The organism is Sphingopyxis sp. EU05-FHT14B03 (assembly GCF_058790875.1).
Window position 1 is genome coordinate 443,418 of sequence record NZ_JBYTDC010000001.1, and the last position, 109,086, is coordinate 552,503.

The window sequence follows — 109,086 nt, forward strand, 5'->3', positions numbered from 1 at the left end:
CCCGGCGCATGAACACCCGCTTCCGCCGCGAGGGCGCGAAGGGCAATGAGTTTGTCCACACGCTCAACGGCTCGGGCCTCGCGGTCGGCCGCACGCTCGTCGCGATCCTCGAAAACTACCAGCAGGCCGACGGCAGTGTCACAATACCGGAGGCGCTGCTTCCCTACATGGGCGGGATCACGAAGCTGGAACCGGCAAGCTAAATCAACGTCACCCCGGGCTTGACCCGGGGTCCGCCTTCTTGAAGGCGAAAATGGCGGGCGCCGGGTCAAGCCCGGCATGACGAAAGAACAGAAAGAAGAACCGTGCGCATCCTCCTCACCAACGACGACGGCTATCACGCTCCCGGTTTCGCGGTCCTCGAAACGATCGCCCGCCAGCTCAGCGACGACATCTGGGTCTGCGCCCCCGCCGAGGAACAATCAGGCGCCGGCCATTCGCTGACCCTCTCGCGCCCGGTGCGCGTCCGCCAGCACGCCGAACGCCGCTGGTCGTGCACCGGCACGCCGACCGATTCGGTGATGATGGCGATCGGCAAGCTGATGCCCGAAAAGCCCGACCTCATCCTCTCGGGGGTCAACCGCGGCGCCAATCTCGGCGACGATGTGACCTATTCGGGCACGGTCTCGGCGGCGATCGAAGGCGCGCTCGCGGGCATCCGCTCGATCGCGCTCAGCCAGGTTTACGCCAAAGAGGGCATGGGCGACACCGTCCCCTTCGGCGCCGCCGAAGCCTGGGGCGCCAAGGTGCTGCGCCCGCTGCTGGCCATGGACATGGCGCCGCGCACGATGATCAACATCAACTTCCCGGCCCTGCCCGCCGACGCGGTCAAGGGCATCCGCGTCACCCGCCAGGGCTTCCACGACTATGGCCGCGGCTCGATCGTCGAAGGCACCGACCCGCGCGGCTATCGCTATTACTGGTTCGGGCTGCACGGTATCGAGCACAGCCTCGGCCACGACAGCGATCTGGAAGCGATCGACGACGGCTATATCGCGGTCACCCCGCTCCAGCTCGACCTGACCCACGATGCGTCGCTGGCGGCATTGCGGGCGGCTTACAGCTAATATTGCTTTGAGGGTGCAAGCCGCCCTCAAATCCCGTTCGTGTCGAGCGAAGTCGAGACACGCCGAAGTTGTGCGATCCCTATGGGTGTCTCGACTTCGCTCGACACGAACGGAACCAATGGGCATTGGCGTATGAGCCATGACCCGCCTCTACCGCCTCGACGTCCCGGCCGCCGACATCGCGGCACGTTTCGGTGCCGAGGCGGGCAAGGACCCGTGGACCGGCGACTATGTCGCGCCCGGACGTCCCGCACCGATCGTCACCCGTGACGCGAAATGGCGCATGCGCCGGGTCGGGCCGATGTTCTGGGGCGTGCCGCCACCGCCGCGCGGCACCGACCCGATCACCAGCCTGCGCAACCTCGACAGCCCCTTCTGGATCGGCACGCTGCGCCACACCGAATTCCGCTGCCTGATCCCCGCGACCAGCTTCGCACTCTGGTCGGGGCCGGACGGCGCGCGGCGCCAGCACTGGTTCGCGGTCGCGGACCAGCCGATCTTCGCCATCGCGGGCATCATCCGCTTCGCCGACGAAATCCCGACCTTCGCGATGCTGACAACCGACCCCAACCGGCTGGTCGCGCACCATCATCCGGGCGCGATGCCGCTGATCCTGCCCGCCGAGGCGCAGGAACGCTGGCTGACCGCCGACTGGAAGGACGCCCGCGCGCTGGTCACCCCCTTCCCCGGCCAGGCGATGACGGTGTCGGATACACCGCCCCAATAATCCTCCCCATGGCAAAGCCATGGGGCGATCCCGAGATCATCTCGCCGCTGGTCAATCCGTCAAGGCTTTGGCAAAGAAGGCGCATGGGGGACCACCATCGCATATTTGCTATACCGCTGCTCGCGGCGCCGCTCGCCGCCTGCATCCCCGCGTCGGCACCGCCGCAACAACCCGCCCCGCCGGTGGTCGCCACGCCCGCGTCGCCTTCGCTCGCGAACAACCCGCTCGGCTATGACGATGTCGCGGGCGGTGACAGCAAGCCGACCTGGGTTCTCCAACCCGTCGCGGCCAAAGCTCGCGAGGTTCCCGCCAGTCTCTACACCGTCCGCCCCGGCGACACGCTGCGCGCGATCGGCGAGATGACCCACGCCGGTTCCGAAGCGATCGCGATGGAGAACGACCTCGCGCCGCCCTACACGCTCGTTCCCGGCCAGCGGCTGCGCATTCCCGCCGGCCTCTATCACCGCGTCGCGGCGGGCGAGACCGGCATCGGCATCGCGCACGCCTATGGCGCCGACTGGGGCGAGATCGTCACGATCAACGCGCTCGCCGAACCCTATATATTGCGCGTCGGCCAGCGGCTGCGCCTGCCCGCCGATGCCCGACCACTCACCCCCAAACAGGTCGATGTCGCGACCCGCGCCGCGGCGTTCAGCCTCGACATCGACGATATCGCGACCGGCAGCCAGCCCGCCCTCGCCGCCAACAAGGCCCCCGCCGCCGCCAGCGCCGCCCCGCGCAAGCCGGTCACCGCCGCCATCGCCACCCCCGCCGCCTTCACCGGCCGCTTCGTCTGGCCCGTCCCGGGCAAGGTCATCGCCAAATTCGGCCCCCTCGCGCCGGGCAAGGTCAACCAGGGCATCAACATCGCGACCCCCGCCGGCACCCCGATCCATGCTGTCGCCAACGGCGTCGTCTCCTATGCCGGCGACCAGATCGCGGTCTATGGCGGGCTGATCCTGATCGATCATGGCGGCGGCTGGGTCAGCGCCTATGGCCATGCCCAGCAACTCGACGTCCGGCGCGGCCAGTCGGTCAAGGCGGGCGACGTCATCGGCCTCGCCGGCGCGACCGGACAGGTCCAGACCCCGCAGCTCCATTTCCAGCTGCGCAAGAACCGCATCCCCGTCGATCCGCTCAAGCAACTGCCCGCACGATGAGCAAGCGGCCGCCGGACAAATTTCATATGCAGCATATCTTCCGCCCGCTGAAGCGCGCGAGCAAATGGCCGATCTGGGCCGACGTCATCGCACGGCTCAGCGTCGCCTTCTTCCTGATCGGCATCGTCGTGCTCGTCCACTGGATCGACCGCGCGGGGCTGAAGGACAGCCACGACGGCCAGATCAGCTTCCTCGACGTGGTCTATTTCACGATGATATCGGTGACGACGACCGGCTTCGGCGACATCGCCCCCGTCTCCGACCGCTCACGCCTGATCGAGGCGGTCATCGTCACCCCGATCCGCATCATGGTGCTCTTCATCTTCGTCGGCACCGCCTATAATTTCGTCCTCAAGCGCACATGGGAAAAATGGCGTATGGCCCGCATCCAGGCAAAGCTCACCAACCATATCGTCGTCCTGGGCTTCGGCGTCAGCGGCAGCGAAGCGGTCAAGGAACTGATCGCGCGCGGCACCGACCCCGGCTGCATCGTCGTCATCGACCAGTCGGGGACGCGGATCGAGCAGGCCGAAGCGATGGGCTGCAACGTGCTGCAGGGCGATGCGTCGAACGACGACACGCTGATCGACGTCCAGATCGCGCGCGCGCAGGCGGTGCTGGTGTCCGCCGGACGCGACGACACCTCGATCCTGATGGTCCTCACCGTCCGCCACCTGTCGCCGCAGGTGCCGATCAGCGTCGTCATCCGCGCGCAGGACAATGAACTGCTCGCACGCCAGGCGGGCGCGAACAATGTCATCAACCCGGTCAGCTTCACCGGCCTGCTGCTCGCCGGATCGGCGCAGGGCGCGCATGTCGCCGACTATATGGCCGACCTCGCCAGCATCGGCGGGCGCGTTCAGCTCCGCGAACGGCCGGTCAGCGCCGAAGAAATCGGCCGCAGCATCGACCAGTTGGCAAGCGCGGGACGCGGCTTGCGCATCTATCGCGGCGGCAAGCCCTATGGCTTCTGGGAAACCGAGGCGCAGCGCCTCGAGGCCGGCGACATGGTCGTCGAGGTCATCCGCTGCGAAGAATGCGAGGCAAGCGTTCCCGGCGGCTAGGGCGGCTAGGCTGCCTGGGGTCCGGCCCCTAGCCCCGCCAGTAAATCCAGCCCGCCCACAGCCAGCCGATGATCAGCAGCGTGCCGCCGATCGGCGTCACCGCGCCCAGCCATTTCGGCGCGCCCAACGCCATCGCATAGAGCGTCACGCCAAAAATCGCGCCGCCCGCGAGCAAGGTCAGCGCCGGTCCGCGCGCGACCCCCATGATCGCCAGCGCGGCAACCGCGTGAACCAGCTGATAGATACCGCCGGTCCGCAGCCATTCGGCCTCCTGCGGCCCCGCCGCGCCATGCGCGCCGAACGCGCCCGCCGCCACTGCCATCGCCGCCGAAACGGCCGCCAACACGCCTATCGCCATCTGTCACCTCGCATCGCCGATTCCAGCCCGTGGCATGGCGCCAAGCGCCGCGCGTGACAAGCCACGCAAAATCGACTATGCGCGCCGCCAATCATGGCAACCAAAACCCTCCCCTCCCAGCCGAAGGTCGGCATGGTCTCGCTCGGCTGTCCGAAAGCGCTCGTCGACAGCGAACGGATTCTGACGAAACTGCGCGCCGACGGCTATGGCTTGTCGCCCGACTATGCCGGCGCCGACGTCGTCCTCGTCAACACCTGCGGCTTCCTCGATTCCGCCAAGGAAGAAAGCCTCGAGGCGATCGGCGAGGCGATGGCCGAGAATGGCCGCGTCATCGTCACCGGCTGCATGGGCAACGAGGCCGACGTCATCCGCGCCCGCTTCCCCAACGTCCTCGCGGTCACCGGCGCGCATCAATATGAACAGGTCGTCGACGCCGTCCACGAAGCCGCGCCGCCGACCCAAGGCCCCTTCGTCGACCTCGTCCCCGAGGGCGGGCTGAAACTCACCCCGCGCCACTACAGCTATCTCAAGATTTCGGAAGGCTGCAACCACAGCTGCTCCTTCTGCATCATCCCCGATCTACGCGGCAAACTGGTCAGCCGCCGCATCGACGCCGTCCTCCGCGAAGCCGAAAAGCTCGTCGCCGCGGGGACCAAGGAACTGCTGGTGATCAGCCAGGACACCTCGGCCTATGGCGTCGATACCCGCCACGATCCGCGCCAGTGGAAGGGGCGCGAAGTCCGCGCCCATATGACCGACCTCGCGCGCGAACTCGGCCAGCTTCAGACCAGCGAAGGCCGCGCCCCATGGGTGCGCCTCCACTATGTCTATCCCTACCCCCACGTCGACGCGGTCATCCCGTTGATGGCCGAGGGGCTGCTGACCCCCTATCTCGACATCCCCTTCCAGCACGCCAGCCCCAGCGTCCTCAAGCGCATGAAGCGCCCCGCCAACGAAGCGAAGGTGCTCGAACGCCTCAAGAACTGGCGCAACATCGCTCCCGACATCGCGATCCGCTCGAGCTTCGTCGTCGGCTTCCCCGGCGAGACCGAGGCCGATTTCCAATATCTGCTCGACTGGCTCGACGAAGCCCAGCTCGACCGCGTCGGCGCCTTCCGCTTCGAACCCGTCGCCGGCGCGCAGGCGAACGCGCTCGACGATCAGGTGCCCGAAGAGCTCAAGGAAGAGCGCTACCAACGCATCATGGAAAAAACCGCCACGATCAGCGCCGCCAAGCTCGAAGCCAAGATCGGCCGCACCCTGCCCGTCATCATCGACGAAGTCGGCGAGGCGGACGAAGACGGCAGCATCGGCGCGACAGGGCGGTCACAGGCCGACGCGCCCGAGATCGACGGCCACGTCTACCTCCGCGACGTCGCGGCAACCCTCAAGGCTGGCGATATCGTCGATGTCGCGGTCGAGGACGCCGACGAGCATGATCTGTTCGGGGTGATCAACTAATCCGGGTGATCGAGGATGAATTTGGCTCGATCGCGGACGGATCTCGACCGGTCGTGCTGTAGCTTGTCGGCATAAACACGCTCGATTGCGGTTCCGCGCAAATGGCGAATAGCGCCGGACAACGCGACACCACGGACCATCGAAGATCTGTCATCGACACCCCGGCCGATCAGGTCTTCGAGAGCGGTAGGGATATCGATCGCCCGGCGATCAAAGATCATGACCCAACGCCGCAATCCCATCGATTTGTCGATCCACTGCCAACCGCGACCGGCAGGCCACACCGCTTCACGTTTGAGCAACATGGTGAGAGCCGCTGCCCGCACAGCAGGCTGGACTGCGGCAAGAAAGACTTCTTCCAGATAGCCGTCGAGGTGCGGCGTCTTTGATGCCGACCGCAGCAACTTGGCCATTGCGCCGGTCGGGCGCTTGGCAATGATCGCCACAAGACTGCGAGCGACGTCGGGACGCGACATCTGGTCTTCAAACAATTGACGCTCATCCCGCCAGCGACCCCAACTGTCCTTTCGATACATCAACTCCGACAGGGCCGATGCGATGACGGCGGGGTTAGTGACCGGGAAACATCGCTCGGCACATTTCGCCGCCGCCTTCCGGACAGGTGTGGCCCAATCGTTCAACCGCCAGCAAATTGCGGCGAAGAAAAATGCCGACGGAATCCCACTCACCACTCTTTGCAAGGCGGCCTCGCGCAGCCGGCCGTCGCGGTGAAAGAGGAAGATATACTCGAGCAAAGGCGTACGAAGCAGTTGTTCCGTGTCAGATAAACGGCCCCACAGTCTCGGCAGGAAGCGATTGCCAGTCGGACGATGCCAAAGTTTGGCCGCAGCCGCGATGTGATTGTCAAACTCGACAACCGTAGCTGGCGATAAGCCGGCCATTTGTTCAACCACTTCCTGAACCTCAATATCGAGAAGATCTCCCGTTTCGAGCTTCGCGCCAAGCCTTAGGAGCACGTCATTCAACTCAGGCGGCAGCAAAGATGTCGTTGTTTCCATTCTGTCGGCATGATGCCGTCGTCGGCCAGCGTCAACAGTCCTTGGAATGGGATGAAAACGGCCAATCTTCCCACCAAGAAAACGCTGTCCTACAAAACTTCTGCACGATAGCGTCTGCTCATGCCGATCTTTATCTCCATTTCGCATGACCGCCCGATAGATCGCGATCCGGCCATTCAGTGCGCGCGCAATACTTTGCTTAAAGCGACAAAGGAGACAATTTCGCTTCGCCTGTCCGTATCTTTTGTCGCTTTAAGGCCCGCCGCAACTCCGAATGGCGGGCGCGCCAAAGCCGATTCCAGTGTGAAGTTACGCGGTTCTCGGCGACTCAGCGCAAGCAATCCTCCTCGTCACCCCGGGCTCGACCCGGGGCCTGCCTTGCCTGACGGCATAGCATCGCAAAAACAGGCAGGCCCCGGGTCGAGCCCGGGGTGACGAGGAGATGGAGGCACGGCATCCGCACAAAACGCAATTTCAGTGTGAAGTTGGGCAGATTTCCACCCCTTTCGTCCCGCTCTGCTCCCCCAAAGGAACGGCATCACCCGGCCGCCGTTATGAACAGGAAAGACCGCATCAGGGGCACCACATGCGACTAATCCCACTGGCAGCCGCCATGGCGCTGCTGACCACCGCCCTCACCGCCTGCAACCCTGCCGAAGGGGGCGCCGAGGCGCCGCCGCGCGCGACCGACAAGGCACCCTCGCCGTCGCAGACGTCGTTGATCGCCGTCCCGATCAACGCCAGCATCGCGCCGCTGCGGCAGGAGCTCGAACGCGCGGTACCGCGTACCTTGTGGACGATCGACCGGCGCGAACAGGCGTGTGTGGCGCCGCAGCGGGTCAAGGTGTTCGGCAAGCGCGTCAAGGTCACCCCCGCCATCCCCTGCACCATCGTCGGCCAGGTCACGCGCGGGCCGCTGCGGCTGCGCGGCGAAGGCGACGAGATCGTCGTCGATGTCCCGATCCACGCCCGGGTCAGTGCACGCGACGTCGGCGGGGTGTTGAAGGGCGAGACCGCGACCGGCGCCGCGATGGCGCACGCCCGCGTCCGCATCGAACTCACTCCCGACTGGCACACCGCGGCAAAGCGCGCATCTCCTATGGCTGGACCAGCGCCCCGGGCATCGATTTCCTCGGCAAGCGCATCACCTTCACCGACGAGGCCGATGCGAGGCTCAAACCCGTCGTGCGCGACGTCGAAGGCATCGTGAACCGCGAGATCGCGAAGATCGACATCCGCAAACAGGCCGCCGACGTCTGGCGGCAAAGCTTCACCACGCTGGAACTGAACCATCAGAATCCGCCGGTGTGGATGCGCGTCATGCCGCAACGCATCCTCTATGGCGGCTATCGTCTCGACGGCCAGCGCATCAAATTGAACCTCGGGATCGAAGGGGTGACCGAAACCTTCGTTTCCGGTCGCCCCGCCGACCCGTCGCCCACGCCGTTGCCGAAACTGGTGCGGCAGGCCCCCAAGCCGCATCTCGACGTGCGGGTCCCGGTGATTGCCGACTATGCACAGCTCCAGCCCGTCGTCGATCGCGCGCTCGCAAAGCGCGCGACCCGGCCCTTCGTGCTGCCCAAGCTCGGTCCGATGGATGTCAAATTCGGCCCGTCGACCATCTATGGCGCCCCCGGCGGCCGGATCGCAGTGGGCGTTGACGTTGAAGCCAAGCTGGAGGCCCGGACTGGCAAGCCCACCCACGGGCGGATCTGGATGACCGCGATCCCGCGCAACGAACCCGGTTCCGCCCAGGTCCGCTTTGCCGATCTGGTGGTCAATGGCGACAGCGACGGTGTCGGCGGCGACCTGCTGATCCTGATCGGCCGCAGCGAGGAATTCGCGCCGCTGATCGCCGACGCACTGAGTCAGAATTTCACCCGCGATCTCGACGAACTCCAAGGCAAGATTCGCAGCGCGGTCGGGCAGCGGCGCGAGGGCGCCTTTGTCATTCGCACAACCGTCGAAGGCTTCGCGATCGGCGAGATCAAGGCTTATGGCAACGGCCTCTACCTGCCGGTACAGATGACCGGCGGTGCCAGCATCGACTACCGCCCGGCGAAATGACCCGCTACGCCCGAGTGAAATCCATCGTCCAGTTCACTTCCCATGTCGCGCCGTCATCGGCCGACATCGCCTGCTCCCAGCGCGGCGAGGCGCTGTTGGTGCGGCTCCAGATGAAACGCAGCCGGATCGGACGCCCGTCGAGCCTATCGTCGGCATAGAAATGCCCGACCCCATCCTCGAACCGGCCGATGACGGGGACGTCGATCGCATGCGGGCTGCGCGCATCGAGCCACCAGATCGCCCAGCTCTTCTGAACGGGATCGAAGGATCGCAAGGCGACGGCCCGATAGGATCCGCCGGCGATGTGCAGGACATTGTCTTCGATATTGCCATCGCCACCCAATATCGGGCGCATGTCGCACGTCCCGTCGAACTCTTCCCATTCGTTGCAGTCCGCGAGGCGCATCTTCAACCGGCGATGCCGCACGCGCCAGCTGCCGATCTGGAAATCGAAATCACCGGCCATCACGCATTCTCCCCGATCTCATCGCAGGAGTTGTTCTTATTACGTTCTCATTCAAACGCAACCCCGCCCTGCTCAGAACAGGCGCGTCAGGCCGTAAAAGGCCGCCGCGACGACCGCGCTCGCCGGGATGGTGATGAACCAAGCCGCGACGACATTGCTCGCTACGCCCCAGCGCACCGCGCTGGCGCGGCGGGCGACGCCGGCGCCGATGATGCTGCCGGTGATCGTGTGCGTCGTCGACACCGGGATACCCAGCAGGCTGGCAGTGAACACCATGATCGACCCGCCGGTCGACGCGGCGAAGCCCTGATGGTGCGACAGCTTGGTGATGCGGCCGCCCATCGTCTCGATGATCTTCCACCCGCCCGACAATGTGCCAAGCGCGATCGCGACGTAGCAGCTGAACGCCACCCAATGCGGCACGTGGAACTCGCCCTGCAAATATCCGGTCGAATAAAGCAGTACGGCGATGATCCCCATCGTCTTTTGCGCGTCGTTGAGGCCGTGGCTGATCGAATAGGCCGCCGACGAGAAGAGATGGAGATGGCGAAAGGTTCTTTCGGCGAAATTGGCGGTGGCGCGGCGGAGCGCCCAGCTGCTGAGCAGCATCACCAGCATCGCGAGCAGCATCCCGAGCATCGGCGACAGGAAGATAGCGATCACCGTCTTGTTGAGCCCGGTCCACTCGATCCCCTCGAACCCGGCATGCGCGACGCCCGCGCCGACGATGCCGCCCACGAGGGCGTGGCTCGACGACGACGGGATGCCCTTGAGCCAGGTGACGATGTTCCAGAACATCGCCCCGACCAGCGCGCCGAACACCACCGCGGGGGTCACCAGATCCTTGTCGATGATCCCCTTGCCGATCGTCTCGGCGACCTTGTGCAGTTCGGGAAAGATGACCGACAGGAAATAGGCAGCAAAGTTGAAGAAAGCGGCGAACAGCACCGCCTGCACCGGTTTAAGCAGCCGCGTCGCGACGACCGTCGCGATGCTGTTCGCCGCGTCATGCAGCCCGTTGAGGAAATCGAACGCCAGCGCCAGAATGACGAGGCCGACGAGCAGGGGAAATGCGAGTTCATGCATGCGCGTGCCCTCGCTTATGCGTGGTCGATGACCAGGCCGTCGATCTCGTTCGCGACATCCTCGAACCGGTCGACGACGCGTTCGAGGTGGCTGAACAGCTCGCGCCGGATGATGAACTGAATCGTGTTCGTCTCGCCATGTTCCTGGAACAGGCGCTTCAACCCGGCTGCATGGATTTCGTCGGCATGCCCCTCCATACGCACCAGCCGTTCGGTCAGTTCGTGCAGCCGCGGCCCGTTGGCGCCGATGTTGCGCAGCAGCGGCAGCGCCTCGGCGGTCAGCCGTGCGGCATCGACGATGATGCCGGCGATGTCGCGCATTTCGGGTTCGATCTCGGTCACGTCGTACAGATCAATCGCGCCCGCCGTCTTCTGCATCTCGTCGATCGCGTCGTCCATCGAGGCGATCAGGTCAGTGATCGCACTGCGGTCGAACGGGGTCAGGAAGGTGCGGCGCACAGTCTGCAGCACTTCGCGGGTGATCGCGTCGGCGTCATGCTCGCGCTCGACGATTTCCTGGATATGGTCGGCCATGCCCGGCCCACCCTGCAACAGGCGCGACAAGGCATTGGCGCCCGCGACTAGCGTTGCCGCGTGGCTTTCGAACAATTCGAAAAAATTGCCCTGTCGCGGCAGCAAGCGCTGAAACCATGCGAACATCCAACTCACCCCTGTCTTCTCGGCAACATTCTGCACCACCCCGCCGGTCCGCGCCACGGCGCGAAAGCCGCTGTCGCCGAACGATCGGATGAGTGCCTGCAAATCGGGTTCCTCGACCGCCGCGGCGGCGGCGTGGAACGGAAACCACTGGCGGTCGCGCTCACCCTCTTCCTTCCATTCGGAAAGTTCGCTGGTGACGGCGAGCGGAAACACCTCGACGTCGAGCAACACCGACGCGCCGTTAGCGCGGCGTTTGCGATATTGATAGCTGCCGATCGGCGTCGGGCAGACCGCGCCGATCACGCCGGCCTCTTCCTCCGCCTCGATCGCGGCGGCGGCGTGGCGCGTCATGCCGGTTAGCGGGTTGCCTTTGGGAATCACCCAGCGCTTCGTCTCGCGCGAGGTAATCAGCAGCACTTCGGTCGGTCCATCCTGCGCAGGTCCACCGAAACGATAGGGAAGAACCGCGATCTGGCGCATTTTTCGTCCCTTCCTATTCTTGGGCGGGCCATGCCGCCGTTGGTTACAATCGGGTTTCGCCCCTATGACAATAATGTGACAGCGACAAGGATGCTTCGCCCCCCAACGCTCCCCCGTCTAATGCATTGCAAAATGCAACGCGGTGCGTAAGCTGCACCCTAAAGACATATGGGAGACGAAATCATGGCAGGTACCGCGACCATGGAACGCGCGAATGACACAGCGGCTGCGCCGGTCGATCAGGATGTACTGATTGTCGGCGCGGGCATTTCGGGTATCGGCATGGCGGTTCACCTCCAGCAGTACAGCCCCGGGCGCAGCTTCGCGCTTGTCGAGCGCCGCGCCGATCTGGGCGGCACCTGGGATCTTTTCCGCTATCCCGGCATCCGCTCGGACAGTGACATGCACACGCTGGGTTTTGTCTTCGAACCGTGGAAGCATGAAAAGACGATCGCCGATGGCCCTGCGATCCTCGAATATCTGAACCGCATCGTCGACGAACGCCATATCCGCGAACGCATCCGCTTCGATCGCAAGGTCGTTGGTGCCGACTGGGACAGCGCGACCGCGCGCTGGACGGTTACGATGGAGGACTCAAGCGGCGCGACATCGACAACGACGGCGCGCTGGCTGTATCTCGGCGCTGGCTATTATGACTATGATTCACCGTTCGACGCCAATTTCACCGGCCGCGACGATTTCCAGGGCCGAATACTGCACCCGCAGTTCTGGCCGAAGGATCTCGATTATACTGGCAAGAAGGTCGTCGTGGTGGGGTCGGGTGCGACCGCGGTAACGATCGTCCCGGCGATGTCGGACAAGGCGGCGCACGTCACGATGCTGCAGCGCACTCCGACGTGGTTCGCCATCCGGCCTGCCAAGGACGCGCTCGCCAATTTCCTGCGCAAAATCCTGCCCGAGGAACTGGCGTACAAGATCACACGCTACAAGAATGTGAAGATGCAGGACATCGTCTTCCAGAAGGCACGCACCAAACCGGAAAAAGTCCGAGAATTCCTGACCAAGCAGATCAAGAAGAATCTTGGTGACCGCTATGATGCCGAGGCGTTCACGCCGCCGTACAACCCCTGGGAGCAAAGGCTCTGCCTCGTCCCCGACGCCGATTTTTTCGAGGCGATCAAGGCCGACAAAGCTTCGGTCGTCACCGATCATATCGACCGTTTCGACGCCACCGGAATCCAGCTCAAATCGGGCAAGCATCTCGACGCCGATATCATCGTTACCGCGACCGGACTCAACCTTGCCGTCGCGGGCAAGATTCCGGTGCGCGTCGATGGCGCGCTCGTCGACTGGAGCGAGCATTTCTACTACAAGGCGTGCATGTTCTCGAACGTCCCGAATTTTTCGGCGGTGTTCGGTTATCTCAATGCAAGCTGGACGCTGCGCGCCGATATCGTCGCCGAATATGTCTGCCGCGTGCTCAATCATATGGACGCGACCGGCACGACCGTCGCCACCCCGCGCCTCGACGATCCGGACAGCCTGACCGAAGAGAATATCTTCGATTTCTCGTCGGGCTATATCCAGCGCTCGCTGCACATCATGCCCAAAAACGCCGATGCCCTGCCCTGGCGGCTCAACCAGAATTACATCCAGGATCGCGTCGACATGCGCACCGGCGCGATCGACGACGGCGTGCTTGGCTTCGCCAACGCCCGCGCGGCAACTGCGGCGAAAGACGAAGCACCAGCGCTCGAAGCCGCCGAATAATTGCGGCAAATCCGTGCGGCGGCGACGCGCCCCTTGGCGCGGCGCCGCCGCACCGGCCAGATGCCGTATAGATGGGCGTGAATCCAACCTGTTAATACGGATCCTTTGAGCAGAGTCGGACCATCCTTGGCACAGCGCCCCACAACGTTACTGCCAGATTGGATGTAATGATCTTCGGTTCACCGCATCCGAATATTTACTTTATACTATTCTCCTATTACGCTCTCTGCTTTCCAGGGGGCAAGCATCATGAACACGGGCTTTAATGCCAAGTTCTGGCGGGGTGCGAAACTTGCAGCGCTCGCCTTTGCCGTGACCACGCCGCTGTCGTCGTGCAAGGACGGCGGATATGGCAGCGATAAGGAAATCGCCGCGGCCGGCAGTTGCCCCGAGGGCTTCGGCTGGGCCGAGGGACTGCAGAGCTATCTCAACCCGACCGCGACGATGCCGACGACGATGAGCGCGACCGCCGACGATTGCCTGTTCAACCAATGGTCGTGGGAAGCCTTTGTGTGGGCAAACGCCCCGATCGACGGCACTCCGCGCTTCCTGACCTGGCAGATCCCGGACGATCTGCTCACCAACACCTCCGAAGTCCCGCGCACCTCGCTGCTGCGACTCGATGTGCATATGAAGCCGCTGCACATGGCCGATGGCGCCCCCAGTCAGGACGGCGCGATCGTAGAGGCCGACGGCAGCATGCTGATCGGGCAGAACGGCTATCCGGTCTATGCGTCGAGCCACATGACGCCGAACTATTTCGATGTGATCAAACGCAACCTGATCGCGACCGGCGCCTATCAGAACAATCCAAACCAGGACGATTATTTCAGCGTCGGCGACGCGATCGTCAAGGCCACCTGGTATCGGCTCGCCGCGGGTGAGGCCGCGCCGGCGGGCAGCTATACGACGCAGGCCGAGGTGCCGGTGCTGCAGAACAACTGCAACGGCGCGAACTGCACGGTCGTCCCGAGCGGCAAATATGAGACGGTCACCGTCGCACTCGTCGGCATGCACGTCGTCGGCTATGTCGAGAATCATCCCGAATTCGTCTGGGCGACTTTCGAGCACAAGCTGAACGCGCCGATGTTCGCCGACAACAGCTTCGTCTTCGACGCCAATGCCAGCGATCCCGGCAATTACACCTTCTACAAGGCGGGAACGCCCTATTCGCAGGCAGCCCTGCTCGTCGAGACCAATACCAATCCAGCCACGGTCACCTTCGACGCAGCGACAGGCAAATTCTCGCCGATCACGCAGGTCGTCCAGATGAACAAGACCGGCGGTGACACCCAGCCGAACGGACCGGCGAACATCACCGCGATCAACGTCGCGTCACAGGGCGCGGCGGCGAACTTCCCGAACAATTCACCGCTGCAGAACTACAATCTGATCGGAACGGCATGGTTTAAGCCCAACACCTATGTGACGACCAATGCCAACTGGCAGACGCTGAACCAGACCAACGCGGTCGGCGCAATCAGCCTGATGAATACCACCGCAGAAACCTTCCTGCAGAGCGCCAAGGGTCAGCAGGGCCATAATTGCTTCGAGTGCCATAGCGCGACGAGTTTCTCCTACGTCGGCATCCAGCCCAAGGCGCTGACGCCGCGCCGCATCGCGATCAGCCATATGGTCGCGATGGGTTCGGCCTATGAAGTGCCCAACACGCTCCCGGTAACCGCGGGTGGCTCACCTGCCGCCAAGACCACGGCGATCAAGGCCGTACAAAAGAAATAGAGCTGCACTGGGTCGCAGTCGCGTAGCCCCGGGTCGTCAAAGGCCCGGGGTTATGTCTTTGGGTCAATCGACATGCTCGGGCTTGCCCTTGGTCGCCCCCTTCGCGAAATCCTCGAGCTGTTTCTCGGTCATGCTCTCGGCCATCTCTTTCGATGCCCCCTTGAGCTTCGACTTGGGCGTGTCGCCGCGCTTGGCGCTAAGCGCCGCACCGGCGGCTTTCTGCTGGGCTTTCGATTTGGCTGGCATCGGCTTTCTCCTGCCTGCCCCCGTATCCGTTACTGCCCCTTACCCGTTAACGATCGTGCCGCCGTTGGGATGCAACACCTGACCCGACATATAGCTGCTGTCGTCGCAGGCGAGGAACAGGAAGCAGGAGGCGACCTCGTTGGGCTCGCCCGGCCGTTTCATCGGCGTACCCTCGCCAAAGGTCGCGACCTTATCGGCTGGCGACCCGCCGCGCGGGTTGAGCGGGGTCCAGATCGGTCCCGGCGCGACCGCATTGACGCGAATGCCCTTCCCAACCAGATTTTCGCTGAGCGAGCGGGTGAAGGCGGTGATCGCACCCTTGGTGGCGCTGTAATCGAGCAGCCCGCCCGATCCCTGATACATCGTGACGCTGGTGCAATTGACGATCGCCGCTCCCTTCTTGAGGTGCGGCAGCGCGGCCTGCACCAGATAGAACATGCCAAAGATGTTGGTTGCGAAGGTGCGCCGGAGTTGTTCGAGGCTGATGTCGCGAATATCCTCCGCCGGATGCTGCTCGCCCGCATTGTTGACGAGAATATCGAGCCGGCCGAGCCTGGCAACCGCCTTGCCGACGATCCTTTCGCCCGCGCCCGATTTGCCGACGTCAGCCTTGATGGTGATCGCGCAGCGCCCCTCGGCTTCGACGGTCGCGGCGGTGGCGTCGGCGTCAGCCCTGTTGCTGTGGTAGACGATCGCGATATCGGCGCCATCGCGCGCGAAGAGCGCGCAGACCGCGCGGCCGATACCGCTGTCGCCGCCAGTGACGATCGCGACCTTTCCCTTGAGACGGCCGGACCCGGGATAGCGCGGCTGCCATCTGGGCGCGCGATCAAGGTCGGCCTCTCGGTCCTTCGGCGGCTTGGCGATCGTCTTGCCCGCACCGACCTCCTTCCTCAGCTTCGTCGCCGCGCGCTTCTTGCCCCTCTTTTCAGCGTCGGTTTCGCCGACCTTCCCGGCCTTCATCGGCTTCGCCATCGCCATATTCCTATTTGCCCGCGCGAAAGTCGCCAGCGAACTCCGGCTTTACGGCGCGGATCAATCCAGCCGTCACGGGGACGTTGATCCGGTAATCGCCCTCGGCATAAGCGCCGATCTCATAGGGTGCGATGGCGATCGTCAGGCGGTCGAGATGGCGCCCATCGGACGAGCCGAGCCACACCGTCTGCGCCGAGGCCGGCGGGCATTTGGCGAAGACCGAGTCCTCACTCTCCGCAGGCAGTTGAATGCCCTTCGCCGCCTTGGCGCGCGTGATCGCAGCGCAGAAATCGTCGCGGATCGCCGCGTCGAACGCGGTGCCGCTGGTGAACAGATCGAGCGGCGAACGTCGCTTGCCGCTGTTGCGGTCCCAGAGCAAAGTGCCGAAGGTCGTCATGCCGTGGGCGCCGCCGGTGTAGGTCGAAATCTCGCTCGACAGGCTGAGGAAGCGCGGCGTGTCGGTGATGCGTTCCCAAGACTGCAAATGGCTGTGGGGACGGTAGGGAAAGCCTCCCTTTTCCGCGGCCGCCCGATCACGGCGCGATTCAGCGATCAGTGCGTCGCGCTTGGCCGCGCGGTCGGCATCGAGCCATTCGGCGAGTTTGGGGATCTTCGCCGCCTCGAGCGGATAGGCGTAGGAAAACTCCATCAGGTCACTGCTTTCCTTGACCTCCGAGGCCGTCGCATTCGCTACCTTCACATCGTCGACGGCGCCGGGAGGCGCACCGGGAACCGAGGCGGCGGCGGCCTTTTCGGCGGTCGTCTGCGCCGGTTCGCTCGAGCAGGTGGCGAGAAGGAGGAGGATAGCCGGCGCGAGCGCTGCGGCGGAGCGGAGGGCAAGGATGGCGGTCATGGGCGAACAACGCCGGGCATCGACAAAGTTTCCCCGCAAGCCTAGCAATTCGGAATGACCGACCATTCCGACTTGATCCAGCCCGACAAGGGCCAGGATGCACGCACGATCCACCTTGTCGACAAGAAGAGCTTTGATAGCTGGCTGAAGGGCCGCAGCGCGCGTGAACGCGCCCACCTCGCCGCCGTCGGGTTCAAGCCCGATGCCTTTGTCCATGCTATCCTGCCCGGCGACGATCCCGAGCGCTGGTCGGTGGTAACGACTGTTGCGAATGTTGAAAGCTTGTCGGCTTGGTGCCTTGCCAAGCTGGGCCAGATCTTGCCCGAAGGCCGTTACCGGGTCGAGGGGCGGCAGCCGGGCAAGGCAATGTTCGGGTGGATGAGCGGACAATATCGTTTCGACAGGTACCGCCCCAAGGCCGAAGCACATGGGCCACGTGTGCTGCTGACCAGCGACGTCGGCGCGATTGCCCCGGTGGTCGCCGAGATGCGCGCGACCGCGCTGGTCCGCGACATGGTCAACACGCCGGCCGCCGACATGGGGCCGGCGGCGATCGAGAAGGAAGCCGAGCGCATCGCCAAGGCGCATAGCGCGAAGATCGTGATAACCAAGGGCGAGGCGCTGGAACAAGGCTATCCGATGATCCATGCCGTCGGACGCGCGGCAGCGAAACATCATGCCGCGCGACTGATCGAGATTTTGTGGGGCAAAGAGGACCATCCGCGCATCGCGCTGGTCGGCAAGGGCATCAGTTTCGACAGCGGCGGGCTCGACATCAAACCGTCAGCCGGAATGCGGCTGATGAAGAAGGACATGGGCGGCGCGGCGCACGTGCTGGCGCTCGCCGAACTGGTGATGGCGAGCGGGCTGCCGGTGCGGCTGCACTGTCTGGTCGCGGCAGCGGAAAATGCGATTTCAGCTGATGCGTTCCGGCCGGGCGACGTATTGAAAAGCCGGCTCGGGTTGACGGTCGAGATCGGCAACACTGACGCCGAGGGCCGGCTGGTGCTCGGCGACGCGCTGGCGAAGGCGAGCGAGGGCAAGCCCGAGTTGATCGTCGATTTCGCTACGCTGACCGGAGCCGCGCGCGTCGCACTGGGTCCCGACCTGCCACCGCTGTTCGCCAATGACGATGCGCTGGCCGACGCGATGCTGGCGGGCGGCATCGATCGCGACGACCCGCTTTGGCGGATGCCACTATGGGATGGCTACGCCGACCTGCTCGAAACCGACATCGCCGACCTTGGCAATGCGGGCTCTTCGGCTTTCGCCGGGACGATCACCGCCGCGTTGTTCCTCAAGCGGTTCGTCGGCGAAGGCATCACCTGGGCGCATGTCGACACCTTCGCCTGGCGCCCCTCAGCGAAGCACGGCCGACCCAAGGGCGGCGCGGCGCTCGGGATGCGCGCGGCATGGGCGATGCTGCAGGCGCGCTACGACCGGCGGCGCAAGGGCGATGGCGCTTGATAAAAGCCCTACCGCTGCGCTAATGCGCCGCGATTATCCGCCGTTCGGCGGCTTCATCGCATTTCAGGACATGACGTGACAGCAGAGGTCGAAAATTTGGCGGGTCGCATCCGCATGGGGCGCCCGGGCGCAGCAGGAGCGGGACGTGGCCGTTTCGGCCTGACAGGCACGTCGCAAAGCTATGATCCGCGCGTCGTCGCGATCCGCCCCGACCTCGCCGACATCGCGGTCGCTGGCCAGCATTTCGCACCCCATTATGCCGCGCCGATGATGAGCAGTTGCGTGCTGCCCTCAGCGGTGTTGCGCGGCGCGCCGTCACTCGATGCCGACCAGACGAGCGAGCTTCTCTACGGCGAAGGCTTCGCGCTGCTCGACCTGACGGGCGGGTGGGCTTGGGGGTATTGCCTGGCTGACCATTATGTAGGGTATCTGGCCGCCGACGCGCTGGGGGCGCCGATCGCGCCGACGCACCGGGTACGCGCGAGCGAAGCACTGCTCCACAGCGCCCCCGACGCCGCGAGCGGCGGGTCGGCGGTGCTGCCGCGCGGGGCGCTGGTGATGGGCGAGGCCGAGGGCGAATGGCTCACCACCGCGCACGGATATCTGCCGCTCGCCGCACTGGCCGAGGTCGGCACACACGAAACCGATGCCGCGTCGGTCGCCGAGGAAATGGTCGACGCGCCCTATCTGTGGGGCGGCCGGACCGCCGCCGGGATCGACTGTTCGGGGCTGGTGCAACTCGCTTGGGCCGCTGCGGGCATCCACCTGCCGCGCGACAGCGATCTGCAGCTGGCATCGCTCGGCGCCGACAAGGACGTCGACCCAGCCGCACTCCGGCGCGGCGACATGGTCTTCTTTCCCGGCCATGTCGGCATCATGGCCGACGCCACCCACATCATCCACGCCAGCCGACGATGGATGGCGGTGAAAGTGGAGCCGCTGGCCGACGTCGCCGCACGTTCGGCAGCCAAGGATCATGACCCGCCGGTGAGCGGGTATAAAAGACTGACATAACATCATGACACAGACGGTATTCATCGACGGCGCGGCGGGAACGACGGGCCTCGAAATCGCCGAGCGACTGGCCGGGCGGAGCGAATTCGCGCTGGCGACGCTCGACGAGGCGCGGCGCAAGGACGCCGATGCGCGGCGCGAAGCGCTGAACGACGCCGATTTCGTCATCCTCTGCCTGCCCGACGCAGCGGCGATCGAAGCGGTGGCGATGATCGCCAACGACCGCACGAAGGTGATCGACGCCTCGACCGCGCACCGCGTCGCCCCGGGCTGGGCCTATGGCTTCCCCGAGCTGAACGCGGGACAGCGCGCCGCGATCGCAGCTTCGTCGCGCGTCAGCAACCCCGGCTGCTACCCAACCGGTTTCCTCGCGCTCGTCGCGCCGCTGGTCGCGGCCGGCATCGTCGCGAAGGATGCGCGGCTGAGCGTCAACGCGGTGTCGGGCTATTCGGGCGGCGGCAAGGAACTGATCACGCGTTTCGAAGCCGAAACCGACATCGGTTTTCGCAGCTATGGCCTGTCGCTTGGACACAAGCATGTGCCGGAAATGCGGGTCGGTTCGGGTCTGGTCCACGCGCCCGTGTTCGCGCCGGCGGTGGTGCCGGTCTATCGCGGCATGCTGGTCGAAGTACCGCTGAGCTTCGACGCGCCGACCGCCGACGCGGTCTATGACGCGCTCGCGGCGCATTATGCGGGGTCGCCGCTGGTCAGCGTGCGGCGTGCGGGCGACGAAAGCGAACTGCTGCTGCGCAAGGACGATGCCGCGACCGATGCGATGGAGCTGATGCTCTATGCCAGCGCCGACGGCGCCCAGCTGCGGCTCGTCGCGCGGCTCGACAATCTCGGCAAGGGCGCGAGCGGCGCCTGCGTCCAGAACCTCAACATCATGGCGGGTTTGCCTGAGACGGCGGGGCTGCGGCTGTAATTCCTCTCGTCATTGCGAGGAGCGAAGCGGCGCGGCAGCCCAGGGCAGGCGTACACCGCTCTGGATTGCTTCGCTTCGCTCGCAATGACGAAGTGAAAGAAACGCTAGGGAGTCAGTGCACCGTGTCGAGGATGTCCTCGACCGACAGATAGACGATCAGTCGCTCGATCTGGCGCCAGCGCGCGAAGTGGATGTGGTTGCCGAGCACGCGATACTGCTCGGCGCGCGCCGCGGCTGCAAACCCCGCCTCGTCGCCATGCTGGTGGATCAGCGCATGCGCGTCGTCCACCGCGGCGCGGTCGGAAAGAAAAGGTGCTGGCAGCTGCATGGTGTCCCCGATCATGTCGGGACCGCTCTACGCCCCCCGCCTCACCGCGCCGTTCCCAATAGTGCTGAACAGGCGGGTAAGGTTAATCGCAAGGCGCTTCGAGTTAACCATGGCAGGCCGCGTTTCGCCTCTTTGACCTTGCCCGCAGCGCGTGTAGACATGAGCCATGCGCAAGATCCTGAAATATGTCCTCATCGCCCTGCTGCTGATCCTGGTCGTCGCCGGCATCGTCCTTTACGCGATGTCGCGGCCCGATGTGGCGCGCTTCTCGACCGCAGAGCTGAGCGGCCGGGTACCCGTGATGGCGCCGCAGGCGTCGCAGACGATCCCGACGATGAACGTGCCCGAGGCGACCAAATGGCCCGCCGGAGAGGCGCCGCGCGCCGCCGCAGGGCTGAGCGTCGCACGCTTCGCGGAGGGGCTGGCGCATCCGCGGACGATGTTCGTGCTGCCCAATGGCGACGTGCTGGTCGCCGAGAGCGAGAGTCCGCCGCGCGATACCTCTGGCATCGAGGGTGCGGTGATGGGCCGGATGATGAGCAAGGCGGGCGCCGGCGGTAAGTCGGCGAACCGCATCAGTCTGCTCCGCGACGCCGACGGCGACGGCAAGGCCGAGGTCAAGACCGCCTATATCACCGGCCTCAACTCGCCTTATGGTATCGCGCTGGTCGGCAAGACACTCTATGTCGCCAACACCGACGCGCTGCTCGCCTTCCCCTATGTCGAGGGCGAAACCGCGATGAGCGGCAAGCCGAGCAAGATCGCCGACCTGCCCGCCGCGGGCACCAACCGCCACTGGACCAAGAGCCTGGTCGCGGCGCCCAACGGTTGGCTCTATGTCGGCGTCGGCGCCGACAGCAATATCGGTGAAAAGGGCCTGGCGAACGAAGCGCGGCGCGCGCGTATCCTGGAAATCCGCCCCGAACAGAAATATGTCCGCACCTTCGCGGCGGGCATCCGCAACCCCGTCGGGCTCGGCTTTTATCCGGGCAGCGACCAGTTGTGGACCGTGGTCAACGAGCGCGACATGCTCGGCAGCGACCTGGTCCCCGACTATCTGGCCGAGATCGACGAAGGCGATTTCTATGGCTGGCCCTGGTATTATTGGGGCGGCTTCGTCGACACGCGGGTCGCGCCCGATGCCGACGACCGGCGCCAATATGTCAAGCGCCCTGAATATGCGCTCGGCGCCCACACCGCGCCGCTGGGGATGACCTTTACTCAGGGCCTCGACCTCGGCGAGCGCTGGGCGAACGGGGCTTTGATCGCCCGCCACGGATCGTGGAACCGCGAACCGGTCGCGGGGTACGACGTGGTGTTCGTGAAATTCGGTGCCAATGGCAAACCCACCGACACGCTGCCGATCACCCTGCTCGACCAGTTCCTTGCCAAGGACGGCAAGACGACGCGCGGTCGCCCGGCCGATGTGAAGGTCGCGAAGGACGGCAGCGCGCTGATCGCCGACGATACCGGCGGGGTGATCTGGCGGGTGGCTAAGGCGGGGTAGGTCCGGGGGTGAGCCGCCTCAGCTTCGCCCGGACGATACAATTTCTCTTTATTATTATCGGCGCCTGCGCGCTGCTGCTTCCGAGCACGCGCAACGCGGATTTCGATGCCAAATATTTGCTGTTGGTCGTGGGATCGCTGCTGCTTGCGATAGTCTTCATGGCGCTCAAATGCCCCCGCTGCGGATACAGCCTGTACCGCACGAGAAACTATCGGATAAACCTGCTCGTCCCGGCAAGCCGGACGTGTTCGCACTGTCAGGCCAAGCGCGACTGACGCGCCCGGTAAGGACTTAGACCCGCATCGGCATCAGCACGTACAGCGCCGGGCTCTTCTCGCTCTCGCGGATCAAGGTCGGGGCGTTGGCGTCGGCAAGGTGCAGTTCGACGGTGTCGCCGTCGACCTGGCCGAGGATGTCGCTGAGGTAGCGGGCGTTGAAGCCGATCTCCATCGCCTCGCTGTCGTACACGGCCGCGACCTCTTCGGCGGCGGTGCCGTTCTCGGGGCTGGTGACGCTGAGCGTGATGCGGTCCTTGTCGAGGCCGACCTTGACCGCGCGGGTCTTTTCGCTGGCGATCGTCGAGACGCGGTCGACGCCCTGGAACAGGCTTTTCGGATCAACCTTCAAGAGCTTGTCATTCGCCGTCGGGATGACGCGGCTATAGTCGGGGAAGGTGCCGTCGATCAGTTTCGAGGTCAGCACGGCGTTGCCGAGCTGGAAACGGATCTTGGTCGCCGACAGGCTGATTTCGACATTGCCCTCGGCCTCGTCGAGCAGCTTGCGGATCTCGCCGACGCATTTACGCGGAACGATCACGTCGGGCATCGCGCTGGCGCCGTCGGGGCGGGTCACCGTGTAGCGGGCGAGGCGGTGGCCATCGGTCGCCGCGGCCTTGAGCACCGGGCCGGTCGCATCTTCGGCGACGTGCAGGAAGATGCCGTTGAGATAATAGCGCGTTTCCTCGGTCGAGATCGCGAAGCGCGTCTTGTCGATGATCTGGATCAGCTCGGCGACCGGCAGTTCGAAATTGGTCGGCAGTTCGCCCTCGGCGATCACCGGGAAATCGTCGCGCGGCAGCGTCGGCAGGTTGAAGTTCGAGCGGCCGGCCTTGACCTGCATCTTGCCCTCGGCAGCGGCGAGGCTGACCTCGGCGCCCTCGGGCAGCTTGCGGGCGATTTCGAAAAGGGTGTGCGCCGAAACGGTGGTGGTGCCGGGGGTTTCGACCCGGGCGGCGATCGTCTCGACCACCTGCAGGTCGAGGTCGGTCGCCATCAGCTTGAGCTGGCCCGATGCGTCGGCCTCGATCAGCACGTTCGAGAGGATGGGAATCGTGTTACGCCGCTCGACCACCGACTGGACGTGGCCAAGGCTCTTCAACAGTATCGCGCGTTCGATCGTCGCTTTCATTGTTATTCCGCCATCCTGTATGCTCGTGCGGGAGAAGTCCCTCAGGGACGGGTACCATGGGCGCCTTCGCACCCCGATTCCCTGCCCCCATAAAATGTCTTCCTTCCTTAACGCGCCTATGGCGCCGTGCAAGCCATGCTTGCAAAGCATCCCCAATCGCGCAATCGAGGCGCGATGCGCCGCGCCCTCCCCTTTTTGCTGATGCTGGCGGCGGTGCCCGCCATGGCGGTGGCAGCGCCGCGCACCGCGCTCGGCATCTTCGACGGCTGGGGCGCCTTTCGCGACCCCGCGGCGCCGCGTTGCTACGCGATCGCCGCCCCCGCCGCGACAATCGGGACGCCGCAGGTGAAGGCCTATGCCAGCGTCGGTTACTGGCCCAAATCGCGCATTCGCGGCCAATTCTACGTCCGCCTGTCGAAAGCGCGACGCGCCGGCGGCGAATTGCGGCTGACGATCGGCAGCCGCCGCTTCATCCTGACCGGCAACGGTGCGCATGGCTGGGCGAGCGACGCGCGGATGGATGCCGCGATCATCGCCGCCATACGATCGGCGCCGAGCATGAGCGTCGAGAGCGTGTCGACGAGTGGCGGGTCGATCGCCGACACCTATCGCCTGCGCGGCGCGGCGACGGCGATCGACGCGGCGGCGCTGGGCTGTGCAAGACCGGGATGATGCGATGAAGACGATCGGCCTGATCGGCGGTTTGAGCTGGGAAAGTTCGGCGCACTATTACCGCCTGATCAACGAGGGGGTGAAGGCGCGGCTCGGCGGGCTGCATTCGGCGCGCGTGCTGATGCTGTCGCTCGACTTCGCGCCGATCGCCGCGTTGCAGGCGAGCGGCGACTGGGACGTGCTCGACGGACAGATGGCCGAAGCCGCGAGGTCGCTGACCGCAGGCGGCGCCGAGATGCTGCTGATCTGCGCCAACACGATGCACCTGTGCGCCGGGGCGGTCGAGGCGGCGACCGACGTGCCGCTGCTCCATATCGCCGACCCCGCCATCGCCGCGATCCGCGCGGCGGGATATACGCGCGTCGGGCTGCTCGGCACCGCCTTCACGATGGAAAAGCCCTTTTACACCGGGCGCATGGCGGCTGCGGGGATCGCGGCGATCATCCCCGGCGATGCCGACCGCGTGACCGTCCACCGCATCATCTATGACGAACTGGTGCAGGGCGTGATCCGCGACGAATCGCGCGCCGAATATCGCCGCATCATCGCGGCGCTGATCGCCGATGGCGCCGAGGCGATCGTGCTCGGCTGCACCGAGATCATGCTGCTGGTCGATGCGCGCGACAGCGCGGTGCCGCTGTTCGACACGCTGGCGCTGCATGTCGAGGCGGCGGTGGAGATGGCGTTGGCGTGAAGCGGGGCGCGCGAGAAATGGCGTAACTCCGCCGAACTTAACACTGGAATCGTGGTTGACGATGCGCCCGGGCGCAGTCGTCACCCCGGGCTTGACCCGGGGCCTGCCCTCCTTCGATCCGGCGATCCCAGAAGAAAAAGGCGGGTCCCGGGTCAAGCCCGGGATGACGAGATGGGGCTGGCAACCCGGGAGGCGCGGAAAACTGCGCAACTTTACACTGAAATGCCATTCGGGAGCGCGAGGGTAAGCACCTAAGGGCACAAAGGTCCCCGATGCGTGGCGCGAAAATGGGGCCTTTGTGCCCTTAAGCAACCCGGTGTCGGCGAAGCCTTTGGGCAGGCGTGCAGCGTATGATTTGCCGTTCATCGACCAGCTTGGAGCATGACGATCTTTTTTGGGAAAGCGGTTTTTCGGCTATTCGCGCGCCAGCTTAGTCAATTCCTGCGCCAGGAAATCGAGCACCGTCCGCACCCGCGGCACATGGCGCAGCCGTTCGTGGGTCAGCAGCCATAGCCCCGTCGTGTCCTCGGTCTTCGGCGGGATGCAGCGGATGAGGTCGGGTTCGCGATCGGCGAGGAAGGCGGGGAGGATGGTGAGGCCCATGCCCGAGCGCACCCCGGCGAGCAGACCCGAGGCGCTGTCATATTGCATCACCACCGATTCCTCGAGCCCGTACTGGCGCAGCCATGCCTGATAGGGTTCCCAGACCCCGCCGCCGCCGCCGATGAAGGGGTGGGTGGCGAGCTGCTCGCGGCTGTGCGGGATGCCGTGGCGGTCGGCATAATCGCGGCTGCTGTAGAGCGTCCAGGGGTTGTCGGCGATCCGGCGTCCGACCAGCCCCGCACCCGTCGGCTGCTTGCTGCTGCGGATCGCGATGTCGGCGGCGCCCGCCGCGAGGTCGCGCGGCTCGTCGGCGGTGTCGAGGCGGATGTGGATTTCGGGATGTGCCGCGCGCAGGTCGCGCAGGATCGGCGGCAGGATGGTGACCGCGAAGATTTCCATCGTCGTCAGGCTGACCGCGCCGCCGGCGTCGCGCGAGCGCGCGCCCGCCGCCTCGCCGAAGCGGTCGGCGGCCTCGCGGACCGCCAGCGCGCTCGCGAGCATGCCCTCGCCCGCCACGGTCAGCGCATAACCCGCCTGCCGCCGCTCGAACAGGGTGAGCCCGGTCGCCTCCTCGAGCGCGGCGATGCGGCGGGCGACGGTGGTCTGGCTGACGCGCAGCGCCTGCGCCGCCGCCAGCGTGCTGCCGGTTTCGGCGACCGCGAGAAAGGATTTGAGGTCGTTCCAGTCGAACATGGCGTCTTGTGCGTCATATGCCCCGTGCGCGCATTCTGCAATTTTGCAGAACGGCTTCGCAACATCGTTGCTCCCGCAGCGGCACCGCAGGGATTATCTGGGCTTCACCGGCTTCCTCCCCTCCTCTTCAGCCGGCCGAAGGAGACACAAGATGAAAAAGCTTCTGATCCTCGCCGCGCTGGCCGCCGCCTCGTTCGGCCAGCCCGCTTTCGCCCAGACCGCGCCGGCCGCCGCGCCGCGCACCGTGGTCGTCCAGCATTCGGACCTCGACCTGCGCAGCGAAAGCGGGACGAAGGCGCTCGACCGCCGCATCTGGCGCGCGGTCGTCGACGTGTGCGGCACCGCATCGGACTTCGACCTTGCGGGCAAGAATGACGTGCGCGAATGCCGCCGCGACACGCGGCTCATCGCTTCCAAACAGGCCGATCTGGTGGTCGCGGGCGTGTCGCGCGATCCATTGATCCAGGTCAGCTCGATCCGAAACTGATCGGCGGCTCCACCTTGCAGGACCCGTCAAAGCCGGGGCCATGATTCGGGCACGATCATGGTCCCGGCTTATCCCCGCGCGTCGAACGTCGACCGCGCGCTTGCCACCTTTTCCAGATTGGCTTCGGCCCAGGCCCACACCCCGCAAAAGGCTTCGCCCAAGCTGTGGCCGAGGTCGGTCAGGCAATATTCGACTTTCGGCGGGACGACCGGATGCACCGTCCGCACGACAAGGCCGTCGCGTTCCATCGCGCGCAGCGTCTGGGTCAGCATCTTCTGGCTGATGCCGGGAACGCGGCGCGACAATATGGTGAAGCGGCACGTTCCGTGATCCTCCAGCTCCTCCAGAACGAGTAGGGTCCATTTGTCGGCGACTCGGCCGATCAGTTCGTTGACGAGCGTTTCGACGCGCGGATCGACCGGCGCATTGGGATCATAGACGATTTTTTCAGGTGCAGGCATGGCGGAAAATCCAAATCTCTCTTTTGGGTAACTATGGCACTTTTGGGTGCCTTCTTTCTTTTGGAGAGTATAGGCGTATTTGGGTCTTCTCACCATCCCCCAAGGAGACAGACCATGAAAACCACCGGCAACACCATCCTCGTTTCGGGCGGCGGCTCGGGCATCGGGCTGGCGCTCGCGCAGCGCTGGCACGACGCGGGCAACCGCGTCATCATCACCGGGCGCAACACCGCGAAGCTGGACGCGGCGATCGCGGGGCGGGCGAACATGGAGGCGGTGACGCTCGACGTCACCGATGCCGATGCGATCGCGGCCTTCGCCAAGGACATCGTCGCGCGCTTTCCCGCGCTCAATATCCTGGTGAACAATGCCGGCATCATGAGCGCCGAGGATGCCAGCGCCAAGCGCGACCTGGCGCAGGCCGAGGCGACCGTCGTCACCAACATCCTCGGCCCGATCCGCCTGACCGACGCGCTGGTCGACCATCTGGCGGCGCAGGACGACGCCGCGATCGTCAATGTGACGTCGGGGCTGGCGTTCGTGCCGCTGCCCAAGGCGCCGACCTATTCGGCGACCAAGGCGGCGATGCACAGTTACTCGGTCGCGCTGCGCATCCAGCTGGAGGGCAAGGTCGAGGTGATCGAACTGGCGCCGCCCGCGGTGCGCACCGACCTGACCCCCGGTCAGTCGACGCGCGAGGGCTATATGCCGCTCGATGAGTTCGCCGACGAGGTGATGAGCATGTTCGCGGTCGAACCCACGCCTGCGGAAATCCTGGTGCAGAATGTCCTGCCGCTGCGCCATGCCGAGGCGAACGGGAATGTCCCCGCGGTTCTGGGGATGTTGAAGTCGCTGTGACATGATTCCCCTCCCTTGCAGGGAGGGGATAAAATTGCGCTGTCCACTCCGAATGGGACACTTAGTTACATAAGCGCTTGCCCCCCCTCCCCCATTGGCGCATGATCGTCCCCGAACGATACGGAAGACGCCCTCACGGCGCGCCGTTCGGTCGCAACGGCAATGGAGAGGGAGATGCCGGAATGACTGTAGTAAGCCGCTGTGATGCGGAAGCCCGCGAGCGGCACCGGACGCTCGATTTCATCGGCCTGCGCGCGCATGCGACGACGGTCGGGCTGATCCAGCTGTGCGAGGAATTGCTCAACGCCGGGATATTGAACCCCGACGCGCTCGAACGGATCAAGGGCGCGATCCGCTCCGAACTGACTGTCAGCAACGCCCGAATTTCGAACCAGCCGACCTTTGACGACACGCTGAAACGCCGGCTCGACGCGATTTTCCCGAAATGCCCCGGGGAACCGCCCGCGGAGCATGTCGGCCCGCTCGAACAGTTCGAAGAAGCGCTGGGCGAGACGCGCGCGCATTGACCTCACGCCGCCCCTCTCCTGACGGGGAGGGGCTTGTCATTGCCTAAACGCGGCTTCCGCCCTATAGGGCCGCGATCATGCAGATCCCCGGCCATATCGACCCCGTTACCACGGGCACCGTCCCCTTGCGCGGCGGCAACCGCATCGACCTCGTCGGGCTGACCCGCGACGCCATCGGTGGCGTGCTGGTCGAGGCGGGACTAGACGCCAAGGCGGCGAAGCTGCGCGCCAAGCAGATCTGGCACTGGATCTATCACCGCGGGGTCACCGATTTCGAGGCGATGACCGATATCGCCAAGACGATGCGCCCCTGGCTGACCGACCGTTTCATCATCGGCCGCCCGACGGTGCGCGAGGCGCAGGTGTCGAGCGACGGCACCCGCAAATGGCTGCTCGCCGCCGCCGACGGCCAGGAATATGAAATGGTCTTCATCCCCGACGCCGATCGGGGAACATTATGTGTCTCAAGCCAGGTCGGCTGCACGCTCAATTGCCGTTTCTGTCACACCGGCACGATGCGGCTGGTGCGCAACCTCGCGGCGGGCGAGATCGTCGGGCAGGTGATGCTGGCGCGTGACGAACTCGGCGAATGGCCCAAGGGCACGATGGCCGGCTTTGGCCCCGATCCCGAGGACGACGACGAGGACGAAGGCGGTCATTATACCGCCGACGGCCGCATCCTGACCAACATCGTAATGATGGGCATGGGTGAACCGCTGTATAATTTCGAAGAGGTCAAGGGCGCGCTCAAGATCGTCATGGACGGCGACGGGCTCGCGCTGTCGCGGCGCCGGATCACGCTGTCGACGAGCGGCGTCGTGCCGATGATGGCGCGCGCGGGCGAAGAGATTGGCGTCAACCTCGCGGTGTCGCTGCACGCGGTGTCGAAGGAAATCCGCGACGAGATCGTCCCGCTCAACCGCAAATATGGCATCGAGGAACTGCTGCAGGCGTGCGCCGACTATCCGGGCGCGGGCAATTCGCGGCGGATCACCTTCGAATATGTGATGCTGAAGGACAAGAACGACAGCGACGACGATGCGCGCGAGCTGGTCCGGCTGATCCGGGAATATGGGCTGCACGCCAAGGTCAATCTGATTCCGTTCAATCCCTGGCCCGGCGCCATGTACGAATGTTCGACGCCCGAGCGGGTGCGCGCGTTCAGCAACCTGATTTTCAAGGCCGGGATTTCGGCGCCGGTGCGCACCCCGCGCGGGCGCGACATCATGGCCGCGTGCGGGCAGCTGAAAAGCGCCGCGACCAAGCCGACGCGCGCCGAACTCGACCGCATCGCGGAAGAGAAGCAGGCGGCCCTGGGCTGACAACCCTCCCCTGTGTTGCAAAAACAACACAGGTAAGAAAATTGTCACAATCTGAATGATCCGTTCATTGAAGCGACAGCCGAAAACGCCATTTAGGCGGCGGGTCGCGTTCCAAGGGACGCGTCCCGTCACTGATAAAGGAAAACAAAATGAAGAAATTCGCAGTTGCAGCCGCTCTCCTCTCGGCCGTTGTCGCAACCCCCTCGTTCGCTGCCGAAGGCGGCGAAGGCCATGTCGAAGTTCGCGGCGGCCTGATCACCGGCAACGGGATCGACGAAGGCACGCTCGGCCTCGCAGCAGGCTATGATTTCGACCTCGGCAGCACCGCGTTCGTCGGCGCCGAAGTCGCCGGCGACAAGGTCCTCGTCGATGGCGCGGATGTCCAGTTCTCGGCCGGCGGCCGCATCGGCGCCAAGCTCGGCACGAGCGGCAAGCTGTACGCCACCGGTGGTTACACCTTCAGCGACATCGACGATCCCTATGTCGGTGCCGGCTACCAGCACAAGTTCGGTTCGAACGTGTACGGCAAGGTCGAATATCGCCACCAGTTCGTCAGCAACTTCGGCGACTTCGACAGCTTCGTCGCCGGCGTCGGCTTCGCTTTCTGATTTTTCGGAAACCGAACGAAACAGGAAGGGCGGCCCCGCGGGGCCGCCCTTTTTCGTTGGGGGTAAGCGGGGACGGCGGGTTTGGGGCGTTAGCAGGCGTTTAAATCCTCCCTGTGGCGAAGCCATGGGGAGGGGGACCGCGCCCGAAGGGCGTGGTGGAGGGGCCGAAAGGTCGCGCGACGCCTACGGCGTCGGCCCCTCCGTCAGCGCTTCGCGCTGCCACCTCCCCATCGCTGCGCGACAGGGAGGATTTAAGGACCGTCCGCTCCCACCCCGAAGCCGTCGTCCCGGGATGATCCCGCAAGCGGCGCGATCACCCGATATCGACCGCCGTCAGTTCTGGAACACCGCCGCCGTCCCCGGCTTGACCATCTGCGCGAGGCGCGCGGCGTCCCAGTTGGTCAGGCGGACGCAGCCGTGGCTTTCGGCGCGGCCGATCGTGTGGGGTTCGTTGGTGCCGTGGATGCCGTAATGCGGCTTGTCGAGGTCGAGCCAGACGACCCCGACCGGACCGTTAGGGCCGGGTTGCAGCAGCTGCGCCTCCTTGTTGTCGCTGACGTCCCAGAACAGCTTGGGATTATAATGGAAGTCGGGATTGCGGCTGACGCCCTGGATCTTCCATGTCCCGATCGGCAGCGGATCGCGATGGCTTCCCATCGTCGCCGGAAATAAAGCAATGAGCTTTCCGTCGGCGTCATAGGCCTTGAGCACGCCCTCGCTCTTGTCGACGACCAGCTTGTCGGCGGCTGGCTGGGTCGCGGCGACCCCCAGCTTCTGCAAGGTCGCGCCCCAACCGCGCGGATCGTCGGCGGGCGCCAGCGGATCGACGTCGGGGATGTTCGGCACGCGCAGGACCTTACCCGCCCCGACCGGCGTTTCGGGGGTGTTGAGCGCGATGATCGTTTCGGGGGTGGTGTGGAAGCGTTCGGCGAGCGCTTCCATCAGGTTGCGATAGCCGAGCGCGGGAAGCTTCGCCTGATCGGCCGCGTCCTCGGGAAAGTCAGGAACGAAGGGTCCGGCCGCGAAGGCGGCGGGGATGACGACGAGGCGCGTCGCGGCGACATTGTTCCACTGCTGCATCTTCGCGAGCGTCGCGTCGTCGAGCTTGCCGCTTTCGTCGAGATCGTGCGCCGCCTGGAAACCGCGTAGCGCGGCGACATAGGATTGCCCTTCCTTGCCGTCGATCGCGCCCGGCGAAAAGCCGAGCTGGGCGAGGATCACCTGCGCGCGCAGGACCGGCGGTTCGGCGAAGGGCGTCGTCGCCTTGGCATCGGTAAAGCGGAGCGTGCCGGAATCGGCCGCAGCGGCGCGCTCGGCGGGTTTGTCATTCGGGCTTTCGGAGGGAGAATTGCATCCGGCAATGAGGATAAAGGCAGGCAAACAGGCAAAAATTTTCACGCGATGCTCCTGTGACGGGTTCGGCTTACCAACGTCGTGCGCCCGCGATGGATGCAAGGCAGGGTACCGGCCCGGCTTGTCTGCTCCTTGTTGCGGCGCTAGCGCGGAGTCCGGGCGACGCGACAGGAGGGCGGCATGGGCTATGCGATCGACGCGGTGCTGACCGGCAAGGCGCGCGTTTTCGGCGACAAGGGCGAGCCGAGCGCGATCGCCAAAACCCCCGTCACCGGGCCGTTGCGGGTCGGACCGCTGGGCATCGCGGACGACGAGCAGGCCGACCTCACCGTCCATGGCGGCACCGACAAGGCGATCCACCATTATCCGCGCGATCATTATGCCTGGTGGGCGGACGCGCTGGACGATCATGAACTGCTTGGTGCGCCCGGCGCGTTCGGGGAGAATATCTCGACTGCGGGGCTGGTCGAGCACGACGCGTGCATCGGCGACCGTTACCGGCTGGGCAGCGCGCTGGTCGAGATCAGCCAGGGGCGCCAGCCGTGCTGGAAGCTCGGCCATCGTTTCGGCGTCGCGAGCGTGCCCGCGACGGTGGTTAGGACGCAGCGCAGCGGCTGGTATTATCGCGTGGTCGAAGACGGCGTGGTCATGGCGGGCGACCGGTTGGAACTGGTCGGACGTCCGTTGCCCGACTGGAGCGTCGCGCGGGTGTTCGGGCTGTTGATCGGCGGCGCGGGCAAGCGCGAACCCGCGGCGCTGCGCGAGCTGGCGGAGATGGATGTGCTGGCCGAAACCTGGCGGGTGCGGGCGGGGAAATTGCTGGGCTGATCCCTCCCCTTTGTCATTCCCGCGAAAGCGGGAACCCAGGGGCGGGATAGCACAGCACTGGGTCCCCGCTTTCGCGGGGATGACGACGATATTGGAAACGGCCCCTATTTCGCGTCGGGCAACGCGTCCTCGACCAGCGGCGCCAGGCCCTCGACGATCACCCCGACGCCCTTGGCATTGGGGTGGACATTGTCGCCCAGCATCAGCGTCTTGTCGGTGACGACATTGTCGAGGATGAAAGGATAGAGGCTCGCGCCATATTTGGCGGCGAGGTCGGGATAGATCGGGTTGAACGCCGTGGCATAGTCGCTGCCCATGTTCGGCGAAGCCATCATGCCGGTGAGGACGACCGGGATGCCGCGTTTTTTCAGTTCGGCGAGCATCGCGTCGAGATTGGCGCGCGTCTCGGCGGGCCGGATCCCGCGCAGCATATCGTTGCCGCCGAGCCCGAGCAGGACGAGCGCGGGTTTGACCTTGGCATTGTCGAGCACGAAGGTCAGGCGCTGCAGGCCGGCGGCGGTGGTATCGCCCGAAACGCCGGCATTCTGGACGCGCGCGGGCGTGCCGTCGGCGGCAAGCGCCGCCTGAAGCTGGGGTGCGAGGCCTTCCTTGGGGCCGAGTTGGTACCCCGCGTAGAGACTGTCACCAAAGGCGATCACGAGCGGGGCGTCGGCGGGGACGGCGGCGACCTTGGTCGAAGCACTGGTATCCTTCGTCGAAGCCGCCGGGTTTTCCGCCGATCCGCAACCCGCGAGCGGTTGGCAAAGCGCGAGTCCGAAACCATATATTGCAAACGAGCGCCATCCGGCCTTGATCATTCCAAAGGGTCCCTTCTTGACCGAACCTTCCCGACCGCCGGCCGACGCCGCGATCGCCGCCCACAATGTGACGCTGACGCTCGGCAGCGACAAGGCCCCCGTCGAAATTTTGCGCGGCATCGACCTCAGCGTCGCCGCGGGGGAATCGGTCGCTTTGCTCGGGCCGTCGGGGTCGGGCAAAAGCTCGCTGATGGCGGTGCTCGCCGGGCTGGAGCGCGCAAGCGGCGGGACGATCCACGTCGCGCGGGCCGATTTCACGACATTGGACGAGGACGGGCTGGCGCGCGCGCGGCGCGGCCGGATCGGGATCGTGTTGCAGGCGTTCCACCTGTTGCCGACGATGACCGCGCTGGAAAATGTCGCGGTGCCGCTGGAGCTTTCCGGCCATGCCGATCCGTTCGGGCGCGCGGCGGCCGAACTGGAGGCCGTCGGCCTCGGTCACCGGCTGACCCATTATCCCGCGCAATTGTCGGGCGGCGAGCAACAGCGCGTCGCGATTGCGCGCGCGATGGCGGGCGAACCCGCGATCCTGTTCGCCGACGAACCGACGGGCAATCTCGACACCGCGACCGGCCATGCGATCGTCGACCTGTTGTTTGCGCGCGGCAAGGCGCTGGGCGCGACCTTGCTCGTCATCACCCACGACCCCGACCTCGCCGAGCATTGCGACCGGGTGCTGGTGATGCACGACGGGCGGATAGACGAGGAACGCGCCGGCAAGGCGCCGCGCTGATGCTCCCTCTTGCCTCGCTCTGGCGTATCGCGCGGCGTGACCTCGCGGCGCGGATTCGCGGGCTGCGGCTGCTGGCCGTGTGCCTGTTTCTCGGCGTCGCGACCCTCGCGGCGATCGGCAGTTTGACGCGCGGGATCACGTCGGAGCTCGAGACGCGCGGACAGACGATCCTCGGCGGCGACATCGAATTCGGGCTGCCGCAGCGGCAGGCGACGGCGCAGGAGATGGCGGCGTTTCGCGGCGTCGGCGACGCGTCGGCGACGGTGCGGATGCGCGCGATGGCGAATGCGCCGGACGGCGACGCTCTGCTGTCCGAACTGAAGGCGGTCGACGGCGCCTATCCGCTGTACGGGACGATGCGGCTGGAGAGCGGCGTCCGGCGCGGGCCGCCGCCGGCGGGGGCGATCTGGGTCGGCGCCGACCTCGCGTCGCGGCTCGACCTGCAGGTCGGCGAGAATGTGAAGTTCGGCGACAAGAGCTTCCGGATCGACGGCATCATCGCCGACGAGCCCGACCGGCTCGGCGAAGGTTTCACGCTAGGGCCGGTGGCGATCATCGGGCTGAACGATCTCGCGGCGACGCAGTTGATCCAGCCGGGCAGCCTCTATGAGAGCAAATATCGCGTCCGCCTGCCCGACGACGCCAATCCCGAGGCGGTCGGCAAAAGGCTGACCGGACAATTCCCCGAAGCGGGGTGGGAGATTACCGACCGCAGCAATGGCGCGCCCGGAACGCGGCGCTTCATCGAACGCATGGGGCAGTTTTTATCGCTGGTCGGGCTCGCGGCGCTGGTGATCGCGGGGATCGGGGTCGGCAATGGCGTCGCAAGTTATCTTGCGGGCAAGCGGCCGGGGCTGGCGACGCTGAAGGTGCTCGGCGCCGACAGCGGCACCGTTATGCGCATTTACGGCCTGCAGATTTTGGCGGTCGCGGCGGTGTCGATCTTCGCCGGCCTCGTCGTCGGCGCGCTCGCGCCCGCGGCGATTTCGGCGGTCGCGGGCGATGTTTTGCCGGTGAAGCCAGGGGTCGCCATCTATCCGCTGCCGCTGCTCATCAGCGCGGCTTACGGCCTGCTCATCGCGATCGCTTTCGCCCTGCCCCCGCTCGCGGCGACGCGGCAGGTGCCGGCGGCGGGGCTGTTCCGCGCGACGATCGACGGCATGGCGCGGCCCGAGAAACGCACGATCTTCGCGGTCGGCACCGCGCTGGCGGCGATTATCGCGCTCGCGGTCGGGACGGCGCGCGAGCCTTTGTTCGCGCTCGGTTTTGTCGGCGCCGCCTCCGGATTGCTGCTGCTGCTCGTCGGCATCGGCTGGCTGGTGCGCAAGGCGGCGAGCCTCGCCCCGCGGCCGAAGCAGCCGCTGCTGCGTCTCGCGGTGGCGAACCTGCACCGGCCGGGTGCGGCGACGGGGGCGCTGGTGGTGGCGCTGGGGCTGGGGCTGACTTTGTTCGTGACGCTCGCGGCGATCCAGACGAGCATCACCGCCGAGATTTCGCGCACCGTGCCGCAGCGCGCGCCGAGTTTCTTCGTGCTCGACATTCCGCGTGGCGGCGCCGCCGAGTTTCGGTCGATGGTGACGAAGGCGGCGCCCGATGCCGAGGTCAATATGATCCCGGCGCTGCGCGGCAGCGTCACCGAATTTGCCGGGCAGCGCGTCGACGAACTCGCCGAATTGCCCGAGGGCGCGTGGGTGCTGCGCGGCGACCGCGGGCTGACGTACAGCCCCACCTTGCCGAACGGAAGCGAACTCACCGCCGGGCGATGGTGGGCCGCCGATTACAAGGGACCGCCGCTGGTCAGCGTCGAGGCGGAGGTCGCGACCTCGCTGGGCCTCAAGATCGGCGATACGCTGTCGGTCAATGTCCTGGGGGTCGAGGTGCAAGGCAAGGTCGCGTCGTTCCGCACGGTCGAATGGGACAATTTCGGGCTGAACTATGTGCTCGTCTTTTCGCCGGGCAGCTTCGACGCGGCGCCGCACAATATGGTCGCGACGGTCGCGGTACCGCCGGCGGCCGAGGCGGAGCTGGCGCGCAGCATTCCGCGCGCCTTCCCCTCGGCGTCGCTGATCGCGGTGCGCGACGTGATCGGGCAGGTCACGACCTTGCTGACCCAGATGAGCCAGGCGATCGCGGCGGCGGCGAGCATCGCGATCCTCGCCGGCATCGCGGTGCTGATCGGCGCGATCGCCGCGAGCCGCGAGCGGCGGGTCTACGACAGCGTGATCCTGAAACTGCTGGGCGCGACGCGCGGGCAGATATTGGGGGCGCAGGGGCTGGAATATGCGGTGCTGGCGCTGATCCTCGCGGCGCTGTCGCTCGGCATCGGGCTGGCGGCGGGCTGGTATGTGGTGACCCAGCTGTTCGACTTCACCTTCGCGCCCGACCCGTTCGTGGTCGGGATGACGCTGCTCGGCGGGGCGGGATTGGCGTTCCTGATCGGGATCGCGGGAAGCTGGCCTTTGCTGTCGGTGCGCCCGGCGAGCGCGCTGCGGAGCCTCTAGCCCAGCAACCGCACCGCCGCCGACACCGCCGCGAGACCCAGCACGACCGCGACGATGCTGCGCCATATCCGATCGGGCACCCGCCCGAAAGCGCGGGTGCCGAGGTGGTCGCCGAGCCACATCGGCACGAACAGCAGCAGCGCCAGCAGGAACAGCTTGTGCGTCGCGAGGCCGAGCCACAGCGACGCGAGCGTTCCGGCGATCGCGGTCGCGAAGAAGATCAGCATCATCGATGCGCGCGCGACCGCGGGGACGATGCGCTGGCGCAGGTAGAAGGGCACGACGGGTGGGCCGGGCATCGCGGCGAAGCCGGTGAGAATGCCCGAGGATATTCCGGTCAGGCCGATCGCGACGCGCCCCGGCCTGTGGCCGTCGGGATGCTGCGGCAGGAACAGGACCAGGAACGCGCCGATCGCGACCGCGGCGATCAGCAGCCGCGCGACGTCGGGGGTCACCGCCTTCAGCGCAAGCATGCCGAGCGGGGTGGCGAGCATCGCGAGCAGCGCGATCGGCACCGCATTTCTGCGGTCGGCATCGGCGGCGATGCGCCTGAAGCCGACCGGCCCGATCAGCAGTTGCAGGATGATGCCGAGCACCACTGCCTCGCCCGGCGCGACGATCATGCCGAGCAGCGGCACGAGGATGATCGCCATGCCGAACCCGGTGAGGCCGCGCACCAGCGCTGCGCCGAAGGTCATCGCGGCAGCAATGGCGAAAAGCAAAGGCGACAGCCCGATCGCGTGCCAAGAGCCGGTCATCGCGGCGCGGCCTTGGACCCCAGCGTCACCAGCCACACGTCGGGCGGGACGCCATAGCGCAGCGGCAAGATGCTGGTGCCCAGCCCCGCTCCGACGAAGATTTTCTGGCCATGGTCGGTCATGTCGCCGCAGGCGAAGCGGTCGCCATATTTCGACGCGTAGCTGAGCGCGCCGACCAGCGGCAGCGCGATCTGGCCGCAATGGGTGTGGCCGGCGAACACGGCATCGACCGGCGCGCGCAGGTCGGGGACGATGTCGGGGCTGTGGCTGACGATGATGCGCGGTCCGCCGCCGAGCGCATCCATCGCGGCATAGGCGCGCTTGAGGCGCGCGTGGTTGGTGACCTCGTCATCGATGCCGCCGACGATCAGCGGCCCGCGCCGCACCGCGCCATTGCGCAGCACGGTGACGCCCGCAGCCTCCAATCCCTTCGCGATCGGTTCGGGCTGAAACCAGTAATCATGGTTGCCGAGCACCGCGACCACCCCGAGCCGCGCCTTCGCCTCGGCGAAGGGCGCGGTGAGTTCGGCGGCCGAGTAATGGCGCGTCGCGAGAGTCTTGCCGCTGTGGAAATCGCCCGCGAGCAGGATCAGGTCGGGATCGAGCGCATTCAGCCGGCGCAGGACCGCGCGTAGCCGTTCGGGCGGCATGTCGGGACCCGCGACATGGGTATCGGAGATCAGCAGTACCCGGAGCGGCGGTTCGCCCGCCGGCCAGTCGGCGAGCGCCAGCGTTGCGGTGCGCACGATCGGATCGCGCGACGCGTTCCACAGCCCCTTGCCGACCAGCGCGGCGCCGATCAACGCCAGCAGCATCAGCCAGCGCAGCCACCGGCGCGGCCGACGCTTTGGCGCCGCGCTCAACCGCGCAGGTCGGGCGGAGTCGCCTCGCCCTTGAGCATCGCGATCGCCTCGGCGAGCGGCATGATGCGCTGGCCGTCCTGACCGAGGGTGCGGATCGCGACCGTGCCTTCCTCGGCCTCGCGGTTGCCGACCACCAGCAGGTAGGGAACCTTGGCGAGGCTGTGTTCGCGGACCTTGTAGTTGATCTTCTCGTTGCGGACGTCGCTTTCGGCGCGAATGCCCGCTGCGACGAGCTGGGCCACGGCGTCGTTGGCATAAGCGTCGGCGTCGCTGACGATCGTCGCGACGACCGCCTGCACCGGCGCGAGCCAGGTCGGGAAGCGGCCGGCGAAATGCTCGATCAATATGCCGATGAAGCGCTCGTAAGTGCCGAGAATCGCGCGGTGGAGCATCACCGGGCGATGGCGCTCGCCATCCTCACCGATATAGCTCGCGTCGAGGCGCTCGGGCATCACGCGGTCGGACTGGATCGTCCCGCACTGCCAGGTGCGGCCGATCGCATCGGTCAGGTGGAATTCGAGCTTAGGCGCATAAAAGGCGCCCTCGCCCGGCAGTTCTTCCCAGCCATATTCCTCGGTCGCCATGCCGGCGCGCTCGACGGCTTCGCGCAGTTCGGCCTCGGCCTTGTCCCACATCTCTTCGGTGCCGAAGCGCATGTCGGGGCGCAGCGCGAGCTTCACCGCATATTTTTCGAAGCCGAGCTGTTTATAAACGCGGTCGAGCAGTGCGCAGAAATCGCGGACTTCGTCGACGATCTGGTCCTCGCGGCAGAAGATATGGCCGTCGTCCTGGGTGAACTGGCGCACGCGCATGATGCCGTGGAGCGCGCCGTGCGGTTCGTTGCGGTGGCAACAGCCCATTTCGGCCATGCGCAGCGGCAGGTCGCGATACGACTTCATCCCCTGGCGGAAGATCAGGACGTGCGCGGGGCAGTTCATCGGCTTAAGCGCCATCCACTCGGCGTCGTCGGAGACGATCGGCCCCTCGTCCTCGATGTTCGGCACCTCGTCGGGGATGACGAACATATTCTCGCGATATTTGCCCCAGTGGCCCGACTGCTCCCATTGGCGCGCGTCCATCACCTGCGGGGTCTTGACCTCCTGATAGCCCGAGCCGTCGATCGCGCGGCGCATATAGGCCTCGAGCTCGCGGTAGATGCGATAGCCCTTGGGGTGCCAGAAGACGCTGCCGTGCGCCTCTTCCTGGAGGTGGAACAGGTCCATCTCGCGCCCGATCTTGCGATGGTCGCGCTTCGCGGCTTCCTCGAGCCGGACGAGATGCTCGGCGAGTTGCTTCTTGTTGAGCCAGCCGGTGCCGTAGATGCGGCTGAGCTGGGCATTCTTCTGATCGCCACGCCAATAGGCGCCCGAGACGCGCGTCAGCTTGAACGCGGCGGGGTCGAGCTTGCCGGTCGAGGCCAAGTGCGGGCCGCGGCACATGTCCATCCAGCCGTCGCCCGAACGATAGACGGTAAGTTCCTCACCCTCGGGCAGTTCATGCGCCCATTCGGCCTTGAAGCTTTCGCCCTCGGCGGCCCATTTGGCGATGAGCTTGTCGCGGTCCCACACTTCGCGCGTCAGCGGCAGGTCGGCGGCGATGATCTTGCGCATCTCCTCCTCGATCAGCGGCAGTTCGTCGTCGCGGAACGGGCCATGCTCGGCGGTCGGGGCGAAGTCGTAGTAGAAGCCGTCGCCCGTCGACGGGCCGAAGGTGATCTGCGTGCCCGGAAACAGGTTCTGCACCGCTTCGGCTAGGACATGCGCAAAGTCGTGGCGGAAGAGTTCAAGCGCGTCGGCCTCGTCGCGGCTGGTGACCAGCGACAGGTTGGTGTCTTCCTCCAGCGGGCGCATGATGTCGCGCAGCTCGCCGTCGATCTTCGCGGCGAGCGCGGCCTTGGCGAGACCGGGTCCGATGTCGGCGGCGATCTGGGCCGGGGTAGTCCCGCGCGCGACTTCACGGGCAGAGCCATCGGGAAGGGTGACGCGGATCATCTGGGACATCGGGAAAATCGGCCTTTCTGGCGGGGTAAAACAGCGCCCCTTTGCCAGTATGCGATAGGAGCGGCAAGGGGCGGATTCGCAATCGGGCTTGCAATGTTACATTGTATCATTATCTAGCGGCACCGACCTCCCGCGAAAGCCGCCTCATGTCCTTTTCCGCCGCGCGCCCGCGCCTCGCCGACCTGATCGGCCTGGCGCTGTCGTCGACCTGTCTGATTCACTGTCTCGCGCTGCCGATGTTGCTCCTCCTGGCTCCCGCGCTCGGCCACTGGATCGCGCTGCCCGAATGGACGCACGCCGCGATCCTGACGCTCGCGCTGCCTGCGGCCTTCGCGGCGATGCGGGCCGGGTGGCGGCGGCACGGTCGCATCGCCCCGCCACTGGCCGCGGCGGCGGGGCTCGGCCTCCTCGCGCTGGGGCTGGCGGCGCACGAAGGCTGGATGGGCTTCGCCGATCCCGCCGCCACCGACCGGCTGCTCACCTCGATCGGTGCGCTCGCGCTGGCCGGCGCGCACCTCGCCAACTGGCGGTTGAGCCATCGCATCTGAACCGGGCTGGCACAGCCCACCCATAGCGACCTTGTCATTATGTCAATGTTACTTGACAAAGACGACTCATGATGTCAATGCTCCTTGACTGAATAACAAGGGAGCTTGACCAATGCCGCAAATGCTTCGTGCCCTGCCCTGGGCCATCGCCATCCTGCTGATCGCGCTCGCCGGGGCGGCGGGGATCGTTCCGGCGGCGACGGCCAATATGCTCGTCACCGTGCTGCCGCTGGTGATGGTCGCGACCCTTGCGGGATCGCGCCACCGCTGCGCCCGGGCGGCCTGAGCCATGGCGATGAATCCCGCGCAGCGCCGCTATATCGGCCGGATGATCCCCGTCTCGATCGCCTATGTCGCCGCGATCTTCGCCGCGAGCGCGATCATCCCCAAGGGCGCGACGGCAACGCCGCTGACCGTCGGCATCGCGCTGGTCCCCGGCCTCGCGATCCTCGGCTTCATCTGGGCGATCGGCCGCTATTTCACCGAGCTGAAGGACGAATATGTCCGGATGCTCGAGGTGCGCAAGGCGCTGGCCGCGACCGGGCTGACGCTCGCGCTGACCGCGACCTGGGGCATATTGGAACTCTATACCGACGTGCCGCGCATTCCGCTGTTCTGGGTCTTTCCCGTCTGGTGCCTCGGCCTCGGTGTCGGCGCGCTGTTCAACCGGCTGACGCTGGGCGACAGCGGGGCCTGTCCGTGAAGAACCGCCTGAAGGTCCTGCGCGCCGAGCGCGACTGGAGCCAGCAGGAGCTTGCCGAGCGGCTGGAGGTGTCGCGCCAGTCGGTCAACGCGATCGAGACCGGCAAATATGACCCCTCGCTCCCCCTCGCCTTTCGCATCGCCGACCTGTTCGGGATGGCCATCGAAGAGATTTTCCAGAGAGATTGATCCCATGAAACATCGCTTTTCCATCGCCGCCCCGTTCATCCTGGGGATCGCGTTGCTCATCAGCGCGCGCGCCGAGGCCGCCGAGGCATGTCCCGCGGGCCTCAACGACGGCAAACGCATCACCGTGCTGATCGAGGGCGAAGGTCCGGATGTCGTGCTGATCCCCGGCCTGTCGAGCCCGCGCGCCGTATGGGACGCGACCGCCGCGCGGCTGAAGGGAAAATACCGCCTGCACCTTGTCCAAATTCGCGGCTTCGGTGACGACGCCGGGGTCAATGCCGAAGGCCCGGTGCTGGACGGCGTGGTGACCGAAGTCGCCGACTATATCGACGATTGCATCACCGATGCCGGGCGCCCGGCACCGGCGATGATCGGCCATTCGATGGGCGGCCTGACCGGGTTGATGGTCGCGGCGCGCGCGCCGCAGGAGGTCGGCAGGCTGATGATCGTCGACGCGGTGCCGTTCATCGGGCTGCTCTTCAATCCCGCCGCGACGGTCGACAGCGTGACGCCGCAGGCCGACCAGATGGCGGCGATGATGCGCGCGCAATATGGCCAGCCCGCGCCGACCGGGCCGGTCGTCGACCCCGGCCCGGCGAGCATGGCGGGCGGTATGTCGAACACGGCGGACGGACGCACCGCGATCGCCGGCTGGATGCGCGAGGCCGACCCGCGCGTCGTGGCGCAGGTCTTTCGCGACGTGATGACCACCGACATGCGCGGCGAACTGGCGGCGGTGAGCGCCCCGGTGACCCTGCTCTATGCGCAGGACGAAAGCCTGATGCCCGCCGGGCAGGCGAAGGCGGCGTTCGAGCCGCAATATGCGGGGCTGGCGCACTTCACGGCGCAGATGGTGCCGGGGAGCCGCCACTTTATCATGCTCGACCAGCCCGAGGCTTTCGCGAAGGCGGTGGAGGGGCTTCTGGGGGAGTAATCGGTCGATCCTCCCTGTGGCGCAGCCATGGGGAGGTGGCAGCGCGAAGCGCTGACGGAGGGGCCATGGCGCTGCCGTCGCGGCCCCTCCACCACTCGCTTCGCGAGCGGTCCCCCTCCCCATCGCTGCGCGACAGGGAGGATTTGGCAGCCCCGCCCTTGCCCCCTTCGCGCGCCGCCGCTAGGGCGACGGGCACGGAAAAGGAGCCTCCCCCATGTTCAAGCGCCTGTTCGTCGACCATCCCAAGAGCGTCGATGAAAATTACATCGAACATTTCGGGGTCGCGTCGAAATTCGGCGTGACGATGATCTGGGGCGGGATGTGTGCGCTGGTCCATGCGGTGGTCCCCGGCTGGTGCATCACCACCGGCAGCGACACGATTTCGCGGCTCAACAAGATCATGGTCGAACAGCGCCGCGCCAAGGGGCAGGCCGTGATGCAGATGAGCACCATCGACTGGGTGATCTGACCGGCGTGACCGGCGCCATCGACTATCTCGACCGCGCGGCACGGCCGCGGCTGGCGTACCGCCATGTCGCGGGTGCGGGCCCGACGATCGTCTTCCTGCCCGGTTACATGTCCGACATGGCGGGCGGCAAGGCGACCGCGCTGTTCGACCGGGCGGCCGCCGAAGGGCGCGCGTGCCTGCTCCTCGACTATGCCGGATGCGGGCTGTCGGACGGGTTGTTCGCCGAACAGACATTGCTCGACTGGCGCGGCGATGTGCTCGACCTGATCGTCGCGAAGGTCGAGGGGCCGGTGATCATCGTCGGATCGTCAATGGGCGGGTGGCTGATGCTGCTGACCGCGCTGGCGCTGACCGCACGCGACGGCGCAAGCCGCGTCGCGGGGCTGGTCGGCATCGCGGCGGCGCCCGATTTCACCGACTGGGGTTTCACCGCGGAAGAGAAAGCGATCATCCTCGCCGAAGGCGAACTGCGCGAAGACACGCCATACGGCGACCAGCCCTATGTCACGACGCGCGGCTTCTGGCAGTCGGGGGAGGCGAACCGCCTGCTCGATGCCGATATCCCCCTCACCTGCCCGGTTCGGCTGCTCCACGGGCAGGAGGATGGCGACGTGCCGCCCGAGATCAGCCTGCGCCTCGCCGCGGCGCTGACCAGCGACGACGTGCAGGTGACGCTCGTCAAGGGCGGCGACCACCGGCTGTCGCGCGACACCGATATCGCGCTGCTGGTCGACACCGTCGCGCGGCTCACTCATTAACCCGAAGGATCATCATGGCTCGCAGCGATTTCAAGTTCAGCGTCAAGAAGCGCGTCCGCTATGCCGAAATCGATGCGCAGGCGGTGGTGTTCAACAGTCGCTACCTCGAATATTTCGACATTGGCATCACCGAATATTGGCGCGCGGCCGGGGTCTATGACCGCTGGCCCGCCAATGACAGCCCCGAATTCCACGTCGCGCGCGCCGAGGTCGACTACAAGGTGCCGATCCTGCTCGACGAGGAGATCGACATTTGCGTGCGCTGTTCGCGCGTCGGACGCAGTTCGATGACCTTCCTGTTCGAACTGCACGGCGCGGGCCGGGACGATTTGCGCGCGACGGGGGTCGAGGTCAGCGTCCATGTCGAGGAAGCGCGCGGCGCGACCGCGCCAGTGCCCGATGCATTCGTATCCCTGTTCGAGACGTTTGAACAAACGTCGCTGCGCGCCTAAGTTCGCGCGATGACCAAATATCTCCACACCATGATCCGCGTCACCGACCCGGATGCGACCGTCGCCTTCTTCAACCTGATCGGGCTGGAGGAGGTGCGCCGCTTCGACAGCGAGGCCGGGCGCTTCACGCTGATCTTCCTCGCCCCGCCGGGACAGGCGGGGGTGGCCGAGGTCGAGCTGACCTACAACTGGCCGCCCGCCGACGGCAGCGCCGCCGAAAGCTATGGCGGCGGGCGCAATTTCGGACATCTAGCGTACCGGGTCGACGATATCTACGCCACCTGCCAGCGGCTGATGGACGCCGGGGTGGCGATCAACCGCCCGCCGCGCGACGGCCATATGGCGTTCGTGCGCTCGCCCGACGGGATTTCGGTCGAACTGCTGCAGGACGGTCATCTGCCGCCGCAGGAACCCTGGGCGTCGATGCCCAACACGGGCGAGTGGTAAGCTGAACCATGCCGGGCCTGTTGATCAATATCGACGTGCCCGACCTTGCCGCCGGCGAAACCTTTTACACCACCGCGCTCGGGCTGACCGTCGGGCGGCGGTTCGATGACGATATCGTCGAACTGCTCGGCAGCGACGCACCGATCTATCTGATCGCCAAGCCTGCGGGATCGGCGATCGGCCCGGTCGGCGGCGCGGGGCGCGACTATGCGCGGCACTGGACCCCGGTGCATCCCGATTTCACCGTCGCCGATCTCGATACCGCCGTCGCGAGGGCATTGGCGGCGGGCGCGATGCAGGAGGGCGAGACGCTGACCCTGCCCTATGGCCGGCAGGCGATGTTCGCCGACCCCTTCGGCCATGGATTCTGCCTGATCGAATTCAACGGCGCGGGCTATGACGCGCTGGCGACGGACTGAACCGCGTCAGGCGGCCGCAGCGCCGATGACGGGCCTATCGGACTGTTGCCAGCGGTCGGTGACCATGCAGTCGCGCCCGCTATGCTTGGCGGCGTAGAGCAACCGGTCCGCCTCGGCGAACAGGCGGTCGAAATCGAGTGCGGCGCCGTCGGTCGAGGACTCGAAGATCAGGAGCCCACCGCTCGCGCTGACCGGATCGGGGATTTGCGGCACGTCGGCGGCGACGCGGCGCGCCAGCGCCTGGCGGCAGCGTTCGGCGGTGCCCGCCGCGTCGGGGCGGTCGATCAACAGGAAAAACTCTTCGCCGCCGATCCGCGCGACGACCCCGCCATGGCCTTCGCGCAGACCCGCGGCGGCGGCGCACAGCACCGCGTCGCCGGCCTGATGGCCGTGGAGGTCGTTGACCGACTTGAAATGATCGATGTCGATCAGCGCTGCGGCGGTGAAGCGGCGTCCGCCGCCGGCGAGCAGGTTTTCGAGCCCGCGCCGGTTGCTCAGTCCGGTCAGCGGATCGGTCTGCGCCGCATCCTCCATCGCGCCGGCGCGCGCCTGCGCCCAGTCGCGCTCGCGGCGCATGATCATGAACCGGTCGGCAACGCCGAGCGCGGTGATCACCAGTTCGAGCGCGATCGCAAGATAGAGCAATTGGTCGAGCCACATCGGCCCGACATAAAGGCCAAGCCCGCGCGCCACGCGTTCGAAGCCGCAGGCGATGATCGGCATCCACGCGATCGTCTGAAACCGCGCCGCGCGGCTGCCGCGCCGCCAGGCACGGGTGAGCACGACGACATAGGTGAGGAGGACCGGGAGGTAACCGGCGAAATAGAGCTTGCTGCCCCATGGCCGCACCCATTCGACCGGCGCCATCGAGACGGCCGCGAACAGCGGCAGCCAGAAGGCGCAGGCGAGCAACGCGCGCCGATCGCCGCGCGTCGTCTTTTCGGGTTCGAGGAAGTTGAGGCAGAACATCGTCGCCGCGAGGATGCCGACGCTGAAACTGATCTGCGACAGATAGCCATAAGCCAGCGCGCTGATCCCCGGCACGACGGCAAAGGCAAGCCCCGACGACAGGCTGGTGTGCAGGATGATGCACACCGCGAGTGTCATGTGCCAGAGCAGGAAACGTTCGCGCAGGACGCGGAAAAAGGCGATATTGAAGACGATCGGCGCGAGCGCGAGGCCGGTGAACAGCGCGATCAGCAGCATCGTCTGGGTCGACCAACCGCCGGTTCCCGCCGGGGCGAGGCGCGCGGTTTTCAGCGTGGTCGGAAAACCGAGGCGGTCGAATGCGACGGCGACCTCGACAGGCGGCGCCGCGCGCTGCGGCAGCGTCAGGTAGAAATCGGGACCCGCGGCGCGATAGGGCATCGCCTGGCTCCCCCGTCGCACGACCGATGCCGTCGACCCGTCGGCGTAGCGGATATGGAGCGCGATGCGATCGAAGCGGCTCGTCCGCGCGTTGAATTCCAGCGGCCCCCGCCCGGCGGCCGCGATCGCGCGGGCATCGAAGAACAGCCAGCTGCGCTGTCCGGCGAGCGACCAGCGATCGGGGCCGCAATCGCGGCGGACGCCCGGCGCCGATACTGTCCCGTAATCGTCCCAAAGGGTCGATTGCAGCGTGCAAGGCGCCGGACCCGACGCGGCGCGCGCCGGGGCCAAGCCCGCCGCCAGCATGACCGCAAAAACCAGAAACGCCAGACGCAGCAAAGACATGACCCCCAATGTCGTTGGCGCAAGGCTATACCCAAGGGCTTGCAACATGGTTAACTTGGCGGTCGACGGCGGGCCGTGGGTCGATTATCCTCGCCCCATGCTCGAAATCGTCCGCATCCCCGTCCTCAGCGACAATTATGTCTGGCTGGTCCACGAACCCCAAAGCAAGGCGACGATGGTCGTCGACCCCGCGGTCGCCGACCCGGTGCTGGAGGCGGCGGCGGCGCGCGGCTGGACGATCACCGACATCTGGAACACCCATTGGCATCCGGATCACACCGGCGGCAACGCCGCGATCAAGGACGCGACCGGTTGCACGATCACCGGCCCGGCCGCCGAGTTCGCGCGCATTCCGACGCTCGATGTGCAAGTGACGGGCGGCGATACCGTCAGGCTGGGCGATGCGGTCGCCGACGTCTGGGACGTGCCGGCGCACACTGCGGGTCATATCGCCTATCATTTCGCCGACGACGCCGCGATCTTCGTCGGGGACACGATGTTCGCGATGGGTTGCGGCCGCCTGTTCGAGGGCACCGCCGAGCAGATGTTCGCCAATATGCAGCAACTTGCGACGCTCGACGACGCGACGCGCGTCTATTGCGCGCACGAATATACGCTGTCGAACGCGCGGTTCGCGGTCACGGTCGAACCCGAAAACGATGCGCTGGCGGCGCGGCTGGCGGCGGTGGAGTCCGCGCGTGCGGCGGGCGAAGCGACGGTGCCGACGACGATCGGCGCCGAGCGCGCGACCAATCCTTTCCTGCGCGCGGCCACCGCCACCGAACTCGGACGGATTCGCGCGCTGAAGGACGCCGCCTGACCGCTTCAGCAACCATTCATCGCCTCGTCCGTAAAGTGTCATAGTCGCAGGAGTGCCGTGATGGCGAAGTTCAACCCGATCCGTGCCGCGGTGCTCTGCGCCGCAATGGCGCCGCTGCTCGCAAGCTGCGCTTCCTCGGACATGGGCGCACCGCGCACCGAAGCGCTGACCCCGAAACAGGCCAAGACACTCGAAAAGCAGCTCGCGGGGAAAATCCCCGGCGACCCCGTACGGTGCCTGTCGAGCAGCGGGACCTATGACACGATCCGCGTGTCCGACAACATTCTGATTTATCGCCAGTCGGGCCGGCTGGTGTACCGCAACGACCTGAAGAGCAGTTGTCCGGGGCTCGGCCGCGACAGCGACATCATGGTCATCCGCCAGTTCGGCAGCTCAACCTGCAGCGGCGATTTCTTTCATCTGGTCGACCGGTCGAGCGGCATTCGCGGTCCGACCTGCGTGCTTGGCGATTTTGTCCCCTATCGCAAACCGGCGGGGGACAAAGGCTGAACCCTTGAGGTTCAGCGACGGGCGGGGTTCCGGTTTGCGCCGAGCTCTTCGGGTCGCACCCCCGCCTGTCATCTGGCAAAAGCCATTCAACAATATCCGTCGCCCCCGCGCAGGCGGGGGCCGCATGAGGTCGACACCCTCGTCGCAGCGTCACGACGACAACGGCCCCCGCCTGCGCGGGGGCGACGGTCAGGCCTTGTACATCGCCGCGATCCGGTCGGCGTAGACTTCGCGCAGTACATGACGGCGGATCTTCATCGACGGGGTCATCTGTTCATTCTCGATCGTGAACGCCTCGTCGGCGAGGTCGAATTTGCGGACCTTTTCGATCACCGACAGCTGGCCGTTGACCCGGTCGACCGCGGCGCGGAGCGCGGCGCGGAATTTTTCATGTTCGCGGAGCAGCGCCATTTCCCTGGGCAGCCCCTCGGCCTCCGCCCATTCGGCGGCCCATTCGGGATCGGGGACGAGCAGCCCGACGAGATGCGGGCGCTTGTCGCCATAGACCATCGCCTGCAGGATTTCGGGCTGGAGCGTCAGCATGCCTTCGACCCGCTGCGGCGCGACATTGTCGCCCTTGTCGTTGACGATCAGGTCCTTCTTGCGATCGGTGATGACGATGCGGCCCTGCGGGTCGATATGGCCGATGTCGCCGGTGTGCAGCCAAGGTCCCTTGTCGGGTTCGGCGGGATCGACGACCAGCACGCGCGCGGTCTCGGGCTTGTTGCGCCAATAGCCTTTCATGACCAGTTCGCCGCGCACCAATATCTCGCCGTCGTCGGCGATGCGGACCTCGGTGTTCATCAGCGGCGGGCCGACGGTGTCCATCTTCAGCCCGACCGACGGGCGGTTGCAGCTGATCACCGGCCCCGCCTCGGTCTGGCCATAGCCCTGGAGCAGGGTTAGCCCGATCGAGTGGAAAAACACCCCGATCTCGGGGTTGAGCGGCGCGCCGCCCGACACGAGCGCCTTCATCCGGCCGCCGAAACGCTGCTGGATCTTGGGGCGGAAGAGTTTGTCGAGGATCAGGTCGACCGGGCGGTCGAGCACGCCCATCCGGCGCTCATAATCCTTTTCGCCGACGCGGATCGCCTGGTTCAGCATCCAGTTGGCGAGCTTGCCCTGTTTTTCGACCGACTTGATCATCCGGGCGCGGATCACCTCGAACAGCCGCGGCACGACGACCATGATCGTCGGGCGCGACTCCTCGATGTTCGAGAGCAGTTTTTCGAGGCCCTCGCTGTAATAGATTTGCGCGCCGACCATGATCGGCAGAAACTGCCCGCCCGAATGTTCATAGGCGTGGCTGAGCGGCAGGAACGAGAGAAACACCTCCTCGTCGCCGATGCCGAAGTCGTTGACGAGCACCTCGGCGGCGCCGGCGGCATTGTGCAGGATCGCGCCATGATGCTGCATCACCCCGCGCGGCGCCCCGCCGGTGCCGCTGGTGTAGATGAGGCAGGCGACATCGTCGCGGGTGACGCCCAGCCCGCGCGCCTTGGTCTCCTCGACATAGGCGGCGCCATTTTCGACCAGCGGCGCCCAGTCATGGACGCGCACATCGCCCTGCTGGCCGACGCGCAGGCTTTCCATGCTGATGACGAGGCTCGCGTCCGAACGCATCACCGCCGGCATCAGCACGCGGGCCAGCTTGGCGGTCGAGACGATCACCGCCTTCGCCCCGCTGTTGTCGAGAATGTGCTGGTGGTCGCGTTCGGTGTTGGTGGTGTAGGTCGGCACGGTGATGCAGCCCGCCGCCATGATGCCAAGGTCGGCGATGCAGAATTCGGGGCGGTTCTCGCTGATCAACACGACACGGTCGCCGTCCTTGAGGCCGAGTTCACGCAAATTGTGCGCGAGTGCCGACACCTGGTTCGCGACCTGCCGCCAGCTCATCGGCTGCCAGGCGCGATCGGCCTTGCGCCACAGAAACGGGTCCTCGCCGCCCTTTTCGGCGCGGTCGAAGAACATCGCGACCAGGCTCGGGAAATGGTCGAGATGGGGGTTTTCCAGCTTCATGCCTCTTGCTCTCCCGGGGAGGTATTCAACAAATAGGGACAGTCCCCATTTAATTTCTTCTGGTTCTTGGCCGTTCTCGGTTGGCCCGAATTAAATAGGGACTGTCCCTATTTATTGGCGCGCCGCGGCTTCTATCATTCCTAGCTCTGCGGCGGAGCGCCGTCGACCGACGACGTGCCGGGGCCGCGCGGATCGGCGGCGCCATGCCATATTTCGCCAACGCGCTGCGCAGCGTTGAGTTTCGATCCGAGGTCGGTGGGGGTGATGGGATAGCCGAAGGGCGCCATCTTGCCGGCGATCGCCTTGCCCGCCGCGTCATTTTCGATCAGCACGCCCTGCTGCCCGAAGAACAGGTTGGGCAGCGCGATCGCATCCTCGGCGCTCAGCCCCCAGTCGAGCACGCCGACCAAAGTCTTGGTGACGTGCATGATGATCCGCTTGCCGCCCGCCGAGCCGACCGCGAGCACGACCTTGCCGTCGGGGCCATAAACGATCGTCGGCGACATCGACGACAGCGGGCGCTTGCCGGCCTGCACGCGGTTCGCCGCGGGCGCGTCGCCGCGCACCGGATTGAGGTCGAAATCGGTGAGCTCGTTGTTGAGGAAAAAGCCGTTGGCGTTGAGGTTGCTGCCGAAGATGCTCTCGATCGTCGAGGTCATCGATGCGACATTGCCGTCCTTGTCGACCGCGACGAAATGCGTCGTGCCCTGTTCGGGAACCGGGCCCGACGGGGTACGCGGCTGCGCGCCGGGCGGGTTGCCCGCCGGATAGGCGACGGCGCGGCCATAGGGCGAGATCAGTTGGCGGCGCTGCGACAGATAGGTCTTGTCGAGCAGGCCGGCGACGGGAACGTCGATGAAATCACCGTCGCCGAGATATGTCTCGCGATCGGCATAAGCGAGCTGCATCGCTTCCGACAGCAGGTGCCAGCTCATCGGATTGTCCTTGCCCATCGCCTTCATGTCCCAGCCCTCGATCATGCCGAGGATGCCGAAGACGGTGGTCGCACCCGACGAGGGCGGCCCCATGCCGCACACTTTGTAGACGCGGTAGGTGGTGCAGACGGCGGGCTTGTCCTGCGCCTTGTAGACCGCGAGGTCCTTGGCGGTGAGCAGCGCGGGGTTGCGGGTCGATTTGGCCACGGCGTCGCTGATCGCCTTGGCATTGGCGCCAGTGTAGAAAACGTCGGGGCCTTTCGCCGCGATCTCGCGCAGCAGCCTGGCATAAGCGGGATTCCTGATCACCGTGCCGACCGGCGCGGGCTTGCCGTCGACATAGTAAAGCGCACGCGCCGCCGGGAAATCCTTCCAGGTATCCTGGAAGCGGTCGAGCCAGCCATAGAGCGCGGGGGTGACCTGGAATCCGTCGTCGGCGAGCTTGATCGCCGGCTGGAACAGCGCCTTCCATTCGAGCTTGCCCCATTTCTTGTGGGTCAGCTCCATCAGGCGGACATTGCCCGGGACGCCGACCGAAAGCCCGCCGGGGATGACGTCGCCATAACCGCGCGACTTGCCGTCGGGACCCATGAAGCGGTCGGGCTTGGCCGAGGCGGGCGCCATTTCGCGGCCGTTGATCGTACCGATCTGGTCGCTCTTCGCGTCATGATAGACGAGGAAGCCGCCGCCGCCGACGCCGCTCGACTGCGGCTCGACGAGGGTGAGCACCAGCATCATCGCCATCGCCGCATCGGCGGCCGAGCCGCCGTCGTGCAATATCTGGCGTCCGGCCTCGGTCGCGCGCGCATCGGCGGACGAGGTCACGCCCTGCGCCGCGGCGAGCGAGGGAAGCGTTGTCAGGAAAAGGGCGAAGGCGGCGAAGAGTCTCTTGTTCATGCGCGGGACATTGGCGCGGGGGGAAGGATGGCGCAACCCCATCCCTATTCCTCTCCGTCGCGAAGCAATGCCGAGGGGTTATGACGCCGGCGTTGCCGACCCCTTCCCCATCCACTTGCTCAGTCGCCCGCCCCGACCGCGTCGGCGACGCGGGTGAAGCCGTCGCGCACCGCCAGATCCTCGAGTCCGCGCGCGATCCGCGCCGCGAGGCCGGGGCCGGCGAAGACCATCGCCGAATAGATTTGCACCAGACTCGCGCCGGCACGAATGCGCGCCCAGGCCTGTTCGGCCGTCGCGATGCCGCCGACGCCGATCAGCGGGATCGCGCCGCCGCTCGCGGTGCGAAAATCCTTGAGCCGCTGGAGCGCGAGGTCGTGGAGCGGGGCGCCCGACAGCCCGCCTGCCTCGGTCGCATACCGCGACCGCAGCGCAGGCCGCGCGATGGTGGTGTTCGACACGATCAGCGCCGCCAGTCCCTTGTCGAGCGCGACGGTCACCAGATCGTCGATGTCGGCGGGTTCGAGGTCGGGCGCGACCTTGAGGAAAACGGGTTTCGCGGCGCCCGTGGGCTGCGCGGCGTTGACCGCGTCGAGCAGCGCTTCGAGCGCGCCCTTATCCTGCAGCGCGCGGAGGCCCGGGGTGTTGGGCGAACTGATATTGACGGTCAGATAATCGGCGAGCGGCGCCATCGCGGCGGTGCCCTTGGCATAGTCGGCGATGCGATCGGCGCTGTCCTTGTTCGCGCCGATGTTGATGCCGAGCGGCACCGCGATACCGCAGGCGCGCAGCTTTTCGATGCGCGTCGCCGCCGCGGCCTGCCCGCCGTTGTTGAACCCCATGCGGTTGATCACGGCGCCGTCCTCGACCAGCCGGAACAGGCGCGGACGCGGATTACCCTCCTGCGGCAGCGGGGTCAGCGTGCCGACCTCGACGAAGCCGAAGCCGAAGCGCGGCATCACCGCGGCGGCGCGGGCATCTTTGTCGAAGCCGGGGGCGAGACCGACCGGGTTCGGGAATGTCAGCCCTGCGACCTCGACCCGCAGGATCGGGCTGGTCAGCGCGCTGCGCGCGCGTGGCAGCGGTTCGAGCGCGGCGAGGGTCAGGTTGTGCGCGGCCTCGCCGTCGGTCGCATGGACGATCGGGCGGACGAGCGCATAGGCGGCATCGGTGAGCGAGGCGAAGAGCGACATGACCCGCCATTGCGCCGCACCGGCCCCTATGGCAAGCCCCTGTCCGACCAGCAAAGTCCAACGAAAAGCCGGAGAAAATCGTGTCGCATCCCCGTATTCTTGCCTGCCTGTCCACCTCGCTGTTCGCGATCGCTCTCGTGGGCTGCGCGCCGACGGTTGCCGAGCAAGCGCCCGCGACGGTGGCCGCGCCCGCCGATATCGCGCCGGCGGGCGCCAACCTGGCCGAATTCTTCGACAAATATGACGCGGCGCAACTGTCGTTGTCGCCTGAGACCAAGGCGCGGCGCGGGGTGCGCGACGGCGATTATGGCGCATGGGACGATGTCAGCGACGAAGCCGCGGTCGCTCGCTTCAAGCTGCAGACCGCGACCGCCGAGGCGATGCGCGGCAGTTTCGATCCCAAGGCGCTGACCGCCGATGAGGCGCTGTCGTTCGAGCTGTTCAACGCGCAGGCGGCGCGCGCCGAACGCTTGTTCCCATTCCGCGACCATGGCTATATCTTCGACCAGATGAACGGCGCGCAGAGCCAGATGCCGGCGTTCCTGATCAACATCCACCGCGTCGCCAATGTCGCCGAGGCCGAGGCCTATATCAGCCGCATTCGCGGCATGGGTCCGATCCTCGACGCGCTGTCGGCGCAGTCGGCGGAGCGCGCCGCGAAAGGCTTTGCGCCACCGAAATGGGTCTATCCCTATGTCATTTCGGACATCGCCAACCTGACCAGGGCCGACAATGCGGTGATCGAGGACATCAGCGCGAAGGTGAACAAGCTGGACATCGATGCCGCCGAAAAGACGCGGCTGATCGCCGCCGCCAGGGCCGCCTGGGCCGAGAGCGCCGGCCCGGCCTATATGCGCCTCTCGGCCGAGATGGCGCGCCAGCAGACGTCGGCGCCGACACAGGACGGCGTGTGGCGCATGCCCGGCGGCAAGGCCTATTATGAGGCTTTGCTCGCCAATTATACGACGACCGACATGACCGCGGCGCAGATCCACGACCTCGGCCTGTCCGAAGTTGCGCGCATCCATGGCGAGATGAAGAAGATCATGGTCCAGGTCGGGTTCAAGGGCACGCTGAACCAGTTTTTCGACCATTTGCGCACCAGCCCGCAATATTATCACACGACGCGCGAGGCCTATCTGGCCGATGTCGACGCGCATGTGAAGGCGATGGAGGCGCGGCTGCCCGCCTTCTTCAACACCCTCCCCAAATCGGCGCTGCAGGTGAAGGCCGTCGAGGCTTTCCGCGAGAAGTCCGCGGGCAAGGCGTTCTACTCGTCGCCCGCCCCCGACGGCTCGCGGCCGGGCATCTATTATGTCAACCTCTACGACCTGCGCGACATGCCCAAGACCGAGCTCGAGGCGCTCGCCTATCATGAGGGCGTGCCGGGGCATCATCTGCAACGCGCGGTGCAGACCGAGCTCACCGGCCTCCCGCCCTTTCGCCGCTTCGGCGGTTTCACCGCCTATACCGAGGGCTGGGGCCTTTATTCGGAGGAACTGGCCAAGGACATGGGTTTCTACACCGATCCCTATGCCGATTTCGGGCGGCTGGGCATGGAGCTGTGGCGCGCGACGCGGCTCGTCGTTGACACCGGCATCCACGACAAGCGCTGGAGCCGCGAACAGGCGATCCAGTATCTGAAGGACAATACCCCCAACCCGCAGGGCGATATCGAAAAGGCGATCGAGCGCTATGTCGTCTATCCGGGACAGGCGACCGCCTACCTCATTGGCAAGCTCAAGATCATGGAGCTGCGCAGCCGCGCGCAGGCGGCGCTCGGCGACAAGTTCGATTTCCGCACCTTCCACGACGTCGTCCTCGAATCGGGTCCGGTGCCGCTCGATGTGCTCGAACGCCGCGTCGATGCGTGGATCGCGACCCAAAAGAATTAATGCTGGCGATTTGCGGGCTTGACGCAGGGCGCCGAAAGGCAAATGACTTGACCTAGTTAAACAGGCGGCGATGCAGCCGCCGGGGGTCGGGTCTCGTCATGACGGAAGCTTCATCCACGCCCACAGGCGCGGACGGCGAAACGCCGTTCGAACTGCAATATTTCCCGCCCGATCCCGATCTGGCGGAAATGGTGTCGAGCTTTTATTTCGTCCGCGTCGATTTGCCCTTGTTCGACGAAAGCGAGCGCGCAGACCGTCCGCAATTCCGCATCATGGACGTGCCCAAGGGCGAATATATCTTTCCCGACGGTTATCGCTTTCCGGCCGGGCGCGCGACGATCATCGGCCCAACAAGCGGCAGCGTGCAGGCGCTCGCCCCCGGACCGCTGCGCATGTACGGATTCGGACTGATGCCCGCCGGCTGGGCGACGCTGATGGGGGCGCACGCCGACAAGCTGACCGACCGCGCGATCGACGCCGCCGACCTGTTCGGCGACTGGATCGAGGAGGTGGTCGATGCGATCGGCAACGCCGCCGACACCGCCGAACGGCTGGTGATCGGCAATAATTTCGTCCGCGAAATCCTGAAGAAGAGCGAGGCGGCGCCCGTATGGTTCACGCGCACCGTCGACGAATGGCTGACCGCGTCGCCATCGCCGCAGGTGCCCGAACTGGTGGAAGCCACGGGCATGTCGATCCGCTCGGTCGAACGGATGACCAAGCATTATTACGGCCTGTCGCCGCGGATGCTGGCGCGCAAATATCGCGCGGTGCGTGCGGCATCGGCGTTGGCGCGCGGCGAAAAGCTCGACGATGCCGCGCTGGGTGACGCCTTTTACGATCAGTCGCACCTGATCCGCGAGATCAAACGCTTCGCCGGCGCGACGCCGGGCCAGCTTTCCAAGCCCTCGCCCTATACCGAGGCGACGGCGAAGGGCCGCAAGCAAATGGCGGGCAAGGTCAGCCCGATGGTTTCGGATACCTGACACTCACCGTCATTGCGAGCGTAGCGAAGCAATCTCCGGCCCTCGTCCTTGCACAAGGTCGAGGGCTGGAGATTGCCGCGTCGCCTCCGGCTCCTTGCAATGACGACACAGCTGCGGGACTCGCCAAATCCCGGATTAACCACCAAAAATCCCGCGCCCTGTCGTTTTGGCGTTTCCGTACAATCGCGAATCGGCGGCGCCCCATATTCGGGGCTTGCGACCCAGAAGAGCTCGCCTCTTTCAGAGGAACGAGACCTTCATCTTGGCACTCATTCGGCTCCGGCCGGATGGGTGCCTTTTTTTCTTGGGCGCCGGAAAAACCGCCTTGCTTGCGCGCCGCCAAAGCCTCGCCTATATAAGTGGAGTAATTTGATCCAGTTAAGAATCGTTCGCAATTTGCGCGCGATAGAGAGTCCGCACCGTCGCAATGCGCCTGTCCAACCTTGCCGATTATGCCGTGGTGCTGATGAGCGCCGCCGCCCGCCAGTGCGGGTCGGTACCGATTCACGCCGGGATGCTGGCCGAGCAGACGGGGATTCCGGGACCGACCGCGCAGAAGCTGGTGAGCGGACTCGCGCGCGCCGGGCTGCTGGTGGCTTCACGCGGTAGCGGCGGCGGGGTGCGGCTCGCACGGCCCGCGGCGGCGATCAGCGTCGCCGATATCATCGAAGCGGTCGAAGGCCCGATCGCGCTGACCGCCTGCGTTGCCGAAGGGCGCCACGATTGCTCGCTCGAGGGCAGCTGCAAGGTCCAGCCGCACTGGGGCGTGGTGAACGGCGCGGTGCGCGGGGCGCTGGCGGAGATTAGTCTGGCGAGCCTCACTGTCGCCCCCGCGAAGGCGGGGGCCGCTGAAGAGTTTGCACCAGCGACACCGATTATACCGACAGCGGCCCCCGCCTTCGCGGGGGCGACGAGATAGATATGACCGACAACACCGAACTCCCCGTCAAGGACCAGGCCGCGCACGACGCCGCCGCAAAGGTCGCCGATTACGAGCATGGCTGGTCCTCGGCCATCGAGACCGACTTCGCGCCCAAAGGGCTGACCGAGGACACGGTCCGCTTCATCAGCGCGAAGAAGAACGAGCCCGAATGGATGCTCGACTGGCGGCTGAAGGCGTTCCGCCATTGGCAGACGATGGAGACGCCCGACTGGGCGAAGCTCAACGTGCCGCCGATCGACTATCAGGACGCCTATTATTACGCGGCGCCCAAGGCGAAGCCGAAGCTCTCCAGCCTCGACGAAGTCGATCCCGAAATCCTCGAAGTCTATAAAAAGCTCGGCATCCCGATCGAGGAGCAGAAGGTCCTCGCAGGCGTCGAGGGCGCACGCAAAGTCGCGGTCGACGCGGTGTTCGACAGCGTCAGCGTCGCGACGACCTTCCGCGAGGAATTGAAGCGCGCGGGCGTGATCTTCCTGTCGATTTCGGAGGCGATCCGCGAATATCCCGAGCTGGTGAAGAAATGGCTCGGCAAGGTCGTGCCGATGCACGACAATTATTTTGCGACATTGAATTGCGCGGTCTTTTCGGACGGCACCTTCGTCTACGTGCCCGAGGGGGTGCGCTGCCCGATGGAGCTCAGCACCTATTTCCGCATCAATGCCGAGAATACGGGGCAGTTCGAGCGGACTTTGATCATCGCCGACAAGGGCGCGTACGTCAGCTATCTCGAAGGCTGCACCGCGCCGATGCGCGACGAGAACCAGCTTCACGCCGCCGTGGTCGAACTGGTGACGCTCGACGATGCCGAGATCAAATATTCGACCGTCCAGAACTGGTATCCGGGCAATGCCGAGGGTCTTGGCGGCATCTATAATTTCGTGACCAAGCGCGCGCTGTGCCAGGGTAAGCGCAGCAAGGTGTCGTGGACGCAGGTCGAAACGGGCAGCGCGATCACCTGGAAATATCCGAGCTGCGTGCTCAACGGCGACGACAGCGTCGGCGAATTTTATTCGGTCGCGGTTACCAACAATTATCAGCAGGCCGACACCGGCACCAAGATGATCCACAACGGCAAGCGCACGCGCTCGACCATCGTCAGCAAGGGGATCAGCGCGGGCAAGTCGAACAACACCTATCGCGGCATCGTCCGCGTGGCGCCGAATGCCGAGGGCGTGCGCAACTTCACCCAGTGCGACAGCCTGTTGCTAGGGTCGCTGAGTGGTGCGCACACCGTGCCGTATATCGAAGTCCGCAACCCGACCGCGACCGTCGAGCATGAAGCGACGACGAGCAAGATCAGCGACGACCAGCTGTTCTACGCGATGCAGCGCGGGCTGGGACAGGAAGAGGCGGTGGCGCTGATCGTCAACGGCTTTGCCAAGGAAGTGCTGCAGCAACTGCCGATGGAATTTGCCGTCGAGGCGCAGAAGTTGCTGGGGATCAGCCTTGAGGGGAGCGTGGGGTAATGTCGTTGATGATCGCAATCCTGCTGGCGGCCGAACCCATGATCGTCAAAAAGGCGGTCGTCGAGGCCGCGCCAGTCGGTTCAATCGAATTTCCAGACGAGATTGCACCCGCGATTATTCCCTATCTGCGATGCATGCAGACCGAGTTCAATCGTGCGCAGGCCGCTATTGAGCAACGCGAGGAAGCCAAGGGGCTGTCAAAGGCGCTCACAGAAGAGGCCAACGGGATGGCGACCAAGGCATGCCAATCGACGCGAGAAAGAGCCACTCGGGAAGGGCTCCGACTGTCGAAAGCCATCGAGAACTCTTCGCCCGAACAACGCACGATGTCCGTCCTCATCGCGCTTTCCCGGATTGACAGGATGTACGCCCAGCTGTTCGACATTCCGCTCGATCCACCCGAATACACGCCCAATATTCCCAAGGGGATGGTCGCTGGTTTGCTGGACGACGGTGGCCTGCTGTTTCCGCACCAGATCGGCGACCAGCAGTTACGATATGCCGCCTGTATCCGTGACACGCTTTTGGGGCCGACGCGCATTGCACCGAGCAATCTCACCGAATATCGCCGGAAAACCGATGCGGCGATCTCGACTTGTGTCGAGACCAAGCGCGAAGCGACCATCGAAGCCAAGGAAATTCTGCGCAAGTCGCCCGATTTTGCATCAGTGGAAGCGGCTGACGAAGCCGTCGACGCGACTTTCGCGGCGGTCGAAGAGCAACAGCGAAAAATGCCGGAAATCATGGAAATGACGCGCAAACGCATGCGCGCGAGGGACTGAGCAAAAAATGCTTAAAATTGAAAATCTCCACGCCACCGTTGCTGACAAGCTGATCCTGAAGGGCCTGTCGCTCGCCATCAATGCGGGCGAAATCCATGCGATCATGGGCCCCAATGGCGCGGGCAAGTCGACGCTGTCCTATGTGCTCGGCGGGCGCCCCGGCTATGAGGTCACCGAGGGTTCGGTGAGCTTCACGCCCGATGTCATGTTCCCCGGCGAAGGCCGGGGTCCAGACGGTGACGCAGAACTGGGCCCCGGCTTTCGCCGGGGAACGGGAACCACCGAGACGCTCGACCTGCTCGCCCTCGATCCGCACGAGCGCGCCGCGGCGGGACTGTTCCTCGGCTTCCAATATCCGGTCGAGATTCCCGGCGTGTCGAACGTCCAGTTCCTGCGCGAAAGCCTCAACGCCCAGCGCAAGGCGCGCGGCGAGGAACCGCTGTCGGGCGGCGACTTCCTGAAGCTAGCGCGCGAGAAGGCGGGGTTGCTCAAGATGGACATGGACATGCTCAAGCGTCCGGTGAACGTCGGCTTTTCGGGCGGCGAGAAGAAGCGCAACGAGATGGTGCAGATGGGCATCCTCGACCCCAAGCTCGCGATCCTCGACGAGACCGACTCGGGCCTCGACATTGACGCGCTGCGCATCGTCGGCGACGGGATCAACAGCATCATGCGGCGACCCGATAAGGCAGTGCTGCTGATCACCCACTACCAGCGCCTGCTCGACTATGTGCAGCCCGATTTTGTCCATGTGCTGGCCGCCGGCCGGATCGTGAAGTCGGGTGGGCCCGAGTTGGCGCGCGAGCTGGAAGAGCATGGCTATTCCGAGATCGCGGCTTGATGGCGATGCTCGCCCTGATGACCATGACGCCCGCCGCGGCGCTGCCTTCCGCGCCCGCGATCGAGGAAGAGATCGTCGTGATCGCGAGCAAGCTCAAGGACTGGCGCGCCTCGCTGGTCGAGTCTCGTGGCGATGTCCGTTGTTTCACGCAGCGGTCGACCGGCGACGCCGCGATCGACCGCATCGGGTGCCAGTCCATGATGCAATGTCATGCGCGGTACAAGGACCGGTTCGCCGGTTTCAAGGACCATCGCGTCCCGTCGAACAAGCGTAAGGCGATGTACAAGAGCTTCATGAAGGACGAGTTTTCGCCCTGCGTTTTCGAAAGGCGCGAAGCGATGATCGCCGATCTCGCCGACGTGCGGGCGGCGGCACGATGAGCGCGCGTCCTCTCCCCTCGCGGCGTGACGAAGCATGGCGCTATAGCGACATCGACGCGGTTGCCGCAGCGTGGCCTTTACCCGCGGCCGAGAACATCGTCGTGCCCGCCGGCGGCGATTTCCGCCGTGCGATCGTGCAGGATGCGGGTGACATCCGGCAGATCGAACTGGTGCTCGGCAAGGGCGCTGCCGCGTCGCTGCATGTCCTCAATATCGGCGGCGCTTATGGCCGCATCGAACTCGCGGTGACGCTGCACGAAGGCGCCGACTTCCATCTCGGCGCGGCGCAGATCGGCGGCGGGGAGCAGAATCTGGAGATCGTCACCACCGTGACCCATGCGGAACCCGGCGCGACGTCGCGGCAGGTTGTGCGTTCGGTGCTCGGCGGCACCGCGACCGGCACCTATCTCGGCAAGGTCGCGGTCGCGCGCGATGCACAGCAAACCGACAGCGCACAGGATGTGAAGGCGATGCTGCTCGACCGCAGCGCGACCGCCAACGCCAAGCCCGAGCTCGAGATCTTCGCCGACGATGTAAAATGTGCGCATGGCTGCGCGATCGGCGAACTCGACGCGATGGCGCTTTATTATCTGCAGTCGCGTGGGCTGCCGCCGGGCGAGGCGAAGAAGCTGATGCTGCAGGCGTTCGTTGCCGGCGTGTTCGATGGCGCCGAGGATGCGGCGCGGTTGCAGGACCTGGCGCTGGCGAAGCTGGGGGAGTTGGTGTGACCAACCTCCCATCCCCGTTTGTGTCGAGCGAAGTCGAGACACCCACCGGTAGTGCACGCCTTCGTGGTGTCTCGACTTCGCTCGACACGAACGGGCTTAGGGGGCAGTTTCCGGGGCTCGCGGGCAACTGGCACTATCTCGACACCGCCGCGACCGCGCAAAAGCCGCAGGCGGTGATCGACGCGACAGTGAACGCGATGGGCCGCGACTATGCGACCGTCCACCGCGGCGTCTATGCGCGCTCGGCCGACATGACGCTCGCCTATGAGGCGGCGCGGCGGCGGATTGCAGCGTTTATCGGCGCGCGCGAGAATGAGATCGCCTTTGTGCGCGGCGCGACCGAGGCGATCAACCTTGTCGCCTACTCGCATCCGAAAAAGGGCCGCGTGCTGCTCTCCACGCTGGAACATCACAGCAATATCGTGCCCTGGCAGCTTGCGGGCTGGCAGGTCGATGTCTGCCCGCTAACCGCGGATGGCTGCATCGACCTCGACGCCGCCGAGACGCTGCTGACCAGCGAACACACGATGGTCGCCTTTGCGCATGTGTCGAACGTGCTCGGCAGCCCGCTCGACGTCGCGCGCGCGGCCGAGCTGGCGCACCGTGTCGGCGCCGAATTGCTGGTCGACGGTTGCCAGGCGGTACCGCGGCTGCCCGTCGATGTCGCGGCGCTCGGTTGCGACTATTATGTCTTCTCGGGGCACAAGCTTTACGGTCCCACCGGCATCGGGGTGCTGTGGAGCGACAAGCTCGATACGCTGCCGCCCTGGCAGGGTGGCGGATCGATGATCGACCGGGTGACCTTCGAAAAGACGACCTATGCCCCGGCGCCGACCCGCTTCGAGGCGGGGACGCCGGCGATCATCGAGGCTCTTGGGCTTGCCGCTGCGGTCGAATATGTCGAAGCGATCGGCGTCGAGGCGATCCACGCGCATGAGGTCGCGCTCGTCGGAAGCCTGCGCGAACAGCTCGCGCGGCGGAACAGCATCACGCTGTTCGGACCCGAAAACAGCGCCGGAATTGTCAGTTTTGCGATGGCGGGGGTTCATCCGCACGACATCGGCACTATCTTGGACGAAAGCGGGGTCGCAATCCGCGCCGGGCACCATTGCGCACAGCCGCTGATGGAGCATCTGGGCGTGCCGGCGACCGCGCGCGCGAGTTTTGGCGTTTACAGCAATGACGATGACGTGGCGGCGCTGATCGAAGGCCTGTCACGCGTCGAGAGGATTTTCGGATGAGCGAGGATCGGATGATCAAGGTTGAGGAAGTGACGAGCGTCGAGGTGCCGCCCAAAGCGCGTGTCGAGGATATCGAGACGGCACCCGAGAAGCTGGAGCGCAAGCGCGACTATCTGGAGGGTTTTCTTGCCGCGAAGCCCGCGGCGGTCGAACCGGGCGCCGTCGGCGGCGACCTGTACGAGGCCGTCGTCAATGCATTGAAGGACATTTTCGACCCCGAAATCCCGGTAAACATCTACGACCTCGGGCTGATCTACAATGTCGAGATCGATGAGGGGCATGTCGTCGTCACGATGACGCTGACCACCCCGCACTGCCCGGTCGCCGAATCGATGCCCGCCGAGGTCGAACTGCGTGTCGGCGCGGTGCCGGGGGTCGGCGATGCCGAGGTCAACCTCGTCTGGGATCCGCCGTGGTCGCCCGATAATATGAGCGACGAAGCCCGCCTCGAACTGGGAATGCTGTGATGACCGAAGTGAAAACTCGTGCACGCCCTGCCGCCGTAGCCCTCACCGTCGGCGCGGAAGACCGCATCGCGACATTGATGGCATCGGCGCCCGAAGGCGCGATCGGCGTCCGCCTGTCGACCCCGCGCCGCGGCTGTTCGGGGCTCGCCTATTCGGTCGACTATGTCACCGAAGAAGTGAAGTTCGACGAAAAGATCGAAACCCCCGGCGGCGTCTTCTACATCGACGGCGCATCGGTGCTCTACCTCATCGGCAGCACGATGGACTGGGTCGAGGATGATTTCGCTGCGGGCTTCGTGTTCGAGAATCCGAACGCCAAGGGCGCGTGCGGCTGCGGCGAGAGCTTCACGGTCTAACCCGGCGCATTTTTGCGCCGGATATGCTATGTTTCCCCGTCAAATGAGGGGGGAGCGTCATGGTTCGTGCCTTCTATCTGGCCTATGCGGGCCTGTGCTACGCGATATTTTTCGCTACATTCCTGTACCTTATCGCCTTCGTCGGCAACCTGCCGGTCGTCCCGGTCACCATCGATGCCGCGCGGACGGGGCCGATGGCGACCGCGGTCGCGGTCGATATCGCGCTGGTCGCGTTGTTCGGCATCCAGCATAGCGTCATGGCGCGGCGGGGGTTCAAGGCGCGCTGGACGCGCGTCGTGCCCGAACCGATCGAACGCAGCACCTATGTCCTGCTCGCCAGCCTGGTGCTGATCCTGCTCTTCGGCTGCTGGTATGCGCTGCCCGCGACGGTGTGGGCGGTCGAGAACGGAATCGGCGCCGGCATCCTGTGGGCGCTGTTTGCGAGCGGCTGGGGAATCGTGTTGCTCAGCACCTTCCTGCTCAACCATTTCGAGCTGTTCGGATTGCAACAGGCGTGGTTCGCGCTGCGCGAGCGGGCGGCCGCCGTGCCGCAGCTGCACCAGCCTTTGTTCTACAAGATCGTCCGTCATCCGCTCTACGCCGGTTTCTTCATCGCCTTTTGGGCGACGCCGCGGATGAGCGTCGGGCACTTGCTCTTCGCGGTCGGCATGTCGGCCTATATGCTGATCGCCATCCGGTTCGAGGAACGCGACTTGGTCGCCACCTTCGGCGATGACTATGTCGCCTATCGGGAAAAGGTGGGGATGCTGGTGCCGCGACTCTAGTGGCACACCGTCCAGCCGGCGGTCCGTTTCGCCATGTCGAGATGGAAATGGTCGGCGTGGGCGCTGTTATAGTCAGGCGACAGCACGGTGCTGAACAGGCCGCACGACCCGTCGCGCACAGCGTGCAGGAATTCGCTGCGCGCGTCGCCGTCGTTCCAGTCGCCCACCAGCGTGATGCGCGTCCCGTCGGCGAGAACAAAGGCCGAAATGTCGATCGCATTGGCGGTCGAATGCTGGCTCTGCGCCTGTTTCCCGGCGATCTTGCGGCAGTTGTAGCTGCCCAGATTTTCGAGTTCGGCCACCGCCTGTCCGAAGTGCTTTTGCGCCAGCGGCTGGACGACGTCGCGGTTCCACAGCGCCATCGCCGCGGTCACCGCGCAGCCGGGTGCGACATTTGCGGGGCGCATCGTCGGCACGAGCCGATTGCCGGTCAGCACCATGCGCTGGCTGGCGCGGCAGACGCCCTGCCCCACCACCGGCCGCCGTTCATACCCCGCCTTCGCCCGATCGAAGGCGGCGAAACAGGCGCTATCGTCGCCGACCAGCCCCACCAGCTTGCGATGGGTCGCCCAGCCTTGCGGCTGCGCGAGTTCGAAACGTGCGGTGGGGTCATGCTGGGGATGATCGCGCAGCCACTGCATCGCGTAGATCGCGGCGGTCGCGAGCAACAGGGCGACGGCGAACCCGATCAGATAAGGACGAAAACTCTTCACCCCTGTCCAATGCCCGCGCGGCACCGCCCGTTCCAGCACCAAATTACCGCTTGTTGAAAGCCGCGGGGCGCGTGATAGCGTTCCCATGGCGAAGCGCTCGATCCTGATCGTCGGCGGCGGCAGCGCGGGCTGGCTGACCGCCGCCTATCTGGCGCGTTTTTTCGATCTCGCGCGCAACCCGCGGCTGTCGATCACGCTGCTCGCGTCGGACGAGATCGGCAGCATCGGGGTCGGCGAAGGCGCCTTTCCGACGATCCGAAACACGCTGCAATATATCGGCGTCGACGAAAGCGAATTCGTGCGCCGGGCGTCTGCGACGTTCAAGCAGGGCATCCGTTTCGACGACTGGGTCCGCACGCCGCGGGATGGCCGGTCGAGCCATTTCCTCCACCCCTTCGAGGCGCCCTATCACGGCGACGGCCACAGCCTCGTCTCCTATTGGCTGCTCCAGGACGAGGCGACACGGCGGCCGTTCGCCGAGGCGATGACGATCCAGAACCGCGTCGCCGAGGCGCAGCGTGCGCCGAAGCGGCCAGGCGAGGAAGCGTTCGGCGGGCCGCTGAACTATGCCTATCATTTCGACGCGACGCGGCTGGCCCAGGTGCTGTCGAACCAGGCGCGCGCGCTGGGCGTCGACCATCTGCCGGGCACGCTGACCGGGGTCGGGCTGCACCCCGAAAGCGGCGCGATCGACCATGTCGTGACCGCCGAGCATGGCGTGCTGACCGCCGACCTCTATATCGACTGTTCGGGGTTCCGCGCCGAACTGATCGGCGCGCTGGGGGCGCCGTTCCGCAGCGTGAAGCACCAGCTGTTCACCGACCGCGCGCTGGCGTGCAAGATTCCCTACGACACCCCCGACGCGCCGCTCGAAAGCTATACGATCGCGGCGGCGCATGAAGGCGGCTGGACGTGGGACATCGGCCTCGCCGGCGCGCGCGGCGTCGGCTGCGTCTATTCGAGCGACCATCTGAGCGACGATCGCGCCGCCGACATCCTGTCTGGCTATACCGGCGGGCGCAGTCAGGACGTCGGGGTGCGCAGCATTCCGTTCGCGGCGGGGTATCGCCCGACGCCGTGGGTGAAGAATTGCGTCGCGGTCGGGCTGTCGGGCGGATTTCTCGAACCGCTCGAATCGACCGGCTTGGTGACGATCGAGACCGCCGCGGCGATGATCGCCGAGATGTTTCCGCTCGGCGGTCCGGTCGCGGCGCCAGCGCGGCGTTTCAACGAATTGATGACCGCGCGCTACGAGAATATCGTCAACTTCCTGAAGCTCCATTATTGCCTCAGCCGCCGCGACGAACCCTTCTGGCGCGACAATGCCGACCCGGCGTCGATCCCCGACCGATTGAAAGAATTGCTCGACGAATGGCGCTATCGTCCGCCGGGCCGTTTCGATTTCATCCTCGACCTCGAAAGCTTCGCCTTCTTCAACTACCAATATATTCTCTATGGCATGGAATATCGCACCGACCTGACCCCGGTGCGCGAGGAATTCCCCGATGTCGCCGAGGCCGAGCGCATCTTTGCCCGCATCCGCAGCTTCGGCGTCCAGGCAGCGCACGAGCTGCCGTCGCACCGGGCGCTGGTCGACCAGATCAACGCCGCGTCCTACGCCTGACCGCCTAGAACGCCCACTCGAGCGTCAGCCACAGCCGGTCGGTGTCGGTCGCGAAAGCGTCGGCGCGGTAGTGCGCATAGCGGACCGAGCCGCCGGTGCGGCCGCGCTTTGCGGTGAGCGCGAGCCCGATTTCGTCGCCATAATGTTGGTCGGCGTGGTCGCTGTCGAAATGGTGCCAGACGCCGATGACGCCGATCGCATCGAAACCCGCCGTCTTTTTCCAGTAATAGCCGAGGCTCGCGTATAGATCGCGCAGGCCGTTCGGCGGCGTGGTGACGAATTTTCCGGCCCAGCCGTTGAAGCGGAAATGCGACGCGAGCGGGGTCTGGACGCTGGTGAACGCCGCGCCGCCATCCGCCCCGAGTATTTCGTAACCACCGGTGGCGCTCAGCCCGCCAGCACTCACTCCCACTTCAGCGAGCCAGTAATCGGAGGCATAGTCATTCGGGTTGCGGTGCCAGTCGCTCTGCCGCGCCCAGCTCGCGACATAGGTGAGCTTCACATCCTTCGCGAGCGGCTGGCTGCCCGCGAAGCGCAGCCCCCAGGTCTGGCTCGCCAGTCGATAGCCCTGAACCGCGACTTCGTCCTGATCGACCAGATAAGCGAAACCGCTCACCGTACCGATGGGGGTGCCATAGCCGACGACCGCGAAGATATTGTCGCCGCCGATCGCCTGCGGCCGCGCCCCCGCGCCGTTGCGGCCGTTTACCGTCCTGACGCTCCAGCTATAGGTCAGATCGGCGCTGAGGCCCGTCGGCTTGCCGACTTGCAGGCGCACCGCGTCATAGGTCTGCTCATTCTGGCGAAAGGCCGCCGAGCCGACGAAGCGCTGGTCGGCGAGTTCGATCCGCTGGGGCCCTGCGGTGAAGGCCAGCCCATCGGCGGCGGCATAGCGGATCTGCGCGCGGTTGAGTTCGAGGTTCGGCGGGTCGACGATCAGCGGGAAAGCCGTCTTGCCGTTGGTGCCGTCGTTATAGTCATAGGCGATCGCCAGATTGGCCTCGCCCTCGACCAGCAGCGACCAGCGTCCCTTGGTGGCTTGCACTCCAGGGCGCACGCGCAGCGTCAGCGCTTCGGCCTTTTCGGCGAGGCCGTCCTGCTCGGTCGCCTCGTAGCGCAGACGCGCGTCGATCAGCGGTTTGACCGTCACCTCTTGCGCGCACGCGGTGCCGCTGAGCAGCGCCAGCGGCGCCGCCATCCAGAGTCTCTTCATATCGGAAGCTCCAAAAATCCTCCCCGCCTTCGGCGCGGGGCCAAAGGCGGGGGAGGCAGGAGGGATGGGTCAGGCCGGCTTGGCGGCCAAAGGCGTCGCGGGCGGCGCATCGTCCGGCGCCTCGGTGCCGAGCGCGCCGAGTTCGCCGGTCTCGCGCGCCTTGCGGCCATAGACGATTTCGAACAGCGGCCCCGCCATCACGGTGGTGACGATCGCCATCAGCACCATGATCGCGAACAGGGTCGGCCCGATGATGCCTTTCTGTAGCCCGATGTTGATGATGATCAGTTCCATCAGCCCGCGCGCGTTCATCAGCGCGCCGATGCCCATCGCGGTGCGATTGTCCTCTCCAGCGAGCCGCGCCGCGAGCCAGCAGGCGCCGAACTTCGCCGCAATCGAGACGAGCAATATGCCGAACGCCACTACGAGCAGCATCGGGCTGTTCACCGTCGTCAGCTGAGTGTTGAGCCCCGAATAGGTGAAGAACATCGGCAGCAGGAAGACGACCGTCATCGGCTCGACCTTCTTCTTGATCTCCTCGGTAAGCAGCCCGCGCGGCATGCAGGCTCCGAGCAGGAAACCGCCGAACACCGCGTGGATGCCGACCGCATCCATGAAGAAGGCCGACATCGCATAAAGCATCAGCACGACCGCGAGGATGCCGTGCGACATCTCGCCCTTCGCCTCCACGATGCGGCCAAGCGGGACGAGCAGCTTGCGGCCGATGAAATACATGAACAAGGCAAAGCTTAGCCCGCCGATGATCGCGAGCAGCGCGACGCCGGGGCCGGCGCCGAAGGTCGCAAGCACGATCGCGAGCACGCACCACGACACCGCGTCGTCGACGGCGCCCGCCGTCAGCGACAATGTGCCCAGCGACGTGTTCGCGAGCCCGCGTTCGTTGATGATCCGCGCAAGCATCGGGAAGGCGGTGAGCGCGATGCACGCGCCCATGAACAAGGTCGCCGGTCCCTGCCCCAGCCCCTCGGTAAACAGGCCGGGGATATCGAGGAGGAAGGGAGTGATCAGCGCAGCGAACAGGAAGGGCGCGGCGATACCCGCCGCCGAGACGCCGACCGCGCTTTTCGCCTTCGACTGGAAATGGTCGAGGCGCAGCGTCGTGCCGACGAGGAACATGTACAGGCCGACGCCGAATTGCGCGCCGACATAGAGCATGTTGCGCGTTTCCTTGGGGAAGAGCGCGCCCTGGACGTCGGGGAAGAAGAGGCCGAACAACGAGGGGCCGAGGATCACGCCCGCGATCATCTCACCCACCACCTGCGGCTGGCCGAAAAAGCGGTTCGCGAGCCAGCCGACGATGCGGCAGACGAGCAGGATCACCGCGATCTGCAGGAAAAAATGGATGCTGTAGTCGGAGGGCGCATAACTCTGCGCCGCGTCCACCGCCGGGCCGTGCTTGCCCATGACATCGCCGACGGCGCGCCACAATTCCGCGAACATATCTGATACCAATGACCGTCTCCCCTCTGGCGCCCGTACGGTTCGAAAACCGCCGATACGCTCCATTCCCACCATCAGGAGGCATGAATACGGCATAGGCGCAAGACCGGCGCGATGATTGGGCGCGCCCTGTCTTGTCGATTTCCGGGCAAAGGATCATTTCTGTTGCGAGCCGGTAACAGTGTAGTAACATACCTACATGTGAACGATCCCGGTAGCGCTACCATATATATGAGGGAAATGGCGAAATGAAGCGGGTCACCAGCCGCGAATTCAACCAGGACGTGAGCCGCGCAAAGCGATTCGCGGCGATCGAGCCGGTGTTCGTCACCGATCGCGGCCGCCCCACCCATGTCCTGATCAGCATCGATGCGTGGCGGCAATTGAGCGGCGAGCGCGAGACGATCGTGCAACTGCTCGCCGCGCCGCCGGGCGAGGTCGCGCTCGATCGCACGCCCTTGCGCAAGGCGCTCGCCAGCCGGGGGCGCGGCTGATGTTTCTGCTCGATGCCGAGGTCGCGCTCGACCTGCGCCATGCCGGCATCGCCGGCGAAAGCGCGGCGCTCGCGGCGTGGGCGCAGCGGACATCGCGCCATGCAATGTTCCTGTCGGCGCTGACGCTGGTCGAACTCGACAACGCCGCCGCGCTGGCGGCCAGACAAAGCAAGGCGGTGGCCGCCGCGTGGCGAAGCTGGATCGACGACCAGTTGCTGCCGGCGTTCGAGGGACGCATCATCGCGGTCGACCTGGCCGTCGTTCGCCGCCGCGCCGCGCTGGCGCTCGATCAGGATCGCGACGCGCTGCTCGCGGCGACCGCGCTCGAACATGGGCTGGCGCTCGTCACCTATAACGCCGCGTCATTCCGCACCGCGCGGCTCAAGCTGATCGACCCCCGCCGCGCGGCGCCCGATGCCGGCGAAGCGACCGACTGGCGCGAAGCGACGCGCGAGCGGGCGCCTTGGCTCCGGAACCTGTTTATTCGCGGCTAGCGGGCGGTTCGCCGGCCGTCATTGCGAGGAGCCGGAGGCGACGCGGCAATCTCCAGCTATCGGCCTTGCGCAAGACTGATGGCTGGGGATTGCTTCGCTCGCAATGACGGGAATCAGGCGAGCTTCTCGAACGTCACCAGCAGCCCGTCCTTGGGGCGCGGGATCGGCCACATATACCAGTCGGGGTCATAACCCTCGGCGACGCTGATGCGGTGCGTCGTGATCACATGATGGAAAAATATCTTCGCCTGCATGTATGCGAAGTGCAGCCCCAGACACATATGCGCGCCGCCGCCGAACGGCACCCAGGCATATTTGTGCCGCCCCTTCGCCCCCTCGGGCGAGAAGCGCATCGGGTCGAACGTCTCGGGCTCGGGCCAATATTCGGGCATCATGTGCGTGTAGCCGGGATTGACCCCGACGCTGGTGCCGGCGGGGATGGTGTAACCGCCGAATTCGAAATCGCGCAGTGCGCGGCGCGGGATGCTCGGCACCGGCGGGATCATCCGCAACGCTTCCTTGAACGCCCATTCGGTGAGTTCGAGCTCGTTCAGCGCATTATGTCCGACCCCCTCGCCCGCCGGCGCGACGCGGAGCATTTCCTCGCGGAGTCGGTCCTGCCATTCAGGGTTCTTGGCGAGCAGCCAGACCATCGAACTGATCGAACTGGTGATCGTGTCGTGCGCCGCCATCATCAGGAAGTTCATATGGTCGACGATCGCCTCGACCGAGAGATAGTCGCCATTCTCGTCGCGCGCCTGACAGATTTGCGTGAACATGTCCTCGCCGTCCGAGGTGCGGCGTTCGGGGACCATCCGGCTGAAATAATCGACCAGATATTTGCGCCCCGCGACGCCGCGCCCCATCGCGGTGAAGGGCAGCGGGCGGCGGACGATGCCGATCGACGCCTGCACCATGTCGACGAAGCTTTTGTTGATCTTCTCCGCCTCGGGACCCCAGGGGATGCCGAGGAAGCTGGTCGCGGCAAGGTCGAGCGTCAGCTGCTTGATCGCGGGATAGAATTTGAACGTCCGCCCGCTCCACGACGCGACGCGCGCCTTGATCCCGGCATTGAGGCTGTCGGCGTAGAGCCGCATCGGTTCGGGCTTGAAGGCGACCGACAAAGTCTTGCGGTCGGCGCGATGCTTTTCGAAATCCATCAGCATCAGCCCGCGCGGGAAGAGCAGGTTGAGCACCGGGCCCCAGCCCTGTTCGGACGAGAAATTCTTGTCGCGATCGAACATCGCCAGCTCGTTCGCCTCGGGCCCGTGGATCGCGACGCTGCGCCCGCCGAAGCTTTTGGTGCGATAGACCTTGCCATATTTGGCGACCATCCGACGCGAAAAGCCCTGCGGGTCCTTAAGCTGGTCGAGCGTCGTGCCGAGCAAAGGCAGGCCATCCTCGCCCGGAATATGGTCGAGCACGCGTTCATCGTTGCGCGGTAGCCAGTGCTGCGTGTCGGAACCGAAGCGCGCTTCGGACCATGTGATTTTGGCGGGGGCGTTCATCGTGGGAGATCCTCGTCAAAAGGGCTGTCGTCCTTTGGGTATCGCACTACTGACATTGATGCAAGTAACGTCCCGTCGTCGCTGCGACTCTATTCACCGCAAATTCAACTCGACTCGCGCAAATTGGCGGCCATGATGATCGGACTGCCCCGGCAGTCCGCAACCAAGGACAAGAGCATGGCCAACTTCCTTCGCCGCCCCCTCGGGATCGCGCTCGGCGCGCTGGCGACGACCAGCCTCGGCGGCTGCTATTACGGCGACGTCAATGGCTATGGGTCAAGCTACGCCGGCAACGACTGCGTCGCGCAATATGGCAATGATTATTACGACGCCGATCCTTATGCCTATGACGACGGCTATGGTTATGACTGCTACGACGGCGGCGATTATGGCGCGGGCTTCGTCAACATCGGCTTCGGCGGCGGCTGGTACGACAATTATTATTACCCGGGTTCGGGGCTGTGGCTCTTCGACAGCTACAACAACCGCTATCCGCTGCGCGGCCAGTATCTGAACTATTGGGGCGGACGCCGCGCGTGGTGGAAACATCATGGCGGACGCGGCGACGGCCATTGGAACGGCAACGGCCCGGGACGCGGTGACGGGCCGCGCGGCGACGGCCGGCCAGGCGGCCGCCCCGGCGGCTGGGACGGGCGCGACCGCGATAACGACGGCCCGCGTGGCACCCGGCCGCCACGCCCCGGAACGGGCGCCGGCAATCCGCCGACGACTACAAACCCAATCGATCCCGGTCGCGGCAACGGTCGTCCCGGCGGTGGTTGGGGTGGTCCCGGCCGCGGCGACAATGACGGACCGCGCGGCACACGCCCGCCGCGGCCCGGCGCCGGCAACGGCAATCCGGCTCCGCCGACGGGGACGGTGCCGATCCGCCCCGGCCGCCCCGATCGCGGGGTCGGCAACGCACGCCCGTCGCGACCCGACGGCAATAACGGCGGCGGTCGCCCGCGCCAGCAATGGCAGGGAAATCCCGGCGGCAATACCGGCGGCAACGGATCGATGGGCATGCCGCCGCGTTCCGGTGGCAGCGCAGGGACCGCCCCGCGCCCGGCGCCGTCGCAGGCCGCCCCGCCCGTCCGGTCGGCACCACCCGCTGCGAGCGCGCCGCGCCCGTCGCCGTCGACGAGGGTGAGCCCCGCCGACCGACCGAACCGCGTCCGCGAGGACTGAACCGACGTCAGCCGGCGGCGCGCGGCGCCGCCGGTGTGGCCGCGACACCCTTTGACACCACCGTCGCGGCAACGAGGTCGCCGACTACGTTGAGCGTCGTGCGGCACATGTCGAGGAAGCGGTCGACACCCAATATCAGCCCGATCCCCTCGGGCGGCACCCCGACCGAGGCGAGGATCAGCGCGACCACCGGCAGCGATCCCGCCGGCACGCCCGCGGTGCCGATCCCGCCAAGAATGCACACGAGCATCACGAAAATCTGTTGCTGCAGCGTCAGATCGACACCGAAGAATTGCGCGAGGAAGATCACCGTCACGCCCTCGAACATCGCGGTGCCGTTCTGGTTCGCGGTCGCTCCGATCGTCAGCACGAAGCGCGCAACGCGGTCGGGCAAACGCAACTGATCGTGCGCGACGCGTAATGCCGTCGGCAAGGTCGCGTTCGACGAGGCGGTCGCGAAGGCCATCATCGAGGCCTCCTGCGTTTCGCGGAAAAAGGCGACCGGAGATTTTCCGGCGAAGATTTTCAGGATGATCGGGAAAACGACGAGCATCTGGATCGACAGCGCGAGCAGCACGACGCCGACAAAGGCCGACAGGCGAATGAGGAGGTCGAACCCGAACTGCGCCCCCAGATTGAACATGAAACAAAAGATCGCGATCGGTGCGAGCTGGATGACGAGGCCGATCAGCTTCATCGCGACTTCGAACACCCCCTCGACGACCGTCTTGAGTTGCCGGGTCTGCGGCGATTGCACCAGCATCAGCCCGATGCCGAAAAAAAGCGCGAAGAACATGACCGCGATCACGTCATTCTCGCTCATCGCGAGGAAGACGTTGCCGGGCACGATGGCGACGATCGCGTCTGCCCCGGTCTTCGCCTCGTGGCTGCTTTGAACGATGCTGCCCGCGCGATCGGCGCCCTCGGCGATCAGCGACCGGGCCAGTTCCGGATCGACGCCCCCGCCGGGCTGCAGCAGGTTGACGACGAGCAGACTGATCGCGACGGCGATCGACGACACGATGACGGTGTAGACGAGCGTTCGCAGTCCGACCGTCCTGAGTGCCCGCATTTCGCCCATTTCGGCGACGCCGACGATCAGCGCGGACACCAGCAGCGGGATGACGAGCATGAAGAGAAGGCGCAGGAATATCTCGCCAAATTTGCCCAGATAATAGGTCGCGGTATCGACCCACGCCGCGTCGGACGTGCCATAATGCGCCGCGAGGCCGAAGAGCAGGCCGGCGACGAAGCCGATCAGCATCCGCCATTGCAGTCGGCGGGCGCGCAGACCCTCGCGCTCCGCCTCGTCCATCGCTGCTTCGCCGGCCATGTTCAGCTCCTTGCTCGCCCCCGTGGGACGGCCAGAAACTGCGCCTACACGCTATCCGGCCGCTGGCTTGCTGTCACCCTCCCCATCATCATCACGAAGATCGAGCCCGCGGGTTCCATGGTGCGGCGTATGCGCGGGGGCGTGCGGCCATTCAGCATCGGCCGGTTCGGGCACTTCGAGCATGCCTTCCCATTTGGCGATGACCGACGTTGCGACCGCATTGCCCACGACATTGGTCGCCGAGCGGCCCATGTCGAGGAACTGGTCGATCCCCAGGATCAGCGCGACGCCCTCGACCGGCAGGCCGAACTGGGTCAGCGTCGCGGTGATGACCACCAGGCTGGCGCGCGGCACACCCGCGATCCCCTTCGACGTCACCATCAGCGTGAGCAGGATCAGTATCTGCGTGCCGACCGACAGATCGATGCCATAGGCCTGCGCGATGAAGAGCGTCGCAAAGCTCATATACATCATCGAGCCGTCGAGATTGAAGCTGTAACCCAGCGGCAGGACGAAGCCCGAAACGCGGCGCGGGACGCCGAAGCGGTCGAGCTGTTCGAACAGCTTGGGCAGCGCCGCTTCGGACGAAGCGGTCGAAAAGGCGAGCAGCAGCGGTTCGACGATATAGCGCGCCAACGTCAGGATGCGCTTGCCGAGGAAGATCGCGCCGAGCCCGAACAGGATCGTCCACAGCAAGGCGAGGCCGAGGTAGAATTCGAGGATCAGGCGAAGGAAGTCGAGCAGGATGCCGAGCCCGTTGACCGTGATCACGGCGGCGAGCGCGCCGAACACCGCAAAGGGCGCGAACAGCATCACATAGTTGGTGACCTGCAGCATCAGTTCGGCCAGCACATCGACGGCGCGGACCAGCGGCATGCCCCGCTCGCCCAGCGCCGACAGACCCACGCCGGCAAAGATCGAGAAGACGAGGATCTGGAGGATGTTGTTCGTCGCCATCGCCCCGAAGATCGATTCGGGGAAAATATGCAGGATGAAGTCGCGCAGGTTGAGCGCCGAGGTCTTCACTTCGCCGATCTCCGCCGTCGGCGTCAGATCGAGCCCGACGCCGGGTTGGAGCAGGTTCACGAGCAGCAAACCCAGCGTGATCGACATGAAGCTGGCGCCGATGAACCACAGCAGCGACTTCAGGCCGATCCGGCCGAGCGCGGCGCTGTCCCCCATATTGGCGATGCCCGCGACGATCGTCGCCAGCACCAGCGGAGCGATGATCATCTTGATGAGATGGAGAAAGACGTCAGGCAGAATCTTGAAATAGCCGGCGATCGTCGCCGCGGCGTCCTTGTCGGCACCGATCTGGGCATGTCCGATCGCGCCCGCGATAATGCCCAGCACCATGCCGACAAGAATGAATAAGGTCAGGCGTTTTGCCATGAAAAAATGCTCCCTGATTCCGGGCTCGCCGGATTTTATGCGGGTGGGGTAACAGCCCCTCCGACGAGGGGCAATCGCATGTTGCCGGATGGCGCGATCAAGGGGTCCAGAAGCTCAAGGCGAGCACCCCGGCGATGCCGGTCATGATGTTGAGCGGCACCCCGATGCGTACGAAATCCATAAAGCGATAGTCGCCCGCGGCATAGACGAGGGTGTTGGTCTGATATCCGACCGGGGTCGCGAAACAGGCCGATGCGCCGAGCATCAAGGCGATCAGCAGCGGTTGCGGCGCCACCCCCGTCGACTGGGCGATCCCGATGACCAACGGCCCCATCAGCGCCGCGACGGCATTGTTGCTGAGCAGTTCGGATAGCAGCAGCGCCGAGAAATAGACGATCGCGATCACCGCCCATTGCGGTGCGCCGATCAGGATCGGGTCGAGCGCGCCGACCATCAAGGCGACCGTCCCCGCCTGTTCGAGCGCGGCGCCGACCGCGAGCATCGCGAAGATCAGGATCAGCACATCGCCATCGATGCTGCCCCACGCCTCCGACGCGTCGATGCAGCGCGTGAGGAGGACGATTGCGACACCGATGAACGCCGCGATGCCGATCGACATGATGCCGGTCGCCGACAGCAGCACCGCGCTCGCCATCACCAGCATCGCGATCCAGGCCCGGCGGCGGCGGAAGGCCGTGGCCGAGGCCATGGCGAGGCCGATCAGATTGGGATTGTCGCGCAACTGCGCGATATTCGCCTCGTCGGCATCGATCAGCAGCCGGTCGGCGGCGCGAATGCGGTTTTCCGACAGCGTTGGCCCCGGCAGATGGCGAAAGCGCGAGACGCCGAGGATGCGGACGCGCTGGCGCTGGAGGAAGGGAATTTCGGCGAGCGGACGATCGATCGAGCGATGGCTGGGCGCCACCGTCACCTCGACGACGGTCGAGTCCGGATCGGGGCTTTCGCCGATGCCGATCGCGAAACGCCGCTCGTTGCGCAGCGTCATCAGCGTCGCGCCGTCGAGCCGCGCGACGATCCGGTTGCCCGCCGCGAGGCGGTGATTCTGAGCATCGCTTCCCGTGACCAAACGCCCTCCCGCGATCACGCCGACGATCTGCGTGGGCGCGACGCCAACGCTCGCCGCCTCCAGCGCCATGTCGACCGCCGGATCATCCTCCGCCAGCCCCAGTTCGGTGAGATAAAGCTGCTCGGTCCCGTCGGCCTTTTCGGCGATGCGCGGGTAATCGGACGGCAGGAAGCGCGCCATGATCAGCAAGCCGACGACACCCGCCGCGGCGACCGCCAGCCCATAGGGCGTGATGCTGAACAGCCCGAAGCGTTCGATCCCCGCCTGTTCGGCGATCCCCGCGACGACGAGGTTGGTCGAGGTACCGATCAGCGTCAGGCAGCCGCCGAGTACCGCGATCACCGACAGCGGCATCAGCAATTTCTTCGGCGAAACCCCCAGCGCCTCGGCGAGCCGGAAACAGACGGGCATCATCACCACGACAAAGGGGGTGCTGTTGATGAAACCCGAGACGAGCAGGCCGCCGCCGAACACTTCGAGTACCGCAAGGCGCGGGTGTTTGCGCGCGCGATCGACGACATAGTTGCCGACCTTGTCGATCACCCCGGTGCGGATCAGCGCGCCCGACAGGATGAACATCGCGCCGACGGTCAGCGGCGCACTGTTCGAAAAGACGCTGTACGCGCCCTTTTCGTCGAGCAGCCCGAGCGCAAGCATCGTGCCCGCCCCCGCCACCGCGACGACCGAGGGCGAAAAGCGTTCCCAGACGAAGGCCGCGAACATGCCCGCGAGCACAAAGAGGCCGATGACCGCCTTTTGCTCCGCGACAAATGCGGCAACGAACTCCACTAGTGCATCAGCCGTTTTGGGCTCTGTGCAGCAACTTGTGGTCGGCGAGGACAAGCGCCATCATCGCTTCGACCACCGGGGCGCCGCGGATGCCGACGCAGGGGTCGTGGCGGCCCTTGGTGACGATGTCGGCGGCCTCGCCGGCCTTGTTGATCGTCGGCACCGGGGTCAGGATCGAGCTGGTCGGTTTGAACGCGACGCGCACGACGACGGGCTGGCCGGTCGAGATGCCACCCGCGATGCCGCCGGCGTTGTTCGACAGGAAATCGGGGCGATTGCTGCCGTCACTCGCGGGGCGCATCGGGTCGGCGTTTTCTTCGCCGCGCAGCCGCGCCGCGTGGAAACCCGCGCCGATCTCGACGCCCTTGACGGCGTTGATCCCCATCATCGCGGCGGCAAGGTCGCTGTCGAGCTTGGCATAGATCGGGGCGCCCCAGCCGGCGGGCACGCCGCTCGCCGCACATTCGATCACCGCGCCCAGCGAAGATCCCGATTTGCGCGCGGCGTCCATCAACCCCTCCCAGCGCTGCGCGGCGGCGGGATCGGGACAGAAAAACGGATTGCGGTCGATTTCCTCGAGGTCGAAGTTCGCCGGGTCGATCGCGTCACCGCCGATTTCGGCGACCCAGGCGTGGATCTGCACTTCGGGGATCACGAGCCGGGCGACGCCGCCCGCCGCGACCCGCGCCGCGGTCTCGCGCGCGCTCGACCGGCCGCCGCCGCGATAGTCGCGGATGCCATATTTGGCGTCATAGGCATAATCGGCGTGGCCGGGGCGATAGGCCTGCGCGATCTCGCCATAGTCCTTCGATCGCTGGTCGACATTGTCGATCATCAGGCTGATCGGCGTGCCGGTGGTCTTGCCCTCGAACACTCCCGACAGGATGCGCACCTGGTCGGGCTCCTGCCGCTGCGTTGTATGACGCGACTGGCCGGGGCGGCGCTTGTCGAGATAGGGCTGGATGTCGCCTTCGGACAGCGACAGCCGCGGCGGACAGCCATCGACCACGGCGCCGAGCGCGGGGCCATGGCTTTCCCCCCAGGTCGTGAAGCGAAAGACGCGTCCGAAGCTGTTGAAACTCATAGCCTACCCCAAGCGACCGAAAGCGGGTGCATAGTCCGCACGCCCGCCTAGCGGCCAAGCCGCGTGCGAGTCCAGCATCATCGCCATGAAATGCGGCCCGGCAAAGGGCGAGGCGAAACGCGCGGCGAGGTCGGGCGAATAACCGAAGCGGGGGTAATAGGCGGTGTGGCCGAGGACGAAGCTGATCGCCACGCCTTGTTCGCGAAGCGCGTCGAGCCCGGCGCGGATCAGCGCGTCGCCGATGCCCTGCCCCTGCAGTTCGGGTAGAACCGACACCGGCGCGAGACCGGCACCCGATAGCGCGGCGCCGTCGGCCTCGATAGCCATCCGGCTGAACAGCACATGCCCGGCGACAGCGCCGCCCCGTTCGGCAATCAGCGACACCAGCGTGTCGCCGTCCTCGCCCACCATCCGCACCAGTTCGGCTTCACCCTGATGACCGAAATCGGTGCCGGCGAAGGCGGCGCGAATGACGGTGTCGATGGCGTCGGCGTCGTTTTCGGTCGCGGGCCTTATCGTGGTGGTCATACCCTCACCCCTCCCATCACTTCGCGACGGGCCCCTCCCTCTCCCTCAAGGGGACAGGGGTTTAAGCCAAAGCGATGTCCGGCGCGTCTTCCTGCTTCATGCCGATGGTGTGGTAACCCGCGTCGACATGATGCGTTTCGCCGGTGACGCCGCTCGCGAGGTCGCTGAGCAGATACAGCGCCGAGCCACCGACGTCGTCGATGGTGACGTTGCGGCGCAGCGGGGCGTTATATTCGTTCCATTTCAGGATCAGGCGAAAATCGCCGATGCCGCTGGCGGCGAGCGTCTTGATCGGGCCTGCCGAGATCGCGTTCACGCGCACCCCCTGCGGCCCGTAGTCATTCGCGAGATATTTGACGCTGGTTTCGAGGGCCGATTTGGCGACCCCCATGACGTTGTAATGCGGGATGACCTTTTCGGCGCCATAATAGCTCAAGGTCAGCAGCGAGCCGCCGCCCTTGCCGGTTTCGGGATCGAACGGCGTCATCATCGCTTGGGCGCGCTTCGCGATCGCGGTGAAGCTGTAGACGCTGATGTTCATCGTCATGAGGAAATCGTCCAGCGTGACATCGGCATAAGCCCCACGCAGCGCTTCCTTGTTGGTGTAACCTATGGCGTGGACGACGAAATCGATCGTCGGCCAGCGCGCGGCCAGCGTCGCGAAGGTCGCGTCGAGATTGTCCATGTCGGACACGTCGCAATCGATCAGGAAATCGCAGCCAAGCTCGTCGGCGAGCGGCTTCACGCGCTTGAGCATCACGTCGCCTTGATAGCTGAACGCCAGTTCGGCGCCCGCTCCGTGCAGCGCCTTGGCAATGCCCCAGGCGAGCGACTTGTCGTTGGCGAGCCCCATGATCAGCCCGCGTTTACCCTGCATCAGACCCGTCATTTTGTGTCTCCGGTCTTTTCAATAATGATATCGTCGACGCGCCCAATAGCGTCGTGGCCCAAATCCTCAACCTCGACGAGCGCGGCGTTCAATTCGGCGCCCATCACCATACCCAATCCGACGAGGTAGAAAAAGAACAGTGCGACCATGACACCCGCGAGGCTGCCATAGGTTGCGTCATAGCTGAGCAGGCTGGCGAGCAAGGGCGGCAGCGCCAGCGTGACCCCCATCCACCACAGGGTGGTGAACAGCGCTCCCGGCCATTTGGGGAATTGTTTGCGGCGATATTTCGACGGGGTGAGGCTGTAGAACAGCATATAGATGGCGAGGAACAGCCCCGCGCCCGACACCCCGCGCGAAATGGCTACCACCCCGACCGACTGGAAGCGTTCGGGCAGCACCCGGGTCACGAATTGCTCGATACCGACGATCAGCACCTGCATGCTGAACGACAACAGCATCAGCACGACCGCGCCGGTGATGATGCCGATCGACAACAGCCGATAGTGGAAAAACCCCTTGGAAAAATGGGTGCCATAGGCACGGCGCAATATGTCGCGCACCGTCTCGATCAGGCTGCCCACCGTCCACAGCGCCACGAGCGCGCCGAGCCACAGGAAAATGCCGGTGCGCGCGGTCATCACCTCACGGATCGGGCCCGACAGCGCCTTGGCGACGGTCGGCGGCATCGTCGAGAACACCGCCTCGATCGCCGCTTCGCCGCCGACGCTGCCACCGAAGATCGAAAAGGCGGCGGCGAGCAGTATGAAGAAAGGAAACAGCGCGATCAGTGCCAGATAGGCGAGATTGCCCGCGTGGATGAAACCGTCGGTGTAAGTGCCGACGACGACGCGGCGCAAAATCCGGAAGACTCGGGTGCCGGGGCCGAGCGTCTCGCGCCCGCGATCGATGACCCCCTGCGCCCGCGCGCGCAGCTTGACGCGCTTGGCACGCTCGGCGCGGGCTTCGGGCGAATGCGGCGAATGACCTTCAGCGAGGAACTCCTTGCCCACCTCTTGGGCGACCTCGCGCTCCAGTTCGGCGACAATCTTCTTCTCGGTCGCCTCAGCCACGCATCACACGCCAAGGTCCGCACGTACGGCACGCGCGTCGGTCCATTCGCCGACGAATTGGGTCAGCGCCGTATCGCCGGCGGGCAGGTCGACGACGAGTCGCACCAGCTGGTCGCCGCGCTCGCCATTCTTCTGGCTGAAGCCCTTGCCCTTGAGCCGCATGACCTTGCCCGAGGTCGAACCGGCGGGGATCGACAGCATCACCGGACCATCGACCGTCGGCACCTTGATCTTCGCCCCCAGCACCGCCTCGTTCAACGTCACCGGCAGGTCAAGGCGAATGTTCGCCCCGTCGCGGACATAGAAGGGATGGTCCTTGACGCTGATCGTCACGATACCGTCGCCATGGCCGCCCGGCCCCGGCTGGCCCTTACCACCGAGGCGCATCTGCGTCCCGGTCTCGACCCCGGCGGGCAGTTTCAGGTCGATCGTGCCGCCATCGGCGAGCGTGATCCGCTGCGGTGCCTGCGTTGCCGCATCGACGAAGGACACGCCAAGGCGATAGGAGACGTTGGCGCCCTTTTGCGGCGGCGCGCTGCGCCCACCGAAACCGCCGAACGGTCCGCCGCCACCGCCACCGCCGCCGCGCCCGCCGAACAACTCGTCGAAGATGCCGCCGAAATCGCTGCCTTCGTTGCCGAAGCCGCTGAACCCGCCCGGACCGCTCCGCTGGTCGCCGCGGAATCCACCGCCGCCGCCATAGCCGAAGGGCATCGCCGGATTGCCTTCGCCGTCGATCTCGCCGCGATCGAACTGGCCACGCTTGGTCTTGTCCGACAAGATGTCATAGGCCTTGGTGACGTCGGAGAATTTCTCCGACGCCTTCGGATTGTCCTTGTTCTTGTCGGGGTGCAATTCCTTGGCGAGTTTGCGGTACGCGGATTTGATTTCCGCTTCGCTTGCACTCTTTGCGACGCCAAGGGTGGAATAGGGATCTGCCATGCTGCTCCAATAGCCCGATAAGATGTTGGCCGGAAAGGCCCGATTGCGTCGCGATGTGGGAACGGGGTGGAAGGCGGTCAAGTTCCCCTTATCGCACGTCTTTCGCTCGACCGCGCCCGCGCGCCGCATTAGAAGCACGCGCATGACCAACGACCCTTTCCCCCAGTTCGACGCCTGGTTCGCCGAAGCACGGGCCAGCGAGCCGAATGACGCCAATGCGATGGCGCTGGCGACCACGACCGCCGCCGGGCATCCGTCGCTGCGCATGGTACTGCTCAAGGGCCATGGTCCCGACGGCTTCATCTTCTACACCAACCTCGACAGCCGCAAGGGGGGCGAACTCGCCGCCAATCCGCATGTCGCTCTGCTCTTTCACTGGAAGTCGCTGCGCCGCCAGATCCGGATCGAGGGGCCGGTTGCGCCGGTCGACGATGCGATCGCCGATGCCTATTTCGCGACGCGCAGTCGCGACAGCCAGCTCGGCGCCTGGGCCAGCGATCAGTCGCGCCCGCTCGACGGGCGTGCGACGTTCGAGGCACGCTTTGCGGACATGCAGGCGCGGTTCGAGGGACAGGACGTGCCGCGCCCGCCGCGCTGGTCAGGCTGGCGCGTCACGCCCGGCCGCATCGAATATTGGCAGGATCGCGAACATCGCCTCCACGAGCGCACGCTGTTCGTGCGCGAGGGTGACGGCTGGTCGAAAGGATTTCTCTACCCATGAGCTGGCGCCGTTTTCCGATCACCCAGGTCGACGCATTTGCCGACCGGCCGTTCGCGGGCAATCCCGCCGCGGTGATGCCGCTCGACGAATGGCTCGCCGACGATGTGCTGCAGGCGATCGCCGCCGAAAACAACCTCGCCGAAACCGCCTTCCTGATCCCCGACGAGAGCGGCGACGCCGATTATGAGCTGCGTTGGTTCACCCCCGGGGTCGAGGTCGCGCTGTGCGGGCATGCGACGCTGGCGAGCGGGCATGTGCTGCTCAGCGCCGCGCCGTGGCGCGACGATATGCGCTTTCGCACCCGCAAGGCGGGCATCTTGCGCGTCGCGCGCGACGGCGACGATGGGTACAAGATGGCGCTGCCCGCCTATCCGCCCGCCCCGAAAGCCATGCCCGACATCGCCAAGGCGATGGGCGGCGCGCCGGTCGAAACCCTGTGGCACCCCGGCGGCTATGCGCTGATCGTCTACGCCGACGCCGCGAGTGTCCGCACGCTCGATCCCGATCTGCGCGCACTAAAAGAGGGCGGCGATGTGCTCTATATCGCGACCGCGCGCGGTGACGGCGATCCGTCGGGCGCCGATGTCGTCAGCCGCTGCTTCGCGCCGGGCGCCGGGATCGACGAGGACCCGGTAACCGGATCGGCGCACAGCGTACTGACCCCCTATTGGGCGCGCGAACTCGGTCGCGACCGCTTCGCCGCCTATCAGGCGAGCCGGCGCGGCGGCCATGTCGGGTGTCGGCTGGACGGCGCGATGGTCGAGCTCAGCGGTACCTGCGTCACGACGCTGGTGGGTGAGTTCCTGCTATAACGCTCCGGTCAGGTCGGCGAGGTGCCGGCGCAGTTCGGGGAACTGGTCGTCCTTGGTGATGCCAAGCCGCACGATCGTTACCCGCTGCGACGGCGAGACGATGATATATTGCCCCTGATGCCCGATGCAGGCGAACAGGTCGTTCGGGCCGCGGTCGGGCCATAGGGCGACATCTGCGCCGCGTGGGCGCGGGCGGTTGAGCCAGATATGGCCGCCATAGCCCGGGTCCCTCGGCGACGGCGCGAGCATGAAACTCATCCAGCTTTCGGGAAGCAGGCGTTGGCCGTTCACCACGCCATGGTTGCGCAGAAATTCGCCGAACTTGGCATAATCGCGTGCGGTCGCGTGCATCACCGACCCGCCGATCATCGTCCCCGCCGCGTCGAACTCCGGGGTCAGGCTGGTCATGCCGAGCGGTTCGGCAAGGCGCCCACCGATGAAGTCGCGCATCGCATCGCGCCGCGCGTCGGGGCTTTTCGACGGAGTCAGCGTGTCGGCGATGATGTCTGCAAGGATGACGCTGGTCGCCGAGCTGTAATTGAAGACCTCGTCGGGCTGCGCCGCCGCGGGTTTGGCCTCGGCAAACGCCGCCATGTCGGGCGCGCCAGTGCCGAACAGCATCGTCACCGTATCGCCCTGCCACACCGGGTCGCCATTTTCCACATGCTCGAGCCCCGAGGACATGTGGAGCAGATGCTTGAGGCCGATCGCACCGCGCGGGTCGCCGCTGCGCTGCCAGGCCGCGACCGGCGCGGGGCCGTCCAGCGACAATTGCCCGTCGGCGACAAGGAAGCCGGTGAGCACCGCGGTGATGCTTTTCGCCATCGACCAGCTGATCAGTTTGGAGTCGGGGCCGAAACCTTCGCCATAGCGTTCGTAGATCGGCTGGCCATCGCGCAGCACATAGAGCGCGCGCGTTTCGCCCACCGCGTCGGCATCGGCGAACAGCGCGTCGGCCTTTGCCTTGATCGCAGGCGCCAGCGCGGGCAGCGGCGTCGAGGTCTCGACCGCGCCCTTCGGCATCGGCACGCCGATCGCCGGGCCGGGTGCGGCGGGCGCGATCGTCGCGGAACCCGCGGCATGGGTCAGCGACCAGACACTGAACAGCGCGAGCGCGGCACTTGCCAGCATGGCTTTTTTCGTGATCATGGGGCCAGTGACTAACACCAACCCGCCCGCAGCCGCAACGCCCGAGCCGGTGCCGCCCCCGGCACCGCCGCCGACGAGCGAGTCGCCCATCGTGCCCGAGCGGCTGCGCAAACCGCGCCGCCCGAGCCGCTGGGGCGGCTGCCTGCCGTGGGTGGTGATCCTCGGCGTGCTCGCGGCGATTTTCCTGATCTGGAAATTCCCCTCGTTCAAGGCGCAGGCCGAACTCGGGTCGGCCTATGCCGCGCGGGTCGGTTGTTCGTGCCGCTATGTCCAGGGCCGCAGCCTCGAAAGCTGCCAGAGCGATTTCGAACCCGGCATGGAACTGGTGTCGCTGGCCGAAGACCCGGCGACCAAGACGGTCACCGGCAGCGTGCCGCTGCTAGCGTCGCGCAGCGCGCGCTTCGCCGGTGCCAGCGGGTGTTTGCTCAGGCCCGAGGATTAGGGCCGAACAGCGCCGCGCCCACCGCGACCGCCGCGGGCGTGCCGAAAACGAGGATCCAGATCGCCGCCTCTTCGCCCCAGCCGTAACCGGCGTAGAGCACCCCGACGAGCAAATTGCCGATCGACACGATCAGCCACAGCAGGATGAACAGCCGCGTCGCGAGGCGGGTGTCGCGGATCGCCAGGCGCAGGACGATCAACAGCAGGACACCCGCGATCAGCATGATGACGGTGTGCGACATAATCATTCTCCCCCTGCGATAGCGGCACTGGCGTTCCGCCGCCGCCATTCGCCCGGCGACGCCCCGAGCTTCGCACGAAAGGCCGCGCACAGATGCGCGTGGCTCGAAAAGCCCGTGGCAAAGGCGATTTCGGCGACCGACAGCGGCCGGTTCATCAGATACCAGCAGGCGCGCCGCAACCGCTGACGCAGCAGATATTGGGCCGGGGTGCGTCCGGTGGCGCGCGCGACATGGACGATCAGGCTGTTGACCGACATCCCCGCTTCGGCCGCCATATCCTCGACGGTCAGCGACATCTCGATCCGCGCTTCGATCAGCGCCAGCAGCGCATCGATCCGCCGCGCGACCGCGACCGGCGCGGGACGCACCGCCGCGCCGTCGAGCGTGGCCGCCAGCAGCGTCAGCAACGGCGCCGCCGCGGAGGCCTCGCCCGCCGCGAGCCCACGCACCAGCGCCGCCAGCGCGCGGTCATCGTGACTGGCAAGCGCGCGCCCGCCGGCTGCAATCGTCAGCGCATCGGCTGGAATCTCGACCGCGACATAGCGGACCGATCCCCCCTCCGCGACGCCGCGATAGTGACGCCAGGCCGGCGCCAGCCACATCTCGCCGGGCAACGGGTCGCCGAGCGAGGTGCGGCGTCCGTCGAGCCATGTCTGCAGCCGGTGATAGCTTCCCGCTTCGTGGAGCATCAGCGCATGGGCATCGCGCTCGATCGCCCAGCTGGCCGGACCACCCAGCCGTTCCTCGATCCTCGCCGCGGTGAGTCCCCCCTGCATCGGGCGATTATGCGCAACTGTGGGAGAATCTGAAAGCCTCGAATCGCGGGCGATCCTAGCGTGGCATGCCACTCTTCCAACCATGGGACCAAGTTCATGAGCATTCACGACATCAACGGAAAAACCGTCCTCATCGCCGGCGGCGCCAAGAATCTCGGCGGCCTGATCGCGCGCGATTTCGCCGCCCAGGGCGCCGCTGCCGTCGCCGTCCATTACAACAGCGATGCGGCGCGTGCCGAAGCCGATGAGACCGTCGCCGCGATCGAGGCGGCGGGCGCGAAGGGCTTCGCCTTTCAGGCCGACCTGACCACCGCCGGCGCGGTCGAGAAGCTTTTCGCCGACGCCAGAGACGCGATGGGCAGCATCGACATCGCGATCAACACCGTCGGCAAGGTACTGAAGAAACCGATGGTCGAAATCAGCGAGGCCGAGTTCGACGAAATGAGCGCGGTGAACAGCAAAGCGGCCTTCTTCTTCCTGAAGGAAGCGGGGCGGAACGTCAGCAACGGCGGCAAGGTCTGCACCCTCGTCACCTCGCTGCTCGGTGCCTATACGCCCTTTTATGCGAGCTATGCCGGCACCAAGGCGCCGGTGGAACATTATACCCGCGCCGCGTCGAAGGAATTCGGCGACCGCGGCATCTCGGTGACCGCGATCGGGCCGGGCCCGATGGACACGCCCTTCTTCTACCCGGCCGAGGGGCCCGAGGCGGTCGCCTATCACAAGACGGCGGCGGCGCTGTCGCCCTTCAGCCCGACGGGGCTGACGCATATCGAGGATATCGTGCCGTGGATCCGTTTCCTCGTCACCGACGGCTGGTGGATGACCGGCCAGACGATCCTCGTCAACGGGGGCTATACGACCAAATAGAACCCCCGAGGCGGGCGGCCCCACACCCCTCCCGGGGCCGCCCGCCGCTTCCTTCGAAGGACGTCAGGCGAGGAAGGCATCCATCGCGGCATTGACCGCACCCGGCGCTTCCCACGTCACGAAATGGCCGCAGCCCGGCACCTTCACGATCGTCGCGTTCGGTACCAGTTCGTCCATGCCATCGAGATTGCTCGGCGGCAGCGCGACGTCGTCGAGCGCCCAGATGACGAGCGTCGGGATTTCGAGCTTCGGAAAGGGCATGGCGGGCGGCTCGACGAAAGGCGCATCCATCGCGGGCACGTCGAGCGGCGAGGCGCGGTACCAGTTAAGCATGCCGAAAGCGGCGTCGGGGTCCTCCCAGTCGGCCAGCGACCGCGCGATTTCCTCGGGCGGGGCGACCGTGCCCGCGAGGCGACCCTCGAACGCCTTGGCGAGCAGCCCTGCGAGCCCCTGTTCGCGGACCAGCGCGTCGCTCGCGGGGTCTCGGAACAGGCGGATATATTGGCTCGCGGCGCGCTGCGCGGGATCGACATGCAGAAGCCGGCCGAAGATGCCGGGGTGCGGTGCGTTGGCGATCACCGCGCGCGTGACGCGCCCGGCCCACGCCGGATACAGCCCGCCCGGCTGGCCGGCGAGCGCCACGCCCCAGCTGATCGCCCCACCCCAGTCGTGCCCGACGATGGTGAAAGTCTCGACGCCGAGCGCGTCAGCGAGCGCGAAGATGTCGGCGATCAATTTGTCGGGGGTGTAGTCGGCAGCATCCTGCGGCTTCGACGACCCGCAATAACCGCGCTGGTCGGGCGCGATACAGCGAAAGCGGTCGGCGAAATGCGGTAGCTGATGCCGCCAGGTGCGATGCGATTCGGGAAAGCCGTGGAGGAAGATGAGCGCCGGTGCATCGCGCGGGCCGATGTCGACGACGTCGAGTTCGACCCCGGTCGAAAGCTTCACCCGCTGCTGCTCGAAATCGCCGGCCATCCTGTGCTCCCTTGAGTTGCGTTTCGCAACGAGATGGCGGGGATCGGCGAGACTGGCAAGCCATGTTGCGGCGGCCGTGGCACCGAAGGTCCGAAACCCGGCTTAAGGGCACAAAAGCCCCGCATGGATGCGCAGAAAATGTGGCCTTTGTGACTTTAAGCGGGTCAGGCGAGTTAGGGACGATCTATTCCGCGAGGCCGGCGACATGGTCATCCGACAGGATAGATCATGCCGATGTTTTTTAGGAAAGCCTTTTCGCGGGAGAGGTCGGCTTTTGGGCGGTTGCGGACATATGGATCCTCCCTGTGGCGAAGCTATGGGGAGGGGGACCGCCGCCGCAGGCGGTGGTGGAAGGGGCCGAAAACTTGCACGACGCCTGACCGCGTCGGCCCCTCCGTCAGCGGCCAACGCCGCTGCCACCTTCCCATCGCTTCGCCACAGGGAGGATTGCGAACGGCCGCTTCCCAAACCAATGCCGCGCCGGCGCGCACCTGCAGCAGACTTATGGATAGCTGACCGTCTTCGGCACCTCGGGGATCGGGATGAACTCTTCGCTGTCGCCGGGAACGAGCGGGAAATTGCCCGCTTTCCAGTCGTGCTTCGCCTGGTTGATCCTCTCGCGGCTCGAACTGACGAAATTCCACCAGACATGGCGCGGGGTCGTGAAGGCTTCGCCGCCGAGCAGCATCACCCGCGCATCGCTGTCGGCGCGCAGCGTCATCGCCTGTCCGGGTTTGAGGATATAGAGGCTGTAGCGGTCGAGCTTTTCGCCATCGAGGCTCGCGTCACCAAGCGCCACCAGCACCGCACGCTCGTCGGCATCGGCCTCGATCGGCATCGTTGCACCCGCGAGCATCAATATATCGGCGTAGATCGTCGCGGCATGCTGGGTGATCGGCGAGGTCTTGCCCCACAGGCTGCCCATGACGATCCGCGCCGACACCCCGCTGTCCTCGACCAGCGGCAAATCGTCCTTTGCGACATGTTCGAACGCCGGGTCGATCTCTTCCTTGCCGTCGGGCAGCGCGAGCCAGGTCTGCATCCCCGAAATGCCCGATCCGCTTGCGCGCTCGGCCGCGGGGGTCCGCTCCGAATGGACGATGCCGCTGCCCGCGGTCATCAGGTTGCAGGCGCCGGGGCGAATGGTCGCGAGCGTGCCGAGGCTGTCGCGATGCTCGATCGCGCCCTCGAACAAATAGGTGACGGTGGCGAGGTTGATATGCGGATGCGGGCGCACGTCCATGCCCTTGCCGATGTCGAAATGCGCCGGACCGAACTGGTCGACGAAGATGAAGGGACCGACCATCGTCCGCGTCTTGTTCGGCAAGGTCCGCCGTACCTCGAAGGCGCCGAGGTCGTGGCTCAAGGGGGTGATGATCTCCATCGGTCAGTCCAGCCTTTCGAGCGTCTTTCGCGTCTTTTCGGTTTCAACATTGCCGGTGTTCAGCGTCGAACCGGGTTCGAGCAGCAGCACCTGGCATTCGCCGTCGAGCGCTTCGGGACAATGTTCGGTTCCGTGCGGCACGATGATGAATTCGCCGGGCTCGACGATCACGTCGCCGGTCCTGAGTCCCATCTTCATCCGTCCCGCGACGACGAGGAACAGTTCGTCCTCGATATCATGATGATGCCAGTCGAACTTGCCCGCAAACTTCACCAGCTTGACCTGAAAATTGTTGATGTCGCCCGCGACGCGCGGGTTCCAATGGTCGTGGAAGGTTGCGAAGGCCTCCGCCAGATTGACCTTGTCCGTCATCACCCCTCCCCCGGCGCCGTCGCCCGGATCGCGAGCGCATGAACGCGCTGCCCGGGAAGGTCGCCGAGCGCCTTGTTCACCGCCCGCTGGCGCGCGACGCGGTTCAGGCCGGCGAAGCCCGACCATTCGATGGTCAGGCTGAAATGCGATTCGCCGCTGCCGTCATCGCCGCTGTGGCCATGATGTTTGGCGCTGTCGTTGCTGAGGGCGAAATCGGCGTCGGGAAAGGCCGCGGTCAGCAGGCTTTCCATCTCTTTTTGTACGGGTCCGGGCGTGCTCATGACTTGACCATAAGCGCTTCGTCGCCAAATGATAAGGCCTCCCCCAACGCTTCAGACGCCCCGAGAGCCCGCCTTGCCGTCCCCGACCCGCCCGACCCGTTTCCATGGCCGCGTGCCCCGCGAAGACCGCTGCGCCGCGCCCGGATGCCGCGAGGCGGGCGAATTTCGCGCCCCGATTCCCGCGACCCGCTCACCCGACGGGCCGCCACAATATCGCTGGCTGTGCCTCGACCATGTCCGCGAGTTCAACAGCGGCTATAATTATTTCGAGGGAATGAGCGCCGACCAGATCCTGGCGGCGCAGACCCCGACCGCGGGCTGGGAAACCGAAAGCCGCACCTTCCGCCCCGCCGGCAGCGCCGACCTGCCGCCGCGCTGGGCCGATTTCAAGGACCCGATCGACGCGCTGGGGGCGCGGTTCCGCCAGCGGATGGACGAGGCGCGGCGTGAAGCGGCGAACCCCGGCCTGTCGCGCGAAGAGCATGCCGCGATGCAATTGCTGGGGCTGCCGGCAGACGCCGACCGCGCGGCGCTGCGGCGGCGCTACAGCGAGCTGGTGCGCAAATACCACCCCGACCGCAACGGCGGCGACCGCAGCCATGAGGCGAGACTCGGCGAGGTTGTTGCGGCATATCAGTTGCTGCGAAAGACGAAGGCTTTCGCCTAGGGGCGTTGCAGGGAGAGCGGCGATGAGCGAACTGGACAAGAAGCGCATCGAGGTGGTCCGCCGCCATATGGCGCTGGAAATCACCCACGACTGGGACGGGGTGATCGCGACCTTCGACCATCCGCGCTACGAACTGCTCGGCCCCGGCACGGTGTTCGACGGCGAAGCCGCCGTCCGTTCCTATTTCGCCGCCTCGCGCGAGCCTTTTCCCGACCAGGCAAACGAGGTGATCGCGATCGCCGCCGATGCCGCGACCGACACGGTGCTTGTCGAATTCTGGCTGACCGGCACCCATCTCGGGCCGCTCCGGCTCGGCCTGCGGACGGTCGAGCCGACCGGCAAGGCCTTTCGCGTGCGCATGGCGGCGAGCTTTCAGTTCGCGCCGGGCAGCGACAAGATCGTCTGCGAACGCCCCTATTACGACCAGTCTGCGGTGATGAAGGCGCTCGATCTCATCTGAAAAGGCGTTGCAAGGCGAAACCTACGCCTATACCGCGCTAGCCGAAGCGTCGGACGAACCGGCGACTCTCCCCCTGTTTGTTACGCTGGACCTCTGACATGACCGATATCCCCAACAGCCTCGCCGACCATCATGGTTCGACCCTGCTCGCCGCCCCCGATGTCGAGGTCAGCGCGCGCGAGATGTTCGGGGTTGATATCGACATGATGGTCCCCGCGTTCAGCGAGGCCGACGCGCGCGTGCCCGACCTCGATCCGGCCTATGTCTTCGACGGCGACACCACGCTCGCGATCCTCGCCGGCTTCAAATACAACCGCCGCGTGATGGTCCAGGGCTATCACGGCACCGGCAAGTCGACGCACATCGAACAGGTCGCCGCCCGCCTGAAATGGCCGTGCATCCGCGTCAACCTCGACGCGCATATCAGCCGCATCGACCTCGTCGGCCGCGACGCGATCGTGCTCAAGGACGGACAGCAGGTCACCGAATTTCGCGAAGGCCTGCTCCCCTGGGCGCTGCAGACCCCGACCGCGCTCGTCTTCGACGAATATGACGCCGGCCGCCCCGACGTGATGTTCGTGATCCAGCGCGTGCTCGAGACCGAGGGCAAGCTGACGCTGCTCGACCAGAATCGCGTCATCCGCCCGAACCCCTATTTCCGGCTGTTCTCGACCGCGAACACCGTCGGACTCGGCGACACGAGCGGGCTGTATCACGGCACGCAGCAGATCAACCAGGGCCAGATGGACCGCTGGAACATCGTCGTCACGCTGAATTATCTGCCCGCCGCGACCGAGAGCGCGATCATCCTCGCCAAGGTGCCCGACACCGACGACACGACCGTCGCCAACATGGTCAAGGTGGCGGACCTGACCCGCCAGGGCTTCATCAACGGCGACATCTCGACCGTCATGAGTCCGCGCACCGTGATCAGCTGGGCGCAGAATGCCGCGATCTTCAACAACCTCGGCTTCGCCTTCCGCCTGACCTTCCTCAACAAGTGCGACGAGGCCGAACGGATGATCGTCGCCGAATATTATCAGCGCGTGTTCGGCGAAGATTTGCCCGAGGGGGTGGTCGGCAAGTGATGCCGCTTCGCCACCTCGCGGTGGCGTGCGCGGCGCTGACGCTCTCCGGCTGCGCGGTCGCGGTCGATTATGGCAAGGTCCGCCATGCCGACTATGTCGCCGACGCGCGCTGCACCGCGGCGCCGGGCGCAACGCTCGATACTGATGCGCTGCCGCTGTTCTTTGCGACGAGCCGGCTTCCCGATTGCCGCACGCCCGATATCCAGTTGTTGAACCATCGCGGCGACCGGATGCGTTATGGCCGGTTCAACGCGCCGCAAGAAGCCAAGGTGGACGGCAAAAAACAATTGCGCACCCCGATGGCGTTCCAGGCGCCGGGCGACTGGTGGAAGGCGCTGCAGGCCGAGACCGACCGGCGGCAGGGCCGCGTGCTGCTCTATGTCCATGGCTATCGCGAGAGTTTCGCGACGACATCGCGCGACGCGGCGCAGATCGCCCGCATGACGAATTTCGACGGGCCGGTGATCGAATATAGCTGGCCCTCGCAGCACAAGCTGCTCGGCTATGCGGTCGATGAAACCAACATGTATCACGACGTCCGCAACTTCCGCGATTTCCTCAAGACGCTGGCCGAGCAGGGCTGGGTCAAGGAAATCGTGATCGTCTCGCACTCGCTCGGCGCGCGGCTGGTGATTCCGGCGATATCCTACGTCGATCGCACGTCGAGCAGCGCCGACAGCAGCAACATCTCAAACATCATCCTCGCCTCGCCCGATATCGACCGTGAAACGTTCGAACGCGACATCGAGGAAGAGGTGCTCGCCCCCCGCCGGGTCGCGCGCGACCGGCGGATCACCGTCTATGTATCGCACAAGGACAAGGCGCTCGCGGCGTCGCGCACGCTGCACGGCTATCCGCGGCTCGGTTCGCCCTATTGCTTCGACCCCTTCGAAGCGGCCGACCTGAAGGCCAAGGGATTGCCGGTGCGCTGCTATCCCGCGGCGGTCGCGGGCCTCACCGTTGTCGACGCGACCGACGTGTCGCGCGGCGCGACGGGGCACAGCAATTTCCTGCGCAGTTCGGTGGTCTGCCGCGATTTCGTCGACGTCGTCGCGGGCAAGCGGACGCGGCCCGAGCGGACGACAACCCAGTTCGCGCATGTGTTCCGGCTGATGCCCGATCCCGCGATGCCGATCGAGCAGGATCAGGCGGTCTGCAACTGGATCTTCTAACCGAAGCCGCACATGATCGCGACATTGCTGAGCCAGACCACCGGCCCCTCGCCCGTCCACAGCCACAGCCCGCCGACCGCGACCACCAGGAAAATCGCGAGCGCGATTCCATCCTGGCGCTGGAGCTTCATGCCGGTTGCAACCGTTTGACCGGTCCGTCGGCGATCGGCAGATGGACGAGCCCCGCGAACAGCCCGAGCGCGATCGAGAAACCCCACGCGATATTATAGCTGCCGGTGGCGTCGAAGATCAGCCCGGCGGTGTAGGCGCCAAAGAAGCTGCCGAGTTGGTGGCTGAGGAAGACGATGCCATAGAGCATCGAGAGATAGCGGATGCCGAAGACGCGCCCGACGATGCCGCTGGTCAGCGGCACGGTGCCGAGCCACAGGAACCCCATCGCGCCCGCGAAGGCCAGCGCGCTGGCGTGGGTCAGCGGCAGGAAGAGGAAGAGCGCGATCACCGCCGAGCGCGCGACATACAGCCCCGACAGGACATATTTCTGGCGCAGCACATCGCCCGCGCGGCCGAACACATAGGAACCGAGGATGTTGAGCAGCCCGACGAGCGCGAGCACCTGCGCCCCGATTTCGATGCCGAGCCCCTTGTCGTCGAGATAGGCCGGCAGGTGCGTTGCGATGAAGGCAATGTGGAAACCGCAGACGAAGAAGCCGGCGTTGAGCAGCCAGAAGCCGCGGTGGACCGCAGCCTCGCGCAGCGCCTCGCGCGCGCTCTGCTCGACCTCCACCATGAGGTCCGAACCGCCGTCGGTCCGTCCCGCCACCCCGATCGCCAGCGGGCCGCATAGCGCGACGAGACCCGCCATGGTCCACAGCGTTTCGTGATAGCCGATATCGCGCAGCAGCATCGACGCGAGCGGCACGACGAGGAACTGCCCGAGCGAGCCGCCCGCGGTGACGATGCCGAAGGCGCTGCTGCGTTTTTCGGGGCTGACGACGCGGCCGACCGCGCCAAGCACAACGACAAAGGTGGTCGCCGACTGCGCCATGCCGATCAGCAGACCGAAGCTGATATGCAGCCCGATCGCGTCGGTCGCGAACGCCGCACCGATCAGCCCGAGCGCATAGAGCAGCGCGCCGCCGAGCACGACCCGCCCCGCGCCATGTTTGTCGGCGAGCGCGCCGACGAACGGCTGAACCAGCCCGAACAGCAGATTCTGCAAGGCCATCGCGAGTCCGAAGTCCGACCGGCTGATCCCGATATCGACGCTCATCTGCGGCAGGAAGAGGCCAAAGCTCTGACGCACGCCCATCGCCAGCGTGACGATGAACGCCGCGCAGAGAATGACGATCCAAGGCTTTTTCATGGGAGAGGTCATGCCCGGCGGATGCGCCCGCGCCCGGCGAGCGTCAAGCAAGCATCGCTATACCCCCGGCATCCCGGGCTTGACCCGGGACCCGCCTTTTTCTTCAAGACAGGCGGGTCCCGGATCGAGTCCGGGGTGACGTGCGGGAATTGCCACCGCGCCATCTTCCTTCGATGGCAAAAGCTGGTTAGAGCCGAGTCACCATGACCGCCTCCTCTCCCCTCGACGATTTCAAGGCCGCGCTGTCGAGCGTCGCGCGCGCGGTGACGCGCGATGCCGAGGTCGAGGTCGGGTTCACCGCCGACGCCCCGGCGCAGATCGGCAAGACGATCAAGGTCCCCACGCCGTCGCGCACCCTGCCCGCCGACCAGGTCGCCGAAGCGCGCGGATTCGCCGACGGTTATGCGCTGCGGATGAAGCACCATAGCGAAAAGCTGCACGCCGCCGCGCGTCCCGCCGAACCGCTCGCCGCCGCCGCCTTCGACGCGATGGAGCGCGCGCGCATCGAGGCACTCGGTGCGCGGCACATGGACGGGATGCGCGCGAACCTGTCGGCGAGCCTCGCGATGCGGATGCGCAGCGACCCGATCGCGCGTGCGCAGAGCCGCGACGACGTGCCGGTATCCTCGGCGCTCGAACTGATGCTGCGTCAGGCGCTGACCGGCGAAGCGCCGCCACCGGGCACCGAAACCGGGCTCGGCCTGATCAGCGACTGGATCGCCAAGCAGGCCGGCGGCGACATCGACGCGCTCGCGATGCAGATCGACGATCAGGTCGCGTTCGCGGAAACCGCGAAGCTCGCGCTGCGCCACCTCGACCTGATCTATGGCGACGAGCCGATGGACGAGGGCGCCGAGGACGGCGGCGACGAGGACCAAAGCGAGGCCGAAGAGTCGCAGGACGAACAGGATAGCGAGGACGGCGGCAGCAGCGAGCAACAGGTCGACGCCCGCGCCGAAACCGCGGGCGACCAGGCCGACGACGGCGACAGCGATCCCGACGCGCAGGAGATGGAGGCCGACGGCGAACCCGAAATGGGCGGCGAAGGCGACGAGGGCATGTTGCCGGTGCGCCCCAACCGCCTGCCGACCGACGTCCCCGACTTCAACTATCTGCGCTTCACCGAAAAGCATGACGAGATCATCGCCGCGACCGACCTGTGCGACGCCGACGAACTGACGCGGCTGCGCGCCTATCTCGACCAGCAGATGCAGCATCTGCAGGGCGCGGTGACCAAGCTCGCCAACCGGCTCCAGCGCCGCTTGATGGCGCAGCAGAACCGCGCGTGGGACTTCGACCAGGAGGAAGGCCAGCTCGACGCCGCGCGGCTCGCGCGCGTCATCGTCTCGCCCGGCCAGTCGCTCTCCTACAAGATCGAACGCGACACCGATTTTCGCGATACCGTCGTCACCCTGCTGATCGACAACAGCGGATCGATGCGCGGCCGCCCGATCAGCATCGCCGCGATCAGCGCCGACATCCTTGCCCGCACGCTCGAACGTTGCGGCGTCAAGACCGAAATCCTGGGCTTCACCACGCGCACCTGGAAGGGCGGACAGAGCCGCGAGGACTGGCTCGCCGCCGGCCGGCCGCCGCACCCCGGCCGCCTGAACGATTTGCGTCACATCATCTACAAGCCCGCCGACGAACCCTATCGCCGCGCACGCAAGTCGCTCGGGCTGATGATGCGCGAGGGGCTGCTCAAGGAAAATATCGACGGCGAGGCGCTGATCTGGGCGCACAGCCGCATCGTCAACCGCCCCGAGGAACGCCGCATTTTGATGGTGATTTCGGACGGCGCGCCGGTCGACGACAGCACGCTGTCGGTCAATCATGGCGCGTACCTGGATCAGCATTTGCGCCAGGTGATCGAGTGGATCGAGACCCGCTCGCCGGTTGAGCTGTGCGCGATCGGCATCGGGCATGACGTGACGCGATACTATAGCCGCGCGGTCACCATCATGGACGCAGAACAGCTCGGCGGCACGATGGTCGAGCAGCTCGCCGGATTATTCGACATCGATTGAGCCACGGCGAATTCGAGGCGAGTCAAGACGTCGCCCCCTCTCCATATGGCGCCAAAAAAAGGGGAGCGACAAACGCCGCTCCCTCGTTTCGCCAGCCACCGCGAACAGCGCGGCGAGGACCTTACATCTTCTTGCCGGTCCACGTTTCGGGATCGAACCCTTCGAGCGTGTCGCCCTTCGTACCCGCGGCGATTTCCTCGGCGGTCAGGAACTTGATCGCGACACCACCGGCCTTGGTGCTGCCCCAGCTCATGGCGGTGACGTGGCTGTCGCCATATTTGGCGCCGATCACGGCGTCCGCGCCCAGCTTTTCGCCGCGTTCCCACAGCTCGTTATAGATTTTCTGCTGGGACGGTTCCTTGCTGAAAATCGTCGCCTTGCGGACACCCGCGGTCACCACGCCGACGATCCTGTACGGCTTGTCGGTGATGTCATAAGGGAAAACGGGAACGCCCATTTCCTCGTTGACGACGACATGGGTCGCGTCCTTTTTCTTCGCCAACGCGGGCGTCGAAACCGCCGCGACCGCGATCGCCACGGCCGCGAGAATCTTGCTTCGTTTCATTGTCTGCTCCCCCTTTGGATGTTTGTTTTAATTCGCGGTGCGGCGGGCGCAGGTCAACCTGATTCTATCTTGGCAAAACCCGTGGTTCATGGGCTAAGCTGCGGAGGACGCAGGGGGATATCATGGTTCCGATTCATGCGGCGATGGCCGCGGCCTGGTTAGTGTCCGCGACGCCGGCGGCGCCCGCCGACGCGCCGCCGGCGACGGTGGTGGTCGCAGCCGAGCCGATGGCCGCGGAACCCGCCGCGGGCGCCGCGGCACCGATTCCTCCGGCTGTCGTGCTGAGGCGCGATACGCCGATCCATTTCATGGTCGTATCGGAAGTGACGACCAAGACGCATCTGGCGGGACACCGGTTCAGATTGCGGGTCGACAGGCCGGTCGTCGTCGACGGCGTCACGATCATCGCCGTCGGCGCCACCGCTTGGGGCGAAGTGCTCGCCGCCAAGAAGAGCGGCAATGTCGGCAAGGCCGGCTCGCTCGAAGCGAAACTCCTCTATGTCGAAAGCGGTGGCATCCAAATTCCGGTCAGCGGCACCAACAGCGCCAGGGGCGCTGGCGGTGGCGGCGAGACCGCGCTGGGCATTCTCGCGCTCGGTCCTCTCGGTCTCTTTGCCAAGGGCAATAATGCGAAGATCAAGGCGGGCGAGCTGATGACGGGTTTTGTCGAGCAGGACACCCAAATCCCGGCGCCATCGCCGGCCGGGTCATGATGCAACTCCGCGCGTCCGCCCTTGGTCTCGCCCTGATGCTCGCCTTTCCGGCCGCCGAGCAGGAGACCGCGAGCGCACCGCCCGCCACGCAAACGACCGACGACGCCCGGCTCCTCGTGCCCGCGGGTTCGACGATCGACCTCGTCACCACCAATGGCATTTCCAGCAAGAAGAACGTCAAGGGCGACCTCCTTTATCTGAAGGTCGCGGCGGCGGTGATCATCGATGGCGTCACGGCCATACCCGTCGACACCGTCGTTGTCGGCCAGCTCTCGCGCGCCGAGGAGCGCGGCGCGTTCGGAAAGGCGGGGAAGCTCGAAGTGCAATTGCTCTATGCGGAACTGCCCGGGGGGCCGCTCCGGGTGAGCGGCACGCTGGAGGCCAAGGGCAAGGGCGGGGCCGACGACGCTGCGGCGACCGCCGCCGCCTTTCTCGTCCTACCCTTCGTCGCCACCGGGCGTAGCGCGGATATCCCCGCCGGATCGGAAGTGTTGGGTCGGCTCGACCGCGATCTCTGGATCGACAAACGCTGATCAAAGCCTTCACCCACGCGTAGGTGACAACCCCTTTTCCCCTCGTTACAACCGCTTCCCGATGCAGCAGGGACTCGCGGCCTGACGACGAGCGCCGCTGTATCGATACTTGTGCCGAGGGTCGCCGGCACACACTAGGGGCCGCACCGATGGGGTGCATGGCTGAGGGGGCGACTGTCACATGAAAAAAGCATCCGACCTGTTCATCGAATGCCTGGAGGAAGAAGGCGTCGAGTATATTTTCGGCGTCCCGGGCGAGGAGAATCTCGACTTTCTCGACAGCCTGTCGCGGTCGACCAAGATCAAGCTGATCCTGACCCGGCACGAACAGGGCGCGGGCTTCATGGCCGCCACCTATGGCCGCCACACTGGCAAGACCGGCGTCTGCCTCGCGACACTCGGCCCCGGCGCGACCAACTTCGTCACCGCCGCCGCCTATGCGCAATTGGGCGGCATGCCGATGATGATGATCACCGGGCAAAAGCCGATCAAGAAGTCGAAGCAGGGCCGGTTCCAGATTCTCGACGTCGTCGCGATGATGGGGCCGATCACCAAATATACCCACCAGATGGCCTCGTCGGACAATATCCCGAGCCGCGTGCGCGAAGCCTTTCGCCTCGCCGAGGAAGAAAAACCCGGCGCGGTGCATATCGAACTGCCCGAGGATATCGCCGACGAACATACCGACAGCCTGCCGATCAAGCGCAGTCATTCGCGCCGGCCAACCGCCGACGTCAAATCGATCCGCGAGGCGGTGAAGGCGATCGAGGAAGCGACCTCGCCCGTCCTCGTCATCGGTGCCGGCGCGAACCGCACGATGACCAGTCGCATGCTGCTGCAGTTCATCGAAAAGACCGGCATCCCTTTCCTGACGACGCAGCTCGGCAAGGGCGTGATCGACGAACGCCATCCGAAATTCCTCGGCTGCGCCGCGCTGTCGGCGGGCGATTTCGTCCACCGCGCGGTCGAGGCGTCGGACTGTATCGTCAACCTCGGCCATGATGTGATCGAAAAGCCGCCCTTCTTCATGAAACAGGGCGGTCCGACCGTCATCCACGTCTCGACCAAGACCGCCGAGGTCGACCCGGTCTATTTCCCCGATATCGAGGTGATCGGCGACATCGCCAATGCGGTGTGGCAGATCAAGGAAGACATCGTCCCCAACGGCGGCTGGAAATTCGACCATATGCTCGCCTTCCGCAAGGGCGAGGTCGACCATACCGCACCGCTGGCACAGGACGCGCGTTTCCCGATCTTCCCGCCGCACCTGGTGCAATCCGTGCGCGATTCGATGCCCGACGACGGCATCATCTGCCTCGACAACGGCGTCTACAAAATCTGGTTCGCGCGTGGTTACACCGCCTATCGCCCCAATACGGTGCTGCTCGACAATGCGCTCGCGACGATGGGCGCGGGGCTGCCGTCGGCGATGATGTCGGCGATGGTCTATCCGGGGCGCAAGGTCATGGCGATCTGCGGCGACGGCGGTTTCATGATGAACAGCCAGGAAATGGAGACCGCGGTCCGCCTGGGGCTCAACATCACCGTGCTGATCTTGAACGACAACAGCTATGGCATGATCCGCTGGAAACAGGCGAACATGGGTTTCAAGGATTGGGGGCTGACCTATGGCAACCCCGATTTCGTCAAATATGCCGAAAGCTATGGGGCCCACGGCCACCGCGTCGAAAGCGCCGCGCACCTGAAGGAACTGCTCGCGCATACCCGCGACACGCCGGGGGTGCATCTGATCGACTGCCCGGTCGATTACACCGAGAACGACCAGATTTTGAACATCGACATCAAGAAGATATCGAAGGAAATGTAAGCGCCTGCCACCGCCCGCTGTTTCTTGTCATCCCCGCGAAAGCGGGGACCCAGGAGCGAAATGGAACAGACCTATCACGTCTATATCCTCGCGAGCGGGCGCAACGGCACTCTCTACACGGGCGTGACCGGCAACCTGGCACAGCGATGTTCGCAGCATAGGAACGGCCGAGGGTCGAGCTTCACGAGGCATTATGGCGTGCATCGGCTGGTGCATGCCGAAGCCTTCGCCGATGTGAACGAAGCGATCGCGCGCGAGAAGGCCGTAAAGAAATGGCGCCGCGCTTGGAAACTGGAATTGATCGAACAAGGCAATCCGCAATGGCTCGATCTCTATGATCGGCTCAACGGCTGAATTGGCCGCCCCTGGGTCCCCGCTTTCGCGGGGATGACATGGTTGGAGAATGATTGTGAAGTTGAAAGACGTCTACCCGCTCTACCTCAACAACAAGGCGGTGCAGCCGAACACCGACCTCGAGGTCATCGACAAATATACCGGCGAAGTTGCGTTCCGCACCGCGCTCGCGACCCCCGACGTGATCGACGAGGCGATCGCGGGGGCGGTGCGCGCCGCCGAGCCGATGGCGCGGCTCGCGAGTTTCGAGAAGCGCGATGTGCTCACCCATTGCGTCGGGCGCTTTCAGGAGCGGTTCGACGAACTCGCCTATGCGCTGTGCGTCGAGGCGGGCAAGCCGATCGCCGACGCCGAGGGCGAGGTCAGCCGCCTGATCGACACCTTTCGCATCGCCGCAGAGGAAGCGGTACGCAACTATGGCGAGATCCAGCCGCTCGACATTTCGGCGCGCGCCAAGGGCTATATGGGGATGTGGAAGCGCGTGCCGATCGGGCCGTGCAGCTTCATTTCTCCGTTCAACTTTCCGCTCAACCTCGCCGCGCACAAGATCGCCCCGGCGATCGCGATCGGCTGCCCCTTCGTCATGAAGCCCGCGTCGATGACCCCGCTGGGCGCGATCATCATGGGCGAAGTACTCGCCGAGTGCGATATCCTGCCCGAGGGCGCGTTCAGCATATTGCCCGCGAGCCGTGCAGGCGCCGATTTGTTCACGACCGACGAGCGGTTGAAACTGCTCAGCTTCACTGGCTCACCCGGCGTCGGCTGGGATTTGAAGGCCAAGGCGGGCAAGAAGAAGGTCGTGCTCGAACTCGGCGGCAACGCCGCGGTGGTCGTCGACAAGGACGCCGACCTCGACCATGCGCTCGCGCGGATCATCTTCGGCGGCTATTATCAGTCGGGGCAAAGCTGCATCCACGTCCAGCGCGTGATCATCCATGAGGATATCTACGATCGTTTCCGCGACATGCTCGCCGCAAAGGTCAAGACGCTGAAATCGGGCGATCCGAAGCTCCACGACACCTTCATCGGCCCGATGATCTCGGTCAAGGAAGCGCAGCGGCTGAAGGGCTGGATCGACACCGCGATCGCCGCAGGCGCGACCCTGCTCGCGGGCGGCGGTTGCGAAGGCAATATGCTCGAAGCGGCCTTGCTGGAGAATGTGCCGCGCGACGCCGATGTGGTGGTCGAGGAAGCTTTCGGCCCCGTCGTCGTGCTGTCGAAATTCTCGAAGTGGGAGGACGCCCTCGCCGAGGTCAACGACAGCAAGTTCGGGCTCCAGGCCGGGCTGTTCACCAGCGACCTGCACAAGGTGCTCGAGGCCTGGGACCATCTCGAGGTCGGCGGCATCGTCGTCAACGACGTGTCGAGCTACCGCGTCGACAATATGCCCTATGGCGGGGTGAAGGACAGCGGGCTGGGCCGTGAGGGCGTGCGTTTCGCGATCGAGGATATGAGCGAAATCCGGAATTTGGTGATCCGGCGCGTTTGACCGTCGCCCCCGCGAAGGCGGGGGCCGCTATCGGGGTAGCGCTAGGTCGCCCGCGGCCCCCGCCTTCGCGAGGGCGACGGAGCTTGTCACGACATGCCTTTCGGCACCGTCACACAACCGCCGCCAAACTTTCTCCAAACTGTCGCGGCTTCGATTCCCGCCGTGTAACAAAACTCCTGTCTAGGCCGTGGACAGCTAAGGCTGCCCACGGAGCATGACATGGCATCGATTTCGACCCTGCCGATCCCCGCCCGTTTCCCCGACCCCTTCACCACCGACCCGCATATTCCCGAACGGGTCATTGGCGAACGGCGGAGCTATCGCACCGTCTGGGTCAGCGACATCCACCTTGGCACCCGCGGCTGCAACGCCGCGATGCTCATCGATTTCTTCGACCATGTCGATTGCGAGACGCTCTACCTCGTCGGCGACATCATCGACGGCTGGCGATTGAAGAAGCGCCATTTCTGGCCGCCCGAGCATAATGACGTCGTCTGGCGCGTGCTGAAGCGCGCCAAGCGCGGCACCCGCGTCGTCTATGTCCCCGGTAATCATGACGAGATGATCAAGCCGTTCGACGGTTTCGATTTCGGCGGGGTCGAAATCCGCCGCGAGGTGATCCACGAAACCGCCGATGGCAAGAAACTGCTCGTCGTCCATGGCGACGATTTCGACGCGGTGATGCTCGCGCATCGTTGGCTCGCCTTCGTCGGCGACGCCGCCTACACCGCGCTGATGAAGTGCAATGTGGTGGTGAACCGCATCCGCAGCAAACTCGGCCTGCCCTATTGGTCGCTGTCGATGGTCGCCAAGCACAAGGTCAAAAATGCCGTCCAGTTCATCGGGCGGTACGAGGAAGTCGTCGCCCACGCCGCCCGCTCGCGCGGGGTCGATGGCGTCGTGTGCGGCCATATCCACAGCGCCGAGATGCGCGAGATCGAGGGCGTCGACTATTATAACGACGGCGACTGGGTCGAAGGCTGCACCGCGCTGGTCGAGCATCACGACGGCACGATGGAAATTCTCCACTGGGCAGAGGAGGTCGCGGCGCGCGCCGCGCCGACCCCGCTGGCGCTTCCCGCCCCGGCACGGGCGGCCTGATGCGGATCCTGATCGTCAGCGACGCGTGGGAGCCGCAGGTCAACGGCGTCGTCCGCACCTTGCAGGCGACGATCGGCGAATTGCGGCGCGCGGGGCACGAGGTCGGCATCGTTTCGCCCGACCTGTTTCGCTCGATCCCCTGCCCCTCTTATCCCGAAATCCGCCTTGCCTTCGCCGGCTGGCGCAAGGTCGGGCGGCATATCCGCGCCTTTGCCCCGCAGGCGATCCATATTTCGACCGAGGGCCCGCTAGGCATGGCGGCGCGGCGCTGGTGTATCCGCAACAAATTCCCCTTCACCACCGCCTATCACACGCGCTTTCCCGAATATGTCGCGGCGCGATTGCCGCTGTCGCCCGCCTTCGTGTGGCGCTTCATCCGCTGGTTCCACCGCCCGGCGCGCCACATCATGGTCGCGACGCGCAGCCTTGCGCGCGAACTCGCCGACCAGGGCCTGACCCAGACGATGCTGTGGGAACGCGGGGTCGACCATGACCTGTTCCGTCCCGACCGCGCAGCCCATCCGGCGCTCGCGAGACTGCCGCGCCCGATCCAGCTCTATGTCGGCCGTGTCGCGGTCGAAAAGAATATCGAGGCGTTCCTTGATACCGCCCAGCCCGGCACCAAGGTGATCGTCGGCGACGGCCCGGCGCTCGCCGAACTCAAGGCGCGTTATCCGGGCGCCGTCTTCCTCGGCAAGCAGACCGGCGAGGCACTCGCTTCGACCTATGCCGGCGCCGACGTCTTCGTCTTTCCGAGCCGGACCGACACCTTCGGCCTGGTGATCATCGAGGCGCTGAGCGCCGGCACGCCGGTCGCCGCTTATCCGGTCCCCGGTCCGGGCGACATCGTGACGGGCGGCGCGGGCGCTCTCAACGCGGATCTGGACGCGGCGATCGCCGCGGCGCTGCAATGCGATCGTGGCGACGCGGCGGCGCTCGGCGCGCGTTACAACTGGCCCGCCTGCACCGCGCAGTTCGCCAAGGCCCTCACCTTCGTGCCCGCCGAAATGGCGCCCGAAGGCGCCGTGCTCGGCACGACGATCCTCTCCGCCTAAAAGGTCTTGCGCCACTCCAGCTCGATATAACGGCCGAGCGGATCGATATAGCCCGGCTGGTAGTTGAGCGGCACGATGCCGTTACCGTCGGTGATCTTGCGCTGCGCGTCGAAGATATTGTCGACCGCGAGGCGCAGGCGCGAACCCTTGAGGAACGGCATCTTCTCGATCAGCTTCGGCTTCTGGCCCAAATCCATGAAGACGCGCAGGTTGAAGGTCGCGAGGTCGCCGAAATCGAGGTCGCCCGCGGTGCCGCCGGTCACGGTGCTGCCGCTGTCGTACTTCGCGCTCAGCCGCACCCCGAGCCCCTTGTTGAACACGCCGCCGTCGAGTTCGACGAGGTGTCGGTTGCTGCCGCCGCCGCTGCCCGTCGCCGAGCCGTCGAGCAGGTCGAGTTCGGGCACGCCCGGGCGGATGAAGATCGTGTCGGTCAGTTTGACCGTGTGATAGAGCGAGACCTGCCAGCGCCCGCCCTGCGGGCCGCCGAGCATGCCGCCGGGGCCACCAGGACCGCGACCGCCGCCGCCAGCGCGCGGACCGCCGCCACCGGGGCCGCCCGGACCGCGCTGTGCGCCGGGTCCGCGTTCGCCGCCGGGCGGACGTCCGCCCGCGCCTTCGGGCCGCGCGCCGCCAGGGCCGCCGGCAGCGCCGGGTCCGCCCTGCTGTTGCTGGCCGAAACTCTTGCCGAAGTTGAAACCCCAGCGAATCTGCGAATTTTCGGTGCGGTCGAAATTGACCGGCCGCTGGTCGAGCGCGATCAGCACACCATCGGCATCACGCGTAACCCGGTCGGGGAAGGCCGCCTCGATCTCGGGGGTCAGCAGCGGGAAGCTGTTCGCGGTGTCATAGCTCTTGTTCTTGTTGTAATTGACCGAGAAGTTCAGCCCCTCGAGCATCGGCGGCGACCAATTCAAGCCCAGCTTAAGGTCGCGGCGCTGCTCGGCGAGCAGGAAGGGGTTGCCGCCCGTGGTCGTCGTGATCTGCACCGTCTGGCCGGTCGAAAAATCATAATAGGTAACCCCCGGGGTCACCAGCGGCGCGGCGCCGAGTTGCTGGATGCCCGGCGCCGCCTCGTCATTGTTGAAGCTCGCGACGAGCGAAAGATTGTCGGTGATCCCCCAATTGAGGTTCGCGCCCCAACTCTTGAGCGCCGCGAAATCGCTCGGATCCTGATATTGCCCGCTGAGCGTGAGCGACACGCGGCCGATATTGCCCGCGCCATATTCGGGGTCGAGCAGCGGGATCGTCAGCGAGCCGAGGACGCCCGGCAGGTCGCGCGCGAGATCGGTCGTCGTGACCGCCAGCGCCGTTTGCGACCGGCTGTCGAAGCGCAGTCCCGCATAATTCGCGGTCGCCGACAGACGGATCGGTCCGGCCCAGCCGTCGCCCAGCCCGCCCGAGATATTGGCGGTGCCGCCGAAACTTTGCTGGCTGCTGTCGAACCGGTCGCGCGCGCCGCTGACGCGATCGGTGAAGATCAGCGAATCGGCGTCGGCATAATTGGCCGCCGCCGACCAGCGCCAGTTGCCGAGCATGCCATTGATGCTGGCGGTCGTCGACAGGTTGCGGCTGCGGCTGTTGCGCGTCAGCGGGTCGGTGACACCGCCGACGCCGGGGCCGATCAGCGACAGGCTGTCGGTCTGGTCGAAACGGACATTGAGCGAGGCGTCGGTCAGCTTGTTGAGGCTGCGTTGGACCGTACCGTCGATCTTGTAGGTGTCGCTCGCCCCGAGCAGGCTGCGCGCCGGGGCGCCGGCAGCCAATGCCTGGCCGTCAGCGTCTGAAGCATAGTCGAGGTTACGCTCGCTCTCGCGCAGCATCGTCTGATGCTCCCACCCGGTGTTCAGGTTGAAGCGGCCATTCGCGCCGATCATCAGGAAGCTCGGTTCGATTTCGCTTTGGAAGCGTCCGCCCTGCGTCGGAATGCCGCCCTCGGCCTCGACCGCGACTTGCCGGAAATTGGGCTTGAGCACGAGGTTGACGACGCGTTCGTCGGCCGCATAGCCATATTGCAGCGCGACCTCTTCGGGGAACACTTCGACCTTGGCGATCGCTTCGGGGGGCAGGTTGCGCACTTCGCCGAAACCGCCGATGCGGCGCCCGTTGACGAGAATGATCGGTCGCCCGCTGCCGCGCCCGCGGCCCGAACGCGTCTGGGGCGCGAGTGCGGTCAGCAGTTCCTCGACGTTCGACACGCCATAGCTGGCGATCGCCGCCTCATCGAGTTCGGCCTCGGCGGTAAAATCGGTGTCGAGCTGACCGACGAGCCGCGGCGCGGTGACGACGATTTCGTCCTCATAGCCGTCGTCGTTGCTGTCCTGCGGATTGGCGGCGGCACCGTCGGCGGGCTGGTCGGCCGCGACGGTGGTCGTCACGGCGACCGCGATCGGACTGTCGACGGCTTCGGCCATCGCCGGGCAGGCGAACGAAGCCCCCGCCGCGAGCAGGGCGGCCTTGACCGACAGCGAGGAGGAGAATTTTGGCATGGGAGAGACGAGCCTTTTTCTTTTGTCTTTGTTTTCTTTAGCGAAGCAGGCTGAACCCGCCCTGACGTCCAGTTGCCCCGGCCGTTCAGCTAGGCGGCGTTTGTCGCAACAATATGGCAGTGCAACAAAAGTTCCACGAACGGCGGTTAGGCGCCGCCCGACAGCAGTCCCATGCTCGAACGGAAAAGGGGCGCGCCTTCGGGACGCCCCTTTTCTATCCCGATGCGCGGCGCCCGGTCGCTCAATTTGCCGCCTTCAGCGACCGCTGCCAGCCCTATCGCGCGCCGGCCGAAGATCGGGAACCATGGTCGAGGCCTAGAAATACTGGACAGCGCCGGGGTCCATCCTTAGGTGGCGCCATGTCCATACAACCTCCCGAATCCATCCTGATCGTCGACTTCGGTAGCCAGGTGACCCAGCTCATCGCGCGCCGCGTGCGCGAGGCGGGGGTCTATAGCGAGATCGTCCCGTTCAACAGCGCCGCCGAGGCCTTCGCGCGGATGCAGCCCCGGGGCGTGATCCTGTCGGGCGGCCCCGCGTCGGTCACCGACGACGGTAGCCCGCGCGCGCCGCAGGCGATCCTCGACAGCGGCCTGCCGATCCTCGCGATCTGCTATGGCCAGCAGACGCTGTGCGTCCAGCTCGGCGGCACGGTCGAGGGCGGGCACGCCGCCGAATTCGGCCGCGCCGACGTCGAAATCCTGAAAGCCAGCCCGCTGTTCGAGGGTTTCTGGGAGGTCGGGCAGAAATATCCGGTGTGGATGAGTCACGGCGACCGCGTCACCGAGGCGCCCGACGGGTTCGAAATCGTCGGCACCTCGCCCAACGCCCCTTTCGCGATCTGCGTCAACGAGACGCGGCGCTATTATACGACGATGTTCCATCCCGAGGTGGTCCACACCCCCGACGGCGCGAAATTGCTGTCGAACTTCGTCCACAAGATCTGCGGCCTCGCCGGCGACTGGACGATGGCAGAGTTCCGCACCAACAAGATCGCCGACATCCGCGCCCAGGTCGGCGACCAGCGCGTACTCTGCGGCCTGTCGGGCGGGGTCGACAGCGCGGTCGCCGCGGTGCTGCTCCACGAAGCGATCGGCGAACAGCTTACCTGCGTCTTCGTCGATCACGGCCTTCTGCGCCTCAACGAACGCGAACAGGTCGAGCGGCTGTTCCGCGACCATTATAATATCCCGCTGGTCGTCGTCGACGCCGAGGAACGCTTCATGGCCGGGCTCGCCGGCGTTTCCGACCCCGAGGCGAAGCGCAAGTTCATCGGCAAGACCTTCATCGACGTCTTCGACGAGGAAGCGCAGAAGCTCGGCGGCGCCGATTTCCTCGCGCAGGGCACATTGTACCCCGATGTCATCGAATCGGTGTCGTTCACCGGCGGGCCGAGCGTCACGATCAAGAGCCACCACAATGTCGGCGGTCTGCCCGAACGCATGAAGATGGCGCTCGTCGAACCCTTGCGCGAATTGTTCAAGGACGAAGTGCGCCTGCTCGGCAAGGAACTCGGGCTTCCCGACATCTTCGTCGGCCGCCACCCCTTCCCCGGCCCCGGCCTCGCGATCCGCATCCCCGGCGAAGTCACCAAGCCGAGCTGCGACATTTTGCGCAAGGCCGACGCGATCTATCTCGAAGAGATCCGAAACGCGGGTCTCTATGACGAGATCTGGCAGGCGTTCGCGGTGCTGCTCCCCGTCCGCACCGTCGGCGTGATGGGCGATTACCGCACCTACGATCAGGTCTGCGCGCTGCGTGCGGTGACCTCGACCGACGGCATGACCGCCGACATCTACCCGTTCGAAGCCGCCTTCCTGTCGCGCTGCGCGACGCGCATCATCAACGAGGTGCAGGGCATCAACCGCGTGGTGTATGATTATACGTCGAAGCCGCCGGGGACGATCGAGTGGGAGTGACGATAACAA

114 protein-coding genes (1 of these 114 cut by a window edge) are annotated in these 109,086 nt (G+C 65.7%); 70 read left to right on the top strand and 44 right to left on the bottom strand.

The features are described 5' to 3' along the window. The 5 genes from serS to AC3WS4_RS02300 form a co-directional block, all read left to right on the top strand. Positions 1–203: the final stretch of a serine--tRNA ligase gene (gene serS / locus AC3WS4_RS02280; RefSeq protein ID WP_492740016.1), read on the top strand. Its footprint begins 1,078 nt before the window's first position; only the last 203 of its 1,281 coding nucleotides appear in the window; its start codon lies off the left edge, out of view; the stop codon is at positions 201–203. 102 nt (positions 204–305) lie between these two features. Continuing rightward, a complete protein-coding gene (gene surE / locus AC3WS4_RS02285; RefSeq protein ID WP_492740015.1) occupies positions 306–1,067 on the top strand; it encodes a 5'/3'-nucleotidase SurE in 762 nt (253 codons plus the stop codon). Positions 1,068–1,206: 139 nt separating this feature from the next. Beyond that, positions 1,207–1,794 carry an SOS response-associated peptidase gene (locus AC3WS4_RS02290; protein ID WP_492740014.1) on the top strand — a complete coding sequence of 196 codons (588 nt, stop codon included), beginning with the start codon at positions 1,207–1,209 and terminating at the stop codon, positions 1,792–1,794. Between the two features lie 83 nt (positions 1,795–1,877). After that, positions 1,878–2,954: a peptidoglycan DD-metalloendopeptidase family protein gene (locus AC3WS4_RS02295; protein WP_492740012.1), complete on the top strand. Its 1,077-nt coding sequence runs from the start codon at positions 1,878–1,880 to the stop codon at positions 2,952–2,954. After that, positions 2,951–4,018, top strand: coding sequence for a potassium channel family protein (locus tag AC3WS4_RS02300; protein WP_492740009.1), 1,068 nt, complete (start codon positions 2,951–2,953; stop codon positions 4,016–4,018). Before AC3WS4_RS02295 ends, AC3WS4_RS02300 begins: the two co-directional genes overlap by 4 nt. 28 nt (positions 4,019–4,046) lie before the next feature. Here AC3WS4_RS02300 and AC3WS4_RS02305 read toward each other — a convergent pair whose 3' ends face one another. After that, positions 4,047–4,376: a DUF423 domain-containing protein gene (locus AC3WS4_RS02305; protein ID WP_056349062.1), complete on the bottom strand. Its 330-nt coding sequence runs from the start codon at positions 4,374–4,376 to the stop codon at positions 4,047–4,049. A gap of 93 nt (positions 4,377–4,469) precedes the next feature. Between AC3WS4_RS02305 and rimO the strand changes: the two genes are divergently transcribed. Beyond that, positions 4,470–5,837 carry a 30S ribosomal protein S12 methylthiotransferase RimO gene (gene rimO / locus AC3WS4_RS02310; protein ID WP_492740008.1) on the top strand — a complete coding sequence of 456 codons (1,368 nt, stop codon included), beginning with the start codon at positions 4,470–4,472 and terminating at the stop codon, positions 5,835–5,837. Here rimO and AC3WS4_RS02315 read toward each other — a convergent pair. Further along, a complete protein-coding gene (locus AC3WS4_RS02315; protein WP_492740007.1) occupies positions 5,834–6,856 on the bottom strand; it encodes a hypothetical protein in 1,023 nt (340 codons plus the stop codon). The two genes, rimO and AC3WS4_RS02315, sit on opposite strands and share 4 nt — an antisense overlap. 586 nt (positions 6,857–7,442) lie before the next feature. On the opposite strand from AC3WS4_RS02315, the gene AC3WS4_RS02320 reads away from it, so the two are divergent. Next, the gene (locus AC3WS4_RS02320; RefSeq protein ID WP_492740006.1) at positions 7,443–8,066 is read left to right on the top strand and encodes a DUF4403 family protein; all 624 of its coding nucleotides are present in this window, start codon (positions 7,443–7,445) and stop codon (positions 8,064–8,066) included. Beyond that, on the top strand, positions 8,000–8,923 hold the full coding sequence (locus AC3WS4_RS02325; protein WP_492742721.1) for a DUF4403 family protein: 924 nt from the start codon (positions 8,000–8,002) through the stop codon (positions 8,921–8,923). The genes AC3WS4_RS02320 and AC3WS4_RS02325 overlap by 67 nt, the downstream gene beginning before the upstream one ends. Before the next feature lie 4 nt (positions 8,924–8,927). Here the strand turns inward: AC3WS4_RS02325 and AC3WS4_RS02330 are convergent, their stop codons facing one another. From AC3WS4_RS02330 to AC3WS4_RS02340, 3 genes are all read right to left on the bottom strand, one after another. After that, on the bottom strand, positions 8,928–9,389 hold the full coding sequence (locus AC3WS4_RS02330) for a DUF1579 domain-containing protein (RefSeq protein WP_492740004.1): 462 nt from the start codon (positions 9,387–9,389) through the stop codon (positions 8,928–8,930). Positions 9,390–9,461: 72 nt separating this feature from the next. Continuing rightward, positions 9,462–10,475: an inorganic phosphate transporter gene (locus tag AC3WS4_RS02335; protein ID WP_492740003.1), complete on the bottom strand. Its 1,014-nt coding sequence runs from the start codon at positions 10,473–10,475 to the stop codon at positions 9,462–9,464. Between the two features lie 14 nt (positions 10,476–10,489). Then, the gene (locus AC3WS4_RS02340; protein ID WP_162248596.1) at positions 10,490–11,614 is read right to left on the bottom strand and encodes a DUF47 family protein; all 1,125 of its coding nucleotides are present in this window, start codon (positions 11,612–11,614) and stop codon (positions 10,490–10,492) included. A 183-nt stretch (positions 11,615–11,797) separates the two neighbouring features. On the opposite strand from AC3WS4_RS02340, the gene AC3WS4_RS02345 reads away from it, so the two are divergent. Together AC3WS4_RS02345 and AC3WS4_RS02350 are read left to right on the top strand one after the other, a co-directional pair. Next, complete coding sequence (locus AC3WS4_RS02345; RefSeq protein WP_492740001.1) at positions 11,798–13,345, top strand: flavin-containing monooxygenase; 1,548 nt, start codon at positions 11,798–11,800, stop codon at positions 13,343–13,345. A gap of 249 nt (positions 13,346–13,594) precedes the next feature. Then, positions 13,595–15,085 (top strand): hypothetical protein, encoded by a 1,491-nt coding sequence (locus tag AC3WS4_RS02350; protein WP_492740000.1) that lies wholly within the window; start codon positions 13,595–13,597, stop codon positions 15,083–15,085. Positions 15,086–15,148: 63 nt separating this feature from the next. Here the strand turns inward: AC3WS4_RS02350 and AC3WS4_RS02355 are convergent, their stop codons facing one another. Genes AC3WS4_RS02355 through AC3WS4_RS02365 form a run of 3 tightly spaced genes read right to left on the bottom strand, consistent with a single transcriptional unit; the run spans position 15,149 to position 17,159 of the window. After that, the gene (locus AC3WS4_RS02355) at positions 15,149–15,331 is read right to left on the bottom strand and encodes a DUF3008 family protein (RefSeq protein ID WP_492739999.1); all 183 of its coding nucleotides are present in this window, start codon (positions 15,329–15,331) and stop codon (positions 15,149–15,151) included. A 39-nt stretch (positions 15,332–15,370) separates the two neighbouring features. After that, positions 15,371–16,306 (bottom strand): SDR family oxidoreductase, encoded by a 936-nt coding sequence (locus AC3WS4_RS02360; RefSeq protein ID WP_492739998.1) that lies wholly within the window; start codon positions 16,304–16,306, stop codon positions 15,371–15,373. A 10-nt stretch (positions 16,307–16,316) separates the two neighbouring features. Further along, positions 16,317–17,159 (bottom strand): DUF3298 and DUF4163 domain-containing protein, encoded by an 843-nt coding sequence (locus AC3WS4_RS02365; protein ID WP_492739997.1) that lies wholly within the window; start codon positions 17,157–17,159, stop codon positions 16,317–16,319. A 54-nt stretch (positions 17,160–17,213) separates the two neighbouring features. Here AC3WS4_RS02365 and AC3WS4_RS02370 point away from each other — a divergent pair, with 54 nt between their 5' ends. From AC3WS4_RS02370 to argC, 3 genes are all read left to right on the top strand, one after another. After that, complete coding sequence (locus tag AC3WS4_RS02370; RefSeq protein WP_492739996.1) at positions 17,214–18,626, top strand: leucyl aminopeptidase family protein; 1,413 nt, start codon at positions 17,214–17,216, stop codon at positions 18,624–18,626. Positions 18,627–18,701: 75 nt separating this feature from the next. Then, positions 18,702–19,640 (top strand): C40 family peptidase, encoded by a 939-nt coding sequence (locus AC3WS4_RS02375; RefSeq protein ID WP_492739995.1) that lies wholly within the window; start codon positions 18,702–18,704, stop codon positions 19,638–19,640. Between the two features lie 4 nt (positions 19,641–19,644). After that, entirely contained in the window at positions 19,645–20,565 is a 921-nt protein-coding gene (gene argC, locus AC3WS4_RS02380) for an N-acetyl-gamma-glutamyl-phosphate reductase (RefSeq protein WP_492739993.1), read from the top strand. Between the two features lie 112 nt (positions 20,566–20,677). On the opposite strand, the gene AC3WS4_RS02385 is transcribed toward argC, so the two are convergent. Continuing rightward, on the bottom strand, positions 20,678–20,893 hold the full coding sequence (locus AC3WS4_RS02385; protein ID WP_056351978.1) for a hypothetical protein: 216 nt from the start codon (positions 20,891–20,893) through the stop codon (positions 20,678–20,680). A gap of 166 nt (positions 20,894–21,059) precedes the next feature. On the opposite strand from AC3WS4_RS02385, the gene AC3WS4_RS02390 reads away from it, so the two are divergent. Continuing rightward, positions 21,060–22,400: a PQQ-dependent sugar dehydrogenase gene (locus tag AC3WS4_RS02390; protein WP_492739992.1), complete on the top strand. Its 1,341-nt coding sequence runs from the start codon at positions 21,060–21,062 to the stop codon at positions 22,398–22,400. A gap of 8 nt (positions 22,401–22,408) precedes the next feature. Next, a complete protein-coding gene (locus AC3WS4_RS02395; RefSeq protein ID WP_492739991.1) occupies positions 22,409–22,675 on the top strand; it encodes a hypothetical protein in 267 nt (88 codons plus the stop codon). A gap of 16 nt (positions 22,676–22,691) precedes the next feature. On the opposite strand, the gene dnaN is transcribed toward AC3WS4_RS02395, so the two are convergent. Beyond that, a complete protein-coding gene (gene dnaN, locus AC3WS4_RS02400) occupies positions 22,692–23,807 on the bottom strand; it encodes a DNA polymerase III subunit beta (protein WP_056349029.1) in 1,116 nt (371 codons plus the stop codon). Between the two features lie 174 nt (positions 23,808–23,981). Between dnaN and AC3WS4_RS02405 the strand changes: the two genes are divergently transcribed. Continuing rightward, positions 23,982–24,479 carry a hypothetical protein gene (locus AC3WS4_RS02405; RefSeq protein WP_492739990.1) on the top strand — a complete coding sequence of 166 codons (498 nt, stop codon included), beginning with the start codon at positions 23,982–23,984 and terminating at the stop codon, positions 24,477–24,479. A 4-nt stretch (positions 24,480–24,483) separates the two neighbouring features. Beyond that, positions 24,484–25,173 carry an aspartate/glutamate racemase family protein gene (locus AC3WS4_RS02410; protein WP_492739989.1) on the top strand — a complete coding sequence of 230 codons (690 nt, stop codon included), beginning with the start codon at positions 24,484–24,486 and terminating at the stop codon, positions 25,171–25,173. A gap of 414 nt (positions 25,174–25,587) precedes the next feature. Here AC3WS4_RS02410 and AC3WS4_RS02415 read toward each other — a convergent pair whose 3' ends face one another. Next, the gene (locus AC3WS4_RS02415) at positions 25,588–26,469 is read right to left on the bottom strand and encodes a LysR family transcriptional regulator (RefSeq protein ID WP_492739987.1); all 882 of its coding nucleotides are present in this window, start codon (positions 26,467–26,469) and stop codon (positions 25,588–25,590) included. A 151-nt stretch (positions 26,470–26,620) separates the two neighbouring features. Here AC3WS4_RS02415 and AC3WS4_RS02420 point away from each other — a divergent pair, with 151 nt between their 5' ends. Beyond that, positions 26,621–26,956 carry a UrcA family protein gene (locus tag AC3WS4_RS02420; protein ID WP_492739986.1) on the top strand — a complete coding sequence of 112 codons (336 nt, stop codon included), beginning with the start codon at positions 26,621–26,623 and terminating at the stop codon, positions 26,954–26,956. Positions 26,957–27,024: 68 nt separating this feature from the next. On the opposite strand, the gene AC3WS4_RS02425 is transcribed toward AC3WS4_RS02420, so the two are convergent. Further along, complete coding sequence (locus tag AC3WS4_RS02425; RefSeq protein WP_492739984.1) at positions 27,025–27,417, bottom strand: winged helix-turn-helix transcriptional regulator; 393 nt, start codon at positions 27,415–27,417, stop codon at positions 27,025–27,027. A 114-nt stretch (positions 27,418–27,531) separates the two neighbouring features. Here AC3WS4_RS02425 and AC3WS4_RS02430 point away from each other — a divergent pair, with 114 nt between their 5' ends. The 4 genes from AC3WS4_RS02430 to AC3WS4_RS02445 all read left to right on the top strand — a co-directional run bounded on the left by AC3WS4_RS02430 (position 27,532) and on the right by AC3WS4_RS02445 (position 30,732). Further along, complete coding sequence (locus AC3WS4_RS02430; protein ID WP_492739983.1) at positions 27,532–28,275, top strand: SDR family oxidoreductase; 744 nt, start codon at positions 27,532–27,534, stop codon at positions 28,273–28,275. 182 nt (positions 28,276–28,457) lie between these two features. After that, positions 28,458–28,802, top strand: a complete 345-nt coding sequence (locus tag AC3WS4_RS02435; RefSeq protein WP_056349005.1) for a hypothetical protein — start codon at positions 28,458–28,460, stop codon at positions 28,800–28,802. 77 nt (positions 28,803–28,879) lie between these two features. Next, on the top strand, positions 28,880–30,124 hold the full coding sequence (gene rlmN, locus AC3WS4_RS02440) for a 23S rRNA (adenine(2503)-C(2))-methyltransferase RlmN (RefSeq protein WP_492739981.1): 1,245 nt from the start codon (positions 28,880–28,882) through the stop codon (positions 30,122–30,124). A gap of 149 nt (positions 30,125–30,273) precedes the next feature. After that, on the top strand, positions 30,274–30,732 hold the full coding sequence (locus AC3WS4_RS02445; RefSeq protein ID WP_056348999.1) for an outer membrane protein: 459 nt from the start codon (positions 30,274–30,276) through the stop codon (positions 30,730–30,732). A 333-nt stretch (positions 30,733–31,065) separates the two neighbouring features. On the opposite strand, the gene AC3WS4_RS02450 is transcribed toward AC3WS4_RS02445, so the two are convergent. Next, a complete protein-coding gene (locus tag AC3WS4_RS02450) occupies positions 31,066–32,130 on the bottom strand; it encodes a L,D-transpeptidase family protein (RefSeq protein WP_492739978.1) in 1,065 nt (354 codons plus the stop codon). A 135-nt stretch (positions 32,131–32,265) separates the two neighbouring features. On the opposite strand from AC3WS4_RS02450, the gene AC3WS4_RS02455 reads away from it, so the two are divergent. Continuing rightward, positions 32,266–32,913, top strand: coding sequence for an MOSC domain-containing protein (locus tag AC3WS4_RS02455; protein WP_492739975.1), 648 nt, complete (start codon positions 32,266–32,268; stop codon positions 32,911–32,913). A 104-nt stretch (positions 32,914–33,017) separates the two neighbouring features. Here the strand turns inward: AC3WS4_RS02455 and AC3WS4_RS02460 are convergent, their stop codons facing one another. Further along, positions 33,018–33,731: an arylesterase gene (locus AC3WS4_RS02460; protein ID WP_492739974.1), complete on the bottom strand. Its 714-nt coding sequence runs from the start codon at positions 33,729–33,731 to the stop codon at positions 33,018–33,020. A 16-nt stretch (positions 33,732–33,747) separates the two neighbouring features. Here AC3WS4_RS02460 and AC3WS4_RS02465 point away from each other — a divergent pair, with 16 nt between their 5' ends. Then, complete coding sequence (locus AC3WS4_RS02465; protein ID WP_492739972.1) at positions 33,748–34,464, top strand: ABC transporter ATP-binding protein; 717 nt, start codon at positions 33,748–33,750, stop codon at positions 34,462–34,464. Continuing rightward, positions 34,464–36,965 carry an ABC transporter permease gene (locus AC3WS4_RS02470; RefSeq protein ID WP_492739971.1) on the top strand — a complete coding sequence of 834 codons (2,502 nt, stop codon included), beginning with the start codon at positions 34,464–34,466 and terminating at the stop codon, positions 36,963–36,965. Before AC3WS4_RS02465 ends, AC3WS4_RS02470 begins: the two co-directional genes overlap by 1 nt. Here AC3WS4_RS02470 and AC3WS4_RS02475 read toward each other — a convergent pair. The 3 genes from AC3WS4_RS02475 to thrS are packed head-to-tail and all read right to left on the bottom strand — an operon-like array spanning position 36,962 to position 40,586. After that, complete coding sequence (locus AC3WS4_RS02475; RefSeq protein ID WP_492739970.1) at positions 36,962–37,723, bottom strand: TSUP family transporter; 762 nt, start codon at positions 37,721–37,723, stop codon at positions 36,962–36,964. The two genes, AC3WS4_RS02470 and AC3WS4_RS02475, sit on opposite strands and share 4 nt — an antisense overlap. Next, entirely contained in the window at positions 37,720–38,586 is an 867-nt protein-coding gene (locus tag AC3WS4_RS02480; RefSeq protein ID WP_492742605.1) for a metallophosphoesterase, read from the bottom strand. The genes AC3WS4_RS02475 and AC3WS4_RS02480 overlap by 4 nt, the downstream gene beginning before the upstream one ends. Next, positions 38,583–40,586, bottom strand: coding sequence for a threonine--tRNA ligase (thrS, locus tag AC3WS4_RS02485; protein ID WP_492739968.1), 2,004 nt, complete (start codon positions 40,584–40,586; stop codon positions 38,583–38,585). Before thrS ends, AC3WS4_RS02480 begins: the two co-directional genes overlap by 4 nt. A gap of 146 nt (positions 40,587–40,732) precedes the next feature. On the opposite strand from thrS, the gene AC3WS4_RS02490 reads away from it, so the two are divergent. The 10 genes from AC3WS4_RS02490 (at position 40,733) to AC3WS4_RS02535 (ending at position 45,504) form a co-directional block, all read left to right on the top strand. Then, positions 40,733–41,134 (top strand): MerC domain-containing protein, encoded by a 402-nt coding sequence (locus AC3WS4_RS02490; protein ID WP_492739967.1) that lies wholly within the window; start codon positions 40,733–40,735, stop codon positions 41,132–41,134. A gap of 112 nt (positions 41,135–41,246) precedes the next feature. After that, a complete protein-coding gene (locus AC3WS4_RS02495; RefSeq protein WP_187141668.1) occupies positions 41,247–41,420 on the top strand; it encodes a hypothetical protein in 174 nt (57 codons plus the stop codon). A gap of 3 nt (positions 41,421–41,423) precedes the next feature. Beyond that, a complete protein-coding gene (locus AC3WS4_RS02500) occupies positions 41,424–41,837 on the top strand; it encodes a hypothetical protein (protein WP_492739965.1) in 414 nt (137 codons plus the stop codon). After that, complete coding sequence (locus AC3WS4_RS02505; protein ID WP_492739964.1) at positions 41,834–42,025, top strand: helix-turn-helix transcriptional regulator; 192 nt, start codon at positions 41,834–41,836, stop codon at positions 42,023–42,025. Before AC3WS4_RS02500 ends, AC3WS4_RS02505 begins: the two co-directional genes overlap by 4 nt. Before the next feature lie 4 nt (positions 42,026–42,029). Next, positions 42,030–42,959 carry an alpha/beta fold hydrolase gene (locus AC3WS4_RS02510; RefSeq protein WP_492739963.1) on the top strand — a complete coding sequence of 310 codons (930 nt, stop codon included), beginning with the start codon at positions 42,030–42,032 and terminating at the stop codon, positions 42,957–42,959. A 214-nt stretch (positions 42,960–43,173) separates the two neighbouring features. Further along, positions 43,174–43,428, top strand: coding sequence for a DUF6356 family protein (locus AC3WS4_RS02515; protein WP_058808361.1), 255 nt, complete (start codon positions 43,174–43,176; stop codon positions 43,426–43,428). Between the two features lie 5 nt (positions 43,429–43,433). After that, entirely contained in the window at positions 43,434–44,186 is a 753-nt protein-coding gene (locus AC3WS4_RS02520; protein ID WP_492739961.1) for an alpha/beta hydrolase, read from the top strand. Positions 44,187–44,200: 14 nt separating this feature from the next. Then, entirely contained in the window at positions 44,201–44,638 is a 438-nt protein-coding gene (locus AC3WS4_RS02525) for an acyl-CoA thioesterase (protein WP_492739960.1), read from the top strand. A gap of 9 nt (positions 44,639–44,647) precedes the next feature. Beyond that, positions 44,648–45,085 carry a VOC family protein gene (locus tag AC3WS4_RS02530; RefSeq protein WP_492739959.1) on the top strand — a complete coding sequence of 146 codons (438 nt, stop codon included), beginning with the start codon at positions 44,648–44,650 and terminating at the stop codon, positions 45,083–45,085. A gap of 8 nt (positions 45,086–45,093) precedes the next feature. Then, positions 45,094–45,504: a VOC family protein gene (locus AC3WS4_RS02535; RefSeq protein WP_492739958.1), complete on the top strand. Its 411-nt coding sequence runs from the start codon at positions 45,094–45,096 to the stop codon at positions 45,502–45,504. Positions 45,505–45,510: 6 nt separating this feature from the next. Here the strand turns inward: AC3WS4_RS02535 and AC3WS4_RS02540 are convergent, their stop codons facing one another. Continuing rightward, positions 45,511–47,217: a sensor domain-containing diguanylate cyclase gene (locus AC3WS4_RS02540; protein WP_492739957.1), complete on the bottom strand. Its 1,707-nt coding sequence runs from the start codon at positions 47,215–47,217 to the stop codon at positions 45,511–45,513. A 97-nt stretch (positions 47,218–47,314) separates the two neighbouring features. On the opposite strand from AC3WS4_RS02540, the gene gloB reads away from it, so the two are divergent. Both gloB and AC3WS4_RS02550 read left to right on the top strand, forming a co-directional pair. Beyond that, a complete protein-coding gene (gene gloB / locus AC3WS4_RS02545; protein WP_492740344.1) occupies positions 47,315–48,037 on the top strand; it encodes a hydroxyacylglutathione hydrolase in 723 nt (240 codons plus the stop codon). 60 nt (positions 48,038–48,097) lie between these two features. Continuing rightward, on the top strand, positions 48,098–48,547 hold the full coding sequence (locus AC3WS4_RS02550) for a hypothetical protein (protein ID WP_492739955.1): 450 nt from the start codon (positions 48,098–48,100) through the stop codon (positions 48,545–48,547). A 189-nt stretch (positions 48,548–48,736) separates the two neighbouring features. Here AC3WS4_RS02550 and AC3WS4_RS02555 read toward each other — a convergent pair whose 3' ends face one another. The 3 genes from AC3WS4_RS02555 to AC3WS4_RS02565 all read right to left on the bottom strand — a co-directional run bounded on the left by AC3WS4_RS02555 (position 48,737) and on the right by AC3WS4_RS02565 (position 53,588). Then, positions 48,737–50,566, bottom strand: a complete 1,830-nt coding sequence (locus AC3WS4_RS02555) for an AMP-dependent synthetase/ligase (protein ID WP_492739952.1) — start codon at positions 50,564–50,566, stop codon at positions 48,737–48,739. A gap of 140 nt (positions 50,567–50,706) precedes the next feature. Next, entirely contained in the window at positions 50,707–52,398 is a 1,692-nt protein-coding gene (ggt, locus tag AC3WS4_RS02560; protein WP_492739951.1) for a gamma-glutamyltransferase, read from the bottom strand. Between the two features lie 119 nt (positions 52,399–52,517). Then, entirely contained in the window at positions 52,518–53,588 is a 1,071-nt protein-coding gene (locus tag AC3WS4_RS02565; RefSeq protein WP_492739948.1) for a quinone-dependent dihydroorotate dehydrogenase, read from the bottom strand. A gap of 80 nt (positions 53,589–53,668) precedes the next feature. Here AC3WS4_RS02565 and AC3WS4_RS02570 point away from each other — a divergent pair, with 80 nt between their 5' ends. The 12 genes from AC3WS4_RS02570 to mddA all read left to right on the top strand — a co-directional run bounded on the left by AC3WS4_RS02570 (position 53,669) and on the right by mddA (position 64,458). Continuing rightward, the gene (locus AC3WS4_RS02570) at positions 53,669–55,483 is read left to right on the top strand and encodes a DUF885 domain-containing protein (protein ID WP_492739947.1); all 1,815 of its coding nucleotides are present in this window, start codon (positions 53,669–53,671) and stop codon (positions 55,481–55,483) included. A gap of 98 nt (positions 55,484–55,581) precedes the next feature. Continuing rightward, complete coding sequence (locus AC3WS4_RS02575; RefSeq protein ID WP_056348935.1) at positions 55,582–56,469, top strand: AraC family transcriptional regulator; 888 nt, start codon at positions 55,582–55,584, stop codon at positions 56,467–56,469. Between the two features lie 427 nt (positions 56,470–56,896). Further along, positions 56,897–57,388 (top strand): RrF2 family transcriptional regulator, encoded by a 492-nt coding sequence (locus tag AC3WS4_RS02580; RefSeq protein ID WP_492739946.1) that lies wholly within the window; start codon positions 56,897–56,899, stop codon positions 57,386–57,388. Between the two features lie 2 nt (positions 57,389–57,390). Beyond that, positions 57,391–58,878, top strand: coding sequence for a Fe-S cluster assembly protein SufB (sufB, locus tag AC3WS4_RS02585; protein ID WP_492739944.1), 1,488 nt, complete (start codon positions 57,391–57,393; stop codon positions 58,876–58,878). Continuing rightward, positions 58,878–59,660, top strand: coding sequence for a hypothetical protein (locus AC3WS4_RS02590; protein ID WP_492739943.1), 783 nt, complete (start codon positions 58,878–58,880; stop codon positions 59,658–59,660). Before sufB ends, AC3WS4_RS02590 begins: the two co-directional genes overlap by 1 nt. Positions 59,661–59,667: 7 nt before the next feature. After that, a complete protein-coding gene (sufC, locus tag AC3WS4_RS02595) occupies positions 59,668–60,501 on the top strand; it encodes a Fe-S cluster assembly ATPase SufC (protein ID WP_492739942.1) in 834 nt (277 codons plus the stop codon). Positions 60,502–60,518: 17 nt separating this feature from the next. Next, positions 60,519–60,881 carry a hypothetical protein gene (locus AC3WS4_RS02600; protein ID WP_162248595.1) on the top strand — a complete coding sequence of 121 codons (363 nt, stop codon included), beginning with the start codon at positions 60,519–60,521 and terminating at the stop codon, positions 60,879–60,881. Further along, positions 60,878–61,609: a SufD family Fe-S cluster assembly protein gene (locus tag AC3WS4_RS02605; RefSeq protein WP_492739941.1), complete on the top strand. Its 732-nt coding sequence runs from the start codon at positions 60,878–60,880 to the stop codon at positions 61,607–61,609. Before AC3WS4_RS02600 ends, AC3WS4_RS02605 begins: the two co-directional genes overlap by 4 nt. Beyond that, complete coding sequence (locus AC3WS4_RS02610; protein WP_492739940.1) at positions 61,606–62,850, top strand: aminotransferase class V-fold PLP-dependent enzyme; 1,245 nt, start codon at positions 61,606–61,608, stop codon at positions 62,848–62,850. Before AC3WS4_RS02605 ends, AC3WS4_RS02610 begins: the two co-directional genes overlap by 4 nt. Next, positions 62,847–63,317 carry an SUF system Fe-S cluster assembly protein gene (locus AC3WS4_RS02615; RefSeq protein ID WP_492739939.1) on the top strand — a complete coding sequence of 157 codons (471 nt, stop codon included), beginning with the start codon at positions 62,847–62,849 and terminating at the stop codon, positions 63,315–63,317. Before AC3WS4_RS02610 ends, AC3WS4_RS02615 begins: the two co-directional genes overlap by 4 nt. After that, positions 63,317–63,673, top strand: a complete 357-nt coding sequence (locus tag AC3WS4_RS02620) for a HesB/IscA family protein (RefSeq protein ID WP_056348917.1) — start codon at positions 63,317–63,319, stop codon at positions 63,671–63,673. The genes AC3WS4_RS02615 and AC3WS4_RS02620 overlap by 1 nt, the downstream gene beginning before the upstream one ends. Before the next feature lie 59 nt (positions 63,674–63,732). Beyond that, positions 63,733–64,458: a methanethiol S-methyltransferase gene (gene mddA / locus AC3WS4_RS02625; protein ID WP_492739938.1), complete on the top strand. Its 726-nt coding sequence runs from the start codon at positions 63,733–63,735 to the stop codon at positions 64,456–64,458. Here the strand turns inward: mddA and AC3WS4_RS02630 are convergent. Further along, complete coding sequence (locus AC3WS4_RS02630) at positions 64,455–65,171, bottom strand: extensin-like domain-containing protein (protein ID WP_492742607.1); 717 nt, start codon at positions 65,169–65,171, stop codon at positions 64,455–64,457. The genes mddA and AC3WS4_RS02630 overlap by 4 nt on opposite strands. Positions 65,172–65,256: 85 nt before the next feature. Between AC3WS4_RS02630 and AC3WS4_RS02635 the strand changes: the two genes are divergently transcribed. Continuing rightward, the gene (locus AC3WS4_RS02635; RefSeq protein ID WP_492739936.1) at positions 65,257–66,795 is read left to right on the top strand and encodes a tryptophan halogenase family protein; all 1,539 of its coding nucleotides are present in this window, start codon (positions 65,257–65,259) and stop codon (positions 66,793–66,795) included. A 4-nt stretch (positions 66,796–66,799) separates the two neighbouring features. On the opposite strand, the gene AC3WS4_RS02640 is transcribed toward AC3WS4_RS02635, so the two are convergent. Further along, positions 66,800–68,008: a hypothetical protein gene (locus AC3WS4_RS02640; RefSeq protein WP_492739935.1), complete on the bottom strand. Its 1,209-nt coding sequence runs from the start codon at positions 68,006–68,008 to the stop codon at positions 66,800–66,802. 69 nt (positions 68,009–68,077) lie between these two features. Then, positions 68,078–69,469: a cation:proton antiporter gene (locus AC3WS4_RS02645; protein WP_492740343.1), complete on the bottom strand. Its 1,392-nt coding sequence runs from the start codon at positions 69,467–69,469 to the stop codon at positions 68,078–68,080. 248 nt (positions 69,470–69,717) lie between these two features. Here AC3WS4_RS02645 and AC3WS4_RS02650 point away from each other — a divergent pair, with 248 nt between their 5' ends. Both AC3WS4_RS02650 and AC3WS4_RS02655 read left to right on the top strand, forming a co-directional pair. Continuing rightward, positions 69,718–69,963, top strand: coding sequence for a type II toxin-antitoxin system Phd/YefM family antitoxin (locus AC3WS4_RS02650; RefSeq protein WP_187141694.1), 246 nt, complete (start codon positions 69,718–69,720; stop codon positions 69,961–69,963). Further along, positions 69,963–70,457, top strand: coding sequence for a PIN domain-containing protein (locus AC3WS4_RS02655; RefSeq protein ID WP_492739934.1), 495 nt, complete (start codon positions 69,963–69,965; stop codon positions 70,455–70,457). The genes AC3WS4_RS02650 and AC3WS4_RS02655 overlap by 1 nt, the downstream gene beginning before the upstream one ends. Positions 70,458–70,570: 113 nt before the next feature. Here the strand turns inward: AC3WS4_RS02655 and AC3WS4_RS02660 are convergent, their stop codons facing one another. Next, positions 70,571–71,965, bottom strand: coding sequence for a cytochrome P450 (locus tag AC3WS4_RS02660; protein ID WP_492739933.1), 1,395 nt, complete (start codon positions 71,963–71,965; stop codon positions 70,571–70,573). Between the two features lie 177 nt (positions 71,966–72,142). On the opposite strand from AC3WS4_RS02660, the gene AC3WS4_RS02665 reads away from it, so the two are divergent. Then, on the top strand, positions 72,143–73,153 hold the full coding sequence (locus AC3WS4_RS02665; RefSeq protein ID WP_492739932.1) for a hypothetical protein: 1,011 nt from the start codon (positions 72,143–72,145) through the stop codon (positions 73,151–73,153). Positions 73,154–73,160: 7 nt separating this feature from the next. Here the strand turns inward: AC3WS4_RS02665 and AC3WS4_RS02670 are convergent, their stop codons facing one another. The 8 genes from AC3WS4_RS02670 to AC3WS4_RS02705 all read right to left on the bottom strand — a co-directional run bounded on the left by AC3WS4_RS02670 (position 73,161) and on the right by AC3WS4_RS02705 (position 82,270). Continuing rightward, the gene (locus AC3WS4_RS02670) at positions 73,161–74,486 is read right to left on the bottom strand and encodes a dicarboxylate/amino acid:cation symporter (protein WP_492739931.1); all 1,326 of its coding nucleotides are present in this window, start codon (positions 74,484–74,486) and stop codon (positions 73,161–73,163) included. Positions 74,487–74,537: 51 nt separating this feature from the next. Continuing rightward, positions 74,538–75,878: a dicarboxylate/amino acid:cation symporter gene (locus tag AC3WS4_RS02675; protein WP_492739930.1), complete on the bottom strand. Its 1,341-nt coding sequence runs from the start codon at positions 75,876–75,878 to the stop codon at positions 74,538–74,540. 97 nt (positions 75,879–75,975) lie between these two features. Further along, positions 75,976–77,754: an SLC13 family permease gene (locus AC3WS4_RS02680; protein WP_492739929.1), complete on the bottom strand. Its 1,779-nt coding sequence runs from the start codon at positions 77,752–77,754 to the stop codon at positions 75,976–75,978. Between the two features lie 7 nt (positions 77,755–77,761). Beyond that, entirely contained in the window at positions 77,762–78,838 is a 1,077-nt protein-coding gene (gene aroC / locus AC3WS4_RS02685; RefSeq protein ID WP_492739928.1) for a chorismate synthase, read from the bottom strand. A 3-nt stretch (positions 78,839–78,841) separates the two neighbouring features. Then, on the bottom strand, positions 78,842–79,366 hold the full coding sequence (locus tag AC3WS4_RS02690; protein WP_492739925.1) for a GNAT family N-acetyltransferase: 525 nt from the start codon (positions 79,364–79,366) through the stop codon (positions 78,842–78,844). A gap of 61 nt (positions 79,367–79,427) precedes the next feature. Then, positions 79,428–80,255, bottom strand: coding sequence for an enoyl-ACP reductase FabI (fabI, locus tag AC3WS4_RS02695; protein WP_492739924.1), 828 nt, complete (start codon positions 80,253–80,255; stop codon positions 79,428–79,430). After that, positions 80,252–81,328, bottom strand: coding sequence for a YihY/virulence factor BrkB family protein (locus AC3WS4_RS02700; protein WP_492739922.1), 1,077 nt, complete (start codon positions 81,326–81,328; stop codon positions 80,252–80,254). The genes fabI and AC3WS4_RS02700 overlap by 4 nt, the downstream gene beginning before the upstream one ends. Before the next feature lie 3 nt (positions 81,329–81,331). Continuing rightward, on the bottom strand, positions 81,332–82,270 hold the full coding sequence (locus AC3WS4_RS02705; RefSeq protein WP_187141703.1) for a DnaJ C-terminal domain-containing protein: 939 nt from the start codon (positions 82,268–82,270) through the stop codon (positions 81,332–81,334). Positions 82,271–82,412: 142 nt separating this feature from the next. Between AC3WS4_RS02705 and pdxH the strand changes: the two genes are divergently transcribed. Then, on the top strand, positions 82,413–82,991 hold the full coding sequence (gene pdxH, locus AC3WS4_RS02710) for a pyridoxamine 5'-phosphate oxidase (RefSeq protein WP_492739920.1): 579 nt from the start codon (positions 82,413–82,415) through the stop codon (positions 82,989–82,991). After that, complete coding sequence (locus tag AC3WS4_RS02715) at positions 82,988–83,803, top strand: PhzF family phenazine biosynthesis protein (protein ID WP_492739918.1); 816 nt, start codon at positions 82,988–82,990, stop codon at positions 83,801–83,803. Before pdxH ends, AC3WS4_RS02715 begins: the two co-directional genes overlap by 4 nt. Here the strand turns inward: AC3WS4_RS02715 and AC3WS4_RS02720 are convergent. After that, on the bottom strand, positions 83,798–84,952 hold the full coding sequence (locus AC3WS4_RS02720; RefSeq protein WP_492739917.1) for a serine hydrolase domain-containing protein: 1,155 nt from the start codon (positions 84,950–84,952) through the stop codon (positions 83,798–83,800). The two genes, AC3WS4_RS02715 and AC3WS4_RS02720, sit on opposite strands and share 6 nt — an antisense overlap. On the opposite strand from AC3WS4_RS02720, the gene AC3WS4_RS02725 reads away from it, so the two are divergent. Next, on the top strand, positions 84,951–85,394 hold the full coding sequence (locus AC3WS4_RS02725) for a hypothetical protein (RefSeq protein WP_492739916.1): 444 nt from the start codon (positions 84,951–84,953) through the stop codon (positions 85,392–85,394). The genes AC3WS4_RS02720 and AC3WS4_RS02725 overlap by 2 nt on opposite strands. On the opposite strand, the gene AC3WS4_RS02730 is transcribed toward AC3WS4_RS02725, so the two are convergent. Further along, a complete protein-coding gene (locus AC3WS4_RS02730) occupies positions 85,378–85,635 on the bottom strand; it encodes a hypothetical protein (protein WP_492739914.1) in 258 nt (85 codons plus the stop codon). The two genes, AC3WS4_RS02725 and AC3WS4_RS02730, sit on opposite strands and share 17 nt — an antisense overlap. Before the next feature lie 2 nt (positions 85,636–85,637). Further along, positions 85,638–86,411, bottom strand: coding sequence for a helix-turn-helix domain-containing protein (locus tag AC3WS4_RS02735; protein WP_492739913.1), 774 nt, complete (start codon positions 86,409–86,411; stop codon positions 85,638–85,640). A gap of 96 nt (positions 86,412–86,507) precedes the next feature. Here AC3WS4_RS02735 and AC3WS4_RS02740 point away from each other — a divergent pair, with 96 nt between their 5' ends. Further along, positions 86,508–87,281, top strand: a complete 774-nt coding sequence (locus AC3WS4_RS02740) for an SDR family oxidoreductase (protein WP_492739912.1) — start codon at positions 86,508–86,510, stop codon at positions 87,279–87,281. Positions 87,282–87,344: 63 nt separating this feature from the next. On the opposite strand, the gene AC3WS4_RS02745 is transcribed toward AC3WS4_RS02740, so the two are convergent. The 4 genes from AC3WS4_RS02745 to AC3WS4_RS02760 all read right to left on the bottom strand — a co-directional run bounded on the left by AC3WS4_RS02745 (position 87,345) and on the right by AC3WS4_RS02760 (position 90,296). After that, on the bottom strand, positions 87,345–88,259 hold the full coding sequence (locus tag AC3WS4_RS02745; protein ID WP_187141711.1) for an alpha/beta fold hydrolase: 915 nt from the start codon (positions 88,257–88,259) through the stop codon (positions 87,345–87,347). A gap of 502 nt (positions 88,260–88,761) precedes the next feature. After that, positions 88,762–89,643, bottom strand: a complete 882-nt coding sequence (locus tag AC3WS4_RS02750) for a pirin family protein (protein ID WP_492739909.1) — start codon at positions 89,641–89,643, stop codon at positions 88,762–88,764. Between the two features lie 3 nt (positions 89,644–89,646). Then, positions 89,647–90,015 (bottom strand): cupin domain-containing protein, encoded by a 369-nt coding sequence (locus AC3WS4_RS02755; RefSeq protein WP_492739907.1) that lies wholly within the window; start codon positions 90,013–90,015, stop codon positions 89,647–89,649. Then, positions 90,015–90,296, bottom strand: a complete 282-nt coding sequence (locus tag AC3WS4_RS02760) for a BolA family protein (protein WP_262408131.1) — start codon at positions 90,294–90,296, stop codon at positions 90,015–90,017. Before AC3WS4_RS02760 ends, AC3WS4_RS02755 begins: the two co-directional genes overlap by 1 nt. A 28-nt stretch (positions 90,297–90,324) precedes the next feature. Here AC3WS4_RS02760 and AC3WS4_RS02765 point away from each other — a divergent pair, with 28 nt between their 5' ends. The 4 genes from AC3WS4_RS02765 to AC3WS4_RS02780 all read left to right on the top strand — a co-directional run bounded on the left by AC3WS4_RS02765 (position 90,325) and on the right by AC3WS4_RS02780 (position 93,683). Continuing rightward, positions 90,325–90,963, top strand: a complete 639-nt coding sequence (locus AC3WS4_RS02765; RefSeq protein ID WP_492742609.1) for a J domain-containing protein — start codon at positions 90,325–90,327, stop codon at positions 90,961–90,963. Between the two features lie 22 nt (positions 90,964–90,985). Continuing rightward, positions 90,986–91,423 (top strand): nuclear transport factor 2 family protein, encoded by a 438-nt coding sequence (locus tag AC3WS4_RS02770; protein WP_056348843.1) that lies wholly within the window; start codon positions 90,986–90,988, stop codon positions 91,421–91,423. 98 nt (positions 91,424–91,521) lie between these two features. After that, positions 91,522–92,511 carry a cobaltochelatase subunit CobS gene (cobS, locus tag AC3WS4_RS02775; RefSeq protein ID WP_056351951.1) on the top strand — a complete coding sequence of 330 codons (990 nt, stop codon included), beginning with the start codon at positions 91,522–91,524 and terminating at the stop codon, positions 92,509–92,511. Continuing rightward, positions 92,511–93,683: an alpha/beta hydrolase gene (locus AC3WS4_RS02780; RefSeq protein WP_492740342.1), complete on the top strand. Its 1,173-nt coding sequence runs from the start codon at positions 92,511–92,513 to the stop codon at positions 93,681–93,683. The genes cobS and AC3WS4_RS02780 overlap by 1 nt, the downstream gene beginning before the upstream one ends. Here AC3WS4_RS02780 and AC3WS4_RS02785 read toward each other — a convergent pair. Together AC3WS4_RS02785 and AC3WS4_RS02790 are read right to left on the bottom strand one after the other, a co-directional pair. Next, positions 93,680–93,814: a hypothetical protein gene (locus AC3WS4_RS02785; RefSeq protein WP_262408132.1), complete on the bottom strand. Its 135-nt coding sequence runs from the start codon at positions 93,812–93,814 to the stop codon at positions 93,680–93,682. The genes AC3WS4_RS02780 and AC3WS4_RS02785 overlap by 4 nt on opposite strands. Continuing rightward, positions 93,811–95,019: an MFS transporter gene (locus AC3WS4_RS02790; RefSeq protein WP_492742611.1), complete on the bottom strand. Its 1,209-nt coding sequence runs from the start codon at positions 95,017–95,019 to the stop codon at positions 93,811–93,813. Before AC3WS4_RS02790 ends, AC3WS4_RS02785 begins: the two co-directional genes overlap by 4 nt. Before the next feature lie 191 nt (positions 95,020–95,210). Between AC3WS4_RS02790 and cobT the strand changes: the two genes are divergently transcribed. Then, a complete protein-coding gene (gene cobT / locus AC3WS4_RS02795) occupies positions 95,211–97,034 on the top strand; it encodes a cobaltochelatase subunit CobT (RefSeq protein WP_492739901.1) in 1,824 nt (607 codons plus the stop codon). 121 nt (positions 97,035–97,155) lie between these two features. Here cobT and AC3WS4_RS02800 read toward each other — a convergent pair whose 3' ends face one another. Next, positions 97,156–97,599, bottom strand: coding sequence for a hypothetical protein (locus tag AC3WS4_RS02800; protein ID WP_492739900.1), 444 nt, complete (start codon positions 97,597–97,599; stop codon positions 97,156–97,158). A gap of 122 nt (positions 97,600–97,721) precedes the next feature. Here AC3WS4_RS02800 and AC3WS4_RS02805 point away from each other — a divergent pair, with 122 nt between their 5' ends. From AC3WS4_RS02805 to AC3WS4_RS02835, 7 genes are all read left to right on the top strand, one after another. Then, on the top strand, positions 97,722–98,312 hold the full coding sequence (locus AC3WS4_RS02805) for a hypothetical protein (RefSeq protein ID WP_187141382.1): 591 nt from the start codon (positions 97,722–97,724) through the stop codon (positions 98,310–98,312). 35 nt (positions 98,313–98,347) lie between these two features. After that, positions 98,348–98,845: a hypothetical protein gene (locus AC3WS4_RS02810; RefSeq protein WP_492742614.1), complete on the top strand. Its 498-nt coding sequence runs from the start codon at positions 98,348–98,350 to the stop codon at positions 98,843–98,845. 181 nt (positions 98,846–99,026) lie between these two features. Continuing rightward, positions 99,027–100,673 (top strand): acetolactate synthase large subunit, encoded by a 1,647-nt coding sequence (locus AC3WS4_RS02815; RefSeq protein WP_056348827.1) that lies wholly within the window; start codon positions 99,027–99,029, stop codon positions 100,671–100,673. A 60-nt stretch (positions 100,674–100,733) separates the two neighbouring features. Then, positions 100,734–101,027, top strand: a complete 294-nt coding sequence (locus AC3WS4_RS02820) for a GIY-YIG nuclease family protein (protein WP_492739897.1) — start codon at positions 100,734–100,736, stop codon at positions 101,025–101,027. 49 nt (positions 101,028–101,076) lie between these two features. Next, positions 101,077–102,516, top strand: coding sequence for an aldehyde dehydrogenase family protein (locus AC3WS4_RS02825; protein WP_492739895.1), 1,440 nt, complete (start codon positions 101,077–101,079; stop codon positions 102,514–102,516). A 219-nt stretch (positions 102,517–102,735) separates the two neighbouring features. Further along, positions 102,736–103,617, top strand: a complete 882-nt coding sequence (locus tag AC3WS4_RS02830) for a UDP-2,3-diacylglucosamine diphosphatase (protein WP_492739893.1) — start codon at positions 102,736–102,738, stop codon at positions 103,615–103,617. Continuing rightward, positions 103,617–104,672 (top strand): glycosyltransferase family 4 protein, encoded by a 1,056-nt coding sequence (locus AC3WS4_RS02835; protein ID WP_492739892.1) that lies wholly within the window; start codon positions 103,617–103,619, stop codon positions 104,670–104,672. The genes AC3WS4_RS02830 and AC3WS4_RS02835 overlap by 1 nt, the downstream gene beginning before the upstream one ends. Here AC3WS4_RS02835 and AC3WS4_RS02840 read toward each other — a convergent pair. Continuing rightward, positions 104,669–107,158, bottom strand: coding sequence for a TonB-dependent receptor (locus AC3WS4_RS02840; RefSeq protein ID WP_492739891.1), 2,490 nt, complete (start codon positions 107,156–107,158; stop codon positions 104,669–104,671). The genes AC3WS4_RS02835 and AC3WS4_RS02840 overlap by 4 nt on opposite strands. A gap of 359 nt (positions 107,159–107,517) precedes the next feature. Between AC3WS4_RS02840 and guaA the strand changes: the two genes are divergently transcribed. Then, positions 107,518–109,077: a glutamine-hydrolyzing GMP synthase gene (guaA, locus tag AC3WS4_RS02845; RefSeq protein WP_492739890.1), complete on the top strand. Its 1,560-nt coding sequence runs from the start codon at positions 107,518–107,520 to the stop codon at positions 109,075–109,077. The last annotated feature ends 9 nt before the right edge of the window (positions 109,078–109,086 follow it).

Excerpts from the sequence above, each read along its gene's own strand:
- AC3WS4_RS02290 (WP_492740014.1), top strand. The coding sequence starts at position 1,207 with ATGACCCGCCTCTACCGCCTCGACGTCCCGGCCGCCGACATCGCGGCA.
- AC3WS4_RS02295 (WP_492740012.1), top strand. The coding sequence starts at position 1,878 with ATGGGGGACCACCATCGCATATTTGCTATACCGCTGCTCGCGGCGCCG.
- AC3WS4_RS02300 (WP_492740009.1), top strand. The coding sequence starts at position 2,951 with ATGAGCAAGCGGCCGCCGGACAAATTTCATATGCAGCATATCTTCCGC.
- AC3WS4_RS02305 (WP_056349062.1), bottom strand. The coding sequence starts at position 4,376 with ATGGCGATAGGCGTGTTGGCGGCCGTTTCGGCGGCGATGGCAGTGGCG.
- rimO (WP_492740008.1), top strand. The coding sequence starts at position 4,470 with ATGGCAACCAAAACCCTCCCCTCCCAGCCGAAGGTCGGCATGGTCTCG.
- AC3WS4_RS02315 (WP_492740007.1), bottom strand. The coding sequence starts at position 6,856 with ATGGAAACAACGACATCTTTGCTGCCGCCTGAGTTGAATGACGTGCTC.
- AC3WS4_RS02320 (WP_492740006.1), top strand. The coding sequence starts at position 7,443 with ATGCGACTAATCCCACTGGCAGCCGCCATGGCGCTGCTGACCACCGCC.
- AC3WS4_RS02330 (WP_492740004.1), bottom strand. The coding sequence starts at position 9,389 with ATGGCCGGTGATTTCGATTTCCAGATCGGCAGCTGGCGCGTGCGGCAT.
- AC3WS4_RS02335 (WP_492740003.1), bottom strand. The coding sequence starts at position 10,475 with ATGCATGAACTCGCATTTCCCCTGCTCGTCGGCCTCGTCATTCTGGCG.
- AC3WS4_RS02340 (WP_162248596.1), bottom strand. The coding sequence starts at position 11,614 with ATGCGCCAGATCGCGGTTCTTCCCTATCGTTTCGGTGGACCTGCGCAG.
- AC3WS4_RS02345 (WP_492740001.1), top strand. The coding sequence starts at position 11,798 with ATGGCAGGTACCGCGACCATGGAACGCGCGAATGACACAGCGGCTGCG.
- AC3WS4_RS02350 (WP_492740000.1), top strand. The coding sequence starts at position 13,595 with ATGAACACGGGCTTTAATGCCAAGTTCTGGCGGGGTGCGAAACTTGCA.
- AC3WS4_RS02355 (WP_492739999.1), bottom strand. The coding sequence starts at position 15,331 with ATGCCAGCCAAATCGAAAGCCCAGCAGAAAGCCGCCGGTGCGGCGCTT.
- AC3WS4_RS02360 (WP_492739998.1), bottom strand. The coding sequence starts at position 16,306 with ATGGCGAAGCCGATGAAGGCCGGGAAGGTCGGCGAAACCGACGCTGAA.
- AC3WS4_RS02365 (WP_492739997.1), bottom strand. The coding sequence starts at position 17,159 with ATGACCGCCATCCTTGCCCTCCGCTCCGCCGCAGCGCTCGCGCCGGCT.
- AC3WS4_RS02370 (WP_492739996.1), top strand. The coding sequence starts at position 17,214 with ATGACCGACCATTCCGACTTGATCCAGCCCGACAAGGGCCAGGATGCA.
- argC (WP_492739993.1), top strand. The coding sequence starts at position 19,645 with ATGACACAGACGGTATTCATCGACGGCGCGGCGGGAACGACGGGCCTC.
- AC3WS4_RS02385 (WP_056351978.1), bottom strand. The coding sequence starts at position 20,893 with ATGCAGCTGCCAGCACCTTTTCTTTCCGACCGCGCCGCGGTGGACGAC.
- AC3WS4_RS02390 (WP_492739992.1), top strand. The coding sequence starts at position 21,060 with ATGCGCAAGATCCTGAAATATGTCCTCATCGCCCTGCTGCTGATCCTG.
- dnaN (WP_056349029.1), bottom strand. The coding sequence starts at position 23,807 with ATGAAAGCGACGATCGAACGCGCGATACTGTTGAAGAGCCTTGGCCAC.
- AC3WS4_RS02405 (WP_492739990.1), top strand. The coding sequence starts at position 23,982 with ATGCGCCGCGCCCTCCCCTTTTTGCTGATGCTGGCGGCGGTGCCCGCC.
- AC3WS4_RS02410 (WP_492739989.1), top strand. The coding sequence starts at position 24,484 with ATGAAGACGATCGGCCTGATCGGCGGTTTGAGCTGGGAAAGTTCGGCG.
- AC3WS4_RS02415 (WP_492739987.1), bottom strand. The coding sequence starts at position 26,469 with ATGTTCGACTGGAACGACCTCAAATCCTTTCTCGCGGTCGCCGAAACC.
- AC3WS4_RS02420 (WP_492739986.1), top strand. The coding sequence starts at position 26,621 with ATGAAAAAGCTTCTGATCCTCGCCGCGCTGGCCGCCGCCTCGTTCGGC.
- AC3WS4_RS02425 (WP_492739984.1), bottom strand. The coding sequence starts at position 27,417 with ATGCCTGCACCTGAAAAAATCGTCTATGATCCCAATGCGCCGGTCGAT.
- AC3WS4_RS02430 (WP_492739983.1), top strand. The coding sequence starts at position 27,532 with ATGAAAACCACCGGCAACACCATCCTCGTTTCGGGCGGCGGCTCGGGC.
- AC3WS4_RS02435 (WP_056349005.1), top strand. The coding sequence starts at position 28,458 with ATGACTGTAGTAAGCCGCTGTGATGCGGAAGCCCGCGAGCGGCACCGG.
- rlmN (WP_492739981.1), top strand. The coding sequence starts at position 28,880 with ATGCAGATCCCCGGCCATATCGACCCCGTTACCACGGGCACCGTCCCC.
- AC3WS4_RS02445 (WP_056348999.1), top strand. The coding sequence starts at position 30,274 with ATGAAGAAATTCGCAGTTGCAGCCGCTCTCCTCTCGGCCGTTGTCGCA.
- AC3WS4_RS02455 (WP_492739975.1), top strand. The coding sequence starts at position 32,266 with ATGGGCTATGCGATCGACGCGGTGCTGACCGGCAAGGCGCGCGTTTTC.
- AC3WS4_RS02460 (WP_492739974.1), bottom strand. The coding sequence starts at position 33,731 with ATGATCAAGGCCGGATGGCGCTCGTTTGCAATATATGGTTTCGGACTC.
- AC3WS4_RS02470 (WP_492739971.1), top strand. The coding sequence starts at position 34,464 with ATGCTCCCTCTTGCCTCGCTCTGGCGTATCGCGCGGCGTGACCTCGCG.
- AC3WS4_RS02475 (WP_492739970.1), bottom strand. The coding sequence starts at position 37,723 with ATGACCGGCTCTTGGCACGCGATCGGGCTGTCGCCTTTGCTTTTCGCC.
- thrS (WP_492739968.1), bottom strand. The coding sequence starts at position 40,586 with ATGTCCCAGATGATCCGCGTCACCCTTCCCGATGGCTCTGCCCGTGAA.
- AC3WS4_RS02490 (WP_492739967.1), top strand. The coding sequence starts at position 40,733 with ATGTCCTTTTCCGCCGCGCGCCCGCGCCTCGCCGACCTGATCGGCCTG.
- AC3WS4_RS02495 (WP_187141668.1), top strand. The coding sequence starts at position 41,247 with ATGCCGCAAATGCTTCGTGCCCTGCCCTGGGCCATCGCCATCCTGCTG.
- AC3WS4_RS02500 (WP_492739965.1), top strand. The coding sequence starts at position 41,424 with ATGGCGATGAATCCCGCGCAGCGCCGCTATATCGGCCGGATGATCCCC.
- AC3WS4_RS02510 (WP_492739963.1), top strand. The coding sequence starts at position 42,030 with ATGAAACATCGCTTTTCCATCGCCGCCCCGTTCATCCTGGGGATCGCG.
- AC3WS4_RS02515 (WP_058808361.1), top strand. The coding sequence starts at position 43,174 with ATGTTCAAGCGCCTGTTCGTCGACCATCCCAAGAGCGTCGATGAAAAT.
- AC3WS4_RS02525 (WP_492739960.1), top strand. The coding sequence starts at position 44,201 with ATGGCTCGCAGCGATTTCAAGTTCAGCGTCAAGAAGCGCGTCCGCTAT.
- AC3WS4_RS02530 (WP_492739959.1), top strand. The coding sequence starts at position 44,648 with ATGACCAAATATCTCCACACCATGATCCGCGTCACCGACCCGGATGCG.
- AC3WS4_RS02535 (WP_492739958.1), top strand. The coding sequence starts at position 45,094 with ATGCCGGGCCTGTTGATCAATATCGACGTGCCCGACCTTGCCGCCGGC.
- AC3WS4_RS02540 (WP_492739957.1), bottom strand. The coding sequence starts at position 47,217 with ATGTCTTTGCTGCGTCTGGCGTTTCTGGTTTTTGCGGTCATGCTGGCG.
- gloB (WP_492740344.1), top strand. The coding sequence starts at position 47,315 with ATGCTCGAAATCGTCCGCATCCCCGTCCTCAGCGACAATTATGTCTGG.
- AC3WS4_RS02550 (WP_492739955.1), top strand. The coding sequence starts at position 48,098 with ATGGCGAAGTTCAACCCGATCCGTGCCGCGGTGCTCTGCGCCGCAATG.
- AC3WS4_RS02555 (WP_492739952.1), bottom strand. The coding sequence starts at position 50,566 with ATGAAGCTGGAAAACCCCCATCTCGACCATTTCCCGAGCCTGGTCGCG.
- ggt (WP_492739951.1), bottom strand. The coding sequence starts at position 52,398 with ATGAACAAGAGACTCTTCGCCGCCTTCGCCCTTTTCCTGACAACGCTT.
- AC3WS4_RS02565 (WP_492739948.1), bottom strand. The coding sequence starts at position 53,588 with ATGTCGCTCTTCGCCTCGCTCACCGATGCCGCCTATGCGCTCGTCCGC.
- AC3WS4_RS02575 (WP_056348935.1), top strand. The coding sequence starts at position 55,582 with ATGACGGAAGCTTCATCCACGCCCACAGGCGCGGACGGCGAAACGCCG.
- AC3WS4_RS02580 (WP_492739946.1), top strand. The coding sequence starts at position 56,897 with ATGCGCCTGTCCAACCTTGCCGATTATGCCGTGGTGCTGATGAGCGCC.
- sufB (WP_492739944.1), top strand. The coding sequence starts at position 57,391 with ATGACCGACAACACCGAACTCCCCGTCAAGGACCAGGCCGCGCACGAC.
- AC3WS4_RS02590 (WP_492739943.1), top strand. The coding sequence starts at position 58,878 with ATGTCGTTGATGATCGCAATCCTGCTGGCGGCCGAACCCATGATCGTC.
- sufC (WP_492739942.1), top strand. The coding sequence starts at position 59,668 with ATGCTTAAAATTGAAAATCTCCACGCCACCGTTGCTGACAAGCTGATC.
- AC3WS4_RS02600 (WP_162248595.1), top strand. The coding sequence starts at position 60,519 with ATGACCATGACGCCCGCCGCGGCGCTGCCTTCCGCGCCCGCGATCGAG.
- AC3WS4_RS02605 (WP_492739941.1), top strand. The coding sequence starts at position 60,878 with ATGAGCGCGCGTCCTCTCCCCTCGCGGCGTGACGAAGCATGGCGCTAT.
- AC3WS4_RS02615 (WP_492739939.1), top strand. The coding sequence starts at position 62,847 with ATGAGCGAGGATCGGATGATCAAGGTTGAGGAAGTGACGAGCGTCGAG.
- AC3WS4_RS02620 (WP_056348917.1), top strand. The coding sequence starts at position 63,317 with ATGACCGAAGTGAAAACTCGTGCACGCCCTGCCGCCGTAGCCCTCACC.
- mddA (WP_492739938.1), top strand. The coding sequence starts at position 63,733 with ATGGTTCGTGCCTTCTATCTGGCCTATGCGGGCCTGTGCTACGCGATA.
- AC3WS4_RS02635 (WP_492739936.1), top strand. The coding sequence starts at position 65,257 with ATGGCGAAGCGCTCGATCCTGATCGTCGGCGGCGGCAGCGCGGGCTGG.
- AC3WS4_RS02640 (WP_492739935.1), bottom strand. The coding sequence starts at position 68,008 with ATGAAGAGACTCTGGATGGCGGCGCCGCTGGCGCTGCTCAGCGGCACC.
- AC3WS4_RS02645 (WP_492740343.1), bottom strand. The coding sequence starts at position 69,469 with ATGTTCGCGGAATTGTGGCGCGCCGTCGGCGATGTCATGGGCAAGCAC.
- AC3WS4_RS02650 (WP_187141694.1), top strand. The coding sequence starts at position 69,718 with ATGAAGCGGGTCACCAGCCGCGAATTCAACCAGGACGTGAGCCGCGCA.
- AC3WS4_RS02655 (WP_492739934.1), top strand. The coding sequence starts at position 69,963 with ATGTTTCTGCTCGATGCCGAGGTCGCGCTCGACCTGCGCCATGCCGGC.
- AC3WS4_RS02660 (WP_492739933.1), bottom strand. The coding sequence starts at position 71,965 with ATGAACGCCCCCGCCAAAATCACATGGTCCGAAGCGCGCTTCGGTTCC.
- AC3WS4_RS02665 (WP_492739932.1), top strand. The coding sequence starts at position 72,143 with ATGGCCAACTTCCTTCGCCGCCCCCTCGGGATCGCGCTCGGCGCGCTG.
- AC3WS4_RS02670 (WP_492739931.1), bottom strand. The coding sequence starts at position 74,486 with ATGGCCGGCGAAGCAGCGATGGACGAGGCGGAGCGCGAGGGTCTGCGC.
- AC3WS4_RS02675 (WP_492739930.1), bottom strand. The coding sequence starts at position 75,878 with ATGGCAAAACGCCTGACCTTATTCATTCTTGTCGGCATGGTGCTGGGC.
- aroC (WP_492739928.1), bottom strand. The coding sequence starts at position 78,838 with ATGAGTTTCAACAGCTTCGGACGCGTCTTTCGCTTCACGACCTGGGGG.
- AC3WS4_RS02690 (WP_492739925.1), bottom strand. The coding sequence starts at position 79,366 with ATGACCACCACGATAAGGCCCGCGACCGAAAACGACGCCGACGCCATC.
- fabI (WP_492739924.1), bottom strand. The coding sequence starts at position 80,255 with ATGACGGGTCTGATGCAGGGTAAACGCGGGCTGATCATGGGGCTCGCC.
- AC3WS4_RS02705 (WP_187141703.1), bottom strand. The coding sequence starts at position 82,270 with ATGGCAGATCCCTATTCCACCCTTGGCGTCGCAAAGAGTGCAAGCGAA.
- pdxH (WP_492739920.1), top strand. The coding sequence starts at position 82,413 with ATGACCAACGACCCTTTCCCCCAGTTCGACGCCTGGTTCGCCGAAGCA.
- AC3WS4_RS02715 (WP_492739918.1), top strand. The coding sequence starts at position 82,988 with ATGAGCTGGCGCCGTTTTCCGATCACCCAGGTCGACGCATTTGCCGAC.
- AC3WS4_RS02725 (WP_492739916.1), top strand. The coding sequence starts at position 84,951 with ATGGGGCCAGTGACTAACACCAACCCGCCCGCAGCCGCAACGCCCGAG.
- AC3WS4_RS02720 (WP_492739917.1), bottom strand. The coding sequence starts at position 84,952 with ATGATCACGAAAAAAGCCATGCTGGCAAGTGCCGCGCTCGCGCTGTTC.
- AC3WS4_RS02730 (WP_492739914.1), bottom strand. The coding sequence starts at position 85,635 with ATGTCGCACACCGTCATCATGCTGATCGCGGGTGTCCTGCTGTTGATC.
- AC3WS4_RS02735 (WP_492739913.1), bottom strand. The coding sequence starts at position 86,411 with ATGCAGGGGGGACTCACCGCGGCGAGGATCGAGGAACGGCTGGGTGGT.
- AC3WS4_RS02740 (WP_492739912.1), top strand. The coding sequence starts at position 86,508 with ATGAGCATTCACGACATCAACGGAAAAACCGTCCTCATCGCCGGCGGC.
- AC3WS4_RS02745 (WP_187141711.1), bottom strand. The coding sequence starts at position 88,259 with ATGGCCGGCGATTTCGAGCAGCAGCGGGTGAAGCTTTCGACCGGGGTC.
- AC3WS4_RS02750 (WP_492739909.1), bottom strand. The coding sequence starts at position 89,643 with ATGGAGATCATCACCCCCTTGAGCCACGACCTCGGCGCCTTCGAGGTA.
- AC3WS4_RS02755 (WP_492739907.1), bottom strand. The coding sequence starts at position 90,015 with ATGACGGACAAGGTCAATCTGGCGGAGGCCTTCGCAACCTTCCACGAC.
- AC3WS4_RS02760 (WP_262408131.1), bottom strand. The coding sequence starts at position 90,296 with ATGAGCACGCCCGGACCCGTACAAAAAGAGATGGAAAGCCTGCTGACC.
- AC3WS4_RS02765 (WP_492742609.1), top strand. The coding sequence starts at position 90,325 with ATGATAAGGCCTCCCCCAACGCTTCAGACGCCCCGAGAGCCCGCCTTG.
- AC3WS4_RS02770 (WP_056348843.1), top strand. The coding sequence starts at position 90,986 with ATGAGCGAACTGGACAAGAAGCGCATCGAGGTGGTCCGCCGCCATATG.
- cobS (WP_056351951.1), top strand. The coding sequence starts at position 91,522 with ATGACCGATATCCCCAACAGCCTCGCCGACCATCATGGTTCGACCCTG.
- AC3WS4_RS02780 (WP_492740342.1), top strand. The coding sequence starts at position 92,511 with ATGCCGCTTCGCCACCTCGCGGTGGCGTGCGCGGCGCTGACGCTCTCC.
- AC3WS4_RS02785 (WP_262408132.1), bottom strand. The coding sequence starts at position 93,814 with ATGAAGCTCCAGCGCCAGGATGGAATCGCGCTCGCGATTTTCCTGGTG.
- AC3WS4_RS02790 (WP_492742611.1), bottom strand. The coding sequence starts at position 95,019 with ATGACCTCTCCCATGAAAAAGCCTTGGATCGTCATTCTCTGCGCGGCG.
- cobT (WP_492739901.1), top strand. The coding sequence starts at position 95,211 with ATGACCGCCTCCTCTCCCCTCGACGATTTCAAGGCCGCGCTGTCGAGC.
- AC3WS4_RS02800 (WP_492739900.1), bottom strand. The coding sequence starts at position 97,599 with ATGAAACGAAGCAAGATTCTCGCGGCCGTGGCGATCGCGGTCGCGGCG.
- AC3WS4_RS02805 (WP_187141382.1), top strand. The coding sequence starts at position 97,722 with ATGGTTCCGATTCATGCGGCGATGGCCGCGGCCTGGTTAGTGTCCGCG.
- AC3WS4_RS02810 (WP_492742614.1), top strand. The coding sequence starts at position 98,348 with ATGCTCGCCTTTCCGGCCGCCGAGCAGGAGACCGCGAGCGCACCGCCC.
- AC3WS4_RS02815 (WP_056348827.1), top strand. The coding sequence starts at position 99,027 with ATGAAAAAAGCATCCGACCTGTTCATCGAATGCCTGGAGGAAGAAGGC.
- AC3WS4_RS02820 (WP_492739897.1), top strand. The coding sequence starts at position 100,734 with ATGGAACAGACCTATCACGTCTATATCCTCGCGAGCGGGCGCAACGGC.
- AC3WS4_RS02825 (WP_492739895.1), top strand. The coding sequence starts at position 101,077 with ATGATTGTGAAGTTGAAAGACGTCTACCCGCTCTACCTCAACAACAAG.
- AC3WS4_RS02830 (WP_492739893.1), top strand. The coding sequence starts at position 102,736 with ATGGCATCGATTTCGACCCTGCCGATCCCCGCCCGTTTCCCCGACCCC.
- AC3WS4_RS02835 (WP_492739892.1), top strand. The coding sequence starts at position 103,617 with ATGCGGATCCTGATCGTCAGCGACGCGTGGGAGCCGCAGGTCAACGGC.
- AC3WS4_RS02840 (WP_492739891.1), bottom strand. The coding sequence starts at position 107,158 with ATGCCAAAATTCTCCTCCTCGCTGTCGGTCAAGGCCGCCCTGCTCGCG.
- guaA (WP_492739890.1), top strand. The coding sequence starts at position 107,518 with ATGTCCATACAACCTCCCGAATCCATCCTGATCGTCGACTTCGGTAGC.